Annotated in this window: 116 protein-coding genes, 2 tRNA genes and 2 pseudogenes (2 of these 120 only partly in view); 71 read left to right on the top strand and 49 right to left on the bottom strand. The window is 51.5% G+C overall.

Annotated features, from left to right (window positions below):
- Nucleotides 1-1,158: the 3' portion of a phospholipase D family protein gene (locus tag QEN32_RS13310; protein WP_000976323.1), read on the top strand. 330 nt of this gene lie to the left of the window's left edge; 1,158 of the gene's 1,488 nt are visible here — the last part of the coding sequence; its start codon lies off the left edge, out of view; its stop codon occupies nt 1,156-1,158.
- A 16-nt stretch (nt 1,159-1,174) separates the two neighbouring features.
- Here QEN32_RS13310 and mdoC read toward each other — a convergent pair whose 3' ends face one another.
- On the bottom strand, nt 1,175-2,329 hold the full coding sequence (gene mdoC, locus QEN32_RS13305) for a glucans biosynthesis protein MdoC (protein ID WP_000100069.1): 1,155 nt from the start codon (nt 2,327-2,329) through the stop codon (nt 1,175-1,177).
- Nucleotides 2,330-2,600: 271 nt separating this feature from the next.
- Here mdoC and mdoG point away from each other — a divergent pair, with 271 nt between their 5' ends.
- The 3 genes from mdoG (at nt 2,601) to QEN32_RS13290 (ending at nt 6,973) form a co-directional block, all read left to right on the top strand.
- The gene (gene mdoG, locus QEN32_RS13300) at nt 2,601-4,136 is read left to right on the top strand and encodes a glucans biosynthesis protein MdoG (protein WP_001562609.1); all 1,536 of its coding nucleotides are present in this window, start codon (nt 2,601-2,603) and stop codon (nt 4,134-4,136) included.
- Complete coding sequence (mdoH, locus tag QEN32_RS13295; protein WP_023205468.1) at nt 4,129-6,672, top strand: glucans biosynthesis glucosyltransferase MdoH; 2,544 nt, start codon at nt 4,129-4,131, stop codon at nt 6,670-6,672. Before mdoG ends, mdoH begins: the two co-directional genes overlap by 8 nt.
- A gap of 73 nt (nt 6,673-6,745) precedes the next feature.
- Entirely contained in the window at nt 6,746-6,973 is a 228-nt protein-coding gene (locus QEN32_RS13290; protein ID WP_001217832.1) for a YceK/YidQ family lipoprotein, read from the top strand.
- On the opposite strand, the gene QEN32_RS13285 is transcribed toward QEN32_RS13290, so the two are convergent.
- The 3 genes from QEN32_RS13285 to QEN32_RS13275 form a co-directional block, all read right to left on the bottom strand.
- A complete protein-coding gene (locus tag QEN32_RS13285) occupies nt 6,974-7,348 on the bottom strand; it encodes a MysB family protein (RefSeq protein ID WP_000180050.1) in 375 nt (124 codons plus the stop codon). It lies immediately after the preceding gene.
- A gap of 81 nt (nt 7,349-7,429) precedes the next feature.
- A complete protein-coding gene (mdtG, locus tag QEN32_RS13280) occupies nt 7,430-8,644 on the bottom strand; it encodes a multidrug efflux MFS transporter MdtG (RefSeq protein ID WP_000075054.1) in 1,215 nt (404 codons plus the stop codon).
- Between the two features lie 154 nt (nt 8,645-8,798).
- A complete protein-coding gene (locus QEN32_RS13275) occupies nt 8,799-9,719 on the bottom strand; it encodes a Kdo(2)-lipid IV(A) acyltransferase (protein WP_000163973.1) in 921 nt (306 codons plus the stop codon).
- A 219-nt stretch (nt 9,720-9,938) separates the two neighbouring features.
- Between QEN32_RS13275 and QEN32_RS13270 the strand changes: the two genes are divergently transcribed.
- The gene (locus QEN32_RS13270; protein ID WP_001144623.1) at nt 9,939-10,991 is read left to right on the top strand and encodes a rhodanese-related sulfurtransferase; all 1,053 of its coding nucleotides are present in this window, start codon (nt 9,939-9,941) and stop codon (nt 10,989-10,991) included.
- Nucleotides 10,992-11,042: 51 nt separating this feature from the next.
- On the opposite strand, the gene QEN32_RS13265 is transcribed toward QEN32_RS13270, so the two are convergent.
- From QEN32_RS13265 to mdtH, 10 genes are all read right to left on the bottom strand, one after another.
- A complete protein-coding gene (locus tag QEN32_RS13265) occupies nt 11,043-11,618 on the bottom strand; it encodes a YceI family protein (RefSeq protein WP_000739886.1) in 576 nt (191 codons plus the stop codon).
- The gene (locus QEN32_RS13260; RefSeq protein WP_265322168.1) at nt 11,615-12,187 is read right to left on the bottom strand and encodes a cytochrome b; all 573 of its coding nucleotides are present in this window, start codon (nt 12,185-12,187) and stop codon (nt 11,615-11,617) included. The genes QEN32_RS13265 and QEN32_RS13260 overlap by 4 nt, the downstream gene beginning before the upstream one ends.
- Nucleotides 12,188-12,449: 262 nt before the next feature.
- Nucleotides 12,450-12,563 (bottom strand): YceO family protein, encoded by a 114-nt coding sequence (locus tag QEN32_RS13255; protein WP_001253282.1) that lies wholly within the window; start codon nt 12,561-12,563, stop codon nt 12,450-12,452.
- A gap of 40 nt (nt 12,564-12,603) precedes the next feature.
- Nucleotides 12,604-13,722: an N-methyl-L-tryptophan oxidase gene (solA, locus tag QEN32_RS13250; RefSeq protein WP_079843165.1), complete on the bottom strand. Its 1,119-nt coding sequence runs from the start codon at nt 13,720-13,722 to the stop codon at nt 12,604-12,606.
- Nucleotides 13,723-13,834: 112 nt separating this feature from the next.
- On the bottom strand, nt 13,835-14,089 hold the full coding sequence (bssS, locus tag QEN32_RS13245) for a biofilm formation regulator BssS (protein ID WP_000414441.1): 255 nt from the start codon (nt 14,087-14,089) through the stop codon (nt 13,835-13,837).
- A gap of 289 nt (nt 14,090-14,378) precedes the next feature.
- The gene (gene dinI, locus QEN32_RS13240; protein ID WP_001217763.1) at nt 14,379-14,624 is read right to left on the bottom strand and encodes a DNA damage-inducible protein I; all 246 of its coding nucleotides are present in this window, start codon (nt 14,622-14,624) and stop codon (nt 14,379-14,381) included.
- Nucleotides 14,625-14,697: 73 nt separating this feature from the next.
- A complete protein-coding gene (pyrC, locus tag QEN32_RS13235) occupies nt 14,698-15,744 on the bottom strand; it encodes a dihydroorotase (RefSeq protein ID WP_031605446.1) in 1,047 nt (348 codons plus the stop codon).
- Nucleotides 15,745-15,847: 103 nt separating this feature from the next.
- On the bottom strand, nt 15,848-16,408 hold the full coding sequence (locus tag QEN32_RS13230) for a lipoprotein (RefSeq protein WP_000713057.1): 561 nt from the start codon (nt 16,406-16,408) through the stop codon (nt 15,848-15,850).
- Nucleotides 16,409-16,532: 124 nt separating this feature from the next.
- Nucleotides 16,533-17,180, bottom strand: coding sequence for a glutaredoxin 2 (gene grxB, locus QEN32_RS13225; protein ID WP_000780893.1), 648 nt, complete (start codon nt 17,178-17,180; stop codon nt 16,533-16,535).
- Between the two features lie 63 nt (nt 17,181-17,243).
- Complete coding sequence (gene mdtH / locus QEN32_RS13220; RefSeq protein WP_000092178.1) at nt 17,244-18,452, bottom strand: multidrug efflux MFS transporter MdtH; 1,209 nt, start codon at nt 18,450-18,452, stop codon at nt 17,244-17,246.
- A gap of 236 nt (nt 18,453-18,688) precedes the next feature.
- On the opposite strand from mdtH, the gene rimJ reads away from it, so the two are divergent.
- The 4 genes from rimJ to murJ all read left to right on the top strand — a co-directional run bounded on the left by rimJ (nt 18,689) and on the right by murJ (nt 22,720).
- On the top strand, nt 18,689-19,273 hold the full coding sequence (rimJ, locus tag QEN32_RS13215) for a ribosomal protein S5-alanine N-acetyltransferase (RefSeq protein ID WP_000468204.1): 585 nt from the start codon (nt 18,689-18,691) through the stop codon (nt 19,271-19,273).
- A gap of 35 nt (nt 19,274-19,308) precedes the next feature.
- Nucleotides 19,309-19,956, top strand: a complete 648-nt coding sequence (locus QEN32_RS13210; protein WP_000873047.1) for a YceH family protein — start codon at nt 19,309-19,311, stop codon at nt 19,954-19,956.
- A 1-nt stretch (nt 19,957) separates the two neighbouring features.
- Nucleotides 19,958-20,881 (top strand): Gfo/Idh/MocA family oxidoreductase, encoded by a 924-nt coding sequence (locus QEN32_RS13205; RefSeq protein WP_001259728.1) that lies wholly within the window; start codon nt 19,958-19,960, stop codon nt 20,879-20,881.
- 303 nt (nt 20,882-21,184) lie between these two features.
- Nucleotides 21,185-22,720, top strand: a complete 1,536-nt coding sequence (murJ, locus tag QEN32_RS13200; protein ID WP_265322167.1) for a murein biosynthesis integral membrane protein MurJ — start codon at nt 21,185-21,187, stop codon at nt 22,718-22,720.
- 81 nt (nt 22,721-22,801) lie between these two features.
- Here the strand turns inward: murJ and flgN are convergent, their stop codons facing one another.
- The 3 genes from flgN to flgA form a co-directional block, all read right to left on the bottom strand.
- Nucleotides 22,802-23,224, bottom strand: coding sequence for a flagella biosynthesis chaperone FlgN (flgN, locus tag QEN32_RS13195; RefSeq protein WP_000197547.1), 423 nt, complete (start codon nt 23,222-23,224; stop codon nt 22,802-22,804).
- A 4-nt stretch (nt 23,225-23,228) separates the two neighbouring features.
- A complete protein-coding gene (gene flgM / locus QEN32_RS13190; protein WP_000020893.1) occupies nt 23,229-23,522 on the bottom strand; it encodes a flagellar biosynthesis anti-sigma factor FlgM in 294 nt (97 codons plus the stop codon).
- Nucleotides 23,523-23,613: 91 nt separating this feature from the next.
- The gene (gene flgA / locus QEN32_RS13185; protein ID WP_001194076.1) at nt 23,614-24,273 is read right to left on the bottom strand and encodes a flagellar basal body P-ring formation chaperone FlgA; all 660 of its coding nucleotides are present in this window, start codon (nt 24,271-24,273) and stop codon (nt 23,614-23,616) included.
- Between the two features lie 156 nt (nt 24,274-24,429).
- Between flgA and flgB the strand changes: the two genes are divergently transcribed.
- The 11 genes from flgB to flgL all read left to right on the top strand — a co-directional run bounded on the left by flgB (nt 24,430) and on the right by flgL (nt 34,280).
- Nucleotides 24,430-24,846, top strand: a complete 417-nt coding sequence (gene flgB, locus QEN32_RS13180) for a flagellar basal body rod protein FlgB (protein ID WP_000887043.1) — start codon at nt 24,430-24,432, stop codon at nt 24,844-24,846.
- A 3-nt stretch (nt 24,847-24,849) separates the two neighbouring features.
- Nucleotides 24,850-25,254, top strand: coding sequence for a flagellar basal body rod protein FlgC (gene flgC, locus QEN32_RS13175; RefSeq protein WP_001196448.1), 405 nt, complete (start codon nt 24,850-24,852; stop codon nt 25,252-25,254).
- Nucleotides 25,255-25,265: 11 nt separating this feature from the next.
- Complete coding sequence (gene flgD / locus QEN32_RS13170) at nt 25,266-25,964, top strand: flagellar hook assembly protein FlgD (RefSeq protein ID WP_000020450.1); 699 nt, start codon at nt 25,266-25,268, stop codon at nt 25,962-25,964.
- Between the two features lie 26 nt (nt 25,965-25,990).
- Nucleotides 25,991-27,202, top strand: coding sequence for a flagellar hook protein FlgE (flgE, locus tag QEN32_RS13165; RefSeq protein WP_000010567.1), 1,212 nt, complete (start codon nt 25,991-25,993; stop codon nt 27,200-27,202).
- A gap of 20 nt (nt 27,203-27,222) precedes the next feature.
- Complete coding sequence (locus QEN32_RS13160) at nt 27,223-27,978, top strand: flagellar basal body rod protein FlgF (protein ID WP_265322166.1); 756 nt, start codon at nt 27,223-27,225, stop codon at nt 27,976-27,978.
- A gap of 13 nt (nt 27,979-27,991) precedes the next feature.
- On the top strand, nt 27,992-28,774 hold the full coding sequence (flgG, locus tag QEN32_RS13155) for a flagellar basal-body rod protein FlgG (RefSeq protein ID WP_000625851.1): 783 nt from the start codon (nt 27,992-27,994) through the stop codon (nt 28,772-28,774).
- A 54-nt stretch (nt 28,775-28,828) separates the two neighbouring features.
- Complete coding sequence (flgH, locus tag QEN32_RS13150) at nt 28,829-29,527, top strand: flagellar basal body L-ring protein FlgH (RefSeq protein ID WP_001174897.1); 699 nt, start codon at nt 28,829-28,831, stop codon at nt 29,525-29,527.
- A gap of 11 nt (nt 29,528-29,538) precedes the next feature.
- Nucleotides 29,539-30,636 carry a flagellar basal body P-ring protein FlgI gene (locus tag QEN32_RS13145; RefSeq protein ID WP_001518955.1) on the top strand — a complete coding sequence of 366 codons (1,098 nt, stop codon included), beginning with the start codon at nt 29,539-29,541 and terminating at the stop codon, nt 30,634-30,636.
- A complete protein-coding gene (flgJ, locus tag QEN32_RS13140; RefSeq protein ID WP_000578680.1) occupies nt 30,636-31,586 on the top strand; it encodes a flagellar assembly peptidoglycan hydrolase FlgJ in 951 nt (316 codons plus the stop codon). The genes QEN32_RS13145 and flgJ overlap by 1 nt, the downstream gene beginning before the upstream one ends.
- Nucleotides 31,587-31,650: 64 nt before the next feature.
- Nucleotides 31,651-33,312, top strand: coding sequence for a flagellar hook-associated protein FlgK (gene flgK, locus QEN32_RS13135; RefSeq protein WP_265322164.1), 1,662 nt, complete (start codon nt 31,651-31,653; stop codon nt 33,310-33,312).
- 14 nt (nt 33,313-33,326) lie between these two features.
- The gene (gene flgL / locus QEN32_RS13130) at nt 33,327-34,280 is read left to right on the top strand and encodes a flagellar hook-associated protein FlgL (RefSeq protein WP_001223032.1); all 954 of its coding nucleotides are present in this window, start codon (nt 33,327-33,329) and stop codon (nt 34,278-34,280) included.
- 252 nt (nt 34,281-34,532) lie between these two features.
- On the opposite strand, the gene rne is transcribed toward flgL, so the two are convergent.
- Nucleotides 34,533-37,739, bottom strand: coding sequence for a ribonuclease E (rne, locus tag QEN32_RS13125; RefSeq protein ID WP_265322163.1), 3,207 nt, complete (start codon nt 37,737-37,739; stop codon nt 34,533-34,535).
- 573 nt (nt 37,740-38,312) lie between these two features.
- On the opposite strand from rne, the gene rluC reads away from it, so the two are divergent.
- From rluC to QEN32_RS13110, 3 genes are all read left to right on the top strand, one after another.
- Complete coding sequence (rluC, locus tag QEN32_RS13120; RefSeq protein ID WP_000846314.1) at nt 38,313-39,272, top strand: 23S rRNA pseudouridine(955/2504/2580) synthase RluC; 960 nt, start codon at nt 38,313-38,315, stop codon at nt 39,270-39,272.
- A 155-nt stretch (nt 39,273-39,427) separates the two neighbouring features.
- Nucleotides 39,428-40,171, top strand: coding sequence for a DUF3053 domain-containing protein (locus QEN32_RS13115; RefSeq protein ID WP_197394043.1), 744 nt, complete (start codon nt 39,428-39,430; stop codon nt 40,169-40,171).
- 202 nt (nt 40,172-40,373) lie between these two features.
- Nucleotides 40,374-40,598: a hypothetical protein gene (locus tag QEN32_RS13110; RefSeq protein ID WP_023228184.1), complete on the top strand. Its 225-nt coding sequence runs from the start codon at nt 40,374-40,376 to the stop codon at nt 40,596-40,598.
- Nucleotides 40,599-40,669: 71 nt separating this feature from the next.
- On the opposite strand, the gene QEN32_RS13105 is transcribed toward QEN32_RS13110, so the two are convergent.
- Nucleotides 40,670-41,254 (bottom strand): nucleoside triphosphate pyrophosphatase, encoded by a 585-nt coding sequence (locus QEN32_RS13105; RefSeq protein ID WP_001137605.1) that lies wholly within the window; start codon nt 41,252-41,254, stop codon nt 40,670-40,672.
- A 197-nt stretch (nt 41,255-41,451) separates the two neighbouring features.
- Between QEN32_RS13105 and yceD the strand changes: the two genes are divergently transcribed.
- From yceD to ptsG, 14 genes are all read left to right on the top strand, one after another.
- Nucleotides 41,452-41,973, top strand: coding sequence for a 23S rRNA accumulation protein YceD (gene yceD, locus QEN32_RS13100; RefSeq protein WP_001174492.1), 522 nt, complete (start codon nt 41,452-41,454; stop codon nt 41,971-41,973).
- 51 nt (nt 41,974-42,024) lie between these two features.
- Nucleotides 42,025-42,198 (top strand): 50S ribosomal protein L32, encoded by a 174-nt coding sequence (gene rpmF, locus QEN32_RS13095; protein ID WP_000290727.1) that lies wholly within the window; start codon nt 42,025-42,027, stop codon nt 42,196-42,198.
- 133 nt (nt 42,199-42,331) lie between these two features.
- Nucleotides 42,332-43,411: a phosphate acyltransferase PlsX gene (gene plsX, locus QEN32_RS13090; protein ID WP_001518286.1), complete on the top strand. Its 1,080-nt coding sequence runs from the start codon at nt 42,332-42,334 to the stop codon at nt 43,409-43,411.
- Between the two features lie 79 nt (nt 43,412-43,490).
- Nucleotides 43,491-44,444: a beta-ketoacyl-ACP synthase III gene (gene fabH, locus QEN32_RS13085; protein WP_000288148.1), complete on the top strand. Its 954-nt coding sequence runs from the start codon at nt 43,491-43,493 to the stop codon at nt 44,442-44,444.
- A gap of 15 nt (nt 44,445-44,459) precedes the next feature.
- On the top strand, nt 44,460-45,389 hold the full coding sequence (gene fabD / locus QEN32_RS13080; RefSeq protein ID WP_000191343.1) for an ACP S-malonyltransferase: 930 nt from the start codon (nt 44,460-44,462) through the stop codon (nt 45,387-45,389).
- Nucleotides 45,390-45,401: 12 nt separating this feature from the next.
- Nucleotides 45,402-46,136 (top strand): 3-oxoacyl-ACP reductase FabG, encoded by a 735-nt coding sequence (gene fabG / locus QEN32_RS13075; protein ID WP_000007236.1) that lies wholly within the window; start codon nt 45,402-45,404, stop codon nt 46,134-46,136.
- Between the two features lie 155 nt (nt 46,137-46,291).
- On the top strand, nt 46,292-46,528 hold the full coding sequence (acpP, locus tag QEN32_RS13070; RefSeq protein WP_000103754.1) for an acyl carrier protein: 237 nt from the start codon (nt 46,292-46,294) through the stop codon (nt 46,526-46,528).
- An 85-nt stretch (nt 46,529-46,613) separates the two neighbouring features.
- Entirely contained in the window at nt 46,614-47,855 is a 1,242-nt protein-coding gene (gene fabF, locus QEN32_RS13065; protein ID WP_000044664.1) for a beta-ketoacyl-ACP synthase II, read from the top strand.
- A gap of 123 nt (nt 47,856-47,978) precedes the next feature.
- Nucleotides 47,979-48,788: an aminodeoxychorismate lyase gene (gene pabC, locus QEN32_RS13060; RefSeq protein WP_000478653.1), complete on the top strand. Its 810-nt coding sequence runs from the start codon at nt 47,979-47,981 to the stop codon at nt 48,786-48,788.
- Nucleotides 48,789-48,790: 2 nt separating this feature from the next.
- Nucleotides 48,791-49,813 (top strand): cell division protein YceG, encoded by a 1,023-nt coding sequence (gene yceG / locus QEN32_RS13055; protein ID WP_265322162.1) that lies wholly within the window; start codon nt 48,791-48,793, stop codon nt 49,811-49,813.
- On the top strand, nt 49,803-50,444 hold the full coding sequence (gene tmk, locus QEN32_RS13050; RefSeq protein ID WP_000535396.1) for a dTMP kinase: 642 nt from the start codon (nt 49,803-49,805) through the stop codon (nt 50,442-50,444). The genes yceG and tmk overlap by 11 nt, the downstream gene beginning before the upstream one ends.
- Entirely contained in the window at nt 50,441-51,445 is a 1,005-nt protein-coding gene (gene holB, locus QEN32_RS13045) for a DNA polymerase III subunit delta' (protein WP_079966380.1), read from the top strand. Before tmk ends, holB begins: the two co-directional genes overlap by 4 nt.
- A 10-nt stretch (nt 51,446-51,455) precedes the next feature.
- Entirely contained in the window at nt 51,456-52,253 is a 798-nt protein-coding gene (locus QEN32_RS13040) for a metal-dependent hydrolase (protein ID WP_265322161.1), read from the top strand.
- Nucleotides 52,254-52,547: 294 nt separating this feature from the next.
- Nucleotides 52,548-53,981: a PTS glucose transporter subunit IIBC gene (ptsG, locus tag QEN32_RS13035; RefSeq protein ID WP_000475705.1), complete on the top strand. Its 1,434-nt coding sequence runs from the start codon at nt 52,548-52,550 to the stop codon at nt 53,979-53,981.
- 85 nt (nt 53,982-54,066) lie between these two features.
- On the opposite strand, the gene fhuE is transcribed toward ptsG, so the two are convergent.
- Nucleotides 54,067-56,241: a ferric-rhodotorulic acid/ferric-coprogen receptor FhuE gene (gene fhuE / locus QEN32_RS13030; RefSeq protein ID WP_265322160.1), complete on the bottom strand. Its 2,175-nt coding sequence runs from the start codon at nt 56,239-56,241 to the stop codon at nt 54,067-54,069.
- A 341-nt stretch (nt 56,242-56,582) separates the two neighbouring features.
- Here fhuE and hinT point away from each other — a divergent pair, with 341 nt between their 5' ends.
- The 8 genes from hinT to QEN32_RS12990 all read left to right on the top strand — a co-directional run bounded on the left by hinT (nt 56,583) and on the right by QEN32_RS12990 (nt 62,655).
- Nucleotides 56,583-56,942, top strand: a complete 360-nt coding sequence (gene hinT / locus QEN32_RS13025; RefSeq protein WP_001532068.1) for a purine nucleoside phosphoramidase — start codon at nt 56,583-56,585, stop codon at nt 56,940-56,942.
- A 2-nt stretch (nt 56,943-56,944) separates the two neighbouring features.
- Complete coding sequence (locus tag QEN32_RS13020; RefSeq protein WP_000589563.1) at nt 56,945-57,319, top strand: YcfL family protein; 375 nt, start codon at nt 56,945-56,947, stop codon at nt 57,317-57,319.
- A gap of 13 nt (nt 57,320-57,332) precedes the next feature.
- The gene (lpoB, locus tag QEN32_RS13015) at nt 57,333-57,971 is read left to right on the top strand and encodes a penicillin-binding protein activator LpoB (RefSeq protein WP_000164359.1); all 639 of its coding nucleotides are present in this window, start codon (nt 57,333-57,335) and stop codon (nt 57,969-57,971) included.
- Nucleotides 57,952-58,776, top strand: a complete 825-nt coding sequence (gene thiK / locus QEN32_RS13010; RefSeq protein WP_265322159.1) for a thiamine kinase — start codon at nt 57,952-57,954, stop codon at nt 58,774-58,776. The genes lpoB and thiK overlap by 20 nt, the downstream gene beginning before the upstream one ends.
- Before the next feature lie 10 nt (nt 58,777-58,786).
- Nucleotides 58,787-59,812 carry a beta-N-acetylhexosaminidase gene (gene nagZ, locus QEN32_RS13005; RefSeq protein WP_000529340.1) on the top strand — a complete coding sequence of 342 codons (1,026 nt, stop codon included), beginning with the start codon at nt 58,787-58,789 and terminating at the stop codon, nt 59,810-59,812.
- Nucleotides 59,813-59,836: 24 nt separating this feature from the next.
- Nucleotides 59,837-60,379 (top strand): alpha/beta hydrolase YcfP, encoded by a 543-nt coding sequence (gene ycfP / locus QEN32_RS13000; protein ID WP_000587943.1) that lies wholly within the window; start codon nt 59,837-59,839, stop codon nt 60,377-60,379.
- Nucleotides 60,380-60,632: 253 nt separating this feature from the next.
- Complete coding sequence (ndh, locus tag QEN32_RS12995) at nt 60,633-61,937, top strand: NADH-quinone dehydrogenase (protein WP_000211053.1); 1,305 nt, start codon at nt 60,633-60,635, stop codon at nt 61,935-61,937.
- Nucleotides 61,938-62,115: 178 nt separating this feature from the next.
- A complete protein-coding gene (locus QEN32_RS12990) occupies nt 62,116-62,655 on the top strand; it encodes a glycine zipper 2TM domain-containing protein (protein ID WP_001043449.1) in 540 nt (179 codons plus the stop codon).
- A gap of 74 nt (nt 62,656-62,729) precedes the next feature.
- Here QEN32_RS12990 and comR read toward each other — a convergent pair whose 3' ends face one another.
- A complete protein-coding gene (comR, locus tag QEN32_RS12985; protein WP_000205986.1) occupies nt 62,730-63,365 on the bottom strand; it encodes a TetR family copper-responsive transcriptional repressor ComR in 636 nt (211 codons plus the stop codon).
- 241 nt (nt 63,366-63,606) lie between these two features.
- Between comR and bhsA the strand changes: the two genes are divergently transcribed.
- The gene (gene bhsA / locus QEN32_RS12980; protein WP_000800159.1) at nt 63,607-63,864 is read left to right on the top strand and encodes a multiple stress resistance protein BhsA; all 258 of its coding nucleotides are present in this window, start codon (nt 63,607-63,609) and stop codon (nt 63,862-63,864) included.
- A gap of 96 nt (nt 63,865-63,960) precedes the next feature.
- On the opposite strand, the gene QEN32_RS12975 is transcribed toward bhsA, so the two are convergent.
- Together QEN32_RS12975 and mfd are read right to left on the bottom strand one after the other, a co-directional pair.
- Entirely contained in the window at nt 63,961-64,926 is a 966-nt protein-coding gene (locus tag QEN32_RS12975; protein WP_000482961.1) for a L,D-transpeptidase family protein, read from the bottom strand.
- Nucleotides 64,927-65,073: 147 nt separating this feature from the next.
- Nucleotides 65,074-68,520 carry a transcription-repair coupling factor gene (mfd, locus tag QEN32_RS12970; RefSeq protein WP_001114323.1) on the bottom strand — a complete coding sequence of 1,149 codons (3,447 nt, stop codon included), beginning with the start codon at nt 68,518-68,520 and terminating at the stop codon, nt 65,074-65,076.
- A 337-nt stretch (nt 68,521-68,857) separates the two neighbouring features.
- On the opposite strand from mfd, the gene lolC reads away from it, so the two are divergent.
- Genes lolC through cobB form a run of 5 tightly spaced genes read left to right on the top strand, consistent with a single transcriptional unit; the run spans nt 68,858 to nt 73,775 of the window.
- On the top strand, nt 68,858-70,057 hold the full coding sequence (gene lolC, locus QEN32_RS12965; RefSeq protein WP_001518787.1) for a lipoprotein-releasing ABC transporter permease subunit LolC: 1,200 nt from the start codon (nt 68,858-68,860) through the stop codon (nt 70,055-70,057).
- Nucleotides 70,050-70,751 (top strand): lipoprotein-releasing ABC transporter ATP-binding protein LolD, encoded by a 702-nt coding sequence (gene lolD, locus QEN32_RS12960; RefSeq protein WP_001033714.1) that lies wholly within the window; start codon nt 70,050-70,052, stop codon nt 70,749-70,751. Before lolC ends, lolD begins: the two co-directional genes overlap by 8 nt.
- Nucleotides 70,751-71,995 carry a lipoprotein-releasing ABC transporter permease subunit LolE gene (gene lolE, locus QEN32_RS12955; protein ID WP_000168091.1) on the top strand — a complete coding sequence of 415 codons (1,245 nt, stop codon included), beginning with the start codon at nt 70,751-70,753 and terminating at the stop codon, nt 71,993-71,995. The genes lolD and lolE overlap by 1 nt, the downstream gene beginning before the upstream one ends.
- A 28-nt stretch (nt 71,996-72,023) precedes the next feature.
- Nucleotides 72,024-72,935, top strand: a complete 912-nt coding sequence (gene nagK, locus QEN32_RS12950) for an N-acetylglucosamine kinase (RefSeq protein ID WP_000291338.1) — start codon at nt 72,024-72,026, stop codon at nt 72,933-72,935.
- 18 nt (nt 72,936-72,953) lie between these two features.
- A complete protein-coding gene (gene cobB, locus QEN32_RS12945; protein WP_001191856.1) occupies nt 72,954-73,775 on the top strand; it encodes a Sir2 family NAD+-dependent deacetylase in 822 nt (273 codons plus the stop codon).
- Nucleotides 73,776-73,856: 81 nt separating this feature from the next.
- Here cobB and potD read toward each other — a convergent pair whose 3' ends face one another.
- The 5 genes from potD to potA all read right to left on the bottom strand — a co-directional run bounded on the left by potD (nt 73,857) and on the right by potA (nt 79,345).
- Entirely contained in the window at nt 73,857-74,903 is a 1,047-nt protein-coding gene (gene potD / locus QEN32_RS12940; RefSeq protein ID WP_000759335.1) for a spermidine/putrescine ABC transporter substrate-binding protein PotD, read from the bottom strand.
- 24 nt (nt 74,904-74,927) lie between these two features.
- The gene (potC, locus tag QEN32_RS12935) at nt 74,928-75,707 is read right to left on the bottom strand and encodes a spermidine/putrescine ABC transporter permease PotC (protein ID WP_265322158.1); all 780 of its coding nucleotides are present in this window, start codon (nt 75,705-75,707) and stop codon (nt 74,928-74,930) included.
- A 315-nt stretch (nt 75,708-76,022) separates the two neighbouring features.
- Complete coding sequence (gene sifA, locus QEN32_RS12930) at nt 76,023-77,033, bottom strand: SPI-2 type III secretion system effector SifA (protein WP_001537767.1); 1,011 nt, start codon at nt 77,031-77,033, stop codon at nt 76,023-76,025.
- A 328-nt stretch (nt 77,034-77,361) separates the two neighbouring features.
- Nucleotides 77,362-78,225, bottom strand: coding sequence for a spermidine/putrescine ABC transporter permease PotB (gene potB / locus QEN32_RS12925; RefSeq protein ID WP_000799391.1), 864 nt, complete (start codon nt 78,223-78,225; stop codon nt 77,362-77,364).
- Nucleotides 78,209-79,345, bottom strand: a complete 1,137-nt coding sequence (potA, locus tag QEN32_RS12920; RefSeq protein ID WP_000531607.1) for a spermidine/putrescine ABC transporter ATP-binding protein PotA — start codon at nt 79,343-79,345, stop codon at nt 78,209-78,211. Before potA ends, potB begins: the two co-directional genes overlap by 17 nt.
- A gap of 250 nt (nt 79,346-79,595) precedes the next feature.
- On the opposite strand from potA, the gene pepT reads away from it, so the two are divergent.
- Both pepT and QEN32_RS12910 read left to right on the top strand, forming a co-directional pair.
- Entirely contained in the window at nt 79,596-80,825 is a 1,230-nt protein-coding gene (gene pepT, locus QEN32_RS12915) for a peptidase T (RefSeq protein WP_000359412.1), read from the top strand.
- A 3-nt stretch (nt 80,826-80,828) separates the two neighbouring features.
- Entirely contained in the window at nt 80,829-82,163 is a 1,335-nt protein-coding gene (locus tag QEN32_RS12910; protein WP_197405417.1) for a hypothetical protein, read from the top strand.
- Between the two features lie 39 nt (nt 82,164-82,202).
- On the opposite strand, the gene roxA is transcribed toward QEN32_RS12910, so the two are convergent.
- The 9 genes from roxA to rluE form a co-directional block, all read right to left on the bottom strand.
- Nucleotides 82,203-83,324, bottom strand: a complete 1,122-nt coding sequence (roxA, locus tag QEN32_RS12905) for a [50S ribosomal protein L16]-arginine 3-hydroxylase (protein WP_000456514.1) — start codon at nt 83,322-83,324, stop codon at nt 82,203-82,205.
- An 80-nt stretch (nt 83,325-83,404) separates the two neighbouring features.
- Nucleotides 83,405-84,868 carry a two-component system sensor histidine kinase PhoQ gene (gene phoQ / locus QEN32_RS12900; RefSeq protein ID WP_001031687.1) on the bottom strand — a complete coding sequence of 488 codons (1,464 nt, stop codon included), beginning with the start codon at nt 84,866-84,868 and terminating at the stop codon, nt 83,405-83,407.
- On the bottom strand, nt 84,868-85,539 hold the full coding sequence (phoP, locus tag QEN32_RS12895; protein WP_001537766.1) for a two-component system response regulator PhoP: 672 nt from the start codon (nt 85,537-85,539) through the stop codon (nt 84,868-84,870). Before phoP ends, phoQ begins: the two co-directional genes overlap by 1 nt.
- A 126-nt stretch (nt 85,540-85,665) precedes the next feature.
- Nucleotides 85,666-87,036: an adenylosuccinate lyase gene (gene purB / locus QEN32_RS12890; RefSeq protein ID WP_000423763.1), complete on the bottom strand. Its 1,371-nt coding sequence runs from the start codon at nt 87,034-87,036 to the stop codon at nt 85,666-85,668.
- A gap of 3 nt (nt 87,037-87,039) precedes the next feature.
- Nucleotides 87,040-87,681 carry a high frequency lysogenization protein HflD gene (gene hflD / locus QEN32_RS12885; RefSeq protein WP_001519653.1) on the bottom strand — a complete coding sequence of 214 codons (642 nt, stop codon included), beginning with the start codon at nt 87,679-87,681 and terminating at the stop codon, nt 87,040-87,042.
- Nucleotides 87,682-87,767: 86 nt separating this feature from the next.
- Nucleotides 87,768-88,874, bottom strand: a complete 1,107-nt coding sequence (gene mnmA, locus QEN32_RS12880; protein ID WP_000004540.1) for a tRNA 2-thiouridine(34) synthase MnmA — start codon at nt 88,872-88,874, stop codon at nt 87,768-87,770.
- A 53-nt stretch (nt 88,875-88,927) separates the two neighbouring features.
- The gene (locus tag QEN32_RS12875; protein ID WP_000476071.1) at nt 88,928-89,389 is read right to left on the bottom strand and encodes an NUDIX hydrolase; all 462 of its coding nucleotides are present in this window, start codon (nt 89,387-89,389) and stop codon (nt 88,928-88,930) included.
- Between the two features lie 11 nt (nt 89,390-89,400).
- Entirely contained in the window at nt 89,401-89,730 is a 330-nt protein-coding gene (locus QEN32_RS12870) for a lysozyme inhibitor LprI family protein (RefSeq protein WP_000825953.1), read from the bottom strand.
- A complete protein-coding gene (rluE, locus tag QEN32_RS12865; protein WP_001249408.1) occupies nt 89,727-90,392 on the bottom strand; it encodes a 23S rRNA pseudouridine(2457) synthase RluE in 666 nt (221 codons plus the stop codon). The genes QEN32_RS12870 and rluE overlap by 4 nt, the downstream gene beginning before the upstream one ends.
- 171 nt (nt 90,393-90,563) lie before the next feature.
- Between rluE and icd the strand changes: the two genes are divergently transcribed.
- Both icd and sopF read left to right on the top strand, forming a co-directional pair.
- Nucleotides 90,564-91,814, top strand: coding sequence for an NADP-dependent isocitrate dehydrogenase (gene icd / locus QEN32_RS12860; RefSeq protein WP_000444508.1), 1,251 nt, complete (start codon nt 90,564-90,566; stop codon nt 91,812-91,814).
- A 457-nt stretch (nt 91,815-92,271) separates the two neighbouring features.
- A complete protein-coding gene (sopF, locus tag QEN32_RS12855) occupies nt 92,272-93,396 on the top strand; it encodes a type III secretion system effector SopF (RefSeq protein WP_000917278.1) in 1,125 nt (374 codons plus the stop codon).
- A gap of 285 nt (nt 93,397-93,681) precedes the next feature.
- Here the strand turns inward: sopF and QEN32_RS12850 are convergent.
- The 8 genes and pseudogenes from QEN32_RS12850 to pagD all read right to left on the bottom strand — a co-directional run.
- Nucleotides 93,682-93,864: pseudogene (locus QEN32_RS12850) on the bottom strand (hypothetical protein); the annotation flags it as partial.
- 391 nt (nt 93,865-94,255) lie between these two features.
- A pseudogene (locus QEN32_RS12845) lies at nt 94,256-94,330 on the bottom strand (tail fiber assembly protein); the annotation flags it as partial.
- Nucleotides 94,331-94,511: 181 nt separating this feature from the next.
- Nucleotides 94,512-94,724 (bottom strand): hypothetical protein, encoded by a 213-nt coding sequence (locus QEN32_RS12840; RefSeq protein ID WP_000787630.1) that lies wholly within the window; start codon nt 94,722-94,724, stop codon nt 94,512-94,514.
- Between the two features lie 321 nt (nt 94,725-95,045).
- Complete coding sequence (locus QEN32_RS12835) at nt 95,046-95,834, bottom strand: hypothetical protein (protein WP_001033390.1); 789 nt, start codon at nt 95,832-95,834, stop codon at nt 95,046-95,048.
- A 489-nt stretch (nt 95,835-96,323) separates the two neighbouring features.
- Nucleotides 96,324-96,563: a virulence protein MsgA gene (gene msgA, locus QEN32_RS12830; protein WP_000497451.1), complete on the bottom strand. Its 240-nt coding sequence runs from the start codon at nt 96,561-96,563 to the stop codon at nt 96,324-96,326.
- Between the two features lie 180 nt (nt 96,564-96,743).
- Nucleotides 96,744-97,265, bottom strand: coding sequence for an RICIN domain-containing protein (locus QEN32_RS12825; protein WP_001520581.1), 522 nt, complete (start codon nt 97,263-97,265; stop codon nt 96,744-96,746).
- A gap of 419 nt (nt 97,266-97,684) precedes the next feature.
- The gene (cspF, locus tag QEN32_RS12820; protein WP_001537306.1) at nt 97,685-97,897 is read right to left on the bottom strand and encodes a cold shock-like protein CspF; all 213 of its coding nucleotides are present in this window, start codon (nt 97,895-97,897) and stop codon (nt 97,685-97,687) included.
- A 131-nt stretch (nt 97,898-98,028) separates the two neighbouring features.
- A complete protein-coding gene (gene pagD / locus QEN32_RS12815; protein WP_265322157.1) occupies nt 98,029-98,292 on the bottom strand; it encodes a virulence protein PagD in 264 nt (87 codons plus the stop codon).
- Nucleotides 98,293-99,096: 804 nt separating this feature from the next.
- Between pagD and pagC the strand changes: the two genes are divergently transcribed.
- Both pagC and QEN32_RS12805 read left to right on the top strand, forming a co-directional pair.
- Nucleotides 99,097-99,654, top strand: a complete 558-nt coding sequence (gene pagC, locus QEN32_RS12810; RefSeq protein WP_000789472.1) for a virulence membrane protein PagC — start codon at nt 99,097-99,099, stop codon at nt 99,652-99,654.
- Between the two features lie 405 nt (nt 99,655-100,059).
- Nucleotides 100,060-100,136 (top strand) — tRNA-Arg (locus QEN32_RS12805).
- A 754-nt stretch (nt 100,137-100,890) separates the two neighbouring features.
- Here QEN32_RS12805 and QEN32_RS12800 read toward each other — a convergent pair.
- Nucleotides 100,891-101,235 carry a c-type lysozyme inhibitor gene (locus tag QEN32_RS12800; protein ID WP_000977728.1) on the bottom strand — a complete coding sequence of 115 codons (345 nt, stop codon included), beginning with the start codon at nt 101,233-101,235 and terminating at the stop codon, nt 100,891-100,893.
- A 377-nt stretch (nt 101,236-101,612) separates the two neighbouring features.
- On the opposite strand from QEN32_RS12800, the gene QEN32_RS12795 reads away from it, so the two are divergent.
- From QEN32_RS12795 to QEN32_RS12780, 4 genes are all read left to right on the top strand, one after another.
- Nucleotides 101,613-101,738: a hypothetical protein gene (locus QEN32_RS12795; RefSeq protein ID WP_000758944.1), complete on the top strand. Its 126-nt coding sequence runs from the start codon at nt 101,613-101,615 to the stop codon at nt 101,736-101,738.
- Between the two features lie 199 nt (nt 101,739-101,937).
- Complete coding sequence (locus QEN32_RS12790; protein ID WP_077950906.1) at nt 101,938-102,165, top strand: hypothetical protein; 228 nt, start codon at nt 101,938-101,940, stop codon at nt 102,163-102,165.
- Nucleotides 102,166-102,362: 197 nt separating this feature from the next.
- Entirely contained in the window at nt 102,363-102,830 is a 468-nt protein-coding gene (locus tag QEN32_RS12785) for an Hsp20 family protein (RefSeq protein WP_017440978.1), read from the top strand.
- A gap of 338 nt (nt 102,831-103,168) precedes the next feature.
- On the top strand, nt 103,169-104,212 hold the full coding sequence (locus QEN32_RS12780) for an exo-alpha-sialidase (protein ID WP_197391719.1): 1,044 nt from the start codon (nt 103,169-103,171) through the stop codon (nt 104,210-104,212).
- Between the two features lie 81 nt (nt 104,213-104,293).
- Here QEN32_RS12780 and QEN32_RS12775 read toward each other — a convergent pair whose 3' ends face one another.
- Both QEN32_RS12775 and QEN32_RS12770 read right to left on the bottom strand, forming a co-directional pair.
- A complete protein-coding gene (locus tag QEN32_RS12775; protein ID WP_000929974.1) occupies nt 104,294-104,824 on the bottom strand; it encodes a cytochrome b in 531 nt (176 codons plus the stop codon).
- A gap of 148 nt (nt 104,825-104,972) precedes the next feature.
- Nucleotides 104,973-105,287, bottom strand: coding sequence for a TRL-like family protein (locus tag QEN32_RS12770; RefSeq protein ID WP_000182479.1), 315 nt, complete (start codon nt 105,285-105,287; stop codon nt 104,973-104,975).
- A 681-nt stretch (nt 105,288-105,968) separates the two neighbouring features.
- Here QEN32_RS12770 and QEN32_RS12765 point away from each other — a divergent pair.
- The 5 genes from QEN32_RS12765 to QEN32_RS12745 are packed head-to-tail and all read left to right on the top strand — an operon-like array spanning nt 105,969 to nt 110,754.
- On the top strand, nt 105,969-107,603 hold the full coding sequence (locus tag QEN32_RS12765) for an ABC transporter substrate-binding protein (protein ID WP_265322177.1): 1,635 nt from the start codon (nt 105,969-105,971) through the stop codon (nt 107,601-107,603).
- Nucleotides 107,603-108,577, top strand: coding sequence for an ABC transporter permease (locus QEN32_RS12760; protein WP_265322176.1), 975 nt, complete (start codon nt 107,603-107,605; stop codon nt 108,575-108,577). Before QEN32_RS12765 ends, QEN32_RS12760 begins: the two co-directional genes overlap by 1 nt.
- Nucleotides 108,567-109,379 (top strand): ABC transporter permease, encoded by an 813-nt coding sequence (locus tag QEN32_RS12755; protein WP_265322156.1) that lies wholly within the window; start codon nt 108,567-108,569, stop codon nt 109,377-109,379. The genes QEN32_RS12760 and QEN32_RS12755 overlap by 11 nt, the downstream gene beginning before the upstream one ends.
- Nucleotides 109,373-110,170, top strand: a complete 798-nt coding sequence (locus QEN32_RS12750) for an ATP-binding cassette domain-containing protein (protein WP_000950205.1) — start codon at nt 109,373-109,375, stop codon at nt 110,168-110,170. Before QEN32_RS12755 ends, QEN32_RS12750 begins: the two co-directional genes overlap by 7 nt.
- Nucleotides 110,164-110,754, top strand: a complete 591-nt coding sequence (locus tag QEN32_RS12745) for an ATP-binding cassette domain-containing protein (RefSeq protein ID WP_000947454.1) — start codon at nt 110,164-110,166, stop codon at nt 110,752-110,754. Before QEN32_RS12750 ends, QEN32_RS12745 begins: the two co-directional genes overlap by 7 nt.
- 81 nt (nt 110,755-110,835) lie before the next feature.
- Here the strand turns inward: QEN32_RS12745 and QEN32_RS12740 are convergent, their stop codons facing one another.
- Complete coding sequence (locus tag QEN32_RS12740; protein WP_000456073.1) at nt 110,836-111,969, bottom strand: mechanosensitive ion channel family protein; 1,134 nt, start codon at nt 111,967-111,969, stop codon at nt 110,836-110,838.
- A 193-nt stretch (nt 111,970-112,162) separates the two neighbouring features.
- On the opposite strand from QEN32_RS12740, the gene QEN32_RS12735 reads away from it, so the two are divergent.
- The 5 genes from QEN32_RS12735 to QEN32_RS12715 form a co-directional block, all read left to right on the top strand.
- Nucleotides 112,163-112,489 (top strand): four-helix bundle copper-binding protein, encoded by a 327-nt coding sequence (locus QEN32_RS12735; RefSeq protein ID WP_001183699.1) that lies wholly within the window; start codon nt 112,163-112,165, stop codon nt 112,487-112,489.
- 8 nt (nt 112,490-112,497) lie between these two features.
- Nucleotides 112,498-112,574, top strand: a tRNA-Arg gene (locus QEN32_RS12730).
- Between the two features lie 111 nt (nt 112,575-112,685).
- Entirely contained in the window at nt 112,686-113,333 is a 648-nt protein-coding gene (gene zinT, locus QEN32_RS12725; RefSeq protein WP_001537483.1) for a metal-binding protein ZinT, read from the top strand.
- Between the two features lie 107 nt (nt 113,334-113,440).
- Nucleotides 113,441-114,229, top strand: coding sequence for a cryptic aminoglycoside nucleotidyltransferase ANT(3'')/ANT(9) (gene aadA, locus QEN32_RS12720; protein WP_265322155.1), 789 nt, complete (start codon nt 113,441-113,443; stop codon nt 114,227-114,229).
- Nucleotides 114,230-114,373: 144 nt separating this feature from the next.
- On the top strand, nt 114,374-114,675 hold the 5' portion of the coding sequence (locus tag QEN32_RS12715; RefSeq protein ID WP_023182061.1) for a helix-turn-helix transcriptional regulator. It continues 292 nt past the right edge of the window; 302 of the gene's 594 nt are visible here — the first part of the coding sequence; it begins with the start codon at nt 114,374-114,376; the stop codon falls past the right edge of the window.

The raw sequence follows: 114,675 nt of genomic DNA, 5'->3' as shown, positions 1-114,675 counted from the left end.
GATACGTTGCGCTTGCTGGATAGCCATCCTAATATCGAAGTTCGTCTGTTTAATCCTTTCTCTTTTCGTACGCTACGCGCGCTGGGATATTTGACGGATTTTGCGCGGCTGAATCGGCGGATGCACAATAAAAGTTACACTGCCGACGGCGTAGTGACGCTGGTCGGTGGGCGCAACATCGGCGATGCCTATTTCGGCGCTGGCGAGGAGCCGCTATTTTCCGATCTGGACGTGATGGCCATTGGCCCGGTGGTCAATGATGTCGCCAATGATTTTGAACGTTACTGGCGCTGTAGTTCAGTGTCGACATTGCAGCAAGTATTATCCCTTTCTGAGCAGGAACTGACGCAGCGTATCGAACTTCCCGAATCCTGGTATAACGATGAGATCACCCGCCGTTATCTGCATAAGCTGGAAACCAGCCAGTTTATGGCGGATCTCGATCGCGGAACGTTGCCGCTGATTTGGGCAAAAACACGCTTGCTTAGCGATGACCCTTCTAAAGGCGAGGGGAAGGCGCAGCGCCATTCGCTTCTTCCGCAGCGATTATTTGACGTGATGGGGTCGCCGACGGAGCGTATCGACATTATTTCCGCTTACTTTGTCCCTACGCGCGCAGGCGTGGCGCAGTTGCTTAATCTGGTCAGGAAAGGCGTGAAGATCGCCATCTTAACTAACTCTCTGGCGGCCAACGATGTGGCGGTCGTTCACGCAGGGTACGCGCGCTGGCGCAAGAAATTACTGCGCTATGGCGTGGAGCTCTACGAACTGAAACCGACCCGCGAACATGAAACCGCCGTACATGATCGCGGACTCACCGGGAACTCAGGTTCCAGCTTACATGCTAAAACGTTCAGTATTGATGGTAGTAAGGTGTTTATCGGGTCGCTTAATTTTGATCCCCGTTCAACGCTTTTAAATACCGAAATGGGCTTTGTCATTGAAAGTGAAACGCTGGCGACGCTTATTCATAAGCGTTTTACGCAGAGCCAACGCGATGCGGCCTGGCAACTGCGGCTGGATCGCTGGGGACGAATTAACTGGATCGATCGTCAGCAAGAAGAGGAAAAGGTGTTAAAGAAAGAACCCGCTACGCGTTTCTGGCAGCGAGTTCTGGTACGGTTGGCGGCAATTTTACCTGTGGAATGGTTGCTGTGAACCCGCGCGCGGAAAACTACCCGATCGCGGCGCGGCTTTCTTGTTTTACCGGCGGTTTACCTGAAAAGAGAAATTTCAGAAGCGGGATGCGTAAATGAATTTCATACAGAATTAACGCAATACCCATAACAAATATCAGCCCGCACAAGAACCCGATCAGGTTGGAGGAGATATGCGGCGTAATATACGCGCCAAAGAAAAGCGTTAAGGGATGATGCACCAGATAGATAAACAGCGAAGCATTCACGAAATAGGTGACACGCGCGGACTGGAAGTTTAACAAGCGATGCCCCAGTGAGAATACCACGTTCACCATCCACAGCCCCATTACCATCGTAATCACGGATTCGGTTTCGTACATCCAGGCGTCGCCGCTCCCATAACGTTGATTCAGCAGATACGCGATAAAAGCAACGGCAGCGCCTAAAGTGCATCCGCGTGAGGGCGTGGTGAAGCGCGCTTTCAGATCGGGGTGAATGAAGGCCAACGCGCCGAGAATAAAAAACGGCACATAAAATAGCGTTTGCATCACAATAAAATTGAACATGCCGTCACTGAGGATTGCTGGATATACGATGAAAATAATGCGCCTGATAGCGGCGTAAGCCATCCCCAGCAGGAAAAAAATAAGCGAAAGCCTGGCCAGTGAAATAGCGGCGGGACGAGGCTTGCTTGTTTCCTGCCTTTTTTGGAACCAGGTAAAAATCCCGATGCTGACTGTGGTTAATATCACCAGCACCAGTAAAAACCATAGATGTGAAATGAGTTCCCACGCTAACGTATTATATTTTTCATAGGCAGAGAGTGTAGGCCAGTTCTCTGTTTTCTCTTTGACATATTGCAACAGGATAAATTGCGGCAAGGTAAGCAAAGGGATTGCGGTAAGCATAGGAATACCCACACGTTCTACCCGTACTTTCCACCAGCGTTTTAACGGATAACGTAAAAACAACATGTACGAAAAATAACCAGAAATAACAAAAAACACCTGCATACGAAAAGCGTGGATAAAATCGTTAAACAGGGTTAGCCACCATGATGGCGTGGCGCTATTGACATGCCAACTGTGAGTGGAATAGATCAACGAGATATGAAAGGGAATCCCTAACAACATCAGCCATGCGCGGATAGAGTCAAGAAAATATTCACGCGGCGCGGGTACAGAGCTCATATAAGGTCACGTATTCTCAGATTTTTCACCTTATCCATAAGGCGAATTATAGTTACATTCGGTAGCAACCCTACACCAACTCCGACAACCTGTCTCCAGGATAAGCACGCAAAGTGAAAACAGGCGCGGGAGGTGCTTAATCCATGAGCCAGCGCGCTGAACAAAGCCTGGATTCAGTTGTCGTAATGCCTGATTATCCATTAAAATGGATCGGATCGATATAAGCACACAAAGGGGGAAGTGCTTACTTATTATGAAACATAAACGACAAATGATGAAAATGCGTTGGTTGGGCGCAGCTATTATGTTAACGCTTTACGCATCATCGAGCTGGGCGTTCAGTATTGATGACGTGGCAAAACAAGCTCAATCTTTAGCCGGGAAAGGCTATGAGGCGCCTAAAAGCAACTTGCCCTCCGTTTTCCGCGACATGAAATATGCGGATTATCAGCAGATCCAGTTTAACAGCGATAAAGCCTACTGGAACAACTTAAAGACCCCTTTTAAGCTCGAATTTTACCATCAGGGGATGTACTTCGATACGCCGGTCAAGATTAACGAAGTGACGGCGACGACGGTCAAAAGAATCAAATACAGCCCGGATTACTTCAATTTTGGCAATGTTCAGCACGATAAAGACACGGTAAAAGATTTAGGCTTCGCCGGGTTCAAAGTACTGTACCCCATCAACAGTAAAGATAAGAACGACGAAATCGTCAGTATGCTTGGCGCCAGCTATTTCCGTGTTATCGGCGCAGGCCAGGTATATGGCTTATCTGCGCGCGGCCTGGCGATTGATACCGCCTTACCATCTGGTGAAGAGTTTCCCCGCTTTCGCGAGTTCTGGATTGAGCGTCCAAAACCCACCGATAAGCGTTTGACCGTCTATGCATTACTGGATTCTCCGCGCGCGACCGGCGCTTACCGTTTTGTGATCATTCCTGGCCGCGATACCGTGGTGGACGTGCAGTCAAAAGTCTATCTGCGCGATAAAGTGGGCAAGCTGGGCGTTGCGCCATTAACCAGTATGTTCCTGTTTGGGCCAAACCAGCCGTCGCCGACGACCAACTATCGTCCGGAACTGCATGACTCGAACGGCTTATCCATTCATGCGGGTAATGGCGAGTGGATTTGGCGTCCGCTGAACAATCCAAAACACCTCGCTGTGAGCAGCTATGCAATGGAAAACCCTCAGGGATTCGGCCTGTTGCAGCGTGGTCGCGAGTTCTCGCGCTTTGAAGATTTAGACGATCGCTACGACCTGCGTCCAAGCGCCTGGATTACCCCGAAAGGCGACTGGGGCAAAGGTAAGGTTGAACTGGTTGAAATTCCGACCAATGATGAAACCAACGATAACATCGTCGCTTACTGGACTCCGGATCAACTGCCGGAACCGGGTAAAGAGATGAACTTCAAGTACACTCTGACCTTCAGCCGCGATGAAGATAAACTTCATGCGCCGGATAATGCCTGGGTGCTGCAAACACGCCGCTCAACGGGCGACGTTAAACAGTCGAATCTGATTCGCCAGCCCGACGGCACTATTGCCTTTGTGGTGGATTTCGTTGGCGCCGACATGAAAAAACTGCCGCCGGATACGCCTGTCGCTGCGCAAACCAGCATTGGCGATAACGGTGAAATCGTTGACAGTAATGTACGCTATAACCCAGTCACTAAAGGCTGGCGTTTAATGCTGCGCGTGAAAGTCAAAGACGCGAAGAAAACCACGGAAATGCGTGCCGCATTGGTGAATGCCGATCAGACGCTAAGTGAAACCTGGAGCTACCAGTTACCTGCCAATGAATAAAACAACTGAGTATATTGACGCACTGCTGCTTTCTGAACGTGAGAAAGCGGCATTGCCGAAAACTGACATCCGCGCCGTGCATCAGGCGCTGGATGCCGAGCATCGGACTTACTCGCGAGAAGACGATTCACCGCAGGGTTCCGTAAAAGCCCGCCTTGAACACGCCTGGCCGGATTCATTGGCGAAGGGGCAGTTAATTAAAGATGATGAAGGGCGCGATCAGTTGCAGGCTATGCCAAAAGCGACGCGCTCTTCGATGTTTCCCGATCCCTGGCGAACCAACCCGGTTGGCCGTTTCTGGGATCGTCTGCGTGGGCGGGATGTAACGCCGCGCTATGTTTCTCGTCTGACAAAAGAAGAGCAGGCGAGCGAGCAAAAATGGCGTACCGTCGGCACTATACGCCGCTATGTTCTGTTAATTTTGACTCTGGCGCAAACCGTCGTCGCGACCTGGTATATGAAGACCATTCTGCCTTATCAGGGATGGGCGCTCATCAATCCTATGGATATGGTGGGGCAGGATATTTGGGTCTCTTTTATGCAGCTCCTGCCCTACATGCTGCAAACCGGTATCCTGATTTTGTTTGCCGTGCTGTTCTGCTGGGTGTCAGCCGGATTCTGGACGGCGCTGATGGGCTTCCTGCAACTGCTTATCGGGCGCGATAAGTACAGCATCTCCGCGTCTACGGTTGGCGATGAGCCCCTCAATCCGGAACACCGGACGGCGCTGATCATGCCTATCTGTAATGAAGACGTTAGCCGCGTTTTCGCCGGTCTGCGCGCGACCTGGGAGTCCGTTAAAGCCACAGGCAACGCCGCGCATTTCGACGTCTATATCCTTAGCGACAGTTATAACCCGGATATCTGCGTGGCGGAGCAAAAGGCGTGGATGGAGCTTATCGCGGAAGTGCAGGGCGAAGGCCAAATTTTTTACCGTCGCCGCCGCCGCCGTATGAAACGCAAAAGCGGCAATATTGACGATTTTTGCCGCCGCTGGGGCAATCAGTACAGCTATATGGTGGTGCTGGACGCGGACTCAGTGATGAGCGGCGAGTGTCTGAGCGGGCTGGTGCGTCTGATGGAAGCGAATCCAAACGCCGGGATTATCCAGTCTTCGCCGAAAGCGTCGGGAATGGATACTCTGTATGCCCGCTGCCAACAGTTCGCGACCCGTGTTTATGGGCCGCTGTTTACCGCCGGGCTGCACTTCTGGCAGTTGGGGGAGTCGCACTACTGGGGGCACAATGCCATTATCCGCGTGAAGCCGTTTATCGAGCACTGCGCTCTGGCGCCGCTGCCGGGAGAAGGTTCGTTCGCCGGATCGATTCTTTCCCACGACTTTGTGGAGGCGGCGCTAATGCGTCGGGCAGGGTGGGGCGTCTGGATTGCCTACGATCTCCCCGGTTCCTATGAAGAGCTGCCGCCAAACCTGCTGGATGAGCTTAAACGCGACCGCCGCTGGTGTCACGGCAACCTGATGAACTTTCGTCTGTTCCTGGTGAAAGGAATGCACCCGGTGCATCGCGCCGTGTTCCTGACCGGGGTAATGTCATACCTGTCCGCGCCGTTATGGTTTATGTTCCTCGCGCTTTCTACCGCGCTGCAGGTCGTTCATGCGTTAACAGAGCCGCAATATTTCCTTCAGCCGCGCCAGCTTTTTCCGGTCTGGCCGCAGTGGCGTCCGGAACTGGCAATCGCGCTGTTTGCGTCAACGATGGTGCTGCTGTTCCTGCCGAAGCTGCTCAGTATTATGCTGATCTGGTGTAAAGGCACCAAAGAGTATGGCGGTTTCTGGCGCGTTACGCTGTCGCTGTTGCTGGAAGTGCTGTTCTCCGTGTTGCTGGCGCCGGTGCGTATGCTGTTTCATACCGTGTTTGTGGTCAGCGCGTTCCTCGGCTGGGAAGTGGTCTGGAACTCACCGCAACGCGACGATGATTCTACGCCGTGGGGAGAAGCCTTTATGCGTCACGGCTCTCAACTGCTGCTGGGGCTGGTCTGGGCGGTGGGTATGGCGTGGCTGGATTTACGCTTTCTGTTCTGGCTGGCGCCGATTGTCTTTTCGCTGATTCTGTCGCCATTTGTTTCGGTGATCTCCAGTCGTTCAACGGTAGGATTACGCACCAAACGCTGGAAGCTGTTCCTGATCCCGGAAGAGTATTCGCCGCCTCAGGTGTTGGTCGATACCGATAAATATCTGGAGATGAATCGCCGCCGTATTCTGGACGATGGCTTTATGCATGCGGTATTTAACCCGTCGCTGAATGCGCTGGCGACCGCGATGGCCACCGCGCGTCACCGTGCCAGTAAGGTGCTGGAAATAGCCCGCGATCGTCATGTGGAGCAGGCGCTAAACGAAACGCCGGAGAAACTGAACCGCGATCGGCGCCTGGTTTTGCTCAGCGATCCGGTGACGATGGCGCGTTTACACTATAGGGTCTGGAATGCGCCAGAGAGATACTCTTCCTGGGTAAACCATTATCAGTCTCTCGTCCTGAATCCGCAGGCGTTGCAGGGACGAGCATCGTCAGCGGGATAAGGTCTTCAGGTCTGGAGTGAGGTGAAAAATACCGGCGTGATGCCGGTATTTTTATAGTGAAATGAGGTATCAGGTGCGTATATTCGCGGTGAGCATAATGGTGATTACCCTGAGCGGCTGCGGCAGTATTATCAGCAGAACGATCCCCGGACAAGGACACGGCAACCAGTATTACCCTGGCGTGCAGTGGGATATGCGTGATTCCGCATGGCGCTATATCACTATCCTCGATCTGCCCTTCTCACTGATCTTCGATACACTGCTACTGCCGCTCGATATTCACCACGGGCCTTATGAGTAATTAACGCTCATCCCATTCGTCTGCCGCAGTACGGCCTTCCTCGGTATCAAGCGGGGGTTCAAGCTGGAATTCCCCTTCATCCCATTCATGCAAAGTATTCTCTTCCTGCCATTCCTGGCGGATCTCTATCTCATCATAATCGCCGTCAAACACGCTCTGCGCGGCTTCACCACTCAGCATCGGCAGACATTCGCCATCTTCACCTTCATCGGCGAAAAATTCGACCTGCCACATGATGTCCCCATCCTGCAGTACATATTTCTGAACGTTGAACTGCTGCACATTCGCTTCATCTTGTTCGAGGCCTGGATGGTCAGCCAGAAATTCTTCCCGGGCTGCATCGATAGCTTCTTCCAGCGTGGCATACATGGTCATCAGTGTCTCCCTTTGATTTGACGAGGTATTTAGGGAAAGAATAGCTGATTCTGTGATATTGCAAGTATGAAAGCGCAAAAATCATTCTGTTGCCAGTCTGCGCCGTCGTAAGCTGTTCCATGAATAGATAGCATTGAACAACACCACGCCTGCCGTAACGCAGAATACGGCGCGGAAGCCATAGCTCGCGGAAATTGCGGCGCCCATGAGAGGGCCGGTGACGTTGCCGATATCGCGGAAAGATTGGTTGTAGCTGAATATGCGCCCGGCTATCTGGTTGGTAGAGTTGTAAACCAGCAGAGTTTGAACGGCTGGCAGCAGCGCGCCATCCGCCGCGCCAAGCAGAAACCGCAATAGCGCGAGCTGCCACGGCGTTTGCACAAAAGACATTGGAATCAGTAGCAGTACGGAAATAATCAGCGCGACGATAAGGATCTTTTCCGGGCCAATTCTGTCGCCGAGCTTGCCGAGCCGGGGGGCGCTAAGTAATGCCGCCACGCCGGGAACGGACGCTATCATCCCGCTAATGAACGCAATATTACTGACATTTCCCGCCAGTTCGCGCACATAGAGCGTCAGGATGGGCGCAATAGACCCCGTCGCCACCTGAATAATCAGCGTGGTGACAAACAGGCTTAACACCAGGCGGGGATTTTTTAACGAAGCGACCACTTCCCGAACGTGAAGCATCTCTTTTTTGCTCACCGGCAGGAAATTCTCGCGAATAAAAAAGAAGGTGAGCAGAAAACAGATAAACAAAACGCTGGCGGTAATAAAAAAGACCGGGCGAAGGCCGTAATGGTCGGCGAGCAGACCACCCGCAAGTGGGCCAAGAAGAGCGCCGCTGACGCCGCCAGTAGAGAGCGTCCCTAACGCCCAGCCGCTTTTATGGCGCGGCACCTGAGTGGCGATGAGCGCATTGGCGTTGGGAATAAATCCGCCCAGCAGGCCTAATAACGCGCGGAGGATCAGAAATTGCCAGATATTTTGCGCCATGCCCATTAACAGCATCACAATGGCCATGCCGAGAGCGGAACGCAACAGCATGATCTTACGCCCTTTACGATCCGCCAGGCCGCCCCAAAAAGGGGAAGCGATAGCTGAAAAGAGGAACGTAATACTAAAGACCAGCCCGGACCACATGTTGAGCGCGCTATGGCCTGTTACGCCGAGTTGCTCAACGTAGAGAGGGAGAAAAGGCATGACCAGGCTGAATGCCGCGCCGGTTAAAAAACAGCCCAGCCAGGTAACGGTTAGATTGCGTTTCCAGTTTATGGGGACATCAGAGGGTGACATAGCGTTCCACAGTATGATGCGCGGTTTGCGCTATCATCAATTTAATTATGAGCGTACTAATTATAATTATGCGCCGACCTTACCAGCCTCGCAATGTGGGGAGCTTTTAAAGCTAAAAGAGGGGAAAAATTGCAGCCTGACGGCTGCAATCCTGTCAATAGCGCGACGGTACGCCTTCAGGGCGAGTTTTAAAGCGGCGATGCAGCCACATATACTGCTCTGGCGCCATCATAATGCACTGCTCGACAATCTTATTCATCCACGCGGCAGTCGCTTCTGCGCTCTCCAGCGGAGGCGAATATTCCGCAGGAAGAATGATCAGTTCGTAGCCTTTTCCATCGGGTTTACGGCGAGGCACAAAGGGGATAATACAGGCTTTAGACATGCGCGCCAGCATCCAGGTACCGGAGGTCGTAGCGGCCTGGTCGACGGCAAATAATGGTACAAAAACGCTGGCGCGCGGACCATAATCGTGATCCGGCGCATACCAGATCAATTCGCCGCTTTTCAATGCCTTAACCATGCCTTTCAGATCTTTGCGATCCAACATTGATTTATTGGAGCGTAAGCGTCCCCAGGTCTGTAACCAGTCGAGCAACGGATTATCATTCGGGCGATAAACTCCGATACCCGGGTTATGCATACCAAACATGCGGGCGCCAAACTCAAGGGTAAGAAAATGTATTCCTACCAGAATGAACCCCAGCCCCTGCGCTTTAACTTCACGGATATGCTCCAGACCGCTCGCTTCCATCCAGCGGTTCACTCGCCGATCGGGCCAGAACCAGGCCATGCCGGTTTCCATCACGCCCATACCGACGGATTCAAAGTTTTTGACCACCATGGTGTGGCGTTCCTGCGCGCTCATTTCCGGAAAGCATAATTCAAGGTTGCGATAGGCGATTTTCGCGCGGCGTTTCATTACGCGTCGCGCCAGGTGGCCCAATGCGCAACCCAATTTATAGATGACCGGGTAGGGGAGTTGCACGACCAACCAAAGCGCGCCTATACCCAACCAGGTTAACCAATAGCGCGGGTGCAGTAAGGCCACGGAGAACTTAGGCAACTTCGTCATTTCTATCCTGTCTTTCAACGAACAATTCCCCGTATTCTCGCATCTTTTTGCGTTGAGCAAAAATATGTAGCAGGAGAGTGGCGATTAAATCGACAATTGTTGTTAATTATTTAGTGTAAAGTAGGAAATGTAGCGCAAAATGTGTGGATGTAAATTGGCGAGACTTGCCTTATCATGCCTGCCCACTTTATTTTTTGCTGATTGCAGGATACGTACACCATGCCAGTGTTACACAACCGCATCTCTAATGACGAGCTGAAAGCCAAAATGCTGGCGGAAAGCGAGCCGCGTACGACAATTTCTTTTTATAAATATTTCACTATCGCCTCTCCGCAACAGACGCGGGACGCGTTGTATCAGGTGTTTACGGCGTTGGACGTTTTTGGTCGCGTTTACCTGGCGCATGAAGGCATCAATGCGCAAATCAGCGTGCCGCAAAGCAAGCTCGAGACCTTTCGTCAACAGCTTTATACGTTCGATCCCGCGCTGGACGGGCTGCGTTTAAATATCGCGCTGGAGGATGACGGAAAGTCATTTTGGGTGCTGCGTATGAAAGTTCGCGACCGTATCGTCGCTGACGGAATTGACGATCCAAGTTTTGACGCCAGTAATGTCGGCGATTATCTGAAGGCGGCAGATGTGAATGCGATGCTGGACGATCCTGATGCGGTCTTTATTGATATGCGCAACCACTATGAGTATGAAGTCGGCCATTTCGAAAATGCTCTGGAAATCCCGGCGGATACGTTTCGTGAACAGTTGCCAAAAGCGGTTGAAATGCTGCGGGAACATGCAGATAAAAAGATAGTGATGTACTGTACCGGCGGTATTCGTTGTGAGAAAGCCAGCGCCTGGATGAAACACAACGGTTTCAATAAAGTCTGGCATATTGAGGGTGGCATCATTGAATACGCCCGTCGCGCGCGCGAGCAGGGGCTTCCCGTTCGCTTTATCGGCAAAAATTTTGTATTTGATGAGCGAATGGGCGAACGAATCTCGGATGAGGTTATCGCGCATTGCCATCAGTGCGGCGCGCCCTGCGATAGCCATACCAACTGCAAAAATGACGGTTGCCATCTGCTGTTTATCCAGTGTCCGCAGTGCGCCAGTAAATTTAACGGCTGCTGTAGTGAACAATGCTGTGAAGAGCTGGCCTTGCCGGAGGAAGAACAGCGCCGACGTCGTGCGGGTCGCGAGAACGGCAACAAAATTTTTAATAAATCGCGTGGTCGGCTTAATAGCAAACTGAGCATTCCCGATCCGGCTGAGTAATATTTTGCCGGATAGCCGCGTAAAGGCCGCTATCCGGCATTTCGCCAGGCGTTACTTCTGCTGAACGCCTTCTACTGAGATGATAAGCTCAACCTCTTGTGAGGCCGGGCCGAGATCGGTAGTTATATTGAAATCCTTCAGCTTAATTTTTCCTTCGGCCTCAAAGCCCGCGCGCTTACCGCCCCACGGATCGTCGCCCTGGCCCATCAGCTTCGCTTCCAGCGTCACCGGTTTAGTCACGCCATTGAGTGTCAGATTGCCGGTAATATCCAGTTCATCGCCCTCTTTTTTCACGCTGGTAGAGGTGAAGGTTGCCTGCGGGAATTTCGCAACATTAAGAAATTCCGCGCTACGCAGGTGTTTGTCACGTTCGGCATGGTTAGTGTCGACGCTATTGGTGTTAATGGTCACGTTCACTTTGTCGGCCGACGGATTTTTTTCGTCAAAAGTGAACGTGCCGTCGAAATCTTTAAAGGTGCCGTATAGCCAGCTGTAGCCCAGATGCTGGATGCGGAAATTGACGAACGCATGTTGGCCTTCTTTATCAATTTTATACTCCGCCGCCACGGCGGAACCGGTCGTGAATAACAAGGATGCGAGGGTGAATCCCAGCAGGTTTTTTTTCATTTTTGAGCTCCATAGTCAGATGACGACATTCCTGTCATACGTTTCAGTGTGTCGTCTTTATCGATGAAATGGTGTTTTAGCGCCATAACCCCATGCGAGAGCGAGATAATGACCAGCGACCAGGCAAACCACAGATGCAGCGTTCCGGCGATGTCAGCCTGCGAGCCCGCGTCCGTAAGCGTGGCCGGAATCTCAAACCAGCCAAAGACGCTAATCGGTTTACCGTCGGCGGTGGAAATCAGGTAGCCGCTAATGATTATCGCAAAGAGCAGGAGATACAGGAGGAGATGACCCGCGGCGGCGCCAATGCGCGTTAAACGGGAATAGCTGGTCAACGCAACGGGCGGCGGAGAATAAAGCCGCCAGATAATACGCACGATCAGCGCCATCATCAGTAACATGCCAATACTTTTATGTATTTCCGGCGCCTGGTGATACCAGCCGTCGTAATAACTGAGCGTGACCATCCATAAACCCAACGCAAACATGCCATAGACCACCAGGGCGGTCAGCCAGTGGAGCGCGGCGGAAACCACGCCATAACGCTGTGGAGTATTTTTAAATTGCATAAACACACCAACGAATATTTCACGAGAGAATGAAAATGGCGTGGAAAAGCGCCGAATGCAACTTATAAATAAGAATTTGAATGATATTTATTTTCATTTCAATAATTTTGATGTTGTTTGCGGTTCAGCTTCAGAAGTTTCGAGATATTTCCCCCTGATAACCGCGCAACGGCAAGAACTGGCATTATTGCCGTGCTTCAACGTTATGAAATAAAAAGTGAGGAATTTTCAGGAAGTGTCAGTTAACGTCAATGAAAAGCAATCAGAAGAAAAGGAGATAAACAATATCCATCACCGCCAGCAGCGACCAAAGAATAACGTAAAGCATGAAATGTTCGCGAATATTATTCATCAGAAAATGAAAGAGACGACGCATAGCTTACCTTAATAAACAGCCCCTTTACGGGGCCGACAAATTATTGGCTAAAACGGGAAAGCCGGAACGGCGTCAGATCAAAGGAGGGCGTTTTTCCCAACGCAAAATCCGCAGCGATTTCTCCTAACACCGGGGCGAATTTAAAACCATGTCCGCTGAGTCCAGTGATGACAAGCGTGTTCTCATGGCCAGGCAGCGTATCGATAATAAAATCCTCGTCCGGCGAATTATCATAGGTACATGCCGCCCCATGTAAACAACCGCCGATACCCGGCAGTACGTTACGCAGGAAAGGAAATGCTTCCGCGCCATCGCTGGCAACGGCGGCAAAGGGCTTGCGCTCTTCCTGAGACTGTATTCGTTGTCCGCCATTGTGTTTGCCGATTTTTAACTCGTCGTTCTCCGCCGGGAAACCGTAATATTGATCGCCGTTGGGCATTTCGCCGGTAAAGGCCGGAAAGCGGTTTTTAGTGCTGTAACGTCCATCCGCCTTAAACCAGGCAAAAACTTTACGTACGGGCTGAACGGGCAGCTCCGGTACCAGCGTTTTGACCCAGGTGCCCGCGCTAATCAGCGCCTTGCTGGCGTGGTAGCAGCCTTCACTCGTCTCTATCGTCACACCGTTATCATCATGGTGAATATGGCTTACCGGGCTGTTAAATAGCTGTGCGCAGCCTGCTTCTCGGGCCAGACGAAGCCATGTGGTAATGGCTAATTCGCTGCGCAGGAAACCGGAGTCAGCTTCAAACAGCCCGATATAATTTTCGGGCACGCGAATGTCCGGCCAGCGCGTCATGAGGGCCGTCGCGTCCAGGCGCTCGACGTTCAATTGCCACTGTTGCGCGCTTCGTGCGACGTTGGCTAAGAAAGCGGAATCGGCCGGGCCGAGGTTAACGACGCCGGAGCGGACAAAAATAGGCTCTTCATTGTGTGTGGAGAGTTCATCCCAAAGCGCCTGGGCGCGAAGCACCAGCGGGACATATTTTTCGCCTTCACCATAAGCGTGGCGGATAAGTCGGGTATCGCCGTGATGGCTGCCCTGTTGATGAGGCGGCATATGCGCATCGGTCATCAGGACCTTTAGCCCGGCGCGGGTGGCGTAATAACCAGCGGCGGCGCCAACCGAACCGCTGCCGATAATAATAAGGTCGTATTTCATCAGCTTCTCTCTGCTATCGCGATGATTTCAGGGTAAATAACTGCGCTGAGATATACAAGCCAGAAATAAGTGAGGCACCTTACGGTGCCTGAGAGAGGGGGAGCGCGTCACACTAATGGCGACGATACTCGTTTTCCTGGTAATCACCTGATTCTATTTTGGCGATGCCGGCTTCTAATATTGAAATAAATTGCCTGGCTACATCTGTCGTTAACCAGAGCGTTTGACCAACTTCAGTCCCTTCCGGTTCCGGACGATTTGGGGTCTGGTAGTGTAAACGCAGCATCAGCGCATCATAGCTATCGACGGTGCTGATGTCCCATCCTACAAGCGGATGGGTCTGAATGACTTCATTATTCTTTTCCATCATGCCCCCCTGGTACGTGTTATAAGACAACGGTTCTCGAGGTTCAATGCGTGTTTTTCTTCTGAAGCAACTTCAGTATACCAATTAATAAGGCTATTCACTGCGTTTTTAAAGAGACCGGAGGATAAATTTCTCTTTTTAAGAATTATATGAACAATAAAGCGGCAGTTTATTCATATTTTTTTAGGATGTTGTGCAATTATTTTGACGGTCAGGCGAAATATTCATCAGTTGCGCAAATAAAAAAGCCGGGGCGACCCGGCAAACATACATCACTGCATATCATTTTTTATTCATTGATGAACCAGTCATCAGCGCTCTCCCAGGTCTCCTGGAGAATCTCGCTAATGCGTTCTTTGTCCTCTTTTGATGCGCCAATGACGGACAAGTTGTTGGCGGTAGCGTAACGCACGGTGACGTTACCCAAATTCTCCGGAAAATGATGGCTAATACGGCGGGAGAGTTCGCCCGCCAGCGCATCAATCGCACCGGCAGGCAGAGGTGACGTTTTGGCTATAGTGACTTCAATACGCATAATGGCCCCCTGTTGAATATACTGGATATATATACAGTTAAATCCAATATATAGCAACAGGTAAGCGCATTTTTTATTTTTTTACTGACCAGCGTACTGTTTCACCCGCTAAAAAAGGCACCAGCGAATCATCAGCCAGCGCGATATTTTCCGGTACCTGTTGTTCATCGCGAACCAGTTCCACCCACCCCGTATTCACCGGCAGGCCATAGAATTGCGGGCCATTCAGTGAACAGAACGCTTCAAAGTGCGCCAGCGCGTTCATTTCCTCAAACACGGCGGCATAACTGCCAAGGGCGGAGGGGGCGTTGAAACAACCGGCGCAGCCGCAACTGGTCTCTTTACGATGACGTGAATGCGGCGCTGAATCCGTCCCCAGGAAGGCGCGCGTAAAACCACTGGCAACCAGTTCGCGTAACGCCTGCTGGTGAATATTGCGTTTCAGAATCGGCAGACAGTACAGGTGAGGACGAATGCCGCCGACCAGCATATCATTACGGTTAAACATTAAATGTTGAGGCGTAATGGTAGCCGCCAGGTAGTCGTTGCCGTCACGTACATACTGCGCGGCATCTTTGGTCGTGATGTGCTCAAAGACCACTTTAAGCGTGGTCAGACGCTGGCGTAGCGGTTCCATTACGGTGTCGATAAAACGCGCTTCGCGATCGAAGATATCAACATCCGCATGGGTCACCTCACCGTGGATCAGCAATGGCATTCCGAGTTTTTCCATCCGCTCCAGTACCGGCATGATAGCGTCGACTGACGTTACGCCATGACTGGAGTTAGTGGTGGCATTGGCCGGGTAAAGCTTAGCCGCAGTAAATACGCCTTCATGGAAACCACGCTCCAGTTCATCGGCATCGAGCGAATCCGTTAAATAGCAGGTCATTAACGGCGTGAAATCATGCCCGGCGGGCACCGCATCGAGAATACGCTGGCGGTAGGCGATCGCTGCATCAACGGTCGTGATGGGGGACGCCAGGTTCGGCATCACGATAGCGCGACCATAAATTTCGCTGGTATAGGGTACGACCGTTTTTAACATGTCGCCATCGCGAAGGTGAACGTGCCAGTCGTCCGGGCGGCGGATCTTTAAAACCTGGGATGGTGCAGTCATTAATAAGCTCCGGCTGAGGAATAGTCTTTTTGCCGGAAACAAAGGATAAGCGGAAACGTTTTCGTTTGCACGTAAAAAAAGGGCGCGAGCGCGCCCTCCGAAATCAATTGGTGAAAGGAATAACGATTTCACCAGGTTTAACTTCAATGCCTTTCGCGAGTTTCTTCGCTAACGCTTCGCCTTTACTGCTGTCCTCACGCAACACGTAAGCGGGCCGCTGGTTAAAGTAGCTACGTAAAGACTGATTTAAATAGGGCAGGAGCGTTTGTAGCACCGATTGCATTTTCTCCGGCGTCACGGTGGCGTCTACTACTTCCATCTCCTGAAGATAGATGGCGCCTTTTTCTTTATCAAAGACCGGCAGGGCTTTTAGCTTGAGTTTCATCGTCGCTTTTTGACTGCCAAACAGGGAATTCATATCCAGCCTGGCATCGCCAGTAAGGGTGACTTTATTAGGCTCTTCCCGACCAATCTGGCTGACAAGGTTAGTCAATACGATATGCGCGTCGGCAATGCCGGGCAGACCAATATCTTTTGAGAAATTATTCCGTTTTTCAAGCGCTTGATTGATTTCTTGTTCGCTAATGGTGTATTGCGTAAGTTGATTACAACCCACTAACAGGCCGCTAACTACCAGCGCAGCGGCAAAAAAAAACTTTTTCATGGCGTTCCTTAGCATGTTGCCTGTGCCCTAATCTTGACACAAAGCAGCATGTCGCGCCAGCGGACATGGCGCCACTAGAAAAAGCTGAAAAAGGCGGCAAGAAAGGGTTGCCGCCTGGCGGGAGTTAGATAGCCATTGAGGAGAGTAAATTAATTTGCGTCTGCTTCGCCATATTATCGCGATAGTCCGCGACTTTTGTCGGCCAGTGGATACCGGCGACCAGCGTCAGATTACGCAGAAGCGGAAATAGATGAATATCATCTTCCGATAATTCGCCGTTAACGGCGTTAGGCTGTACGATGAGTTTATCCAGCAAACGTAAATCATCGCCGATCTTTTTAATCAGTCCGGCAGAGTGCGCAAGATGGTTGTCAAAACTGCCAGATGAGGCTTCTTTTTTGCGGATAAAATACTGGCGCGCCGCAGGGGTAGAAAATTCATCGAAAGCGGATTTTGCAAATCGCGGCAGCAGTAGCTGATTAACGTAACCGTTAACTTTGCGCAACCACTCTTCAATGGCTGGATTGCGTTTCCCGGTTAACAGCGGTTTGCCGTCGAGGTTGTCGACATAATGTACAATATCCATACTTTCAGGAAGGTAGCGACTATCATCTTTTTGCAGGATGGGCACCATCTTTTGACCAATCATCCGGGTGGGCGTCGCCTCGTCGTCATTTTGTAACACGTTAAGTTCAACGGGGATGTTCTTCAGGCCGAAAATCATGCGGGCTTTAACGCAGAAAGGGCAATGATCGTAAATATAAAGCTTCACGTTTCTCCTCCATTTGACTGTCGGTATCTGACCAGTATGGAGGAGATAGCGACAGGTATCAAATCAGGCGCCGGGTTCCAGCATCCGGCGCGGCGTGCGTTTATGACTAAATTGCCAGCCTAAAGCCAAAAAGGTAATGAAGCCGATAATACCGAGCATCATCCACGGTAGTTCAGGCTGCGCAAGCGCTTTACCCATATCAAACAACCAGCCGCCGCCGATATAACCAATCGCGCCGCCAATGGCTAATCCCAGACGGCTAAAGCCCATATAGCTTCCCCGCGCCCTCGCGTCCGCGAGCGACGCGCTGAGCGTTTCGCGCGCCGGTTCGGCGATAACCGAGCCGATGTAGAAAGCGCAAATAAGCGTAAAAAGCTGCTGTAAATTGCCCACCATCCCGATGGGGAGCATGCTCAGCGACATGACGAGCAAACCGGCCATCAGCCGATGCTCCAGCCGAAAACGCTTTTCGCTCCAGCGGGCAATCGGGTAGAGCAACGTCAGCGAGAGACACGCCTCTATAGCGTACATCCATTTCACGGCAGCAGGCGAACCGGCGATATCGTTTACCATAATCGGCAGCATTAACATGACCTGTACCGCCAGCATATAGTAGCCCGCCAGCGTCAGCACGTAGGTGACAAACCTTTTATCGCTCATGACGCGGCGCATTCCTTCACGCACCGGCGTTCTGACCGTTGATAGCTTCCAGGCCGGAAGCAGCCATGCGTTGAAAAGGGCGCATAATATGAACAAAATAGCGCCCGTCGCGCAGACCAGGCGAAAATCGTATTGTAGCAACCAGCTTCCCAGCAGCGCGCCAATCACCGCGCCCGCGCTGTCCTGCATCATCAACAGAGAGAAGAAGCGGCCCCGTTGCTCCGGACGAATTAATTTGACCACCAGCGCTGAACGCGGCGGGTCGAAAAGCGTACCGCCGAGACCGGAAAGAAAGCAGGAAAACCACAAGAGCCAGGGCTCATGCGCGATACCCATGGTGGCAAAGCCTGCGGCGCGCATCAGCATACCGGTGACAATCATCGGTTTCGCGCCAAAGCGATCGGCGATGGCGCCGCCAAAAATGCCCAGACCTTGTTGAATAAACTGGCGTAGGCCGAGCGCGATCCCTACCATTACGGCAGCCCACCCCATTTGATCGACAAAGCGAATAGAGATGAGCGGGAAGACGACGAAAAAACCCAGCACCACCAACATGTTATCGATGAGAAGAAAATATTTACCCAGGTTCCTCGCCTGCGAGACGCGCGACATTTCCCCTCCCGGGAAATAAAAGATGAGCGTCTTCTATTTTGCGGCGGCGTTTCGTTTTTTCCTACCGTTAGCGGGACAATATTTTTTTATCAAAAGTCCTTTTTAATCGAGAGTTTTCATCAAAATGTGGCAGCAATTCAAAAAATGACGATTTGCGCTTTTCACAGAGCCTGGTTGCGCAGGTATAGTAATGTTACTGGCGTGCTGAAGACGTTACAGGAAGGAGTAGGTATAGAATGTTTGGCTATCGTAGTAACGTGCCAAAAGTGCGCTTAACCACCGATCGTCTGGTGGTACGTTTAGTGCATGAGCGTGATGCCTGGCGTCTGGCCGATTATTACGCGGAAAATCGTCATTTTTTAAAACCCTGGGAACCGGTCCGTGATGAAAGTCATTGTTATCCTTCAGGATGGCAGGCGCGTCTGGGAATGATCGGTGAATTTCACAAACAGGGCTCCGCCTTCTATTTCGCGCTACTTGATCCGGAAGAAAAAGAAATTATCGGCGTGGCGAATTTTTCCAATGTGGTGCGCGGTTCTTTTCATGCCTGTTATCTGGGCTATTCCATTGCGCAGAAGTGGCAGGGGCAAGGGCTGATGTTTGAAGCCTTAACCGCTGCGATTCGCTATATGCAGCGCACTCAGCATATCCACCGTATCATGGCGAACTATATGCCGCACAACAAACGTAGCGGCGCGTTGCTGGCGCGGCTTGGCTTTGAAAAAGAAGGCTATGCGAAAGATTACCTGTTGATTGATGGACAATGGCGCGACCATGTCCTGACGGCGTTAACCACGCCGTTATGGACGCCGGGGCGTTGAGCGGCTTACGGAATGAGAGGCAAAGGGAGAAAACGATGAAATATGAATTAACCGCCACTGAAGCGCGAGTGATTGGCTGTCTGCTGGAAAAGCAGGTGACAACGCCGGAACAGTATCCGCTTTCCGTCAACGGGGTGGTGACAGCCTGTAATCAGAAAACCAACCGTGAACCGGTGATGAACCTGACGGAACAAGAGGTACAAGAACAGCTCGATAACCTGGTGAAACGCCACTTTTTGCGTACGGTCAGCGGGTTTGGCAATCGCGTCACCAAATATGAACAGCGTTTCTGTAATTCCGAATTTGGCGATCTGAAACTTAGCGCGGCGGAAGTGGCGCTCGTCACTACGCTGCTGCTGCGCGGCGCGCAAACGCCCGGCGAGTTGCGTAGCCGGGCGTCGCGGATGCATGAATTCAGCGATATGGCGGAAGTTGAATCCACGCTGGAACGGCTTGCCAGTCGTGAGGACGGCCCATATGTCGTCCGTCTGGCGCGTGAACCGGGTAAGCGCGAAAGCCGTTATATGCACCTTTTTTGCGGCGACGTCGATGAACTGTCTCTCCAGACGTCTGCGCCGGAAAGTGCGTCGGGCGATCTTCAGTCGCGCGTCGAAGCTCTGGAAAGCGAAGTGGCGGAGTTAAAGCAGCGGCTGGATTCTTTGTTAGCTCACCTGGGAGAGTAATGTGAGAACATTACGGATTGGCATTGTCGGGTTAGGGGGTATTGCGCAGAAGGCCTGGCTGCCGGTATTAACCAACACCGCCGGATGGACGTTACAGGGCGCCTGGTCTCCTTCGCGGGATAAAGCCTTACGTATCTGCGAAAGCTGGCGCATACCGTATGTGGATTCGCTGGCGAATTTAGCGTCCGGCTGCGATGCGGTCTTCGTCCACTCCAGTACCGCAAGCCATTATGCCGTGGTCAGCGAACTTCTCAATGCCGGCGTCCATGTCTGCGTGGATAAACCGCTGGCGGAAAATCTACGTGATGCTGAACGGCTGGTGGCGCTGGCGGCGCAAAAAAAATTGACGCTGATGGTTGGCTTTAATCGCCGTTTCGCGCCGCTGTACCGCGAACTGAAGACGCGCCTCGGCACTGCGGCGTCACTGCGTATGGATAAACATCGTACCGATAGCGTCGGGCCGCACGACTTACGTTTTACTTTGCTCGATGACTATCTGCATGTCGTGGATACCGCTCTGTGGCTGGCGGGCGGCGAGGCGCGCCTTGCCAGCGGCACGTTGCTCACCAGCGAGTCCGGCGAAATGTGCTATGCGGAACATCATTTTTCCGCCGACAAACTACAAATTACCACCAGTATGCACCGGCGCGCCGGAAGTCAGCGTGAATCGGTCCAGGCCGTCACCGATGGCGGGCTGTATGACGTGACGGATATGCGTGAATGGCGCGAAGAGCGCGGGCAGGGTATTCTCATCAAACCCATTCCGGGTTGGCAAACGACGCTTGAGCAGCGTGGTTTTGTCGGATGCGCGCGGCATTTCATTGACTGCGTACAAAATCAGACGGTTCCGGAAACGGCGGGGGAGCAGGCGATTTTGGCCCAGCGCGTCGTGGAGGCGCTGTGGCGGGACGCCATCAGCGAATAACCCTCTGTAACATCTGGCGGTAGTAATTCATCGTAATCCAGGTACTATACCCTCAATAATTCGAGTTGCAGAAAAGCTAACGCACATGCAGCTCGAAGTATGGCGGGTATATATGCCCACTCTACATAATACCTCTTTTCACAGTGAATAATGGCAAACCGTGGGGAGTCTGTAAGGCCTGATAAGACGTTTTAACGTCGCCGTCAGGCGCGGTGATACAGCCGGATACGGCAGAAGTTGCGTTATCCGGTCGATGGATCAGCCATGCAGGAGTTTTACGCCAGGGTCTGGAATACAAAAGAAATGAATTTATTGAAATCGCTGGCTGCCGTCAGCTCGATGACTATGTTTTCACGCGTGTTGGGCTTTGCCCGTGATGCGATTGTCGCCAGAATTTTTGGCGCAGGGATGGCGACCGACGCCTTTTTTGTGGCGTTTAAACTCCCCAATCTACTACGCCGGATCTTTGCCGAAGGCGCTTTTTCTCAGGCCTTTGTGCCTATCCTGGCGGAATATAAGAGCAAGCAGGGTGAAGAAGCGACGCGGATCTTTGTCGCTTACGTTTCCGGCCTGTTGACGCTGGCATTGGCCGTCGTGACGGTGGCCGGTATGCTGGCCGCCCCGTGGGTGATTATGGTAACCGCGCCGGGGTTTGCCGATACTGCGGATAAATTCGCGCTGACGACGCAACTGCTGCGGATTACGTTTCCCTATATTCTGCTGATCTCGCTGGCTTCACTGGTTGGCGCCATTCTCAACACCTGGAATCGCTTCTCTATTCCCGCTTTTGCGCCGACATTTCTTAATGTCAGCATGATCGGTTTTGCATTATTCGCCGCGCCATACTTTAATCCGCCGGTGCTGGCGTTAGCCTGGGCAGTCACCGTCGGCGGCGTGCTGCAACTGGTGTATCAACTTCCGTATTTGAAAAAGATCGGTATGCTGGTGCTGCCGCGCATTAACTTTCGCGACACCGGGGCGATGCGGGTGGTCAAACAGATGGGGCCGGCGATTTTGGGCGTTTCCGTCAGTCAGATCTCCCTTATCATCAATACCATTTTCGCCTCGTTTCTGGCCTCTGGCTCGGTTTCATGGATGTACTATGCCGATCGGTTGATGGAGTTCCCGTCCGGCGTGCTGGGCGTGGCGTTGGGGACCATCCTGTTGCCGTCATTGTCGAAAAGCTTTGCCAGCGGCAATCATGATGAGTACTGCCGCCTGATGGACTGGGGGCTGCGTTTGTGCTTTTTACTGGCGTTGCCGAGCGCGGTAGCGTTAGGCATTCTGGCGAAGCCGCTGACGGTCTCGCTGTTTCAGTACGGTAAATTCACCGCCTTTGATGCGGCAATGACGCAGCGGGCGTTAATCGCCTATTCGGTGGGGCTGATTGGCTTGATCGTCGTAAAAGTGTTGGCCCCGGGCTTCTATTCTCGCCAGGATATTAAAACGCCGGTGAAAATCGCCATCGTGACGTTAATCATGACGCAGTTAATGAACCTGGCGTTTATTGGACCGCTGAAACACGCCGGGCTGTCGCTCTCTATTGGTTTGGCGGCATGTCTCAATGCGTCGCTGCTGTACTGGCAACTGCGCAAACAGAATATCTTTACGCCACAACCGGGCTGGATGTGGTTCCTGATGCGTCTGATCATTTCCGTACTGGTGATGGCTGCCGTATTGTTCGGCGTGTTGCATATTATGCCGGAGTGGTCGCAAGGGTCGATGTTATGGCGTTTGCTACGTTTGATGGCGGTAGTGATCGCGGGTATCGCGGCCTATTTCGCCGCGCTTGCCGTGCTGGGCTTTAAAGTGAAAGAGTTTGTTCGCCGGACGGCGTAAATTCAGTGCCTGATAGCGCTGGGCTATCAGGCCTACAAGGCATTCAGGCCGGAAAGGCGCAACGTCGCCATCCGGCAATGATTAGATAGAAATTTTTTTACCGCCGCGGTGAGAGACGGAAGTCTGACCGTCAGCCCCGTACAAGGTCGGCTCCTGGTGAGGTTTCAGCACCTCCAGCGCCTGTTGATTACGCTCGATTTGCCCTTCCAGCAGCCAGCCGTTGTGCTGGTTGAGGTCGCGAAGATGCTGCGTTTTTTCGGTAATCGCCTGCCAGCGCTCTGCAATGTCATCGTTTGCGCTACGCTGCGCGTTCTGCTCCAGACGGCGCTGTTGTTCCAGATAATCCAGCGTCGCCAGCAACGAGCTTTTTTCTTCTGTAATACGCTGTAGCTGGCTGCCGTTAATCTGGCCTACGGAAAGCTGTTGTTGCTCGGCGTCCATCACCGTCTTCAGGTCATTCAGGACGGTGGTCATCTGGTCAAGTATTTCTGACAAACGAGTCATACGCTTATTTACTCTGTAAGTAGCTCTGCGCCTCGCGAATGAGCGAGTCTGCTATTTTTCCCGTATCCATTTTTAACTCACCGTTACGGATAGCCGTTTTTAATGCTTCGACGCGTTCCATATTAATGTCGCTGACGCCTGGCTGCATGAGCTTCGCTTGCGCGTCGCTTAACGTTACGCTGGCGCTCGTCGCGGCGGACGTTTTTTCCTGACGCGTTTTTTGTACCGGCGTGTCGCTGGTTTCGCGCGTCTGGACAGTGCTAACGGGTTTCAAAGGTGAGGTACGGTCAATGCTCATTTATTTATCCTCATCGAGGGTTACGTTGTAGCGGCCAGCTACCATCATGGTTGAATATCTCATCGGCAGCCGCGACAAAATCTTTACACAATTATAGGTTAATAAGAATATTCCCATCAGAATCGACGGTTCCACTCACGATTTGACCCGATGTCATGCGTACGCGCGCATTTTGCGCGACGGCGGCATTATTCATCGCCTGACCTTCCGCATTGACGCTAAACCCCTCGCCATTGGCGATGACCTGTACTCGTTGCCCCGCTTTGACGCGCCAGGCCTGACGTATCATCGTAAGCTGTACCGGCTGCCCGGGAGCGAGATCGCGCAAACTGACGGCATCCTGAATCTGACGGATATCCAGTACCGTCCTCGGCGGTAACTGATCCAGCCTGCCACGTTTTAGCGTGACGTTGGCCGGCGTCAATTTTCCGCCGCGCGCGACGGGCGCGGCAACGGCGACATAATTGCCGGTCGCTTGCACATTCACCTGCAAATAACGTTTTTCATTGGCGCAGCGCGCCACCACATTGACGTTGCCCCACAGCTTCGCGCTGCCCGTCATGCTGAAGGCTGGCTGCTCGCAGCTCGGCAGCAGATTGGGCGGTGAACGGAGCGTGACAACCACCTCGTCGCTGAAGCCAGCCAGACGCTGGGAAAACCACGTGGTCAGCTGGGCGTTGATGTCCTGCGCCATTGTCAGGGGGCTGAACAGCAAAGCCGCCACGGCGAATCCTCGTTTTAACGTTTGCATGGTACTTCCCCCTGGTTGATGTCATGACAGGATTCTACCCGTGTGAAGCAAGCATCAACGCAATAAATAGCGACGCATTTTGCGTTTATTCCGGCGATAACGCGCGCGTGAAGGCATTTAAGCTGTCGGCTGAATTTTGCCATTTGCGGAGGAGATATGCTCGACAGGCTCGATGCCGCCTTACGATTTCAGCAGGAAGCGCTAAATCTGCGCGCGCAACGTCAGGAAATATTAGCGGCGAATATCGCCAATGCCGATACGCCGGGGTATCAGGCGCGCGATATTGATTTTGCCAGTGAGTTAAAAAAGGTGATGGTGCGTGGACGGGAAGAAACCGGCGGCGTCGCGTTAACGTTGACTTCCTCTCACCATATTCCCGCCCAGGCGGTCTCTTCTCCCGCAGTGGATCTGCTTTATCGCGTACCCGATCAGCCTTCTTTGGATGGTAACACCGTAGATATGGACAGGGAACGTACGCAGTTTGCGGATAACAGTCTCAAATATCAGATGGGGCTTACCGTTCTGGGTAGCCAACTCAAAGGCATGATGAATGTGCTACAGGGAGGAAACTAATTCGTGGCGCTGTTAAACATTTTTGATATTGCCGGATCGGCGCTTGCCGCGCAGTCCAAGCGGTTGAACGTTGCGGCCAGTAACCTGGCGAATGCGGATAGCGTCACCGGCCCGGACGGACAGCCTTATCGCGCCAAACAGGTGGTTTTTCAGGTGGACGCCGCGCCGGGTCAAGCCACTGGCGGGGTAAAGGTCGCCAGCGTGATTGAAAGTCAGGCACCGGAAAAGCTGGTTTATGAGCCAGGCAATCCGCTGGCGGACGCTAATGGTTACGTCAAAATGCCCAACGTCGATGTGGTCGGCGAAATGGTTAACACGATGTCAGCCTCGCGCAGCTATCAGGCAAATATCGAAGTCCTGAATACCGTAAAAAGCATGATGCTTAAAACGCTGACATTAGGCCAGTAAAGGAGGCGCGTATGTCTATTGCCGTAAATATGAATGACCCGACCAACACGGGCGTCAAAACGACGACCGGCAGCGGGTCGATGACCGGAAGCAACGCTGCCGATCTGCAAAGCAGTTTCCTGACCTTACTGGTCGCGCAATTGAAGAACCAGGACCCGACTAACCCATTACAAAATAATGAGTTAACGACGCAGTTGGCGCAAATCAGTACCGTGAGCGGCATTGAAAAACTGAATACGACGCTGGGGGCTATTTCCGGGCAAATTGATAATAGTCAGTCCCTACAGGCGACCACGCTGATTGGACATGGCGTTATGGTGCCTGGCACCACAATTCTGGCGGGTAAAGGCGCGGAAGAAGGGGCCGTGACGTCCACGACGCCGTTTGGCGTGGAATTGCAACAGCCTGCGGACAAAGTGACGGCAACCATTACCGATAAAGATGGCCGGGTGGTACGGACACTGGAGATCGGTGAGTTGCGAGCCGGGGTACACACCTTTACCTGGGATGGTAAGCAAACGGACGGAACAACGGTACCGAATGGTTCTTACAACATTGCGATTACCGCCAGCAATGGCGGAACGCAACTGGTGGCGCAGCCGCTGCAATTCGCTCTGGTACAGGGCGTGACGAAGGGCAGTAACGGCAACCTGTTGGATCTGGGTACCTACGGCACCACCACACTCGACGAAGTTCGGCAAATAATCTAAGCCCTTACACTTATCAGGAGTCAGTCATGTCTTTTTCTCAAGCGGTTAGCGGCCTGAACGCTGCGGCCACCAACCTTGATGTTATCGGTAATAACATCGCCAACTCCGCCACCTATGGCTTTAAGTCCGGTACGGCATCATTTGCCGATATGTTCGCCGGTTCCAAAGTGGGGCTGGGCGTAAAAGTGGCGGGGATTACCCAGGATTTTACCGACGGTACGACAACGAACACCGGGCGCGGGCTGGATGTCGCGATTAGCCAGAACGGTTTTTTCCGCCTGGTAGACAGCAACGGTTCCGTGTTCTATAGCCGCAACGGCCAGTTCAAACTGGACGAGAACCGTAACCTGGTCAATATGCAGGGGATGCAGTTGACCGGCTATCCGGCCACCGGTACGCCGCCGACCATTCAGCAGGGGGCGAATCCTGCACCGATCACCATTCCGAACACGCTGATGGCGGCGAAATCGACCACCACCGCGTCAATGCAGATCAACCTGAACTCAACGGACCCTGTACCGTCTAAAACGCCCTTTAGCGTGAGTGATGCGGATTCGTATAACAAAAAAGGCACCGTCACCGTTTATGACAGCCAGGGTAATGCCCATGACATGAACGTCTATTTTGTGAAAACCAAAGATAATGAATGGGCTGTGTACACCCATGACAGCAGCGATCCTGCAGCCACTGCGCCAACAACGGCGTCCACTACGCTGAAATTCAATGAAAACGGGATTCTGGAGTCTGGCGGTACGGTGAACATCACCACCGGTACGATTAATGGCGCGACAGCGGCCACCTTCTCCCTCAGCTTCCTTAACTCCATGCAGCAGAACACCGGGGCTAACAACATCGTCGCCACCAATCAAAACGGCTATAAGCCGGGCGACCTGGTGAGCTACCAGATTAACAACGACGGCACCGTAGTTGGCAACTACTCCAACGAGCAGGAGCAGGTGCTGGGGCAGATAGTGCTGGCTAACTTCGCCAACAACGAAGGTCTGGCATCCCAGGGCGATAACGTCTGGGCGGCGACGCAGGCTTCCGGGGTAGCGCTGCTGGGGACTGCCGGTTCCGGCAACTTCGGTAAGCTGACGAACGGCGCGCTGGAAGCCTCTAACGTGGATTTGAGTAAAGAGCTGGTGAATATGATCGTCGCGCAGCGTAACTACCAGTCGAATGCGCAGACCATCAAAACTCAGGACCAGATCCTCAATACGCTGGTTAACCTGCGCTAAGCGCCTGACGGGATAGCTTAATGGATCACGCAATTTATACCGCTATGGGGGCGGCCAGCCAGACGCTTAACCAGCAGGCGGTAACGGCCAGCAACCTGGCTAATACCTCAACGCCGGGCTTTCGCGCGCAGCTTAACGCGTTACGCGCGGTGCCTGTTGATGGCCTCTCTTTAGCAACGCGCACGCTGGTTACGGCGTCGACGCCTGGGGCGGATATGACCCCGGGTCAGTTGGACTACACCTCCCGTCCGCTGGATGTTGCGTTGCAGCAGGACGGCTGGCTGGTGGTGCAAGCGGCGGATGGCGCTGAAGGATATACCCGTAACGGGAATATCCAGGTGGGTCCGACCGGGCAGTTAACCATTCAGGGACATCCGGTTATCGGCGAAGGCGGCCCGATTACCGTTCCTGAAGGGTCGGAAATCACCATTGCGGCAGACGGCACGATCTCCGCGCTCAATCCCGGCGACCCGCCAAACACGGTGGCGCCCGTTGGGCGACTGAAGCTGGTCAAAGCGGAAGGCAATGAGGTGCAGCGGAGCGATGACGGTTTATTCCGCCTTACCGCCGAGGCACAGGCTGAACGCGGGGCGGTACTGGCCGCCGACCCGTCAATTCGCATTATGTCGGGCGTGCTGGAGGGCAGTAACGTCAAGCCGGTTGAAGCCATGACCGACATGATCGCCAACGCACGTCGTTTTGAAATGCAGATGAAGGTTATCACCAGCGTAGATGAGAACGAAGGGCGAGCTAACCAACTGCTGTCGATGAGTTAATACAGGACATTTTATGATCAGTTCATTATGGATCGCCAAAACCGGTCTGGACGCGCAGCAAACCAATATGGATGTGATTGCCAATAACCTGGCAAACGTCAGCACCAATGGTTTTAAGCGTCAGCGCGCGGTATTTGAAGATCTGTTGTATCAGACCATCCGCCAGCCGGGCGCGCAGTCGTCCGAGCAGACGACGCTGCCTTCAGGGCTGCAAATCGGTACCGGCGTGCGTCCGGTCGCCACGGAGCGTCTGCACAGTCAGGGGAACCTGTCGCAGACTAACAACAGTAAAGATGTGGCGATTAAAGGGCAGGGCTTTTTCCAGGTCATGCTGCCGGACGGTACGTCTGCCTATACCCGCGACGGCTCTTTCCAGGTGGATCAGAATGGTCAACTGGTGACGGCGGGCGGTTTTCAGGTGCAGCCGGCAATCACCATTCCGGCCAACGCGTTAAGCATCACGATTGGCCGCGACGGCGTGGTCAGCGTGACCCAGCAGGGGCAGGCCGCGCCGGTTCAGGTCGGGCAGCTTAACCTGACCACCTTTATGAACGACACCGGGCTGGAAAGCATCGGCGAGAACCTCTATATCGAAACGCAATCGTCCGGCGCGCCGAACGAAAGCACGCCGGGGCTCAACGGCGCGGGGTTGTTGTATCAAGGGTATGTCGAAACGTCGAACGTTAACGTGGCGGAAGAGCTGGTGAACATGATTCAGGTTCAACGCGCCTATGAAATTAACAGTAAAGCAGTATCGACGACCGATCAGATGCTGCAGAAACTGACGCAACTCTAAGGGGCCGCCGGTGGGGGATACGCCACCGGCTCCCTGATTTTGAAGATGAAGGTAATGCAAAAATACGCGCTTCACGCTTACCCAGTTATGGCCCTGATGGTCGCGACGCTGACAGGATGCGCCTGGATACCCGCTAAACCGCTCGTGCAGGGGGCGACCACGGCGCAGCCGATACCTGGCCCGGTACCGGTGGCGAATGGCTCCATATTTCAGTCTGCGCAGCCGATTAATTATGGCTATCAGCCGCTTTTTGAAGATCGTCGACCGCGTAATATCGGCGATACGCTCACGATTGTGTTACAGGAAAATGTCAGCGCCAGTAAAAGCTCGTCGGCAAATGCCAGCCGCGACGGCAAAACCAGCTTTGGTTTTGATACGGTACCGCGTTATCTGCAGGGATTATTCGGTAATTCCCGCGCGGATATGGAGGCCTCCGGCGGCAACTCTTTTAACGGTAAAGGCGGCGCGAATGCCAGCAATACCTTTAGCGGCACGCTGACCGTGACCGTCGATCAGGTTCTGGCCAATGGCAATTTACACGTCGTGGGGGAAAAACAGATCGCGATTAATCAGGGAACGGAATTCATCCGCTTCTCCGGCGTGGTAAATCCACGCACCATCAGCGGCAGCAACTCTGTTCCCTCGACACAGGTGGCGGATGCGCGGATTGAATATGTCGGGAACGGCTATATTAACGAAGCGCAAAATATGGGCTGGCTGCAACGTTTCTTCCTTAATTTGTCGCCGATGTAAGCGAGGTGTATGTGTTTAAAGCTCTTGCAGGAATCGTTCTGGCACTGGTTGCCACTCTGGCGCACGCCGAGCGTATCCGGGATCTGACCAGTGTCCAGGGAGTACGGGAAAACTCGCTGATCGGCTACGGGCTGGTGGTCGGGCTGGACGGTACGGGCGACCAGACGACCCAGACGCCATTTACCACCCAGACGCTGAATAACATGCTGTCACAACTGGGGATTACGGTCCCCACCGGCACCAACATGCAGTTGAAAAACGTGGCGGCGGTGATGGTGACGGCGTCGTATCCGCCTTTTGCGCGACAGGGACAAACGATCGATGTCGTCGTTTCCTCAATGGGGAACGCTAAAAGTCTGCGTGGCGGGACGTTATTAATGACGCCGTTAAAAGGGGTGGACAGCCAGGTGTATGCTCTGGCGCAGGGCAATATTCTGGTCGGCGGCGCGGGCGCTTCCGCAGGCGGCAGTAGCGTGCAGGTTAACCAGCTTAATGGCGGGCGCATCACTAATGGCGCGATTATCGAACGCGAGTTGCCGACTCAGTTCGGCGCTGGCAACACCATTAATCTGCAATTGAACGACGAAGATTTTACGATGGCGCAGCAAATTACCGACGCCATCAACCGCGCCCGCGGTTACGGCAGCGCCACTGCGCTTGATGCGCGAACGGTACAGGTACGCGTGCCCAGCGGCAACAGCTCGCAGGTGCGTTTTCTGGCGGACATTCAAAATATGGAAGTCAACGTGACGCCGCAGGATGCAAAAGTCGTGATCAACTCGCGTACCGGTTCGGTGGTCATGAATCGGGAAGTCACGCTGGATAGCTGCGCTGTGGCGCAGGGCAATTTGTCAGTGACAGTCAATCGCCAGCTCAACGTCAACCAGCCGAATACGCCATTTGGCGGCGGGCAGACCGTGGTGACGCCACAGACTCAAATAGATTTGCGTCAGAGCGGCGGATCGCTACAGAGCGTGCGTTCCAGCGCCAATCTGAACAGCGTAGTGCGTGCGCTGAATGCGCTTGGCGCGACGCCGATGGACCTGATGTCGATTTTGCAGTCCATGCAGAGCGCGGGCTGTCTACGCGCCAAACTGGAAATCATCTGATGATCGGAGACGGTAAATTGCTGGCCAGCGCGGCCTGGGATGCGCAATCTCTGAACGAACTGAAAGCGAAAGCGGGCCAGGACCCGGCGGCGAATATCCGTCCTGTGGCCCGTCAGGTGGAAGGGATGTTTGTGCAGATGATGCTGAAAAGTATGCGCGAGGCTTTACCCAAAGATGGTTTATTCAGCAGCGATCAGACGCGTCTGTATACCAGCATGTATGACCAGCAGATCGCCCAGCAGATGACCGCCGGTAAGGGATTGGGGCTGGCGGATATGATGGTTAAACAGATGACGGGCGGGCAGACGATGCCTGCAGATGATGCGCCGCAAGTACCGCTTAAATTCTCCCTGGAAACGGTAAACAGCTATCAAAATCAGGCGCTGACCCAACTGGTGCGCAAAGCCATACCGAAAACGCCGGACAGCAGCGATGCGCCGCTCTCCGGCGACAGTAAAGACTTTCTGGCCCGGCTTTCGCTCCCGGCGAGGCTGGCCAGCGAACAAAGCGGGGTGCCGCATCATCTGATTCTGGCGCAGGCGGCGCTGGAGTCCGGCTGGGGGCAACGGCAAATCCTGCGGGAGAATGGCGAACCCAGCTATAACGTATTTGGCGTGAAAGCGACCGCCAGTTGGAAAGGGCCGGTGACGGAAATCACCACCACTGAATACGAAAATGGCGAAGCGAAAAAAGTGAAAGCGAAATTCCGCGTCTATAACTCGTATCTGGAGGCGTTATCGGATTATGTCGCGCTGTTAACGCGTAACCCACGCTACGCTGCCGTGACCACTGCCGCCACGGCAGAGCAAGGCGCAGTGGCCCTGCAAAACGCCGGATACGCCACTGACCCGAATTACGCGCGTAAATTGACCAGCATGATTCAGCAGTTGAAAGCGATGAGTGAAAAGGTCAGCAAAACCTACAGCGCGAATCTCGACAATCTCTTTTAAATTGCTCAAGTCCACGTAGTCGCTGCCGATAACAACGAGTATTGAAGGATTAAAAGGAACCATCATGTCCAGCTTGATTAATCACGCCATGAGCGGACTTAACGCCGCGCAGGCCGCGTTAAATACGGTCAGTAATAACATCAACAATTATAACGTTGCGGGTTATACCCGGCAGACAACTATTCTGGCGCAGGCAAACAGTACGTTAGGGGCTGGCGGCTGGATAGGTAATGGCGTTTACGTTTCAGGCGTACAGCGCGAATATGATGCGTTTATCACTAATCAGCTACGCGGCGCGCAAAACCAGAGCAGCGGCTTGGCCACGCGCTATGAACAGATGTCGAAAATCGACAACCTGCTGGCCGATAAATCCAGCTCACTGTCTGGTTCGTTGCAGAGTTTTTTTACCAGCCTGCAAACGTTAGTCAGTAATGCGGAAGATCCTGCGGCGCGTCAGGCGCTGATTGGTAAAGCGGAAGGGCTGGTAAACCAGTTCAAAACCACCGATCAGTATCTGCGCGATCAGGATAAACAGGTCAATATCGCGATTGGCTCCAGCGTGGCGCAAATCAACAATTACGCGAAGCAGATAGCGAACCTGAACGATCAAATCTCCCGTATGACGGGCGTAGGCGCGGGCGCATCGCCGAACGACCTGCTCGATCAGCGTGATCAGTTGGTCAGCGAGCTTAACAAGATCGTTGGCGTCGAGGTGAGTGTACAGGACGGCGGCACCTATAACCTGACGATGGCCAATGGCTATACGCTGGTGCAGGGGTCGACGGCGCGTCAGTTGGCGGCGGTTCCCTCCAGCGCCGACCCGACGCGAACGACTGTCGCTTATGTCGATGAGGCCGCCGGTAACATCGAAATTCCGGAAAAGTTGCTGAACACCGGTTCGCTCGGCGGGTTACTGACGTTCCGTTCTCAGGATCTGGATCAGACTCGTAATACGCTGGGCCAGTTGGCGTTGGCGTTTGCCGATGCGTTTAACGCGCAGCATACCAAAGGTTATGACGCCGACGGCAATAAAGGGAAAGACTTCTTTAGCATTGGCTCGCCGGTGGTATATAGCAACAGTAATAATGCCGATAAAACGGTATCGCTAACCGCTAAGGTGGTCGACAGCACGAAGGTTCAGGCGACGGATTATAAGATTGTTTTTGACGGTACAGACTGGCAGGTTACTCGCACTGCGGATAACACCACTTTCACGGCGACAAAAGATGCTGACGGAAAACTGGAGATTGACGGTCTGAAAGTGACGGTAGGAACCGGCGCACAGAAAAACGACAGTTTTCTTCTCAAGCCGGTCAGCAATGCTATCGTCGACATGAACGTTAAAGTGACGAATGAAGCCGAGATTGCGATGGCGTCTGAGTCAAAACTCGATCCTGATGTGGATACCGGCGACAGCGATAACCGCAATGGTCAGGCATTGCTGGACTTACAAAACAGCAATGTAGTGGGCGGCAACAAAACTTTTAACGATGCTTACGCCACGTTGGTCAGCGATGTGGGTAACAAAACGTCAACGCTGAAAACCAGCAGCACCACGCAAGCGAATGTGGTTAAACAGCTTTATAAACAGCAACAGTCGGTTTCCGGCGTTAACCTCGACGAAGAGTACGGCAATTTGCAGCGTTATCAGCAGTATTATCTGGCGAATGCGCAAGTATTGCAGACCGCGAATGCGCTGTTTGATGCGTTACTGAATATTCGCTAAAGGAGAAGGATGACATGCGTATCAGTACCCAGATGATGTACGAACAAAATATGAGCGGCATCACTAATTCTCAGGCCGAATGGATGAAGCTGGGCGAGCAGATGTCTACCGGTAAGCGCGTTACCAACCCATCTGACGATCCGATCGCCGCGTCGCAGGCGGTAGTACTCTCTCAGGCGCAGGCGCAGAATAGCCAGTACGCCCTGGCGCGTACGTTTGCCACCCAAAAAGTGTCGCTGGAAGAAAGCGTACTCAGTCAGGTGACGACGGCGATTCAAACCGCGCAGGAAAAAATCGTCTATGCCGGAAACGGCACGTTAAGCGACGATGACCGCGCGTCGCTGGCGACGGATTTACAGGGGATCCGCGATCAGCTGATGAACCTGGCAAACAGCACTGACGGCAATGGTCGCTATATCTTTGCCGGGTATAAAACGGAAGCGGCGCCATTCGACCAGGCGACAGGTGGTTATCATGGCGGCGAGAAAAGTGTTACCCAGCAGGTGGATTCCGCACGCACGATGGTAATTGGCCATACGGGAGCGCAAATTTTTAATAGCATCACCAGCAATGCGGTGCCGGAACCGGATGGCTCGGACTCCGAAAAGAATCTGTTTGTCATGCTCGATACGGCAATTGCCGCACTCAAGACCCCGGTGGAAGGCAATGACGTGGAAAAAGAAAAGGCCGCTGCCGCCATTGATAAAACCAATCGCGGCTTAAAAAATTCGCTTAATAACGTCCTGACCGTTCGTGCGGAACTGGGAACGCAACTGAGTGAACTCAGTACGCTGGATTCACTGGGAAGCGACCGTGCGCTGGGACAGAAACTGCAGATGAGCAACCTGGTAGATGTGGACTGGAACTCGGTCATTTCCTCCTACGTCATGCAACAGGCGGCATTACAGGCGTCCTATAAAACGTTTACCGACATGCAGGGAATGTCGCTTTTCCAGTTGAACCGGTAACACCTCTTTTTGAAACATATCACGAAACTGGATATGTTTTGTCTGCCCGCGCCATCCACCCCGGCGCGGGCATTTTTTTAGTCGTCATTGAGTGGTCATATTGTCGCGCCCGTAGCGACGCCATCCGTACGTATTATCCCGCCCGATCTCATAAACGCCTGGAGTGACTAAAAGGCGCCATGGGGTGAGGCATCGCCCTGTAAGGGGCATAAAAAAGCCGACCTGGCGGTCGGCTTTGTATCAGCATTTACATCATTCTACCGGCTGTGGGCGTGTCGCCGGGGCGCTGGCGTGACGTGTGGCGCTGTGTCCGCCTGCTGCGCCTTTACCTTCAAAGTGGAAGGAAGGGCGCTGCCAGTCGCTATGGTGCGGGGTTTCCGGCACATATTCCGGCGCTGGCGCACGCGTCATCGGCGCGCTGGCGTGATTATGATCGTCGTCAACGCAGACAACGTCCTGCGGCTTTTCCACCACCTGGGCCGGTGCGATAACGGTTTCTTCTGCCGTGTGCTCCACAACAGCCGCTTCCGCTTTTGTCTCTTCTTCTGGCTCGACAACGACAACATCAGCTACGTTTTCAGCCACCGTAATGGACGCGTCGGCGGTTTCTGCTACCGGTTCGGCGTCAGCAATAACCTCTTGCGCTTCCGGCGTATCGCTTTCGGCAATCAGTTGCGGCTGTTCATCAACCGGCGCGGCAATCACTTCCGGATGCGTTGTCTCGACCTCGACGACTTCCGGCGCCTGTGGTTCGGCGACGGTCTGCGGCTCAACGGCAACGTTTTCTACCGCCTGTACCGACGCTTGTGGTTCTAACGCTACGGTCGCAGCGATAACCTGCGGTTCAGCGACAACCGGTTGTGGCAGCGCCAGATCTGCTTCACGCTGCTCTTCAACAACCTGCGTTTCCTGAGGACGGACAATCGGGTAGCGGATCCAGACTTTACCGGACGCCATTTCCGGCGACGCGCAGGCGACGGTTAACGGCATTGGCGATTGTGTCGGGTAGCGCTCGTCACGATAGCGACGGCGACGCTGACCGCTTACGCGCAGGTGGCGCGGAGAACGGCGGGAGCGACGCGGCATACCGGTATTATCGCGAGGTTCTACGCTATCATCCTGCTCCGGCGCGATATCGGCAACGACAGGTAAATCAACTTTCGCCAGCTCGGTACGCGGCGCTGGAACGGGCTGTTCAACGTTTTCAACCGGGCGTGGTTCGTCGACGACGACCGGCGTGTCAACCGTTTCAACCACTGCGCTGTTGGTAAAGCGGACTTTCTGATTAAGCTGACGCTGCTTGCGGCGCGGCTGAACCTGCTGAACGCGTTCTTCCTGCTCGGTCTCCTGGACAGGTTGTTCTTCGCGGTTAAGCGCTTTTACTTCCTGCTGCGCCTGACGCTTGTCATCATTGCGGCGGCGGCTGCGTTCGCGACGCGGAGTCTGTTGCTGCTCATCGCCGGTTTTCACTTTTTCCGCCGTTTCCTGCTGGCGGGTATCGCGCGTTTCCGCATTTTGCTGCTGCGCCTGGCGACGGTTACGACGATTATCGTCGCGGCTCTCGCCGCCGTCACGTCCGGCACGGTTATCACGGGTGTCGCGGCGTTCGTTACGATCGCGACGGTTGTTCTGCCGTGGCTTGCGACGATCCTGCTGACGCTCCGCTTTTTCTTCCGCTTTCGGCGCGGCTGTTTCGACGGCTTTCGTTTCTTCACCGCTGAACAGTTGTTTCAGCGCGTTAAGGAAGCGGCTAAACAGACCCGGCTGGGCAGGCTGCGCGGCGGCAACATTATCCTTTTTCGCCGTGGCGACGCTAACCGCCGGTTCGACAGGCGTCGGCGCCGGAGGCACATCTGGCATAGCGAATGTCGCCAGCGCAGGCTGTTCCGGGCGTTTACGCTCGGCGTACTCTTCTTCAGAAGGCAGCGCCATCGCTTCTTCGTGCAGCTTCGGCAGCATGTAGCTCAGGGTCGGCGTTTCTTCCCCTTTGCGTACACGCAGCACGGAATAGTGCGGCGTTTCCATCTGATCGTTCGGGACGATGACACAGCGGACGCCATCCTGACGCGTCTCAATAGCGTTAACTGCCGTCCGTTTTTCGTTAAGCAGATAAGAGGCGATCGGCACCGGAACAATGGCATGGACTTCCTGCGTATTCTCTTTCAGCGCTTCTTCTTCAATCAGGCGCAGAATGGACAGCGACAGAGATTCGTTATCGCGCACGGTGCCGGTACCGCTACAGCGCGGACACACGTGATGGCTGGATTCGCCCAGCGACGGGCTCAGGCGCTGACGAGACATTTCGAGCAGGCCGAAGCGGGAAATATGGCTAATCTGAATACGCGCCCGGTCCTGACGTACCGCTTCACGCAGACGGTTTTCTACCGCGCGCTGGTGACGTACCGGCGTCATATCGATAAAGTCGATAACGATCAGGCCGCCCAGGTCGCGCAGACGCAGCTGGCGGGCAATCTCATCGGCTGCTTCCAGGTTGGTATTAAACGCCGTTTCTTCGATATCGCCGCCGCGAGTCGCGCGGGCGGAGTTGATATCGATGGCGGTTAACGCTTCGGTGCTGTCAATGACGATGGAGCCGCCGGAGGGCAGGCGCACTTCACGCTGGAACGCAGACTCGATCTGCGATTCGATCTGGTAATGGCTGAACAACGGGATTTCACCGGTGTACAGCTTAATTTTGCTGCTAAAATCCGGGCGACCCAACGCGGCGATATGCTGACGCGCCATTTCCATCACTTTGGGATTGTCGATCAGGATTTCACCGATATCCTGACGCAGATAGTCGCGAAACGCGCGTACGATGACGTTGCTTTCCTGATGGATCAGGAACGGCGCGGGACGGCTTTCAGCGGCTTTCTGAATGGCTTCCCAGTGTTTCAGGCGGAAGCTTAAATCCCACTGCAACGCTTCGGCGGATTTACCCACGCCAGCGGTACGCACGATAAGCCCCATCCCTTCAGGAAGTTCCAGACTGGCCAACGCTTCTTTTAACTCGGTACGATCGTCGCCTTCAATGCGACGGGAAATACCACCCGCGCGCGGGTTATTCGGCATCAGCACCAGGTAGCTGCCCGCCAGACTGATAAAGGTGGTTAACGCCGCGCCTTTGTTGCCGCGCTCTTCTTTATCGATTTGAACAATGACTTCCTGGCCTTCGCGTAACACGTCTTTAATGTTCGGGCGACCATGAGCGCTGTAGTTAGCGGGGAAATATTCGCGGGCAATTTCTTTTAACGGGAGGAAACCGTGGCGTTCTGCGCCGTAATCAACAAAAGCCGCTTCCAGGCTCGGTTCAATACGGGTAATTTTGCCTTTATAGATGTTCGCTTTTTTCTGCTCGTGTCCGGGGCTTTCTATATCCAGATCGTACAGACGCTGCCCATCTACAAGGGCGACGCGCAACTCTTCCTGCTGAGTCGCGTTGATTAACATTCTTTTCATCGTAACTTACTCATTATTCTTACGTTGACGACTAAGCTGCGGGCATGGTGACGCCTTACCGGGCATGAACCGATGGCCTCGTGACTATTTCGCGTCGCCAACCTCACGGTTATCGTCAGCTCAAAGAGGCGCAGAGTGTCGGTTGCCTGTATTTCATACGGAAACACAGCGCAATTATCAGGGAAGCAGCCTGGGCATTACTCTCCAGAGAAGATCCTATCTACCGGTAAGGACTGCAACCCGCAGCCCGCTAACTGTCTGAAAAATCAATACGTCTTACGCCATTGCTGCGTTGATGATCGGTCAGACAAAATGGGTTATTCCGCTAAACTTTTTGTTTTAACAAGTTTCGGTGCGGAAACCGCATCATTATTCCACTGCTAACCTTGTTATAGCAAGATGACTTTTACCATTTATCACCCGCTTACTCACAGTTTTTTCACCAGCGTGAGCCAATCGCTTTAATAACCAGCAAAACCGCAGTGAAAAATGTTCATCCACTGGCGTAGACGTCTCTATAAGCATAGAAAAATGTGTGGCGCGAATCTCACAGGCTATTTAGAATCGCCCCCCATGAAAACAGAAACGCCATCCGTAAAAATTGTTGCCATCGCCGCTGACGAAGCGGGGCAACGCATTGATAACTTTTTGCGCACCCAGCTGAAAGGGGTACCAAAAAGTATGATTTATCGCATCTTGCGTAAAGGCGAGGTGCGGGTGAACAAAAAACGCATTAAACCGGAATACAAACTGGAAGCGGGCGATGAAGTCCGCATTCCGCCGGTTCGCGTTGCTGAACGCGAAGAAGAGGCCGTGTCGCCGCATTTGCAAAAAGTGGCGGCGTTGGCGGACGTCATTTTGTATGAAGACGACCATATTCTGGTGCTGAATAAGCCTTCTGGCACCGCCGTACACGGCGGGAGCGGGTTAAGTTTTGGCGTCATCGAAGGGCTGCGGGCGTTGCGTCCGGAAGCGCGATTCCTGGAACTGGTGCATCGTCTTGACCGCGATACCTCCGGCGTGCTGTTGGTGGCGAAAAAACGCTCCGCGCTGCGTTCGCTGCATGAGCAACTGCGCGAAAAGGGAATGCAGAAAGATTATCTGGCGCTGGTGCGCGGCCAGTGGCAATCACACGTTAAAACCGTACAGGCGCCATTATTAAAGAACATTCTGCAAAGCGGCGAACGCATTGTTCGCGTGAGCCAGGAAGGCAAACCGTCAGAAACGCGCTTCAAGGTGGAAGAGCGCTATGCCTTCGCCACGCTGGTGCGCTGTAGCCCGGTAACGGGCCGTACGCATCAGATTCGCGTACATACCCAATATGCCGGTCACCCTATTGCGTTCGACGATCGCTACGGCGACCGTGAGTTTGATCAACAGCTTACCGAAGCGGGAACCGGTCTTAAACGTCTCTTTCTGCACGCCGCGGCGCTGAAGTTCACGCATCCGGGAACGGGCGACGTCATGCGCATTGAAGCGCCAATGGATAACGCCCTGAAGCGCTGTCTGCAGGTGCTGCGTAACGCAAAATAGTTCCTCTTTCGGGCAGGTTATCTGCCCGAATCTCACTTTTCTCATAATATTTTTGTTTTGCTGTATCCGACGCATTTTTACCGTTGTGTACTGTTTATTCTTGCGATCCGGATTTCGGCGCGTTTAAGGACGAACAGATGGCCAACACTAGCTGGATGCGCTCATTTACTCAGCGTTGGGGAAAATACGTTATCGTGCCGCTCGTGATCGCGATGTTGGCCGGTTGCGAAGGAAAGGGCGATAGTTCACGACGGGCTTTCGTTGAGTATTTGAATACGCAAATCATTACGTCTCCCGTGGTGGGCATCTGTGAGTTGACGCCAGCCCAACGTCAGGCTTTTGGTCATTACGCCGATGACTACGATGTACTATTAGCTGCCTACGGGCAAATCTTTGCTGTGGTGTATGAGACCGGCCAGGAGGATAAGATCACCGGTGTTATCCAGTCTGAGCGTGATAATCTGGTTTTCCTGAACGAGCTACGTGTGGCTCGTGACGTAAACAATCGATTTATCCTTCGGTTGAAAAATGTGAGTAGTGAAAACAGAAAAAAATATTCTGCTTTAAAGCTCCCCTCTGATGTGAAGCCTGTCTTTGACGCTGCGTGGAATAAAACCGTAACACCGCTGGATGAGACGATGACTCGCTATTATTTTCTGCGCGGAAAGCGGCTCGACCAACTGGTCGCAATGGGCGAGTTTCTGCAAAAACAGGGAAATAAAGTCCGCTTTGAAACGAATGGAAAAGCGGTTTTTGCCGACCTGGCAGCAAAAGAACACTTTCAGGATCAACAATTTAATTTTTTCATTACGCAGAATGATATAAACCATCTTACTCAGCAGATGGTTGAATTTATACATAGTCAACAAGATGCGGCTGATGCTGGCGGCGTTAATTAAAGGAATGTGTCGTGAGGTGAAGCAATGTTAGGGGGGCGTAAACTCATCGCGAGATGGAATTTAACGAGTCGCAAAGGGAAGGTTTCAGGACAGTAAACGTCCTGAGAGTTGTTCGCGAGAATAAGTTCGTAAGCCGCTTTTGACGCCGTAGAGCGCGTCAGGCGAGTATTGAGAACATGTGTTTTTACAAAACTGAACTGAGATGGGGAATTCATTAACGCGCGCGTACACCGCTGTTGAAACCCTATGGGATAAAACGCACCGTACATCGGTTCGTAATGCCAATGCTTTTTTTCTGATCGGTGAATGGATTGACCAGGAAACGGGCCCGCACGAAGAGAGTGAAGATCGGCAGGCGCTAAATTGTTCACAACAAGCGCTTTCCAGTTGGTTAGAACTGGAAGCGGTCGAAACTGCTCCCCAATAAACGGGAGATAACTACCAACACGTGCAGAAACGGCTTTTAGGGGTATTTGAAAAGCCTACAGAGTAGGCCGTTTACTGCTGTAGCGGGTTGAAGCCCTCCCGTCGCAGCATCTGGCACAGGGCAATAAGCGGCAAGCCGATCAGCGTGTTCGGATCGCGGCCCTCTAAGCGCTCAAATAATGCAATGCCTAAACCTTCGCTTTTAAAACTTCCCGCGCAGTGCAGCGGATGCTCTTTACGGACATAGTCGTCTATTTCCGCTTCGCTTAAATGGCGAAAATGAACGTCAAAAGGCTCCACTTCGGTTTGTAAGTGCCCGGAGGCGGAGTTATACAGTGCCAGTCCGGTATAAAACGTCACAATATTTCCGCTGGCTTTGGCTAATTGCTGACGCGCTTTTTCTTCCGTCAGCGGTTTGCCGGTGATTTCGCCGTCCAGAACACAAATTTGGTCGGAGCCAATAATCAAATGATTCGGGAAACGCGCGGCGAGCGATTGCGCCTTCGCCTGCGCCAGCCGCAGCACCAACTGACGCGGCGCTTCGCCCGGCATGGGGGTTTCATCAACATCCGGCGCGGCGCATTCGAAAGGAATCGTCAGCTTTTCCAGCAGCGCGCGACGCCAGGGAGAGGTAGACGCAAGGATGAGACGGGGCATATTTTTTCCCTCAGATATAGCGTAATGATGAGAGCCATCTTAAACTATGCTCTTCGGTCTTCAAGCCTGTCATACTGACTCGTCTTGAGCGAAAATAAGTCTGTAACCCGCAATGTGTGCGAATTATTGGCAAAAGGCAACCGCAGGCTGCCTTTTTCTTTGACTATATGACGTTACGAAGTTAATATGCGCGCCCTATGCAAAAGGTAAAATTACCCCTGACTCTTGATCCGGTTCGTACCGCTCAAAAACGCCTTGATTACCAGGGTATCTATACCCCCGATCAGGTTGAGCGCGTTGCCGAATCTGTAGTCAGTGTGGACAGTGATGTGGAATGCTCCATGTCGTTCGCTATCGATAACCAGCGTCTCGCCGTTTTAACCGGCGATGCGGTCGTTACGGTGTCGCTCGAATGCCAGCGTTGCGGGAAACCGTTTACCCATCAGGTTCACACAACGTATTGTTTTAGCCCTGTCCGTTCCGACGAGCAGGCTGAAGCACTGCCGGAAGCGTATGAGCCGATTGAGGTAAACGAATTCGGCGAAATCGATCTGCTGGCGACGGTTGAAGATGAAATCATCCTCGCCTTGCCGGTAGTTCCGGTGCATGATTCTGAACACTGTGAAGTGTCCGAGGCGGACATGGTCTTTGGCGAACTGCCTGATGAAGCGCAAAAGCCAAACCCATTTGCCGTATTAGCCAGCTTAAAGCGTAAGTAATAGGTCTTCCCCGCGGACGCAGGGATAAACCGTAATTGAGGAGTAAGGTCCATGGCCGTACAACAGAATAAACCAACCCGTTCCAAACGTGGCATGCGTCGTTCCCATGACGCTCTGACCGCAGTCACCAGCCTGTCTGTAGACAAAACTTCTGGTGAAAAACACCTGCGTCACCACATCACTGCCGACGGTTACTACCGCGGCCGTAAGGTCATCGCTAAGTAATCGCGCGATACTCGATGCCTTTTGCATCACAGGCGTGCCTGTGGTGTAAAAGCCGAAGAGTACAAGCGTGATAAAGCTTAGTGAGGATTTCTCCGCGTAAGCGGAGAACACCGAACCAGGCAGCGACGATACCTTGACACGTCTAACCCTGGCGTTAGATGTCATGGGGGGCGATTTTGGTCCTTCCGTGACGGTGCCTGCAGCATTGCAGGCACTGAACGCTAATTCGCAGCTCACTCTTCTTTTAGTCGGGAATCCCGATATTATCACGCCATTACTTGCCAAAGCTGACTTTGAACAACGTTCGCGTCTGCAGATTATCCCTGCACAGTCAGTTATTGCCAGTGATGCCCGGCCTTCGCAGGCGATCCGCGCCAGTCGCGGGACATCCATGCGTGTGGCCCTGGAGCTTGTGAAAGAAGGCCGAGCCGAAGCTTGCGTTAGCGCCGGTAATACCGGGGCGCTGATGGGGCTGGCGAAATTATTGCTCAAGCCTCTTGAGGGGATTGAGCGTCCGGCGTTGGTGACGGTATTACCGCACCAGCAAAAGGGCAAAACGGTAGTGCTTGATTTGGGTGCCAACGTCGACTGTGACAGTACCATGCTGGTGCAGTTTGCCGTGATGGGCGCCGTTTTGGCGGAAGAGGTCGTCGGGATCAAAAATCCCCGCGTGGCGCTACTCAATATCGGGGAAGAAGAAACCAAAGGCCTCGACAGTATTCGCGAAGCCTCTTTAATGTTAAAAACAGTCCCAACCATCAATTACATCGGCTACCTTGAGGCGAATGAGTTACTGACGGGAAAAACCGATGTACTGGTGTGTGACGGCTTTACAGGCAATGTCACACTTAAAACGATGGAGGGGGTTGTCAGAATGTTCCTTTCACTGCTGAAATCACAGGGCGAGGGGAAAAAACGGTCGTGGTGGCTGCTGTTATTAAAACGTTGGTTACAAAAAAGCCTGACGAGGCGATTCAGTCACCTCAACCCCGACCAGTATAATGGCGCCTGTCTGTTAGGATTGCGCGGCACGGTGATAAAAAGTCATGGTGCGGCCAATCAGCGAGCATTTGCAGTCGCGATTGAACAGGCAGTGCAGGCGGTGCAGCGACAAGTTCCTCAGCGAATTGCCGCTCGCCTGGAATCTGTATACCCAGCCGGATTTGAACCGCTGGACGATGGCAAAGGCGTAAACCTGCGGGCGCACAGATAATATCGCTGTCTCCCCGGCGCCGCCAGCGTGCCAGACGTTTACAGGTAACGGTATATAACCGAAAAGTGACTGAGCGTACATGTATACGAAGATTATTGGTACTGGCAGCTATCTGCCCGAACAAGTGCGGACTAACGCCGATCTGGAAAAAATGGTTGAGACCTCTGACGAGTGGATTGTCACTCGTACAGGTATTCGTGAACGCCATATCGCCGCGCCTAATGAAACTGTCGCGACGATGGGCTTTACCGCTGCGAATCGCGCGATTGAGATGGCGGGGATCGATAAAGACCAAATTGGCTTGATTGTGGTGGCTACCACATCAGCAACGCATGCATTTCCAAGCGCGGCATGTCAGATTCAAAGTATGCTCGGTATTAAAGGTTGCCCGGCGTTTGATGTCGCGGCAGCGTGCGCAGGTTTCACCTACGCGTTAAGCATCGCCGACCAGTACGTTAAATCCGGCGCGGTTAAACACGCGCTGGTGGTCGGTTCCGATGTATTAGCCCGCACTTGCGATCCTGGCGATCGCGGTACGATCATTATTTTCGGCGATGGCGCAGGTGCGGCCGTACTGAGCGCTTCTGAAGAACCGGGTATTATCTCCACTCATCTTCATGCCGATGGCCGTTACGGTGAATTACTGACCCTGCCGAATGCCGATCGCGTAAATCCGGATAACCCGATTTACCTGACGATGGCGGGTAATGAAGTCTTTAAAGTGGCGGTCACTGAACTGGCGCATATTGTCGATGAGACGCTGGCGGCTAATAACCTGGATCGCTCAGAACTCGATTGGCTGGTGCCGCATCAGGCTAACCTGCGTATCATTAGCGCGACAGCGAAAAAACTCGGCATGTCGATGGACAATGTCGTCGTCACGCTGGACAGGCACGGCAATACCTCCGCGGCTTCTGTGCCGTGCGCGCTGGATGAAGCCGTGCGTGACGGGCGAATTAAAGCCGGTCAGCTGGTATTGCTTGAAGCCTTCGGGGGTGGATTCACCTGGGGCTCCGCGCTGATTCGTTTCTAGTATAAGGATTTAAACATGACGCAATTTGCATTTGTGTTCCCCGGTCAGGGTTCTCAGAGCGTTGGGATGTTGGCCGAAATGGCGGCAAATTACCCTATCGTAGAAGAAACGTTTGCTGAAGCTTCTGCGGCTCTGGGATATGATCTGTGGGCGCTCACCCAGCAAGGTCCAGCGGAAGAACTGAATAAAACCTGGCAGACGCAGCCGGCGTTATTAACCGCTTCCGTCGCGCTTTGGCGCGTTTGGCAGCAGCAGGGCGGTAAAATGCCTGCGTTAATGGCAGGTCACAGCCTGGGCGAATATTCCGCGCTGGTTTGCGCTGGCGTCATCAACTTTGCTGATGCCGTTCGTCTGGTGGAAATGCGTGGTAAATTCATGCAGGAAGCGGTTCCGGAAGGTACTGGCGGCATGTCTGCGATCATCGGGCTGGATGATGCCTCTATTGCTAAAGCCTGTGAAGAATCTGCCGAAGGGCAGGTTGTTTCGCCGGTTAACTTTAACTCGCCGGGACAGGTGGTTATCGCCGGGCATAAAGAGGCGGTAGAACGCGCGGGCGCAGCCTGTAAAGCCGCTGGCGCGAAACGTGCGCTGCCGCTGCCGGTGAGCGTACCGTCGCACTGCGCGCTGATGAAACCAGCGGCAGATAAGCTGGCGGTTGAATTAGCCAAAATTACCTTTAGCGCGCCAACGGTGCCGGTAGTAAACAACGTTGACGTGAAATGTGAAACCGATGCCGCCGCTATCCGCGATGCGCTGGTTCGCCAGTTGTACAATCCGGTACAGTGGACGAAGAGCGTGGAATTTATCGCGGCGCAGGGCGTTGAACATCTTTATGAAGTGGGTCCAGGTAAAGTCCTCACTGGTCTGACGAAACGTATTGTCGACACCCTGACAGCGTCGGCGCTGAACGAGCCGGCGGCGCTGTCTGCGGCACTTACGCAATAAAAGAGGAAAACCATGAGCTTTGAAGGAAAGATTGCGCTGGTGACTGGTGCAAGCCGTGGCATAGGCCGCGCAATTGCAGAGACTCTCGTTGCCCGCGGCGCGAAAGTTATCGGGACTGCGACCAGTGAAAATGGTGCGAAGAACATTAGCGATTATTTAGGTGCTAACGGGAAAGGTTTGATGTTGAATGTGACCGATCCTGCATCTATTGAATCTGTTCTGGAAAATATTCGCGCAGAATTTGGTGAAGTGGATATCCTGGTTAATAATGCCGGTATCACTCGTGATAATCTGTTGATGCGAATGAAAGATGATGAGTGGAACGATATTATCGAAACCAATTTATCATCCGTTTTCCGCCTGTCAAAAGCGGTAATGCGCGCTATGATGAAAAAGCGTTGTGGTCGCATTATCACTATTGGTTCTGTGGTTGGTACCATGGGAAATGCAGGTCAGGCAAACTACGCTGCGGCGAAAGCGGGCCTGATCGGTTTCAGTAAATCACTGGCGCGTGAAGTTGCGTCCCGTGGTATTACTGTCAATGTTGTGGCTCCGGGTTTTATTGAAACGGACATGACGCGTGCGCTGTCTGACGATCAGCGTGCGGGTATCCTGGCGCAGGTGCCTGCGGGTCGCCTCGGCGGCGCTCAGGAAATCGCCAGTGCGGTTGCATTTTTAGCCTCTGACGAAGCGAGTTACATCACTGGTGAGACTCTGCACGTCAACGGCGGAATGTACATGGTTTAATCACGATTGAAAAATATTTGCGTTATTAGGGCGAAAGGCCGCAAAATAACGTAAAATCGTGGTAAGACCTGCCGGGATTTAGTTGCAAATTTTTCAACATTTTATACACTACGAAAACCATCGCGAAAGCGAGTTTTGATAGGAAATTTAAGAGTATGAGCACTATCGAAGAACGCGTTAAGAAAATTATCGGCGAACAGCTGGGCGTTAAGCAGGAAGAAGTAACCAACAATGCTTCTTTCGTTGAAGACCTGGGCGCAGATTCTCTTGACACCGTTGAGCTGGTAATGGCTCTGGAAGAAGAGTTTGATACTGAGATTCCGGACGAAGAAGCTGAGAAAATCACCACCGTTCAGGCTGCCATTGATTACATCAACGGCCACCAGGCGTAAGTGAACATCTCCAGGCGGTCGTTCGACCGCCTGAGTTTTATCTTTTTGTCCCACTAGAATCATTTTCCCTCCCTGGAGGACAACCGTGTCTAAGCGTCGTGTAGTTGTGACCGGACTGGGCATGTTGTCTCCTGTCGGCAATACCGTAGAGTCTACCTGGAAAGCTCTCCTTGCCGGTCAGAGTGGCATCAGCCTGATCGACCATTTCGATACTAGCGCCTATGCAACGAAATTTGCTGGCTTAGTAAAGGATTTTAACTGTGATGACATTATCTCGCGCAAAGAACAGCGCAAGATGGATGCCTTCATTCAATATGGAATTGTCGCTGGCGTACAGGCCATGCAGGATTCTGGCCTTGAAGTGACGGAAGAGAACGCAAGCCGTATTGGCGCCGCTATCGGCTCCGGTATCGGTGGTCTCGGTCTGATCGAAGAAAACCACAGTTCGCTGGTAAAAGGCGGACCGCGTAAGATTAGCCCGTTCTTTGTCCCGTCGACGATTGTTAACATGGTAGCAGGCCATCTGACTATCATGTATGGCCTGCGTGGGCCAAGCATCTCTATTGCGACTGCCTGTACTTCAGGCGTGCATAACATCGGCCATGCCGCGCGTATCATCGCCTATGGCGATGCGGACGCGATGGTGGCAGGTGGCGCAGAAAAAGCCAGTACGCCGCTGGGCGTAGGTGGTTTTGGCGCAGCGCGCGCGCTGTCGACCCGCAACGATAACCCACAGGCGGCGAGCCGTCCGTGGGATAAAGAACGCGATGGTTTTGTATTGGGCGACGGTGCCGGTATGTTGGTGCTTGAAGAGTACGAACATGCAAAAGCGCGTGGTGCGAAAATCTATGCTGAAATTGTCGGCTTTGGTATGAGCAGCGATGCTTACCATATGACGTCGCCGCCGGAAAATGGCGCAGGCGCTGCGCTGGCGATGGTTAACGCGTTGCGTGATGCCGCGATTGAGCCTGCTCAGATTGGCTACGTCAACGCGCACGGCACGTCGACGCCTGCCGGCGACAAAGCTGAGACGCAGGCAGTTAAGTCAGTCTTTGGCGATGCTGCAAGCCGAGTGATGGTGAGCTCGACCAAATCGATGACCGGCCATCTGTTGGGCGCCGCAGGCGCAGTAGAGTCTATTTTCTCTATTCTGGCGCTACGCGATCAGGCCATTCCGCCAACCATTAATCTGGATAACCCGGATGAAGGTTGCGATCTGGACTTCGTGCCGCATGAAGCGCGCCAGGTCAGCGATCTGGAGTACGCTCTGTGTAACTCCTTTGGCTTTGGCGGAACTAACGGTTCCTTGATTTTTAAAAAGATCTAAGTTAAGCCAGAGACAGACATTAATAAAAAGGTCCGCTTGTCGGGCCTTTTTTATCAGGCATATCACCTCTTGTTCTGCGTTATTCATCCTGCCACACTAGCAGGCGACGGATAAGGAGCCACTATGTTTTTAATTAATGGCCATGCGCAGGATCAACTTGCTGTAAGCGACCGGGCGACGCAGTTCGGCGATGGCAGTTTTACGACCGCACGTATTGTTGATGGCAACATTTGCCATCTGGAAGCGCATCTTCAGCGCTTGCAGGTTGCCTGTGAAAAATTACGGATCGCTTTTAGCCATTGGGCGACCCTTCGGCAAGAGATGACAATGTTGGCCACAGGGCATGATTCAGGTGTGTTGAAAGTGATCATTAGCCGTGGTAGCGGCGGCCGGGGATACAGCGCCATGAATTGTCAGGCAGCTACCCGAATCCTCTCCGTTTCTGCTTATCCCGCTTATTATTCTCAGTGGCGTAAGCAAGGCATCACTCTTACCCTTAGTCCCATACCGCTTGGGCGCAATCCTTATCTTGCCGGATTAAAACATCTGAACCGCCTCGAACAGGTGTTGATTCGCTCTCATCTTGAGCAGACGGACGCCGATGAGGCGCTGGTTCTTGACAGCGAGGGATGGGTTACGGAATGCTGTGCGGCTAATTTGTTCTGGCGTACTGGCGATATTGTTTTTACGCCGCGTCTGGATCAGGCCGGGGTGAACGGCATTATGCGACAATTTTGTTTACGCCAACTGGCGCAATCTCCTTTCCAGGTTCTTGAAGTACAGGCGAGAGAGGAGGCAGTCAGGCAGGCGGATGAGATTATCATCTGCAACGCGCTAATGCCGATTATTCCCATACGCGCCTATCACGGGACGTCGTATTCTTCGCGAACACTGTTTCAATTTTTAGCCCCATTTTGTGAGCATCCGAATTAGTTATGAAAAAATTGTCAGGCGTTTTCCTTCTGCTGTTGGTTGTGCTGGGTATTGCCGCGGGCGTGGGGATGTGGAAAGTTCGCCATCTGGCGAACAGCACGTTACTTATTAGAAACGAGACTATCTTTACGCTCAAGGCGGGAACGGGGCGGCTGGCGCTTGGCGACCAGCTTTATGATGAAAAAATCATTAATCGCCCCCGGGTATTTCAGTGGCTGCTGCGCGTGGAGCCTGAGTTATCGCACTTTAAAGCAGGAACTTACCGTTTTACGCCGGGGATGACCGTACGGGAGATGCTTGAGTTGCTGGAGAGCGGCAAAGAAGCGCAATTCCCGTTGCGGTTTGTGGAAGGGATGCGCCTTAGCGATTACCTGAAACAGCTACGAGAGGCGCCGTATATTCGCCATACATTGCCGGATGATGACTATGCCACTGTCGCTCAGGCATTAAAGCTTGCGCACCCGGAATGGGTAGAAGGGTGGTTCTGGCCTGATACCTGGATGTATACCGCCAACACCAGCGATGTCGCTATTCTCAAGCGAGCGCATCAAAAGATGGTGAAAGCTGTCGATACTGTCTGGAAAGGTCGGGCCGAGGGGCTGCCTTATAAAGATCAGAACCAACTGGTGACAATGGCCTCGATTATTGAAAAAGAGACGGCTGTCGCCAGCGAACGCGATCAGGTGGCCTCAGTCTTTATTAATCGCCTGAGAATCGGTATGCGCCTTCAGACCGATCCCACCGTGATTTACGGGATGGGGACGAGTTATAATGGTAACTTGTCGCGTGCGGATCTGGAAAAGCCGACGGCTTATAACACGTATACCATAACCGGGCTGCCGCCAGGACCGATCGCATCGCCCAGCGAAGCGTCATTGCAGGCGGCGGCGCATCCGGCGAAAACGCCGTATCTCTATTTTGTGGCCGACGGTAAAGGTGGTCACACATTTAACACCAATCTTGCCAGCCATAATCGGTCAGTGCAGGAGTACCTGAAAGTGCTTAAGGAAAAAAATGGGCAGTAATTATATCGTCATCGAGGGCCTGGAAGGCGCCGGAAAAACCACTGCGCGCGACGTGGTGGTGGAGACCCTTGAGCAACTGGGTATTCGTAATATGATTTTTACCCGTGAGCCGGGCGGTACGCAGCTTGCCGAAAAACTAAGAAGTCTGGTGTTGGATATCCGATCGGTAGGCGACGAAGTGATTACCGATAAAGCGGAAGTGCTGATGTTTTATGCCGCTCGCGTACAGCTCGTCGAAACGGTAATCAAACCCGCGCTGGCGCAAGGCATATGGGTGATCGGCGATCGCCACGATCTCTCGACCCAGGCGTATCAGGGGGGAGGGCGCGGCATTGATCAAACCATGCTGGCGACACTACGCGATGCCGTGCTGGGCGATTTTCGCCCTGACCTGACGCTGTATCTGGATGTCACGCCGGAAGTCGGGCTAAAACGCGCCAGAGCGCGCGGCGATTTGGATCGCATTGAGCAGGAATCTTTTGATTTCTTTAACCGGACTCGCGCGCGCTATCTGGAACTGGCGGCGCAAGACTCGCGTATCCGCACCATTGACGCGACCCAGCCGCTGGATGCCGTCATGCGCGACATTCGCGCCACGGTGACGAAGTGGGTGCAGGAGCAAGCGGCATGAAATGGTATCCATGGTTACGGCCCGCCTATGAAAAACTGATAGAAAGTTACCAGGCGGGACGTGGGCACCATGCGCTACTGATTCAGGCCTTACCTGGCATGGGCGACGAGGCGCTGTGCTATGCGCTGAGCCGTTATCTGTTATGCCAGCAGCCTGAGGGCCACAAAAGCTGTGGGCATTGCCGTGGCTGTCAGCTTATGCAGGCTGGCACGCATCCGGACTATTACACGCTGACGCCGGATAAAGGCAAAAGTAGCCTCGGCGTAGATGCGGTACGCGAGGTCAGCGAGAAATTGTACGAGCACTCCCGTCTGGGCGGCGCGAAGGTGGTGTGGATTGCGGATGCGGCGCTATTAACCGACGCCGCCGCCAATGCGTTGCTCAAAACGCTGGAAGAGCCGCCGGAGCAAACCTGGTTTTTCCTTGCCAGCCCGGAGCCTGCTCGTCTGCTGGCGACATTACGCAGCCGCTGCCGGCTGCATCATCTGGCGCCGCCGTCCGAATCGTATGCGATGTCATGGCTGTCGCGAGAAGTGACGGCGTCACAAGAAGCATTGCTCACGGCGCTACGTCTGAATGCGGGGTCGCCCGGCGCCGCGCTGGCGCTGTTGCAGTCTGAACGCTGGGCGCAGCGTGAGGCGCTGTGTCAGGCGTTAATGGACAGTTTGCATACGGGCGACTGGTATGCGTTATTAACGGCGCTCAATCATGAGCAAGCCCCGGCGCGCTTGCACTGGCTGGCGACGCTGCTGGTAGACGCGCTGAAACGTCAGCACGGCGCGTCGTACCTGACAAACGTTGATGCGGACGCGGTTGTTGCCGCGCTGGCGGGGCCGCTATCCCCGGCGCGTATTCAGGCAATCCTGAACGATGTTTGCCATTGTCGTGATCAATTACTTCATGTGACCGGATTAAACCGCGAACTGGTATTAACCGATCTCATTCTCCGCATCGAGCATTACCTGCAACCAGGCACCTTGTTGCCTGTTCCTCATCTTTGAGAGAGACATTATGTTTTTAGTCGACTCACACTGCCATCTTGATGGTCTGGATTATCAATCTTTGCATAAGGACGTGGACGATGTGCTGGCGAAAGCCGCCGCGCGCGATGTGAAGTTCTGTTTAGCGGTGGCGACGACGCTGCCGGGGTATCGCCATATGCGCAAGCTGGTGGGCAAGCGCGATAATGTGGTCTTTTCCTGCGGCGTGCATCCGTTAAATCAGGATGAAGCATATGACGTAGAAGAACTGCGCCTCCTTGCTGCAGAAGACGATGTGGTGGCGATGGGCGAGACCGGGCTTGATTACTTTTACACGCCTGAGACCAAAATCCGCCAGCAGGCGTCTTTTATTCATCATATCCAGATTGGCCGCGAATTGCATAAACCGGTGATTGTCCATACTCGCGACGCGCGTGCCGATACGCTGGCTATCCTGCGCGAAGAAAAAGTGACGGATTGCGGCGGCGTACTACACTGTTTTACAGAAGACAGAGAAACGGCCGGCAAATTGCTGGATCTGGGGTTTTATATCTCTTTTTCCGGCATCGTAACGTTCCGTAACGCTGAACAGTTGCGTGATGCGGCGCGCTATGTGCCGCTGGATCGGTTATTAGTCGAGACCGATTCTCCTTATCTGGCGCCGGTGCCGCATCGCGGTAAAGAGAACCAGCCTGCGATGGTACGCGACGTCGCAGAATATATGGCGGTATTGAAAGGGGTTGCCGTTGAAGAACTGGCGCAGATCACCACCGATAACTTTGCTCGCCTGTTCCATATTGACGCGTCTCGCCTGTCATCAACCCGTTAAACGAGTTTTTTTAAAGCTCGTAATTAATAAGCAAAGCGCGTAAAGTTCACCGCCACAAAAGGGGCGGTGAGCGAGCTTATGGAAACATTCGGAAACTCATTTTGGCAGAATGTGATACTTTTTAGGCTATCTGGCGCTGAAACGTGATAGCCGTCAAACAAAATCAGACGTATTTATTTTACTCTGTGTAATAAATAAAAGGGCACTTAGATGTCCTGTCCACGGCGGGGTTCTCCCCCCTCGCCAATGCGTGAGAACGTAGAAAAGCACAAATACTCAGGAGCACTCTCAATTATGTTTAAGAATGCATTTGCTAACCTGCAAAAGGTCGGTAAATCGCTGATGCTGCCGGTATCCGTACTCCCTATCGCAGGTATCCTGCTGGGTGTCGGTTCCGCTAACTTCAGCTGGCTGCCAGCCGTTGTATCGCACGTTATGGCAGAAGCGGGCGGATCTGTTTTTGCCAATATGCCGCTGATTTTCGCTATCGGCGTGGCGTTGGGCTTTACCAACAACGACGGCGTTTCGGCTCTGGCGGCGGTAGTAGCGTATGGCATCATGGTGAAAACCATGGCTGTGGTTGCGCCGCTGGTTCTGCATTTACCTGCTGAAGAGATCGCCGCTAAACACCTTGCTGATACGGGTGTTCTCGGGGGGATTATCTCCGGTGCGATCGCTGCGTATATGTTTAACCGCTTCTACCGTATCAAACTGCCTGAGTATCTGGGCTTCTTTGCGGGCAAACGCTTCGTGCCGATCATTTCGGGTCTGGCCGCTATTTTTACCGGTGTGGTGCTGTCTTTCGTATGGCCGCCAATCGGTACGGCTATCCAGGCGTTCTCGCAGTGGGCGGCTTATCAGAACCCGGTTGTCGCGTTTGGTATTTACGGTTTTATCGAGCGTTGCCTGGTGCCGTTTGGTCTGCATCATATCTGGAACGTTCCTTTCCAGATGCAGATCGGCGAATACACCAACGCAGCGGGTCAGGTATTCCACGGCGACATTCCGCGCTATATGGCGGGCGACCCGACGGCGGGTATGTTGTCTGGCGGCTTCCTGTTCAAAATGTACGGTCTGCCGGCTGCGGCCATTGCTATCTGGCACTCTGCTAAACCGGAAAACCGCGCAAAAGTGGGCGGTATCATGATTTCCGCCGCGCTGACCTCGTTTTTGACGGGTATTACCGAGCCTATCGAGTTCTCCTTCATGTTCGTGGCGCCGATCCTGTACATCATTCACGCGATTCTGGCAGGTCTGGCATTCCCGATCTGTATCCTGCTGGGGATGCGTGACGGTACGTCGTTCTCCCACGGTCTGATCGACTTTATCGTGCTGTCCGGTAACAGCAGCAAATTGTGGCTGTTCCCGATTGTTGGCGCCGGTTATGCGATTGTGTACTACACCGTCTTCCGCGTGCTGATCAAAGCGCTGGATCTGAAAACGCCGGGTCGTGAAGACACTACTGATGACGCAAAAGCGGGCGCGACCAGCGAAATGGCGCCGGCTTTGGTTGCGGCGTTTGGCGGTAAAGAGAACATCACTAACCTGGATGCCTGTATCACGCGTCTGCGCGTGAGCGTAGCCGATGTAGCGAAAGTGGATCAGGCTGGCCTGAAGAAACTGGGCGCGGCAGGCGTTGTCGTCGCGGGTTCCGGCGTTCAGGCTATTTTCGGTACGAAATCCGATAACCTGAAAACGGAAATGGATGAGTACATCCGTAACAGCTAAGCAGTAATGATGTTGGGGAGAATTAAGGCAGCCATTCGGCTGCCTTTTTTTAATGGTGCTTTATATGCCGCTCTCCGACAGTCTGTCAGAACTGATAATTGGCGGTGAGGCTGACGTTACGCGGCGCGCCGTAAACAATGGAACCATCAATATTGGTGTCGTAGGTTTTATCGAACAGGTTGTTGATGTTTCCCTGTACGGAGAAATTTTTCGTTACCTGATAGCGGGTAAACAGATCGACCAGCGCATAGCTGCCCTGTTCGGCGCGGAAAGTGCCGTACGGCGTCGTGGTATCTTTGTAAACCCGATTCTGCCAGTTCACGCCGCCGCCGACCGTCAGCTCCGGCATCGCCGGCAGACGATAGCGGGTGAATAACTTCACGCTGGTGCGCGGGAGATTAGGGTTCACGGCGTTACCTTCATTGTCCTCGGCAACATACCGGGTAGCCCCGAAAGTCATCTGCCAGTTATCGGTAATTGCGCCGTTCACTTCAAATTCGACGCCTTTGCTCACCGTTCCGTCAGTAGACTTCCAGGCAAACTCCCCATTACTGCCAGGGATGGGAATAGTGGTTGCCTGAGCGACGTTATCCTGCTCAATGCGGAACACGGACAACGTAGTGGTGAGGCGGCTGTTCATCCAGTCGGACTTCAGGCCCGCTTCATAGTTATTACCGGTAATCGGAGCCAGATATTGACCCGCTTTGTCGCGTTTATTCTGCGGCTGAAAGATAGAGGTATAACTGGCATAAGCGGACCAGTTGTCGTTGATATCATAAATCAGCCCGGCATACGGCGTGGTATGGTTTTTCTCCATGCTGTAGGTCAGTGTATCAACACGCCAGTTGGTATAACGAGCGCCAAGAATCAGATGCAGCGGGTCGGCCAGCGAAATGCGCGTAGCGGCATACAGCGATTTCATATGCGTGGTATCGTCCTGCGCCAGATTTTGTGGCGCCCAGCGGGTTTGGGGGAAATTACCGTTAAAGGCGCTGAAGTTGCCAATGTCGTCCGGAAAGACGTTCGCCCAGGCGCTAAAATAGCGGTTATTCTGTTTACTATAACTGCCGCCAAACATCATATTGTGCTGACGGCCAAACAGCTCATAAGCGCCATCGGCAAAGAGATCTATGGCATCTACTTTGCGCTTGCCGCTGTTCCAGCCAGTACCGCCGACCACGGGGTAGCTTGCGCCATAAGGACTCACCAGCGTACCTGTCTCTTTATCCACTAACGCATCGATATACATCATTTTACTGTCGAATTTGACCTCAGTATGGGTCGCATTCAGGGTCGCCTGCCAGCTTTCGGCAAAACGCTGCTTAAGCGTGACGAAGAATTTATTTATCTCTTTGTTGTTATAAGCCCAGTCCGGGGCGGTACTACGCGCGCGGTCATAGCTATTTTTGCTGCCATCGGTGTTCCAGCGCGGCAGACCGCCCCAGGTTGGGCTGTTGACATCAATTTTTTGATATTCATAACCGGCTGAAAGGCTGGTGGTTGTACCCAGATCGGCATCGACAATTCCGGAAAAGAACGCTTTCTCACTGTTATAGCGGTCCAGCCAGGAATCATTATTCTGATAACCCGCCACGATGCGCCCACGGACATTACCGTCTGCGGTGAGCGGACTTTGCAGATCCATGACGTAACGCTGCTTATTCCAGCTACCGTATTCTGTGGAGACGTTACCTTTGAACTCCCGACTGGTGGCGTGTTTACGGATCATATTAATTGAGGCAGAAGGATTGCCGGTTCCGGTCATCAGCCCATTCGCGCCGCGAACCACCTCCACGCGCTCATACAGCGCGGTATCCGTTAGCGCATCGCCCAGATTCCAGCGGGACTCAAAATACGTTGGAATACCGTCAACCATATAGTTGTCAATTTCAAACCCGCGCGAGTAATAGCTGATGCGATCGGAGTCAGCCTGGCTTCCGCTGATCCCCAGCGTATTGGTCATCACCTCGCCCAGGGTTTGCAACTGCTGGTCTTCCATACGCTGTTGGCTGACAATACTGACCGACTGCGGGATATCGCGCTGAGTCATCGGCATTTTGGTGCCCGCTGCGGTCGTTTTCACGCTGTAATCCTGTTCTTCACGGTTTACGGCGTCAGCGGTCGTCGCGCCTTCGACAATAACGGTATCCTCAGCCGCGAAGGCGGCAGGCATAAATGCCATCGCCATACCCATAGCTAACAGCGACGGTGCGGCGGTGGACGGAAGGTGTTTGTCCCGGCGGTATTGAATGAAAGACATCTGAAAATCCTTGCTTGTTATTGGGGTAAGTTCAGGACGTATGACGTTGAACCTTTTCATTCTTTGCTAGTTAATGCGCATAAAAATGCAAATGAGAAATATACGCATTTGTATTAAATGTGTAAAACGGTATAAACAGGGAAACTAGAAATATTTTTTAAGCGTACAAAGGCGTCATGGCAGGGGGATATGGCGGTAAGTCCAGCATGTAGTCATTTTTCGCTTAATAAATCGTGGGTTAAAGTTGAAAGAGCGTCGGTAACTCGCTCATACTCTATACTCGCAGTATGGCTCGGCGTAGCATGTGCGCTGCAAGGGCTATTATGAAAAAGGAAAACGTCGTGGCAGAAGAAACTATATTCAGCAAAATTATTCGTCGTGAAATCCCTTCGGATATCGTTTATCAGGATGAGCTGGTCACCGCCTTTCGTGATATTTCACCGCAGGCGCCGACGCATATCTTGATTATTCCCAATATCCTGATCCCAACCGTCAATGACGTGACGGCGGAACATGAACAGGCGTTAGGTCGGATGATCACCGTGGCGGCGAAAATCGCCGAACAAGAAGGCATTGCCGAAGATGGGTATCGTTTAATCATGAATACCAACCGTCATGGGGGCCAGGAGGTTTATCATATCCATATGCACCTACTGGGCGGCCGCCCGCTAGGCCCGATGCTGGCGCATAAAGGCTTGTAAGTATGATCAAAGGATGCATCGCGGTTTCTCTGGGCTTGCTGCTGCTTACCGGCTGCCGGTCACACCCTGAAATTCCGGTAAGCGACGCGCAGTCGCTGGTGATGGAGTCCACGGTTCTGGCGGCGGGCGTCACCGCAGAGCCGCCTGAGCTGACGGCGTCTGATATCCAGCCATCAGCCTCTTCCCGCGTCTATAACGAAAGGCAAGAGCCCATAACCGTTCATTATCGGTTTTACTGGTATGACGCGCGGGGGCTGGAGATGCATCCACTGGAGGCGCCGCGTAGCGTAACCATACCCGCGCGTTCGTCGGTAACGCTATTTGGCAGCGCCAATTATCTGGGGGCGCATAAGGTCAGGCTTTATCTTTATTTGTGAGGAGTGAATTTTGATGACAAAAATGCATCGCTACGCTGCCATTGCTGCGCTGGCGATATTTCTCTCCGGGTGTATGGCGCAACGTCAACCTGCGCCAGTTGAAGAGGTAAAACCAGCGCCAGAACAACCCGCGCAGCCGCCGCAGCCTCCTGTTGTGCCGTCTGTGCCAACCATTCCACAGCAACCGGGGCCGATTGAACATGAAGATCAAACGGGCCAGCCAGCGCCTAAGGTGCGCCACTATGACTGGAACGGCGCGATGCAACCGCTGGTCAGCAAAATGTTGCAGGCTGATGGCGTGACGGCCGGAAGCGTATTGCTTGTCGACAGCGTGAATAACCGGACGAATGGGTCGTTAAATGCGAACGAGGCAACGGAAACGTTACGTAATGCGCTGGCGAACAACGGTAAATTTACGCTGGTCTCCGTACAGCAACTCTCGATGGCAAAACAGCAGTTAGGGTTGTCTCCGCAGGATAGTCTGGGAACGCGTAGTAAAGCTATTGGCATTGCGCGCAATGTCGGGGCGCAATATGTACTTTACTCCAGCGCATCCGGTAACGTTAACGCGCCTGCATTACAGATGCAGTTAATGCTGGTGCAAACTGGCGAGATAATCTGGTCAGGTAAAGGTGCGGTCCAACAACAATAATCCCTTAACGCGCGACGAGATCCTGTCGCGCTATTTTCCCCAGTATCGTCCCGCCGTCGCCGCATCGCAGGGGCTAAGCGGCGGGAGCTGTATTATTGCTCACGATACTCACCGTATCGTGCTGCGCCGTCATCACGACCCCGACGCTCCACCAGCCCATTTTTTACGTCATTACCGCGCCTTATCCCAATTGCCGGCCAGTCTTGCGCCGCGAGCGCTTTTTTATTCGCCGGGCTGGATGGCGGTAGAATATCTGCATGGTGTGGTAAATTCCGCTCTGCCAGATGCCGACGAACTGGCGGCCTTACTGTATCATTTGCATCAACAGCCGCGTTTTGGCTGGCGTATCGCGCTATCGCCACTATTGGCGCAGTACTGGTCGTGTTGCGATCCGGCAAGGCGTACGCCGTTTTGGTTGCGGCGGCTCAAACAGTTGCAAAAAAACGGTGAACCTCGCCCGCTGCGGCTCGCGCCTTTGCATATGGATGTCCATGGCGACAATATAGTATTAACGTCCGCCGGGTTGAGACTGATTGACTGGGAGTATGCCGGCGACGGCGATATTGCGTTGGAGCTGGCGGCAGTATGGGTTGAGGATGAACGCCAGCACCGACAACTGGCAGACGCTTATGCCGCGCGCGCGCGAATCGACGCCCGGCAGCTATGGCGACAGATACGATTATGGCACCCCTGGGTCATTATGCTAAAAGCAGGGTGGTTCGAATACCGCTGGCGACAAACCGGCGAGCAACAATTTATCAGGCTGGCCGATGAAACCTGGTGCCAGCTACGTATGAAAGGATAAGGAGAGCAGTGTGGGCCCAGTAATGTTGAATGTCGAAGGATGTGAGCTGGATGCGGAGGAGCGCGAGATACTGGCGCATCCGCTGGTTGGCGGGCTTATTCTGTTCACGCGTAATTACCATGACCCGGAACAGCTGCGCGAATTAGTGCGCCAGATTCGGGCGGCATCGCGTAACCATCTGGTGGTGGCCGTCGATCAGGAAGGCGGGCGCGTACAGCGTTTCCGTGAAGGGTTTACCCGCCTGCCCGCGGCGCAATCTTTTTTTGCGCTGCATGGGCTGGAAGAGGGGGGACGACTGGCGCAGGAGGCAGGGTGGCTGATGGCCAGCGAAATGATCGCGATGGATATTGATATCAGTTTTGCGCCAGTGCTGGACGTCGGGCATATCAGCGCGGCAATTGGCGAGCGTTCTTATCATGCCGATCCCGCAAAAGCGTTGGCAATGGCAACACGCTTTATTGACGGCATGCATGACGCCGGGATGAAAACGACCGGTAAGCATTTCCCCGGCCACGGCGCGGTCACGGCGGACTCCCACAAAGAGACGCCGTGCGATCCACGTCCTGAAACGGACATCCGTGGCAAAGATATGTCGGTGTTCCGCACGCTGATTAGCGAGAATAAACTGGATGCGATTATGCCTGCCCACGTGATCTACCGCGCTATCGATCCGCGTCCGGCAAGCGGTTCGCCGTACTGGCTGAAAACGGTGCTGCGTCAGGAGTTAGGCTTTGACGGCGTCATTTTCTCCGACGATCTGTCGATGGAGGGCGCGGCGATTATGGGCAGCTATGCTGAGCGCGCTCAGGCGTCGCTGGATGCGGGTTGCGATATGATTCTGGTCTGCAATAATCGTAAAGGCGCAGTCAGCGTGCTGGATAATCTGTCGCCGATCAAAGCAGAACGTGTTACACGTTTGTATCATAAAGGTTCATTTTCACGCCGGGAGCTCATGGACTCAGCACGCTGGAAAACAGCCAGCGCCCAGCTCAACCAGTTACATGAACGCTGGCAGGAAGAAAAAGCAGGTCATTAACTCGAGTTTTCGTGAGGGTGCCAGATGATTATTTATTTACACGGTTTTGATTCAAATAGTCCGGGCAACCATGAAAAAGTGTTGCAATTACAGTTTATCGACCCGGATGTTCGGCTGGTAAGCTACAGTACGCGGCATCCTAAGCACGATATGCAGCATCTGCTGAAAGAAGTGGACAAAATGTTGCAGTTGAATGTGGACGAGCGCCCTTTAATCTGTGGCGTGGGGCTGGGCGGTTACTGGGCGGAGCGGATTGGCTTTTTGTGCGATATCCGTCAGGTGGTTTTTAACCCGAACCTGTTCCCCTATGAAAACATGGAGGGGAAAATCGATCGCCCGGAAGAATATGCGGACATCGCTACAAAGTGCGTGACCAACTTTCGCGAAAAAAATCGCGATCGTTGTCTGGTGATCCTCTCGCGTCATGACGAAGCGCTGGACAGCCAACGCTCAGCGCAAGCGCTTCACCCGTTTTATGAAATTGTGTGGGATGAGGAACAGACTCACAAATTCAAAAATATTTCGCCGCATTTGCAACGTATCAAAGCGTTTAAAACGCTGGGGTAACGCCCCCGGCAATATGGCGTTATCAGTGACCGGATAACCAGCCTTGCGGCTGGTTTTTTTATGTTCAATTCTCGCAAACTGTCTATCTTTTCAGCATGAAAACTTGATGCACATCAATTTTGGTATGACCAATGCACCGTTCATGCTATTCTCATATCAGAAGCTTATTCTCATTAACGTAACTTGTTGTTAATTAAAGGCTATAATAATAACTTTTAATTAACAATTGGTTAATAAATTTAAGGGGGTCACGTTGACTACACCATTAAAAAAGATCGTGATTGTCGGCGGCGGCGCTGGCGGGCTGGAAATGGCGACGCAGTTAGGCCATAAACTGGGGCGCAAGAAAAAAGCGAAAATCACGCTGGTAGACAGAAATCACAGCCATCTGTGGAAACCATTGTTGCACGAAGTGGCGACTGGCTCGCTGGACGAAGGCGTGGATGCGCTGAGCTATCTGGCTCATGCGCGTAATCATGGTTTCCAGTTCCAGCTGGGGTCGGTGATGGATATCGATCGCGAAGCGAAGACCATCACCATTGCCGAGTTGCGTGATGAAAAGGGCGAACTGCTGGTGCCGGAGCGCAAAATCGCGTATGACACGCTGGTGATGGCGCTGGGCAGCACCTCTAATGATTTCAACACGCCGGGCGTGAAAGAGCACTGTATCTTCCTCGATAACCCGCATCAGGCGCGCCGTTTTCACCAGGAGATGCTGAACCTGTTCCTCAAGTATTCGGCTAATCTGGGCGCGAACGGTAAGGTCAATATCGCCATCGTTGGCGGCGGTGCGACGGGGGTTGAGCTGTCGGCTGAACTGCATAATGCGGTAAAACAGCTGCATAGCTATGGTTATAAGGGGCTGACCAACGACGCGCTGAACGTGACGTTGGTTGAGGCTGGCGAGCGTATTCTGCCTGCGTTGCCGCCGCGTATCTCCAGCGCCGCGCATAATGAACTGACCAAACTGGGCGTTCGCGTGCTGACGCAAACTATGGTCACCAGCGCCGACGAAGGTGGTCTGCATACGAAAGAAGGTGAATATATTCAGGCCGATCTGATGGTGTGGGCGGCGGGTATCAAAGCGCCGGATTTTATGAAAGAGATTGGTGGTCTGGAAACGAACCGCATTAACCAACTGGTGGTGGAACCGACGCTGCAAACCACGCGCGATCCTGATATTTATGCGATTGGCGACTGCGCTTCCTGCGCACGTCCGGAGGGAGGTTTTGTGCCGCCTCGCGCTCAGGCGGCGCATCAGATGGCTACCTGCGCGATGAATAACATTCTGGCGCAGATGAATGGCAAACCGCTGAAAGCTTACCAGTATAAAGATCATGGATCGCTGGTCTCTCTGTCCAACTTCTCTACCGTGGGTAGTCTGATGGGGAACCTGACCCGCGGTTCAATGATGATTGAAGGACGTATCGCCCGCTTCGTGTATATCTCGCTATACCGTATGCACCAGATAGCGCTGCATGGATACTTTAAAACCGGCCTGATGATGCTGGTGGGCAGTATTAACCGCGTCATTCGTCCGCGCCTGAAACTGCATTAATTTCTCTGCGCCTCACCGGCTGCTCGCGCCGGTGAGCGCTTCTCCATCTCTTGCTTCGGAGTTGTCCGAATCCTTCAGCTTTACCGCCTCATCCCGCATTTTTCATCCTCATTCCGATTGGCTTTGTTCGCATACTGGTTGCAAAATTGTTACCAATAGCAACGAAGGAGGAACTCCCGTGAATAAATCAATGTTGGCGGGTATAGGGATTGGCGTAGCGGCTGCGCTGGGTGTGGCGGCAGTGGCCAGTCTCAACGTATTTGATCGTGGTCCGCAATATGCGCAGGTGATATCGGCTAAACCGATTAAAGAGACGGTAAAAACGCCGCGTCAGGAGTGCCGTAATGTCACGGTCACGCATCGCAGACCGGTTCAGGACGAAAACCGTATTGCCGGCTCGGTGCTTGGCGCAGTAGCAGGCGGCGTGATTGGACATCAATTTGGCGGCGGTCGTGGTAAAGATGTGGCGACGGTCGTCGGGGCGCTGGGCGGCGGTTATGCTGGCAATCAAATCCAGGGATCAATGCAAGAAAGTGATACCTACACTACCACGCAGCAACGCTGTAAGACGGTGTATGACAAATCTGAAAAGATGCTTGGCTACGACGTGACCTACAAAATTGGCGATCAGCAGGGCAAAATCCGCATGGATAAAGACCCCGGAACGCAAATTCCCCTCGACGGCAATGGCCAACTGGTTCTGAATAACAAAGCATAAAAAAGCTGTACTCTGCAAGTTAGCCCCTCATTCGCTCAGGCTGAGGGGCTTTTTTTTATCCGAAGCCACGTCGTTCAGGACTTGAGCAGTTCAGGCCAGATGCGCAGAGTCGTGCGCGTAATTTGCATCAGTTGTTCGAAGGTGGCACCTTCACGGGCGCTGATCGACATTCCCTGTAAAATACAGTTTATATATTCTGCGAGCGCCTGCGGGTTACAGTGCGCCGGAATTTCACCGCGCTCCTGACGTTGGCGCAGAAACTGGATGAGCGTCTGTTCCTGCATAGCGTGGCGTGATTTTACCGTGCGGGCGATATCGCGCGAGGAGGCGGCCAGGGTGGCGGACGTATTAATCATAAAGCAGCCAGCCGGCGTGTCTGTACTGGTAAAGCAGGCGGCAATTTCTGTGAAGTAATCTTCCAGCGCCGATTCTACGCTTTTCTCTTCACAAAAGAGCTGGGCTTCGTGTTTTGAGGCAAAGCGAGTGATGTAGCGATCCAGGACAGCGCGAAATAATCCTTCTTTGTTAGTGAATTCCGCATAGAGAGTAGGCGCTTTCGCCCCGGTAGCCTCTACGAGATCGGCAAGCGAAGTTGCTTCATAGCCGTGCTGCCAGAAGAGAGTCATGGCCTTATCAAGCGCGGCTTCCCTGTCGAACACTTTTGGTCGGCCACGGCTTTTCTTCGCGCAACTCGTGGTATCCGTTGTCATGATGCCGTTGTACCTGTTTAAAGAGCGGTCTCTCTATTATAAAAACAAACCACTTCTGGCTCCAGAGTATTCATTAGAAAAATAAATCAATTCTATTCACATGAAAAATAACATCTTTATAAATTATATAACGATCATTATAAAAAGAGGTTGACGTGTGATATAGATCACATCTATGATTAACTTATCGATCGTTAAGTTAATGCTTACGACACCCATTCATCTGCTAAAGGTCATCACTATGAAAAACGTAAAAACCCTCATCGCTGCTGCCGTACTGAGTTCGCTCTCATTCGCCAGCTTCGCCGCCGTTGAAGTTCAGGCAACGCCAGAAGGTCAACAGAAGTTCGGCACCATTTCCGCGAATGGAGGCACGAATCTGGGCTCGCTGGAAGATCAGCTGGCGCAAAAAGCGCAGGAGATGGGGGCGAAGTCTTTCCGTATTACCTCTGTTACCGGCCCGAATACCCTCCACGGTACGGCGGTAATCTATAAGTAAGCATTAACCCTCATTAATGCCGCTGCGATTGCCACAATAAAAAAAGAAAGCCTCGCGATGCATCGCGAGGCTTTTTTGTCGGTCAGCTATTCACGCTTACAGCGACTGCGGTTTCGCCTCTGCTTGACGGGTTACATCCACCGGCATTCCGGAACGCACTTCCATAACATGTTCCATCACCGCAGCATCGGTCTGCGGCGCGTCCTTAAAGGCCTGCATCGGGCCATTCAGCACAATCGGCAGCACCTGTGGATCGTCGCCTATATTTTTAGACAGCGGCTGATGAACTTCCACCAGTCGCACGCCGCCTGGCTCCACCGAGGCTTTAATCGGCGTATTGATTATATTCACTTTGGTTCCCGGCGTGACCTGACGGAACAATGTCTCTATATCACCGTCGCGCAGACGGATACAGCCGGAACTGACGCGCATACCAATGCCAAAATCGGCATTCGTGCCATGTAACAGATAGACGCCGCCGTAGGCCGCTAAACGAATCGCGTGATGCCCCATTGGGTTATCGGGACCGGCAGGCACCACGGCGGGGAGATCGATGCCTTGCGCTTTATAACGGGCGCGAATATTGGCGGTCGGCGTCCAGGTTGGATTGGCGCGTTTATCCGAAATGGTCGTCACCATCGTTGGCGTCAGGGTATCGCCGCCCAGTTGGCCAATCCCGATAGGGTAGACCGTGACCGTATTTTTCCCCGGTTGATAATAGTAAAGCCGTAATTCCGCGAGGTTAATGACGATACCTTCACGTGGCGCGTCCGGTAGCAGCGTTTGCAGCGGAATCGTTAGCACGCTGCCTGCGCGTGGCACGTAAGGATCAATGCCGGGGTTGGCCTGTAACAGGGCTAAAAAGCCCACGTTATATTTTTTGGCGATCGCCTCCAGCGAGCCGCCGTCGTCTTCAACGACATGGAATTTATTTTCTCCCACCAGTCGACTGCCGGGGGGCGGAAGAGGCCACGTATTCGCCTGCGCGGGAAGGGCAAGCATGATGGTCGCGGTAAGCGCAAACAACGCCCACCAGCGAGAGAGTCGCGTATTGTTGAACATTATAATAAACCCATGATTATTATGTGGTTATTTTTATAAAAGAGGAAATAAGAATTATGGCGGTTGGCTGTGTCTGGAACTGCAGGGAAGTGCAAAGAATTTGTAAAGATTAGGCCGGACGCAGAGTAATGACGCCCGGCCTGACGCTTATGCAATAGCGTTTTCTTCCAGTTGCTGCATGAACTGGCGTACCCAGTCTATACGCGTTTTACGTTCGCTTAAATCCTGAATAAACTTGAGGCGCGTCGGGCCATCCAGACGGAAATGCTGCGGCTGTTTTTGCAGCAACCCGATAAGCCAGGCGGGGTCAACGTGGTTTTTCTCGGCGAACTCAATCGTTCCGCCTTTCTCGTTACCCTCCAGTTTTCGGATGCCGAGCTTTTGCGCCTGTTGGCGCAGGCGTGCGATATCCAGCAGATTACGCGCCGGATCGGGCAGCAGGCCGAAGCGGTCGATCAATTCCACTTTGATCTCTTCCAGCTCGTTTTCGTTCTTCGCGCTGGCAATGCGTTTATAGAATGACAGCCGGGTATTAACATCCGGAATAAAATCATCCGGCAGTAACGACGGCATTCGCAGCTCGACTTCCGTTTGCTGACTGGTGAGATCTTCCAGCGAGGGTTCGCGGCCTGCTTTCAGCGCATCGACGGCGTTTTCCAGCAATTCCATGTAGAGTGAGAAGCCGATGGTTTCCATTGAGCCGCTTTGCTCTTCGCCAAGCAGTTCGCCCGCGCCGCGGATCTCCAGATCGTGAGTCGCCAGCGCAAACCCGGCGCCTAAATCCTCCAGCGACGCAATCGCCTCCAGCCGTTTTTGCGCATCGGTGGTCATGGCCTTAGGATGTGGCGTCAACAGCCAGGCGTAGGCCTGGTGGTGCGAGCGCCCAACGCGGCCACGCAGCTGGTGCAACTGCGCGAGGCCGAAATGATCCGCGCGTTCAATGATGATCGTGTTAGCGGTGGGAATGTCGATCCCCGTTTCGATAATGGTAGTACACACCAGCACGTTAAAACGTTGATGGTGGAAATCATTCATGACCCGTTCCAGCTCACGTTCGCGCATCTGCCCGTGGCCTATAGCGATTCGCGCTTCCGGCACCAGTTCCGCCAGCCGCTCTGCGGCTTTCTGAATATTTTCGACGTCATTGTACAAATAGTAAACCTGACCGCCGCGCAGGATTTCACGCAGAATCGCTTCCCTTACTACCAGGCTATCATACTCGCGGACAAAGGTTTTTACCGCCAGACGACGGGCAGGGGGGGTGGCGATAATGGAGAGATCGCGCATACCGCTCATCGCCATATTCAGCGTCCGCGGGATCGGCGTCGCCGTGAGCGTCAGAATATCGACATCGGCGCGCATCGCCTTAATTCGCTCTTTGTGGCGCACGCCGAAACGGTGCTCTTCATCGACAATCAGCAGGCCGAGGTCGCGCAGCTTCACATCGCTTTGTAGCAGTTTATGCGTACCGATCAGAATATCGATCTTACCCTCGGCGGCTTCCGCCAGGATTTGCGTCTGCTCTTTGGCGCTGCGAAAGCGAGACAGCATCTCAATGCGTACCGGCCAGTTGGCGAAACGGTCGCGGAAGTTGTCATAGTGTTGCTGCGCCAGCAGCGTAGTCGGCACCAGTACCGCCACCTGTTTATGGTTTTCCACCGCCAGGAACGCGGCGCGCATCGCCACTTCGGTTTTGCCGAAGCCGACGTCGCCGCACACCAGCCTGTCCATCGCCAGCGGTTGGCACATATCGCTCAATACGGCGTTAATCGCCTGTGCCTGATCGGGCGTCGTTTCAAACGGGAAGCTGTCGCAGAATAACTGATACTGCTCACGATCATGCTTAAAGGCAAAACCCTCTTTTGCCGCCCGTTGCGCATAAATATCCAACAGTTCCGCTGCGACATCGCGCACTTTTTCCGCCGCTTTCTGCCGGGCGCGCGACCAGGCGTCGCCGCCCAGTTTATGCAGAGGCGCACTTTCTTCCGCGCCGCCGGCATAGCGGCTAATCAGATGCAATGAGGAGACCGGCACATACAGTTTGGCGTCATTGGCGTAGGTGAGCATCAGATACTCACCCTTGATGCCGCCAGCCTCCAGAGTGGTCATGCCGGCATAGCGTCCGACGCCGTGCTCCAGATGCACTACCGGTTGACCGACGTGGAGTTCCGCCAGGTTACGAATCAACGTATCCGGGTTGATCGTACGGCGGGAATCCAGGCGGCGACGCGCCACCCGTTCACCCAGGAGATCGCTTTCACAAATCAGCGCCAGATTGCGTTGGGTGTCGATAAAGCCATGTTCTGCGGCGCCAATCATCAGATAGCGTCCCGCATCCTGCGCCTCGTCCAGGCGTAATATCCGCTTCGGCGCGATTTTTATGCGAGCCAGGAGCTCTCCCAGCGCTTCGCGGCGTCCTTCGCTTTCCACCGAAAAAATCACCGGACCGCTGAAAGATTCGAGGAATTTACGCAGCGCGTCCAGCGGCGCTTTCTGCTGCGCCTGGATAGCCAAATCCGGTAATTTCTGGAAACCAAGATTGGTATTGGCGGCTTTTTCCGGCAGATGGTCGGTTTTAAGCTGGAGGCGAGGCCAGCGTTTAAGCTCGGAAAAGAGCTCATCTACCCGTAGCCAGAGGGCTTCCGGCGGTAAAAGCGGGCGCATAGGATCGACGCCGCGATTTTCAAAACGCGCCAGCGTATCGGCCTGAAAGCGTTCGGCGCTGGTTTCCAGCGAGCCAGTATTCACCACCAGAGTATTGGCGGGGAAATAGCTAAATAATGGCGGTAACGGTTCGCTGAAAAAGAGCGGCTGCCAGTATTCGATCCCGGCGGGCAGGGTGCCTTTGCTGACCTGCTGATAGATGTGCTCGGCGTCGCGTTTTACCTCAAAGGTATCGCGCCACTGGCTACGGAAAAGCTCAATAGCGGCTTTGTCGGTAGGAAATTCGTGCGCGGGCAACAAATTGATGGCCTCGACCTCCTCCAGCGTACGTTGGGTATCCGCGTCAAACAGACGCAGGCTGTCGATTTCATCATCAAAAAAGTCGAGGCGATAAGGCTGTTCGCTGCCCATCGGAAAGAGATCCAACAGCGCGCCGCGCGTCGCGTATTCGCCATGCTCCATCACCTGATCGACATGCCGATAACCGGCGCTGTCAAGCTGCGCGCGCAGAGCGTCGCGGGACAGCCGCTGGCCTTTTTTCATCACCAGCGCATGACCATGCAGATAGCTATGCGGACAAACGCGCTGCATCAGGGTGTTTACCGGTACAATCAAGACGCCGCGCTGCATCGACGGCAACTGGTAGAGCGTGGACAGACGCGAAGAGATAATTTCCTGATGCGGGGAGAAGCTGTCATACGGTAGCGTTTCCCAGTCCGCCAGGTTCATGACCATCTGATCGGTAAACTGGCGGATTTCATCATGCAATCGCAGAGCATTTTGCATGTCAGGCGCTATGAGTACCACCGGACCGGCATGGCGTTCAGCTATCTCCGCCACCAGCGTAGCGCAGGCGGCACCGGTAAGTTCGCCCAACTGGCGCTGATCGCCCGCTTTTGTCGGCAGCGTGTAACGTTGTTTTTCAGGCATAACGGTTGTCAGTATCTCTTTTTGTTTTACGCCGCACTCTACGCGTCACCCTTCAGGCTGCTTCATGGTTGGCTGCACGCCAGGACAGCATGAAGGACTCAGGTATTCAGGGGCATATGACTGATAAGCAATGTTCTTTATTATCCGCGATCGTTGTTTATTAGCAAATTGAATCCGCCGCATAACACGCCGAACAGGTAAAGTATGAACATGTAAGTGACTTGATTTGTCGGCCTTTTTCAGAATAGCGCTGACGAACTCTTACGGTTCAGACATTTACGCATTCCGCTTTCGCTTATATACTCGGGACTTTGCTAACAGCAACCAGACGGATTACATGTATCAACCTGTCGCTCTATTCATCGGCCTGCGTTACATGCGCGGGCGTGCAGCAGATCGCTTCGGTCGCTTCGTTTCCTGGCTTTCCACTATCGGCATTACCCTGGGGGTGATGGCGCTGGTCACGGTATTGTCGGTGATGAACGGTTTTGAGCGCGAACTGCAAAATAACATTCTTGGTTTGATGCCTCAGGCCATCCTCTCTGCTGAACATGGCTCTCTTAACCCGAATCAGATGCCGGAAAAAGCGGTGAATCTGCAAGGCGTTAACCGTATTGCGCCGCTGACGACGGGCGATGTCGTACTGCAAAGCGCGCGTAGCGTTGCGGTTGGCGTGATGTTGGGTATCGATCCGGCGCAAAAAGATCCGTTAACGCCGTATCTGGTCAATGTGAAGCAAAGCGAATTACAGCCGGGTAAGTATAATGTCATCCTCGGCGAGCAGCTCGCCGGACAGTTAGGGGTCAACCGCGGCGATCAGATTCGGCTAATGGTGCCATCTGCCAGCCAGTTTACGCCAATGGGACGTCTGCCCAGCCAGCGTCTGTTTACGGTGATTGGCACATTTGCCGCCAATAGCGAGGTCGATGGCTATGAAATGCTGGTCAATATTCAGGACGCGTCGCGTTTAATGCGCTATCCGGCAGGCAATATTACCGGCTGGCGTCTATGGCTGGATGAACCGCTGCAAGTCGATACCCTCAGCCAACAGACGCTGCCGCAAGGCACTAAGTGGCAGGACTGGCGCGAACGCAAAGGCGAGTTGTTCCAGGCTGTGCGCATGGAAAAGAACATGATGGGATTGTTGCTGAGCCTCATCGTGGCGGTCGCGGCTTTTAACATTATTACTTCGTTGGGTCTGATGGTCATGGAGAAGCAGGGCGAAGTGGCGATTTTACAAACTCAAGGGCTGACGCCGCGACAAATTATGATGGTCTTTATGGTGCAGGGCGCCAGCGCCGGGATTATCGGCGCGCTGTTGGGCGCCGCGCTGGGCGCATTGCTTGCCAGCCAACTGAATAACCTGATGCCGATCATCGGCGCGTTTCTGGATGGCGCTGCGTTGCCCGTGGCGATAGAGCCGTTACAGGTGATCGTTATCGCTCTGGTGGCAATGGCCATTGCGCTGCTTTCTACGCTTTATCCTTCCTGGCGCGCTGCCGCCACTCAACCCGCTGAGGCTTTACGTTATGAATAAGATCCTGTTGCAATGCGACAACCTGTGCAAACGCTATCAGGAAGGCACCGTACAAACCGACGTGTTGCACGATGTCAGCTTCAGTATCGGCGAAGGCGAAATGATGGCGATCGTCGGCAGTTCCGGTTCGGGTAAAAGTACGTTGCTGCATCTGTTAGGCGGGCTGGATACGCCTACCTCTGGCGATGTGATTTTTAGCGGCCAGCCGATGAGCAAACTCTCTTCTGCGGCAAAAGCGGAATTACGTAACCAGAAACTGGGGTTTATCTATCAGTTTCATCATCTCCTGCCGGATTTTACGGCGCTGGAAAACGTGGCGATGCCATTATTGATTGGCAAAAAGAAACCGGCGGAGATTGATGCTCGGGCGCGAGAAATGCTGCACGCCGTAGGGCTGGAGCATCGCGCAACCCATCGACCTTCGGAACTTTCCGGCGGTGAGCGCCAACGTGTCGCGATAGCGCGCGCGTTGGTGAATAATCCGCGTCTGGTACTGGCGGATGAGCCGACCGGTAATCTGGATGCGCGTAATGCCGACAGTATTTTTGAGCTTCTGGGCGAGTTAAATCGTCTGCAGGGAACCGCGTTTCTGGTGGTGACTCACGATTTGCAACTGGCGAAACGTATGAGCCGCCAGCTTGAGATGCGCGATGGCCGCCTGACGGCGGAACTGAGCCTGATGGGGGCGGAGTAATGGCGTCGCCTTTATCATTGTTAATTGGCTTGCGTTTCAGCCGTGGACGGCGGCGCGGCGGTATGGTTTCGCTCATTTCCGTCATTTCTACCATCGGTATCGCGCTGGGCGTGGCGGTATTGATTGTCGGTTTAAGCGCGATGAACGGTTTCGAACGCGAGTTGAATAACCGTATTCTGGCGGTGGTTCCGCACGGGGAGATTGAAGCGGTCAATCAGCCGTGGACCAACTGGCGTGAAGCGCTGGCAAAAGTGCAGAAGGTGCCGGGCATTGCCGCCGCCGCGCCGTATATCAATTTTACCGGCCTGGTAGAGAGCGGGGCGAATTTGCGCGCCATTCAGGTTAAAGGCGTCGACCCTAAGCAAGAGCAGCAGCTTAGCGCGTTACCGTCATTTGTGCAAAATCACGCCTGGGATCATTTCAAAGCGGGCGAGCAGCAGATCATTATCGGCAAAGGCGTCGCCGATGCGCTGAACGTGAAACAGGGCGACTGGGTGTCCATCATGATCCCTAATGCGAATGCCGACCATAAGCTGCTCCAGCCCAAACGCGTGCGTTTGCATGTCATCGGGATTCTGCAACTGAGCGGCCAGCTCGATCACAGCTTCGCCATGATCCCGCTTGAGGATGCGCAGCAGTATCTGGATATGGGGTCCAGCGTTTCCGGTATCGCGCTTAAAGTCCACGACGTGTTTAATGCGAACAAACTGGTGCGTGACGCGGGTGAAGTGACTAACAGCTATGTCTACATTAAGAGCTGGATCGGCACCTACGGCTATATGTATCGCGATATCCAGATGATTCGCGCCATTATGTATCTGGCGATGATTCTGGTGATCGGCGTGGCCTGTTTTAATATCGTTTCCACCTTAGTGATGGCGGTAAAAGACAAAAGCGGCGACATTGCGGTATTAAGAACGCTGGGGGCGAAAGATGGTTTGATTCGTGCCATTTTCGTCTGGTACGGGCTACTCGCGGGCTTGCTGGGCAGTTTGATTGGCGTGGCGATCGGCGTTGTCGTTTCGCTTCAGCTTACCGCCATTATTAATGGGATTGAAAAGGCGATCGGGCATCAGTTTTTGTCCGGCGATATCTATTTTATCGACTTCCTGCCATCCGAATTACATTGGCTGGACGTTGTTTACGTACTGGTCACGGCGTTGTTGTTAAGCTTACTGGCGAGCTGGTATCCGGCGCGGCGGGCGAGCAACATTGACCCTGCGCGAGTATTGAGCGGCCAGTAATCGCGGAATATAAAAACAAGGAGCGGCGATGTATTACGGGTTTGACATTGGCGGAACAAAGATTGCGTTAGGCGTATTTGACTCAACGCGGCGGCTGCAGTGGGAAAAACGGGTTCCCACGCCCCATACCAGCTATAGCGCCTTTTTAGACGCCGTGTGCGAACTGGTCGAGGAAGCCGACCAGCGATTTGGCGTAAAAGGGTCGGTAGGGATTGGCATACCCGGTATGCCGGAAACCGAAGACGGCACGCTGTACGCCGCGAATGTCCCGGCAGCCAGCGGTAAGCCGTTGCGCGCCGATCTCAGCGCCCGACTGGATCGCGATGTGCGTCTGGACAATGACGCTAACTGTTTTGCCTTGTCCGAAGCCTGGGATGATGAATTCACGCAATATCCTTTGGTTATGGGGCTTATTCTCGGCACCGGCGTCGGCGGCGGCCTGGTGCTAAACGGGAAGCCGATTACCGGTCAGAGCTATATCACCGGCGAGTTTGGCCATATGCGTTTGCCGGTTGACGCGCTAACGTTGATGGGGTTTGATTTTCCTCTCCGCCGTTGTGGATGCGGCCAGATGGGCTGCATTGAGAATTATCTGTCCGGGCGCGGGTTTGCGTGGCTATATCAGCATTATTATGATCAATCGCTGCAGGCGCCGGAGATTATCGCGTTGTGGGAGCAGGGTGATGAGCAGGCGCACGCGCATGTTGAGCGCTATCTGGATTTACTGGCGGTTTGTCTGGGGAATATACTGACGATTGTCGATCCCGATTTATTGGTGATCGGCGGCGGACTATCGAACTTTACGGCAATAACAACGCAACTGGCGGAAAGACTGCCGCGCCATCTCCTCCCTGTTGCCCGCGCGCCGCGCATTGAGCGTGCGCGGCATGGGGATGCAGGTGGGATGCGCGGTGCTGCTTTTTTACATCTTACCGACTAATCAAAAAAAGAGGTTGTTATGCAGTCGCGTCGGTTTCATCGATTAAGCCGCTTTCGTAAAAATAAACGTCTGTTGCGTGAACGTCTGCGCCAGCGGATCTTTTTCAGAGACAGAGTGGTGCCGGAAATGATGGAAAACCCAAGAGTATTAGTCCTTACAGGTGCAGGAATTTCTGCAGAGTCTGGTATTCGTACGTTTCGCGCGGCGGATGGCCTTTGGGAAGAGCATCGGGTTGAAGATGTGGCAACGCCGGAAGGATTCGCCCGTAATCCGGGGCTGGTGCAGACATTTTATAATGCCCGCCGTCAGCAGCTTCAACAGCCGGAAATACAACCCAATGCGGCGCATCTGGCGTTAGCGAAGCTTGAAGAAGCGCTTGGCGATCGCTTTTTGCTGGTGACGCAAAACATCGACAATTTGCATGAACGCGCGGGCAACCGCAACATCATTCATATGCATGGCGAGCTGTTGAAGGTGCGCTGTTCGCAAAGCGGCCAAATTCTGGAATGGAACGGCGATGTGATGCCGGAAGATAAATGTCACTGCTGCCAGTTCCCGGCGCCGCTACGTCCGCACGTGGTGTGGTTTGGCGAGATGCCGCTTGGCATGGATGAAATTTATATGGCGCTGTCGATGGCGGATATTTTTATCGCCATTGGCACATCCGGTCATGTCTATCCGGCTGCGGGGTTTGTGCATGAAGCAAAACTGCACGGCGCACATACGGTGGAACTGAATCTTGAGCCAAGCCAGGTCGGCAGCGAGTTTGAAGAGAAGCACTACGGCCCGGCAAGCCAGGTTGTGCCGGAATTTGTTGATAAATTCCTGAAAGGGCTGTAGTGCTGTTTGCCCGGTAACGCCTTATCCGGCCTACATTTCACGTTACGTTCATCTGTAGGCCCGACAGGCGCTTTGGCTGAATTAGCGTCCTGCTTTTAGCTTCTGATAATACTCTTCATAAATGGCGCTGGCGTCGCCGACATCGTTTTGCCACTCGCCTTTGCTGATGGTTTGCGCATCCGGATAGAGCGACTTATCATTGGCGACCTCCGGGCTTAACAGCTTACGCGCCGCCAGGTTGGGGGTAGGGTAGCCGATGGTTTCTGCCACCTCTTTCGCGACGTCAGGACGCAGCAGGAAGTTGATTAGCTTCAGCGCGCCCTCTTTATTTTTCGCGTTCGCCGGAATAGCCAGGCTATCCATCCAGAAAATACCGCCTTCCTTCGGCCAGACGACCTCCAGCGGCGTGCCAGCCTGACGAGCAACGAAGGCCGAACCGTTCCACACCATCCCCAGGTTGACTTCCCCTTCCATATACGGATTCGCCGGATTATCGGAGTTGAAGGCCGCTACGTTCGGCATCAGTTTTTTCAACTCTTCATATGCCGCTTCAATCTCTTTCGGATCGGTAGTGTTACCGGAATAACCTAGCTTGCGCAGCGCCATCTGGAAGACTTCTCGCGCATCGTCGGTTAAAAGCAGGCTGTTTTTATATTCCGGTTTCCACAAGTCAGCCCAGCTGGTAATGGTTTTTGGATCGATAGCATCGCTGTTCACGCCAATCGCCGTTGCGCCCCAGATATACGGAACAGAATAATCGTTGTTGGGGTCAAACGGTTTGTTGAGCATTTCCGGATCGAGGTTGTGGAAATTGGTTAATTTCGACTTATCGATCTTCTGGATCATGCCTTCTTTGCGCATTTTGTCGACATAGTATGTAGAAGGAACAACCAGGTCATACGCGCCATCTTTATAGGTTTTGAGTTTGGCATACATGGTTTCGTTCGACTCGTAGGTCGAATAAATCACCTTAATGCCGGTCTCTTTAGTGAACTGTTCCAGCAGGCCCGGCGGCACATACTCAGTCCAGTTATAGAAATAGAGCGTGTCGTTGTCGGAGGCATGAGCGGTACTCATACCCAGCGCCAGGGCGCCCGCCGCGAGCAGGTGGCGTGACCATTTTTTCATTTAACGTCCCCTGAATTACGGGCCTTATCGGCCCTTGGTTTTATCACGAGCAATAAGCTGGCTGGCAATGACCATTACCAGAGACAGCACCAATAAAACGGTCGCCAGCGCGTTCACTTCTGGTGAAACGCCGACTTTTACCATGGAATAAATCTTTAAGGGTAAAATTTCATAGCCCGGCCCGGTGACAAACGACGAGACTACTACATCGTCCATCGACAACGTAAAGCTCAGCAACCAGCCCGCCGCCACCGCCGGCATCGCCAGCGGCAGAATGATTTTGCGTAAAATCGTTACCTCACTGGCCCCCAGGTCTTTTGCGGCTTCCAGCATTCTGACATCAAAGCCTTTCAGGCGCGAATAGACCGTGACGACCACAAACGGCAGGCTAAAGGTGATGTGCGAGAACAGCAACGACCAAAAGCCCAGTTGAACGCCGAGTAACATAAACAGCACCAGCAGGGAGATCGCCATCACGATATCCGGCGACATCATTACTACAAACAGCATCCCGCTGACGAATGGCTTCCCGCGAAAGCGGTAGCGATAAAGCGCCACCGCGGTTAACGAGCCAATCAACGTGGCGAAGGTCGCTGAAAAAATCGCCATCGTCAGTGAATGTTGAGCGGCCTGCAACAGACTGTCGTTATTGACCAGGAGTTCGTACCATTTAGTGGTAAAGCCCTGCCAGTTAATGCCGAACCGCGAACTGTTGAAGGAGTTCACGATCAGAATAATGATGGGAATATACAGATACGCATAGATGGCAGTCATGAAACCGCCACGGAGCAGCCGACCGATCATTCAAGTTCCACCTTCTTATTCAGAGGATGGGGTGCTTTTAGAGTATTGAAAATGATCAATTTTTTCTCTTCTCCAAAATCTCTCCAAAACGTCTCGCGGTTATCAGCAGCCAGGAAGAAGCAAGCTGCCGCTTGAAGCCGCGAATTTTACAACAAATTGCCAGACGAGCGGGAAAAAAAGGCCATTTAAATGACTATTCTCATCCGATCCGGTCATATGCGGCATTATTGCGCCAGGCAAGAGGTTACTCTGTAGGCAAACAGGAAGTACGTGAGTAAACCCTGAACGTGACGTCTGAGAAAGCGTCGTCTGATTTTATAAAAAACAACATAAACAGCCGCTTTGTTGTTCTGAGCGAACGTGTAGCGTGGTTAACTGTTCTCCCGCCATTTTTTGTATAGCCTGGGGGGCTATTCTAAAAATGGCGTGAAAAACCTGATCAGAGATGACTTCGACTATCTCAGCTAACATACTTTGGCTGGTGCTGGGATCCGTTATGAGGAACGCCTGAAACGTCTTATCCGCCAGTAAAACCTCTTTTACCATTTTTTCAATAGGTATGTGGGTATGCGGTGGTGGTATTTCAAGCTGTTTTAAGCCACACATCGCCATTGTTTCTAAAAATGCGTTTTGCTGAGTACTTTCGGATATATTCGCATGCTGTAAAATGCGCGTTGTCTTTTCAATCCCAGACTGAATTTTCGCTGCCAGGTAGGTTACCTTTTCTTGCGTTTTCCACTCATCTAAATGTCCTTTTCTCAATTCAGAATATAAATACCCCTCTATGTTGTCTAATGGAACCGATAATGTCGGCGCGCCAGCAAGATTGAGACATAATGTCGAAGGGAGGGGGTAATCTGCGATGTCGCTATATCTTCTATTAATCATGGCCGTCATTTGTGGATGCGATTTTAAAATATCCGGGCGATCTTTCATTAAAAAATAGACCTTCCCCATGACTTCACAGCTAAAGGTATCGGTATTTTGAGTGATACGTAACAATTCGTTCTCTTCGTTTTGATCCATGATACGAAGAATCATGATGGCATCATTTTCATGAGGATTATGAACCTGAAATCTATCTCTTTGCGATGCGCAGGCTAATGCCTTCAACTCAAAAAAAATCTCTGTAAGCCGCTCTCGTGTGGGGGTACAATCGGCAAACAACATCTCATGTAGACAACGGTCCGCTTTTGCTTTGCCAGTAGAAAAAAAGAAGTCTTTAATTTTTTCCCATAAAACTTTGCAACATGTTTCTTTCGTATTCCCTGGGGGATTGATAAGGATTTCACTTTTTAAAAGACCATTCCCTATAGTAATCGGCATATTAATCTCACTTATACTGGAGTAAAAATGACTACATAATTGATTAAATCGACCCTTTTTATCTCAACTGCGGGCGCATCGGATGTAATATAATTTTTAAAAGAGACTGGCAATCAGTATAAAACCTGAGAGCTTCGCGTATAAACGCATTACTGTCTGTGATAGCGTCGCTACAGGTAAAAATAAAAGAAGGCCTGGCGCGGATGATGCTGTAGATTTGCAATACTGGCGGCAACTGCTTTCATGCGTTTTTTATGCCGGAGGCATGAAGTTTACCCTTGAATAAACTTCATGCCTGGATGCGTGTGGATTTGTTAGCGTTGCGCAATTAATCGCTTATATCACTCACCTTCTTATTCAATAAGCGGGAAGCCCGCCAGTAAATCAACAGCATGAGTCCCATCACAATGGTCAGCGTAATGCTGGTCGCCGCGCCAAACGGCCAGTCGCGAATATTCAGGAACTGTACCTTAATGACGTTACCAATCAGCAGGTTTTTCGCGCCACCCATTAAATCGGAGACGTAGAACAGGCCCATTGCCGGTAGCATCACGAGCAGGCAACCGGCGACAATGCCCGGCATGGTTAATGGAATAATGATGCGGATGAACGTTTGCATTTTACTGGCGCCGAGATCGCGTGCGGCCTCCAGTAGCGGTTTGTCGAGCTTCTCAATGCTGGAGTAGAGCGGCATGACCATAAACGGCAGCAAAATGTAAACCAGGCCGATAATAACGGCGCTCGGGGTGAACATGATGCGAATCGGCGTATCAATCACGCCCAGCCACAGCAGGAATTCATTGAGATAACCTTTAGTGCTCAGGAATATTTTTAGCCCATAGATGCGGATCAGTGAGTTGGTCCAGAAAGGAACGATCAGCAAAAACAGCAATAACGGACGTATCTTTTCCGGTAACTTCGCCAGGAACCAGGCAAAAGGATAGCCCAGCACCAGGCAGGAGAGGGTGGCGATCAGCGCCATATTCAGAGAGTGCAGGAGCACTTCAAAATAGAGCGGATCGAGCAGGCGTGCGTAGTTATCCAGCGTAAAGACCATCTTGACGAAACTGGCGTCGTCACGGGTCAGAAAGCTGGTGCCAATGATCATCAGGTTGGGCAGAAAAACAAACAACACAAGCCAACCGACGATAGTGACAATCACTACATTCTGGAATTTACTTGTGTTCTTCATCAGCCAGTACGACCTCCCAGCTTTCTACCCAACTAATGGCCATTTTTTGGTCAAGTGAATGGTCGAAGTCAGGATCGTCTTCGTTGAAGAATTCGCTGACCATCACCATTTTGCCATTTTCCAGTTCAACCACCGACTCCAGCGTCATACCTTTATAATTGCGCTCGCGCACGTAGCCGATAAGCCCTTCGATGTGGTTATCATCGTTGATCTCTTCGACGCGTAGATCTTCCGGTCGCAGCAGGACGTTCAGTTTTTGGCCCGGTTCGACAGCGAAATTGACGTATATATTGCACTCCCGACCTTCTACGCTGGCGCGGACGCGCTGTTCATCAAGCCGTTCAATGACGGTTGCGTCAAAGCGGTTAATTTCGCCGATAAAACCGGCGACAAACAGGTTTTTTGGCTCTTCATAGATTTCACGCGGCGTGCCGTCTTGCTCAATCACGCCATTACGCATTACCACGATACGATCGGACATGGTGAGCGCTTCTTCCTGATCGTGAGTGACAAAAACAAACGTGATACCGAGTTTACGCTGTAATGCTTTAAGCTCGTTCTGCATTTGTTTGCGCAATTTATAGTCCAGCGCGGAAAGCGATTCATCCAGTAATAACAGGCGAGGTTTATTCACCACCGCGCGAGCGATAGCCACACGCTGCTGCTGTCCGCCGGAAAGCTGGTGCGGTTTACGTTGTGCAAACTCTTCAAGCTGCACCATACGCAGCGCATCGGTCACGCGAGGCGCTATCTCGGCGGCTGGCGTTTTTTGCATCCGTAAGCCAAACGCGACATTTTCAAACACCGTCATATGCGGAAATAAAGCGTAGCTTTGAAATACGGTATTTACATAACGATTTTCGGCGGGAACGTGGGTGATATCCTGGTTATCCAACATGATATGCCCGGCATCAACGGTTTCCAGGCCGGCAATCAGGCGAAGAACGGTTGTTTTACCGCAGCCGGAAGGGCCAAGCAGCGTGAGGAATTCGCCATTGTTAATGGTCAAATCCAGCTGTGAAATGACCTCTTTGCCATCGAAACTTTTGCTAATTCCCGACAAAAGCACCAGCGGTGAAAGCGAACGCGGTTGATTATTCAATTTCTTACTCTGTCCCATGTAAACGCAACGGATGGCTGACCGCTGCGGGGTTTGTGGTTAACCACCTTAATCACTCTTAATGAGGGCGGTCATTCTACGGCAAACCACTGTGATCGCCAATCCTTGTTGCGAATTACTGACTTAGCTTTATAGTCAGAAAGCGTGTCAAAGTGAAATATTCTTGTTTGCAGGGATAAAAGTGACCTGACGCAATATTTGTCTTTTCTTGCTTATTAATAATGTTGTCACGAAAAGTGAGGGTGACTGCATGGATAAACTACTTGAGCGTTTTTTACACTACGTATCGCTGGATACCCAATCAAAGTCGGGTGTTCGGCAGGTTCCCAGCACTGAGGGGCAGTGGAAGTTACTACGTTTGCTCAAACAGCAGCTCGAAGAGATGGGGCTGGTTAACATTACATTAAGTGAAAAAGGGACGTTGATGGCGACGCTCCCGGCCAATGTTGAGGGGGATATTCCCGCCATTGGTTTTATCTCCCATGTGGATACCTCTCCGGATTTCAGCGGTAAAAACGTTAACCCGCAGATTGTCGAGAATTATCGTGGCGGCGATATAGCATTAGGGATTGGCGATGAGGTGTTGTCACCCGTGATGTTCCCGGTACTGCATCAATTACTGGGACAGACGCTGATTACTACCGATGGTAAGACATTGCTGGGCGCGGACGATAAAGCCGGTGTTGCGGAGATCATGACCGCGCTGGCGGTGCTGAAAGGTAATCCTATTCCCCACGGCGACATTAAAGTGGCGTTTACGCCTGACGAAGAGGTAGGGAAAGGCGCGAAGCACTTCGATGTTGAGGAGTTTGGCGCGCAGTGGGCCTATACGGTCGACGGCGGCGGCGTGGGCGAACTGGAGTTTGAAAACTTCAATGCCGCCTCGGTGAATATCAAAATCGTCGGCAATAACGTGCATCCCGGTACGGCGAAAGGCGTGATGGTCAATGCGCTGTCGTTGGCGGCGAGGATTCACGCGGAAGTGCCGGCGGATGAAGCGCCTGAAACCACAGAAGGTTACGAAGGGTTTTATCATCTGGCCAGCATGAAAGGCACCGTTGACCGGGCCGAAATGCACTACATCATTCGCGATTTCGACCGTAAGCAGTTTGAAGCGCGTAAACGCAAAATGATGGAGATTGCCAAAAAAGTCGGTAAGGGGCTGCATCCGGACTGCTATATCGAACTGGTGATTGAAGACAGTTATTACAATATGCGCGAAAAAGTGGTTGAGCATCCGCATATTCTCGATATCGCCCAGCAGGCCATGCGCGACTGTCATATTACGCCGGAGATGAAACCGATTCGCGGCGGTACAGACGGGGCGCAACTGTCGTTTATGGGCCTGCCGTGTCCTAATCTCTTTACCGGCGGATATAACTATCATGGTAAGCATGAGTTTGTGACGCTGGAGGGGATGGAAAAAGCGGTACAGGTGATTGTACGTATCGCGGAGCTGACGGCGAAGCGCGGCCAGTAGCGAATGTTACGCATTGTGGTGAAGCGTTTTATTATTTATGGCGGGATATTTTCCGCCATCAATTTTTCTGCCTGGAGCGCCGAATATACGCCTTCCTGGTCCCTGCGCCAGCAACAATCTTCAGCATGTTTTATGACCGGCGATGAAACCTGCATGACGTTTATTGATGATGCGGTGAGGCTGGCCTCGCGGCAATATGGCAAACGCTCAATACAGCTTGTTCGTAGCCTGCTATTACAAAGCGATATTTATCAATGGCTGGGTAAACCTGAATTAACGCCGCAAATGCTGCTGCGAGCGCGGGCAATAATGAAAACATTTCCGGCGGGCACTTATCCGGGCGATCGGGCCGATATGTTTGAACACCTGGCGGCCTTTTATGTTTACAGTGACGATCGCCATATAGAGTATTCACCTACAGAGCAGTGGCGATACGAGATCAAGGTTGATTACCGTCAGCGGATAGCCTGGCAAGAGCAGGCATTAACGTGGCGTCTTAAAGACAAAAAGGCATCGACGGAAGCATTGGTTTATACCTTAAACAGGATGCGCGACGCTTATTCTGATGCGCTGGAGGAGCGGGATGTCGAATGTGATAGTGCGCGTAAAGCCTATTATTTGGCGAAGATAGACGCAACGGAGCAGCAGTGGCTGGGCGTTATTTTACGGGATAAAACCTGGGATAATCGTGAGCGCGTCGCCTCTTTTTTGCAGCAGAAAGCGGATATTGCTTATAATGCAGGGCATATTAGCGAGGCGATTAATGCGCTAAGTCAGGCGCTAAAAATTGAGCAAACGCTTTATGGCGCCGAATTCGGCGAAATGACGGTTGACAGCAATAATCTTGCTGGCTTTTATGCACAGGGCCATCATTATAAGGAAGCGAAAGATCTCTACCTTAAACTTATCGCGTATTACCAGAGCCGTTTAACGCCAATGGCGACGGTAATATCACGATTACGCTTTTATTTGCCCGAAAACATCGACCTGGACAGTACCTCCCTCTATCTCCCATTGCTGGAAGAATATAAACGTCGGCAGTCTGACGTATCCATGGTGTTGTATGGTATTTCGCTGCTTTATCAGAATAATCAACAGCTTGAACAAGCAAAAGACTTTGCGGAACGCGCCTTTACGCTTGATGCCGTAGCTTATCCAGCAAAGATACAGTATGAACGATTACAGCAACTGGCTAATATTGCCGAAGGTCTTGGCGATAACGTACTGGCGCGACGTTACCGACAATTGTCATTTCGCCATCGAATGGCCCACTCGATTTATCCGGGCGATCCGCAATATAACGATTTCGCCAAACCTGGCGGCGATCGTTGTGGATAGTTTGCGTCAGCCCGGCGGTCGCCGGGCATTGCGATGTTCTTATCCTTCGAAAAACCAGTATCCGCTATTCACCAGCGCCGCCAGCATCGCGAGGAAGGACGGGTCTTCCAGCGCATCGCCGAAGTTTTCAGCGGTCAGTGCAATATGACTGGCGAGCGCCTCCAGAGCGGGGCGATGCGGAGAGTCTATTTTTTCGCCATTCGCATAGACCTCATCGCCGATACGCAATACGCGAAGCCCGCCGAGACGTACTAATACCTCGCCTTGCTTTAAGGCATCGTAAATTTCATCAGGCTGATACGGCGGCTCCGGCGGCGCAATATCCAGTTCGTGGCGTGACTGAGAGAGAAACTCGCCAAGCCACTGTTGGAAATGCGCGGGTTGATTGATCAAATCGAGCATCATATTACGCAGTTTATCCATCTCCTGCGGCAGGATATCCGCCGGATGCTTGCGGGACGGCATATCCGGATCGCTGTAGTATGTATTGCCCAACTCCCGTTGCAGGACGTAATCGGCAAAACCGCTGATCAGCTCACGGCTATTGGGCGCGCGAAAACCGACCGAATAGTTCATGGCGTTTTCCAGCGCATAGCCTTCATGCGGGAATCCTGGCGGAATATACAGAATGTCGCCCGGCTCCAGCTCTTCATCAATAATGGCCTCGAACGGATCGACTTGTAACAGGTCGGGATGCGGGCAGTGCTGACGCATTTGCAGCTTTTCGCCCACGCGCCAGCGACGGCGACCGGTTCCCTGGATAATAAACACATCATACTGATCCAGATGCGGGCCAACGCCGCCGCCGGGGACGGAAAAGGAGATCATCAGATCGTCGATACGCCAGTCCGGCAGAGCGCGGAACGGGCGCATCAAGGCGGCGGTGGGTTCGTGCCAGTGGTTTACCGCTTGTACCAGCAGCGACCAGTTGCTCTCACCCAGATGATCGTAGCTTTCGAAAGGGCCATGGCTGACCTGCCATTTGCCATCCTGATGGCTAACGAGACGGCTGTCGATTTCGCTTTCCATCGCCAGCCCCGCCAGCTCATCCGGCGAGAGCGGATCGATAAAGTTGCTAAACCCACGTTTTAAGACCACCGGGCGTTTTTGCCAGTGGCGTTCAAGAAAGTCGGGCCAGTTAAGAGTTAATTGGTATTCCATGTTAAGTATCCGCAGGCTGGTATCTGACACCGATTATAACGGATGCTTAACGAGATGCGTGGAAGAACGCACAGAAATGTTTATTCCTCTTTCTGTGTGGGATGCTGTCGGCCAAAAACGACCTCCATACGGGCACCGCCGAGCAGACTGTCGCTGGCAATGATCTGCCCGGCGTATTGTTCCGTAATCTCGCGCGCGACAGCCAGCCCCACGCCTTGTCCTGGTCGTAGGGTATCGGCGCGCTGACCGCGATCAAACACCAGGGAACGTTTGCTGTGGGGAATGCCTGGGCCGTCATCTTCGACGAAAATATGCAAATGATCGTCGGTCTGGCGAGCCGAAATCTCGACAAACTCCAGGCAATATTTACAAGCGTTGTCCAGTACGTTGCCCATTACTTCGACAAAGTCGTTTTGCTCGCCGACAAAACTGATCTCTGGTGAAATATCCATACTGATATTCACCCCTTTACGCTGATAAACTTTATTTAGCGCGGAGATCAGGTTATCTAACAACGGCGCGACGGGATGCAGTTCGCGGCTTAACAACACGCCGCTACCGCGCATACTGGCGCGATGCAGATAATAGCCGATCTGCTGGGAAATCCGGCTGATCTGTTCCAGCATCACCGGTTCAGCTTTGCTGACGCTCATCTTTTCGTTGCGTAAAGAGCGTAACGTACTCTGCAAAACCGCGAGCGGCGTTTTTAAACTGTGCGTCAGGTCGGTCAGGGTCGTGCGGTATTTGTTATAACGTTCACGCTCGCTTTTGAGCAGTTGATTAAGGTTGCGCACAAGGCTGGTCAGCTCACGCGTCGTCTCCGGATTGAGCATTTCGCGGTGATGATCTTCAAGCTCGCGGACTTCCCGCGCCAGCGCCTCGATAGGGCGTAAGCTCCACCAGGCGGCGATCCACAGTAAAGGAATGACTAACAGTAAATTGGCGGCCAGCACGTATACGAACCAGCTCCACACCATATAGGAGCGTTTTAGCTCTATCGGAATGGTATCGACCACCACGATGGTTAACTGCGGCATCCGCGCCGTGGCAGGATAAATATTTACCGCTACCGAGTGGGTCATCTCCGCATCATCGTCATCTTCACGTACTTCTTTAAGTTTTTCCTGCGCGGAATGATCCTCGCTCAACAGCGTGCTGGTAGCGTCTACGTTGGTTTCAATTTCATGGAAGCCGTTCGTTTTTAACCATTCCGGTTGAATGCTTTTAATCAGCCAGGGGATATTGCGCTGCGTCCATAATAATTTGCCCGTTTCATCGTAAATCAGCGTCATGGTCGGGCTTTGCATGTCCAGATTTTCAGGCAGCTCAACGCTGATTTTATTATTTTCCCATTTGGCGAGGGTATAAAACAGGTTGCTTTCGCCGCGCAGCAAACGAAAGGTGGTTTTATCAAAACTTACGCTATAGCCGACCAGCGCCACTATACCATATGCCAGAGAAAGCACCAGCACGACGCCGGCTGTCGCCAGCAAAAAACGAACCCGCAGCGACAGCGGCAGAAAATGGCGAGCAAATTTATTCATTAGCGCAATTCAAAAAGATATCCTTGTCCGCGTACGGTGGTAATGACATCGTGCGGATACTGGGCCTGTATTTTTTTCCGCAGACGCCCCATGAGAACATCAATGGTATGACTTTCCCGCAGTTCCGCATCCGGATACAGTTGAAGCATCAGCGAATCCTTGCTGACCACTTTACCGTTGTTACGGATAAGCGTTTCCATAATGGTGTATTCGAACGCCGTGAGTTTGATGACCTCTTCATTGACGGATAATTCCCGGCGTGAGAGATCCACCTGGAAAGGCGGGATGTTGATCACCTGGGAGGCCAGACCGCTATTACGGCGCATTAACGCCTGCATACGCGCCATTACCTCTTCGATGTGGAATGGCTTCGTTACGTAGTCATCGGCCCCGGAGCTGAGAACCTCGACTTTATCCTGCCAGCCTTCGCGCGCGGTTAACACCAGAACCGGCAGTGAAACATCACTGCTGCGCCAGCGGCGTATTAAGGAAAGGCCGTCTTCATCCGGCAGACCTAAATCGACAATAGCGATATCCGGAAGGTGTTCATTAAGGTAGTAATCAGCTTCCCTGGCATCTTCTGCGGCATCGACCTGGTGACCTGAATCCTGGAGCTGAACCTTCAGGTGGTGGCGTAATAATGCATTATCCTCTACAACCAGTACGCGCATCATCTCTTCTCCCTTGTGTTAACAATAAGAACAGTCTAGCGTTGATTATGGTGCTTTGGGGATAAACAGTTAATAAACCAGACAAATAGTCACCCTCTTTCTGAAGAAAAGAGGGTGAGGCAGGCATTATTTAAGTTCGTCGACCAGAGTCACAGCGCGACCGATATAATTTGCCGGCGTCATGGCTTTAAGGCGCGTTTTTTCTGCTTCCGGCAGGGCCAGACTATCAATAAACTGTTTCATTCCTTCGGCATCAACACGCTTGCCACGGGTCAATTCTTTCAGTTTTTCATATGGTTTTTCAATACCATAGCGGCGCATGACGGTCTGGATCGGCTCGGCTAATACTTCCCAGTTGTGATCCAGTTCGTCAAGCAGATGATCGCGGTTTACTTCCAGCTTGCTGACGCCCTTCAGGGTGGACTGATAAGCGATAAGCGCATAGCCGATGCCGACACCCAGGTTACGCAGAACGGTTGAGTCGGTCAGATCGCGCTGCCAGCGGGAAACCGGCAGTTTGTTTGCCAGATGGTGCAACACTGCATTAGACAGACCGAGGTTGCCTTCTGAGTTTTCAAAGTCAATGGGGTTAACTTTATGCGGCATGGTAGAAGAACCGATCTCCCCGGCGATGGTTTTCTGTTTGAAATGGTTCAACGCAATATAGCCCCAGACATCGCGATCGAAATCAATCAGGATGGTGTTAAAGCGCGCGATACAGTCAAACAGTTCCGCAATATAATCATGCGGTTCAATCTGGGTGGTGTAAGGATTCCACTGGATGCCCAGCGAGGTGACGAACTCTTCGCTGAACTGATGCCAGTCAACTTCCGGATAGGCGGCGATATGCGCGTTATAGTTGCCTACGGCGCCGTTGATTTTACCGAGGATCTCCACCTGGTTGAGCTGGCGGAACTGACGCTCCATACGGTAAGCCACGTTAGCCATTTCTTTGCCCAGCGTAGACGGGGTGGCAGGTTGACCGTGGGTACGGGAGAGCAGAGGAATATCGCGATACTGCGTGGCGAGATCTTTAACCGCGTTAATCACCTGACGCCAGTAAGGCAGGATCACTTCATCGCGCGCGGTTTTGAGCATTAACGCGTGCGACAGGTTGTTAATGTCCTCAGAAGTGCAGGCAAAGTGGATAAACTCGGAAACGTCATGTAGCGCCGGGATCGCGGCGACTTTTTCTTTCAGGAAATACTCAACTGCCTTCACATCATGGTTAGTCGTACGCTCAATGGTTTTAATGCGCGCGGCATCTTCTTCATTGAAGTTTGCCACAAGCGTATCCAGGTAACCGTTTGCGTCGGCAGCAAAAGCAGGAACTTCCTTGATCGCTGCGTGCGCGGCTAATTTCTGCAGCCAACGTACTTCGACTTGTACACGAAATTTCAGCAAACCGTATTCGCTAAAAATTCCGCGCAGCGCGCTGACTTTATCGCCGTAGCGTCCATCGACAGGGGAAACGGCGGTCAGTGAGGATAATTCCATAGATCATAACTCCGGGGTTAAATGAGCAAGAATTTGTTTTGCCTGAGTCGTCAGGCGATGACGAGAAAACATAAGCTGTAGGCGACCACCGCCTACCTGATGCCAGAGCACGGCTGCACGGATGCCTGCCAGTAGCGAGGCGCGGACTTTGGCCTGCACCTGCGGACTTTGCAGAACGGCCGGGGAGCCCGTCACCTGAATGCGCGGGCCCAATGGGCTAATCACATCTACGTAGATGCCCGCCATGGCGCTCATTAACGTGTCTGACTGTAAATCAAAATGATCAAGCTGGCGCTGCAGGCCGTTAATGCGATCGCCTAACGTATTCAATGCGCCTTTGGCGGATGACAGCTTGCGCTCCAGCACCATCAGGCTAAGCGTATAACGCGTCAGTTCGGCGTTAAGTCCTTGTCGGCTGCTGGCATTCAGCACGCCGAGCAGTGTTTCCAGACCAAGACGCAGGTTGGCTTCGCTGCCGCCGAACACGCCCAGAGTAGAACTGGGATTCATATCAATGACACTGTTGAGTGAAACGTGCAACGCGTCGGCATCACAGTGTCCCTGGTGCGCCAGTTGTTGCACCAGGCGTGCCGACTGGCAAATGCCAGACAGCGCGAGGGTGATGTCATAATAATTCTTTGCCACAATCACTGCTTCCTTGTATCAAATAAAATACACTTCATCTTTTAAGCCGCTTCGAGGCGACTTGGATGGTGTTGTGTATTGAATAATCAGACCGTCAGCGGCAGTCGCTGCTCTATAATGCCGCCGCCCAGGCAGACTTCGCCGCTGTAAAAGACAGCGGACTGGCCCGGCGTAACGGCGGCAACCGGCTCGTCAAAAATGACCTCGATACGATCGTCATCCAGCGCGTTAATCGTGCACGGAATATCGGTCTGGCGGTAGCGGGTTTTTACCGTACAGCGCAGGGTGCCGGTGAACGGTTCGCGATCGACCCAATGTAGCTGCTGGGCGATGAGGCCTACCGACATCAGGCGTGGGTGCTCATGCCCCTGGGCGACAATTAACACATTGTTTTCAACGTCTTTATCCACCACATACCAGGGGTCTTCGCTACCGTCTTTGGTGCCGCCGATTCCCAGCCCTTTACGCTGACCGAGCGTATGATACATCAGACCCTGATGCTCGCCGATTTCATCGCCGTCAACGGTAATGATTTTCCCCGGCTGCGCAGGCAGATAGCGCCCTAAGAAGTCGCGGAATTTGCGCTCGCCGATAAAGCAGATGCCGGTAGAATCTTTTTTCTTTGCGGTTACCAGCCCCAAATCTTCGGCGATTTTACGCACCTGCGGTTTTTCCAGCTCGCCAACCGGGAACAGACTTTGCGCAATCTGCTCATGGCCAAGCGTGTAGAGGAAGTAGCTCTGATCTTTGTTACCGTCGAGCCCGCGCAACAACCGGCTTTTGCCGTTTACATCCGCGCGGCGGACGTAGTGACCGGTGGCGATATAGTCGGCGCCTAAATCTTCTGCGGCAAATTCAAGGAAGGCTTTAAATTTGATCTCTTTATTGCACAGAATATCCGGATTCGGCGTACGGCCCGCTTTGTACTCTTCAAGGAACAGTTCAAAGACGTTATCCCAATATTCTGCGGCAAAATTAACGGTATGCAGTTCAATGCCAAGCTTGTCGCACACGGCCTGCGCGTCAGCCAGATCGGCTGCCGCGGTACAGTATTCCTCACCATCGTCCTCTTCCCAGTTCTTCATGAACAGGCCTTCTACCTGATAACCCTGTTGTTGCAACAGCCAGGCGGAAACGGAGGAATCGACACCGCCGGACATGCCGACGATCACTTTTTTTGGGCTTTCTGACATTGGAATACTCGCGACATTGAACTTCAAGGCGGCGTATTCTACCACGCAGCCCTTTACTTGACACCCTCTGTAAACGGCCAGTTAAATTCGCCCACTATAGATAAGGGGTAACATTGTCCCGTTTGATAACTGCGAATGCTTTCAGCCACCAGCGGAGAACGTAAATTAGGCGCGTTCAGAATCTCGTCGGCGCTCACCCAATGGCAGCAATCGATGTCATTGTCATGGGGGTTGGTCGCGCAAATATGATCAAGCTTGATAGCGAATAAAAAGCGTAGGAACGGGGTTTTATCCGGCGCAATCCACTGATGCATACGGATAAAATACTGTGGTTGCGCCGTGATGCCAGTCTCTTCCCACAGTTCTCGCGCGGCGGCCTGCGCCAGCGTTTCATCTGCCTCCAGGTGTCCGGCAGGTTGATTCCATAACGATTTACCGTTGATGGTCTCTTCCACCACCAGAAATTTATCTTCGGCATGTACGATGCAGGCAACGGTCACGTGCGGCTTGAACATAGGCATCCTTATTAAAGCGGTTTATCAATGTGGTCATAGATCGCGTCAAGCTGTTTCAGACGCTCGTTATAAGCTTTTGTCAGGCAGGTGACGTCGGCCTTGCACTGCTGACGCTGTTTAAGCCAGCTCTGCTGGGCGTCCTGCAGCGCGCCGCGACTGCCCATCGCGAACAACCCTTTCAGAAACTGATATTTGGTGTGCATTTCCACGTCTTTATCATTCAGCGTCAGGTGCGCGCAGATAGCCTTTTCATCCGCAGCCTGCGCTTTCTGGCAGTCGAAGCTGGCCGCCTTAACGGATAACGGTGTTAATAAAGCAAAAGCAATGAGAAGCCGTTTCATCTGTCTTTCTCCTGTGCGATCTCGCGCCACTGTCCATTATCGAGGCCGTTGAGCGTGTAGTCGCCCATGCTGTAACGAATTAATCGTAGAGTGGGATGACCGACATGCGCTGTCATGCGTCTTACCTGGCGGTTGCGGCCTTCATATAAGGTGACTTTTAGCCAACTGGTGGGAATATTCTTCCGTTCGCGAATCGGCGGGGTGCGCGGCCACAGCCAGTCAGGCTCCGCGACAATCTCAATACCGGCGGGCAGGGTAGGGCCATCGTTGAGCGTGACGCCAGTACGAAGCGCCTGCAGCGCTGCATTATCCGGTATACCTTCTACCTGAACATAGTAAATCTTGCCGGTGCGTTTGCCCGGTTGCGTGAGGCGCGCCTGCAGCGCGCCGTCATTAGTCAGCACCAAAAGCCCTTCGCTGTCGCGGTCCAGGCGGCCTGCGGCATAAACGCCTTGCACAGGAATAAAATCTTTTAACGTGCGGCGACCTGCTTCATCCGTGAACTGCGGCAACACATCGTAAGGTTTATTGAACAAAACCACGCGTTTTAGCTGGTTTTCTTTCCGTGATTTAGATGCTTGTCGTGAGCTGAATCGCTTAACGTAGTGATTTCTAAAAGAAGTTTTTTGCATGGTGTTTTCAGAACTTATTAATTGCCGCATTATAGCGCAATAATGAGTGTCTTTCATGGCGGCAAACAATAGGGTAGTATTGACATGCTCATTACAAAACATTAACAAAAAATTGCTCTAACGCAGTCGTGCAGCAGGACGCCATTGCACATGCAGCGCGATGACAGACGAGCAAACCAGAAGCGCTCGAAGGAGAGGTGAATGGAAAGCAAAGTAGTTGTTCCGGTGGAAGGTAAGAAGATCACCCTGCAAAACGGCAAACTCAACGTTCCTGAGAATCCGATTATCCCGTTTATTGAAGGCGATGGTATCGGTGTTGATGTCACTCCAGCCATGCTTAAAGTGGTCGATGCCGCCGTCGAGAAAGCCTATAAAGGCGAGCGTAAAATTTCCTGGATGGAAATTTACACCGGAGAAAAATCCACACAGGTTTACGGCCAGGATGTCTGGCTTCCCGCTGAAACCCTTGATTTAATTCGTGACTACCGAGTAGCGATTAAAGGTCCGTTGACCACGCCGGTTGGCGGCGGTATTCGCTCTCTGAACGTTGCCCTGCGTCAGGAGCTTGACCTGTACGTTTGTCTGCGTCCCGTTCGTTACTATCAGGGCACGCCAAGTCCGGTGAAACATCCGGAGCTGACCGATATGGTCATCTTCCGTGAAAACTCTGAAGACATCTACGCCGGAATTGAATGGAAAGCTGACTCTGCAGACGCTGAGAAAGTGATCAAGTTCCTGCGCGAAGAGATGGGCGTGAAGAAAATTCGCTTCCCGGAGCACTGCGGTATCGGTATCAAACCGTGTTCTGAAGAAGGCACTAAACGTCTGGTTCGCGCGGCGATTGAATACGCTATTACCAACGATCGCGATTCCGTTACGCTGGTACATAAAGGCAATATCATGAAGTTCACCGAAGGCGCGTTTAAAGACTGGGGCTACCAGTTGGCGCGCGACGAGTTCGGCGGTGAGCTTATTGACGGCGGTCCGTGGCTGAAAATTAAGAACCCGAACACGGGTAAAGAGATCGTGGTTAAAGACGTTATCGCCGATGCGTTCCTGCAACAGATCCTGTTGCGTCCGGCGGAATACGACGTTATCGCCTGTATGAACCTGAACGGTGACTATATTTCCGATGCCCTGGCGGCTCAGGTTGGCGGTATCGGTATTGCACCGGGTGCGAATATCGGCGACGAATGCGCGTTGTTTGAAGCGACTCACGGGACTGCGCCGAAATATGCGGGCCAGGATAAAGTCAACCCAGGCTCCATTATTCTGTCTGCGGAGATGATGCTGCGCCACATGCAGTGGTTCGAAGCGGCGGATCTGATTGTTAAAGGTATGGAAGGCGCGATTGCCGCGAAGACCGTGACCTATGACTTTGAACGCCTGATGGAAGGCGCTAAGCTGCTGAAATGTAGTGAGTTTGGCGACGCGATTATCGCAAATATGTAATAACGATAATTGTTAAAAACAAAAACGGGGACTTAACGTCCCCGTTTTTATTATTAGCATTCGAACGGTTATCAAAATTTTATCAAAAAAATTTATCAAAACTTCCTCAATTCTGACCGCAATAGTAATCCATCCTTTACCCCGATCGTCATGATAACCTGAGCCCCGTTGAAAGCTGATAGTTACCGATTTTGATTGTGTGTGGTTTTCTTTATGATGTGTGGTTTGGCTATTTTTTGAAAGTGCCTTATTAGATTTGTTGTTATTATCAGGATAATATTTCAATAAAAGGTGATAATTTATTGCCTGCAATAGTGGGTAGATTAAGCATTTTATGAAATCATTAGTGTCTTTATTTGCACTTCTACAAGGCGGCTAAAAAGTGTTGAAATATCAGCCTGATAAAGAATACGTCAGCGAAAGTGAATACTATTAGTCGTAAAAATTCAGGAGACATATGCTCAAACCTATCTGCTATAGTGGAAGTGTAAAGGTTCCGGAATATCTGGAAACAGATAAGGAAAAAAATGTCGGACGTACTCCTCTGTCTTCAGATATTCAGCAAGTTAAAAATGTTGTTGAAGATGTTCCGCCATTTCCAGAAAGCGGAGCGGTGAGCGGTTCTGTAAGCGCAGCGTACAGGCTTTCTTTTGACGAAGTGTTTTGCGGTCTCAGCAATGAAGAGCGTAAAAAGGTGTATGGCCGCCTTTTTGGAAAACAAGTACTTGCGCATATTCATTCCAGGTGTCAGCGCGACGCTGACATAATAAGAGAAAAAGCGCTCAGGCGGATAAGCCGTGAGTGTGGTGCCGAAATAGATTGCGCTCTCTTGCTAAATAAGATGGTGGATATTTTACAAAATGCCCGGCTGACAATAAATTTTAATGCAGCAAAAATTGACTTTGTCTCTCTCTTAAAAAATAAAGAATATCTGAACTCTTATGCATTAGGTTGCAGACCGGGAGATTTACCTGCTTATAATGTCGGGCGTGATTCAGTTGAAACTAAAGCATTTGAACTGGAGAAGCTTGCAGATTCACCTTATGCCCCATATGGTCAGACAGGCGGTTTTTCCGTAGCATATACTCCCAACAGTAAAACTTTTAGCCCTACAAGCAGACCAATTTATGCTGCACTGGACTTTCTGAACGGTGAAAATGGAGGTGCCAGCGCCTATGGGAAATCATTTTTTGAATTAAATGATAATGTAAAAACAAATTGTACATTCTCACCTTTTGATATCTACGGTCACAGATTTGGCCTGGATACGAGTAAATTATCTACATTTTGCCATATGGAGAACCTGATTGCATCCTGTCAAAATGATTTTTTTGGTTATAATTGCTTTAAGAGTTTGGTTAAAATGGCTAAGGGCGAAAAATTTTTAGCTCATTCTAATTATGGTACAGGCTATGAAGGGAATTATATAGAAGCTCATATTCATGGTGATGTATGCTTATTTAGAGATATAAAACACGTTTATTTGTCTTTGCAAGAAAATTCTTACTCGAAAAGTCAACTATATGATTATGCAAAACAAATAAACCAGGCGCTTAATAGAGACTGCATAATATTATATTGACAAGCTTATTATCAGTCTCTTTAAAAGAGCTTTAAATGATCATGAGCACATACTTCTTGAGGTAGGCAGTAACTGCTTTTATATTTATTATCTCAGGACCGTTCTGTCAGATACCTGTGTGGCACTTCAGTATGGCCTGAAAAATAGAGGAATATGGACCAGCAGAAGCGCCTGCTGGCTACTTTTCACTTAAATCGCTGGAATTCACCGGCGCTACAGATGAAGCGACCTTAACAGTCATCAGGTGTCCTGCATTACCACAGGAGTGATTTACTGGCTATCGATATTCCTGCTCATCAGGTTTTTACGCCATCTACGTACATTTATTCTGCTATAAATTAAAATACTGCAAAAAATATTAAGGCTTATTATTTTTTCTTTAAGTAAATTTTCGTTCAACAAACTTAATTGTTTATTCAATGATGATGAAGCATGAGTTATGCTGAAAATGAGGGAAGTTAACAGCAAGGATAATCTTAATATTTACGGGTGATATTATGAGACATCGTGTATTTTTCCCATTGCTTCTGGTGTTGTCGGCTACAGCCTTTTCGGCATCGGCGATGGCTGCCAGTGATTCAAAACCCCCACCAGATAATACAAAACACGCCTTCGGTGGCTGGCCAAACCCCGAATCATTGGTTCACCCAGGCTGGTGTGACCATTGGCCAGAAGGTGAGCTAAAGCCACCGGGGTGGTGTGATGTTTGTGGTTGTTAGTTTTTTACAGAAAACTATATCAACCATATCAGGACTGAGGGTATATCTGACTATTATGTTTCATCAGCTCATCCTGAACTGAATATTACCTCAGGCTGGTGTGTTTTATTAACGCCAGCCTGATTTTTCACAATGTTATATTACTGGCTTACAGGCCTATCAGGCCAGTCAGGTTTTGATGTGTCCACACGGTTTACCAACACCCTGTATTTTTCCATTTGTCGCTTATCATCTGTTGCCATCAATGACAGTATTGCGCTCTTTCCCGTACATTGCTCTCCCGACCAGCTCACGGTCCAGTACATGACAGTCCTCTACCACTTCGCTACGCCTAATTTTTTGTTTTTGAGTTGCTCTGTTTTATTACGCTGAACTTGTACCTCAAAAAAATAATTTTCAATACTTATTTGAATATTTTTTTATGATTTTTTCACGAAATGAGTAAAAAACAAAATGAAGAATGAGATACATAATTAATGCAATAAAAAATGATATCACACCAATTGATGGTCCTGTTTTGTATACGAATAGCATGCATAAAAATATAGCAAATAGATCAAGGGAAATATTCGCGATGAAATCAGTAATTATTTTGAAAAAATTCTTCATATTACCTCTTTAAAATATCTATCTTATTCGTCATTTTTAGGTCGGGCAGTGCTCGAAATTCTCACGTACAACGTGTACGCTCCGGTTTCTGCGCGCTGCCCGGCTTCACACTGGCTCCAACAAGTACGCCCGCTGGACCAGGTTCCTGGCGTCACATAACGTCACCTGGTTATCCAAAAAAGACTCAATAAATAAATATTTTGAGTACGAAAAATTACAGTGTCAGAGAATGAAATGGCGATTCGCTGTCTTCAGGCAGTGCCTTAGTACCTGGCACGCGCTCTTTCGTGCTATAATTTTTATCAATGTTTGTATCGCCTGCTATTTTTTAAATGTCTGTTGTATTTCGTTCATCTTTTCAGCTGCTTTTTTACGCTGACTTTCAATGTCTTTTCTCGATTGTTCAACAAGTTGCTGTGCTTTTTCGGCTTCTTTTTTTGGGTCGAAAGGTTCTTTGGTCTCATATCCGGCAATAGAACCATCCTTATTTAAGGTCATTACCGCACGTGCTGTATTTTTAGCAGTGATGGTAATGTCATAGACGAATTCGCCATTATGAGCTATCTCTGCTCGTACAACGATATCGCTATCTTCCGTAACGGAAATGATGCCACTGGCGTTAGCGCGTTTAATTGTTTCCTGAATACGCTCTGGTATAATGCTGAAATTGATCGAGTCGAATTTGAATAAAGCCTCTTTTAGTGCTTCTTGTTTTTGCTCCTCTGTTATAGTGCCAAAGATGGTTAAGTTGACAGGCGAAGGTCCCCCCCAGTAGCCGTTGTTAAATTTAAACATCTCTACTTTAGCAGGGGTGTTAACGCTCTGTCGAATGAATGAATACCCGCCCTTGAAGAAACGGACTTCAATAATCGCAAGATTGGCTCCACCTTTTGCGTTGATATTGGCAATAGCTTTTTGCATTTCGGCTTTGTCGTAAAAGAACATTGATTGCTGGTGCTCTTTTTGCTGGATTTCTTGCATGTATTTCTCTTGATTTTTTTCAGCTTCCGCCATGGCATCTTTATCGTTATCACAGGCGCTAATTAGAGTTGCCGCGATGAAGGTAATCGGAAGTAAGAGATTTTTATATGTAACATGTATTTTATTCATGTGAAGTATTTCCCTTTTTTATATAAAATAGATAGTCTTGACTGGTCGAGACTATCCTGGAAACATAGTAATAATGCGTGTGCATATCTGCAGTAAGTTTTAGTTATGCTGGTTTTATTTCGGATTTTTACCTGTTACTTTTTGTTCGTAAATAGGTATTTTACGTATTGATGATAAGTTTAGAACCTATCCCAGTAGGCGTAATCGTTAAAGCCAGTTTGGCGAATAAAAGAGTCTAATGGGATAGGCTCTTAATAAACAAAAAAACCAAACGTACTTTCAGAGTTCAGGCTGGAATGCGCATAGCTGATTGTTGATAAGGGCTACTCATACCGACAGGCCAGTGAAGCGATGAATGTCGGTTCCACATACCGGTCTGAGATATCAACAACAACATGTTCTGAGTGGTGGCGTTTGCGTTATATCGTCACAGACAGCGCCTCAGGGCGCTGTTTTCGATCGGACATGTCGCTTTCGCAGGAGGGGACGTTATTCGGCGACCAGCCACATATCAGCCTCTTCAAACATCTCTTCCAGCATACGGTGCAGTCGTTCTTTCTCGGTTTTTGTACAGTCACTGTTTAATGCGTTCGCCTGCATTGGCTTAACTTTCACTTGCGCATCGGGAAAAAGTTGATGTACGCGTTTTGTGAGTTCATTGAGGATGATTTCGCGTGCGCCTGGCAAACCTTCAACATTTCGCTTGTCATAAACGAGTTCGACGAACATCGCCATTTCCTTTTTACTGGTTGGATGACCAGTATTTAAGCTGGGTATATAACTGGTGTCAAGGTTTAGCCGCCGTTTTGTCATCCTGACGTTGCGGACGTGACCGCACGTGGAAGTAAAGGTCGCTAACCTGTTGTCGTGTCATGAGGTTAGCGGCTCTCTCTTCACAGCGGTGTCCTGCTACCTGATGGTAAATTCCAGGGCGCGACTAAAATCGCAATCGGCCAACACAACAGGGTCGCCTTTTCTGACAATAATGCTATTTGTGCCCAGGCATTTTCGGCTCTGTTTCCCCTTAATTTTGTTATCATCAGTGAGCCAGCGCTGGTTATCATTACCCGTGCATGAATAAAGAATGATTGGTGTGCCTTCTTTTGTACCTTGTCCTGCGGCATCCAGACATTTCTCACCCTGCGTGATTCTGTCTCGGTGAAATGAGAAAAGCTGAGATTGCACATGCTTACACTCCCGCAGCGTCAAACGATTCTGTTGATCTGGGCCTGCATCAAGGCACAGACCATCAGTTGTCCGAATTTGTTCCGCGTCATTTATGTAATAACCACCGGAATTAATCTGGTTTTGTGTAATGACCGGGAACGACAAATTAATACTATAAGGTGTGGGTAAGCCGTTCGTCGTACATCCACATAAAATAGAGGAGAGGCAGAGAACCAGTGTGGTTTTTCCTGAAAGCAAAGTCATTCAATTATTACCCTAAAAATAAATAGCGTTACAACTATATTGGCGATTTATACCCACTGAATATGACGTAGCATTGAGCGACAATAGAGATAATTCCGATAGAATCACATAAATACTTCGGTTAAATGCGCGCAGCCAGCCACTCCTGTGACGATGGGTATATAGCGTTAAATACTTTTGCAATATTAGATGCTATCACAGTGAAAAACGGCTGTACATTTCTTCACGTTAAACAAAGTGAGAAGGGGGGGGGACACCCGATATATGATAAAAGAGGTCACAGGAGTCATTAGCAAAATAAATCCTTTAGATTTTCGCCACTGAAAACATTCTGCAGCCTTTCAGGCAAAGCCTCATAGCACAGACTGCGGAGGTATACGGGCTAGCTAAATTTTTCTGAAAAAATGCCGAGTGACGAATTATGAAAGATAAACGTTGGCGGCGGTAGGTCCGCGGAGGCCATTAATACGACAAAACTCAACGCGTATACCGGGGATAAGCGCTTCTGTTTCGTGTTGGCGACATGCTGAAATGTGGACCTGAACATCTTTGCGTCCATCGGAGGGGGTGATGAGACCTTTACCGCTCTTACAATCAAAGGTTTTGACAATTCCTGTCATTTTACGAGACAAACAAATTCCTTAATGGGGATAACGAGGCGCACTATACACGTCAGGAAAAATAATGCCAGCTATATTTGATGACAATCAAGATTTCCGGATGGCTAAAAGTGGTCGTTCGGCACCATTGTAGATAAATAACATTATGTTCTGGAGAAGGTATTCCCTTTCCTGGCGTCGTTGGGTGGTGCGGACATTATGGGTTTTGTCGTCGGGCAGGATGGTGAACTAATCTGCCTGGCTTGCTTTTTATCGGTATTTGTAGGTGGTTGCGGGGTTTTACTACCAAAATCGTAGATAAAAATATCCCATGATGCCTGTTGTAAATCAGAACAATGGCCTGAACTGGCCAAAACATGGAATGAAAAAATAAGTAATGACCAAAGCATAAAAGCATGATGTTTCATAGCACCTCCTGTTATATGTAATGACTTGTGAAGTTCATCTAATGAATTATGGAACGTCATTGGCATTTTTTATTCAACGAAGAGTTAACCACTCTTAATAATAATGGGTTTTATAGCGAAATAGACTTTTTTATCGCGCGTTCAATATTTGCGTCCGTTATTATTTTTCTGGAATGTAAATTCTCTCTCAACACAGGTGATATTTATGTTGGAATTGTGGTGTTGATTCTATTCTTATAACAAGAAATGTTGTAACTGATAGACATATTAAAAGATTAAATCGGAGCGGGAATAAATCGTGCTAAGCATCATGGTGAATATGATTACGGTGCCTGCGATGGCATATACGGTATTGCGGCTGGAGCGTCACGTGAGGACTGTGAAGCACAATGCGATATGTTCTGGTTATATGGCGAGTTTGCTTAATGACATGTTTTAGCCGTTCGGCGTCAGGTTTCTTAATGTGGTTGTGATGTTTTTTCTTTAAATATCAAAGGGTTGTATGTCGAACTTGTTGTTCTATAGTGGCTAAACACTTTATGGTTTCTGTTAAATATATATGCGTGAGAAAAATTAGCATTCAAATCTATAAAAGTTAGATGACATTGTAGAACCGGTTACCTTAATGAGCGATAGAGCGCTTTGGTAGTAAAAATATCTTTCAGGAAGTAAACGCATCAGGAGCGATAGCGGTGAATTATTCGTGGTTTTGTCGATTCGGCATAGTGGCGATAACTGAATGCCGGATCGGTACTGCAGGTGTTTAAACACACCGTAAATAATAAGTAGTATTAAGGAGTTGTTATGAAAAATATTATTTTATCCACTTTAGTTATTACTACAAGCGTTTTGGTTGTAAATGTTGCACAGGCCGATACTAACGCCTTTTCCGTGGGGTATGCACAAAGTAAAGTTCAGGATTTCAAAAATATCCGAGGGGTAAATGTGAAATACCGTTATGAGGATGACTCTCCGGTAAGTTTTATTTCCTCGCTAAGTTACTTATATGGAGACAGCCAGGCTTCCGGGTCTATTGAGCCTGAAGGTATTCATTACCATGACAAGTTTGAGGTGAAGTACGGCTCTTTTATGGTTGGGCCAGCCTATCGATTGTCTGACAATTTTTCGTTATACGCGCTGGCAGGTGTCGGCACGGTAAAGGCGACATTTAAAGAACATTCCACTCAGGATGGCGATTCTTTTTCTAACAAAATTTCCTCAAGGAAAACGGGATTTGCCTGGGGCGCGGGTGTACAGATGAATCCGCTGGAGAATATTGTCGTCGATGTTGGGTATGAAGGAAGCAACATCTCCTCTACAAAAATAAACGGCTTCAACGTCGGGGTTGGATACCGTTTCTGAAAAGCATAAGCTATGCGGAAGGTTCGCCTTCCGCACCGCCAGTCAATAAAACAGGGCTTCTTTACCAGTGACACGTACCTGCCTGTCTTTTCTCTCTTCGTCATACTCTCTTCGTCATAGTGACGCTGTACATAACATCTCACCAGCATAAGCACAGATAAAGGATTGTGGTAAGCAATCAAGGTTGCTCAGGTAGGTGATAAGCAGGAAGGAAAATCTGGTGTAAATAACGCCAGATCTCACAAGATTCACTCTGAAAAATTTTCCTGGAATTAATCACAATGTCATCAAGATTTTGTGACCGCCTTCGCATATTGTACCCGCCGTTGAACGACTACTGAAAAGTAGCAAGGTATGTATTTTATCCAGGAGAGCACCTTTTTTGCGCCTGGCAGAAGTCCCCAGCCGCCACTAGCTCAGCTGGATAGAGCATCAACCTCCTAAGTTGATGGTGCGAGGTTCGAGGCCTCGGTGGCGGTCCAATGTGGTTATCGTATAATGTTATTACCTCAGTGTCAGGCTGATGATGTGGGTTCGACTCCCACTGACCACTTCAGTTTTGAATAAGTATTGTCTTGCAATCCTGTTACAGAATAATTTCATTTATTACGTGACAAGATAGTCATTTATAAAAAATGCACAAAAATGTTATTGTCTTTTATTACTTGTGAGTTGTAGATTTTTCTTATGCGGTGAATCCCCCTTTGCGGCGGGGCGTCCAGTCAAATAGTTAATGTTCCTCGCGAACCATATTGACTGTGGTATGGTTCACCGGGAGGCACCCGGCACCGCAATTTTTTATAAAATGAAATTCACACCCTATGGTTCAGAGCGGTGTCTTTTTACATCAGGTGGGCAAGCATAATGCAGGTTAACGTGAAAGATACGATCAATAGTAGAAACCAGTGATTTCGTTTATGGCCTGGGGATTTAACCGCGCCAGAGCGTATGCAAGACCCTGGCGCGGTTGGCCGGTGATCGTTCAATAGTGCGAATATGAATGGTTACCAGCCGCTGCGAATTCTACCTGGGTCACTTAATAAAGCAAAACATTTAAACGCTCAACAACGACAATTCAGACAGTTCGAACTTTTCTTTAAAAATAGGATTAACCATGTTCAAAGGTGGTTACTAATTAGCCATTATACTATGGTAGTGATTCACATATTCTTTAACGTTACGTTACAGGAAGGTTGAAGTGGAAATGCCTGATGAGCCTTCAGGCATTTCTTAAGATTAGTTAGCTAAGGAACAGTTACTGAGAACAGGTTTATCATCACCTTCCACCAGTTCAGCCGTTTTGCCTTTGGTATAAAGTTTATACGTATAATTTTTGTCTATGGCTTCGTAATTTGCTCCGGAGGCCATTTTCATTAACCGCATCGGGATCATCTCGTTTACCTGACTGATAATCGCATAGGCGTTTCCAGCCTCGGTGTTGACGTAAATCACCTCCATAACCTGGTTATCATTACAGGTGTATATAGATTTAGAAATCTCCTGCGAAGCTGCTATAGATGTGGAACTGGCGCTAAGTGTCGCGAGAAAGAGGGTAAATGGGATCAATTTACGTTTCATCATTAGTATCCTTTGTGCATAAAATTGTCGTTAATTCCCTGAAGAACGGGAGATAAGGCGGCATCAATACGATGAATGCTGTAGTATTCCTGTTTACTGACGAAAAGTGCGCCAGAAAAGCGTATTATAATTTATCCATCACTGGCATATGTGATGAGTAGACAAATCTTAAAATCATAAACTATAGGCTGCAAATCATTATGGTGCGATAGAAAATGATTGTCACCACTGCTCAATACTATGGCATAAAAACCGAAGAAAACGGTACTGTTCACTGTCTCGTTTCATACGGTATCTGTCAGTGAAACTATTTCTTCAAATGATGGTCTTTTTATTATCGATCAGATAATGGCATCAACAGGGGTTATTCAGGAGTATATGTGAAAAAGTGGCTTATAGGAGGGATATTGATCGCAAGTTTTCTGACCGGTTGTCTGATGTGGCACAACATTGATAAATGGTTTAATAAAGATATCGAATTTTTCTACGCCGGAGACGATGACTAAAATTCCTGTCAGTTGGCAACGGGTGTCATATCTTCAGGTACGGCGCCCGGAGTAGCCGGGCGCAAATTGTAGGTGTATAAAAGTCATTTCATTAAAATTTTAGCGACAACATGGACAGTCACTACCGCGTGCTAGCGGCCCTCTGAAGTCACAAGATGAATAAGCCAGTTTTTTGTTTCAGCGGTGACTGAAACATATTTTGTTCCTGGTGGGCTTACCGCCAGTTGCTGAAAAAGACAACGATGATGTAACTGTTGCAGAGATTGACGAATACGACGACCGTGAATTTTATTTTTGGCGACCATATTTCCTCCCAAAAGGCCGCCCGAAGGCGGCGCTGGGTTTGATAATGGAGAAGGGCGTTGGTCACTGCCATAACCAACCTGTATACACTAATGCAATTGATAATCATTATCAATTCTACTGATGAAGAAAAATTGTAAAGATGAAGGGACAGCGGAAATGGCAATAAACGGGATGAGACTTTTCGTTAACTACTTAAATTCGTGACTAAAAAAAGGCTTTTATAGACTTGAAAATGTTTTTTCCGTCCCTATGTAGTCAGTGGACAAGCAATGCTTGCCTTGATGTTGAACTTTTGAATAGTGATTCAGGAGGTTAATGATGGCACTCAGAACCTTGTCAGCACTTCCCGTGTTTGCTGATTCTCTTTTCTCTGACCGTTTCAACCGTATTGATAGACTTTTCAGTCAATTAACAGGAGATACGCCAGTCGCTGCGACGCCAGCTTACGATCTGCAAAAGCGCGATGCGAATAACTATCTGCTTACCGTGAGCGTTCCTGGCTGGAAAGAGGAAGAGCTTGAAATTGAAACGGTTGGCGGCAACCTGAATATTACGGGTAAACACACTGAAGAGACGGTAGAGGATCAGACGCACTGGATTTATCGTGGTATCCGTAAGACGGATTTCCAGTTGAGTTTTTCTTTGCCTGAACATGCTAAGGTGAATAATGCGAAACTGGAACAGGGCCTCTTGTTGGTCGAGATTTACCAGGAGATCCCTGAAAGCGAGAAACCGAAAAAAATTGCCATAGAAAGCAAACCAAAGGCGATTGAACACAAATCATAATCGCGTTAATGAAGGCCCGTTTAGACGGGCCTTCATTGCCTGTAGCGAAAAGTATCCCGTCATGCTTGTAGGCACAGATCGCTAAATATTATAGCCCTGACCTCTATATTATCCCGTGCCACTGACCTCGTCGCCATTGGACGGCGGTAAGTTGGAATTATCCGCGAGGTCAGTCCAATTTTTGTCCACTCTCGACATTCTGCCTGTTATGGGCGCGATATCTGAACATAAATTCGTATAGCGGTTCATCGTTTTCACCGCGTTGATGCTATTTCTGCTAACACTACTTTCATACGTAAAAAAGCTGATGCTTTTTACCTTATTTAATAGAGGCAGGTATGAAATTAGTGCTCGTCAATCGGCAGGTCATTTTACCGGAAAGCAGAACCGGGTCCTTCCAGTGCCATGCCTCTACGCTTGTTCGCTTGCCGTGCGGTACGCTCGTGGCCGCATGGTTCGCGGGGTTGCGCGAAGGAAGCGAAGATACAGCCATCTGGCTATCTCGCTATGAACATAATCTCTGGACAACACCGCAGCGAGTGGCGGCACGCGAGGGGGAAGCGCACTGGAATCCAGTGTTATTTTACCCGTCGGATAAATTGTGGTTATTTTATAAAGTAGGCAGCGACGTACACGTGTGGAAAACCTGGTTTATCACCTCCAGCGATCGAGGATTTACCTGGAGTACGCCAGCTCCGTTGGTCAACGATGATATTTTGCCGCGCGGTCCCGTAAAAAATAAACTCCTGCTGGCATCAAATGGCGCCTGGATTGCGCCAGGGTCGATTGAAAGTCCTGAACGGTGGAGGGCATTTGTGGATCGATCCTCTGACGAAGGAAAACACTGGAATATCTCTTTTGTTCCGCTGGAGCCTGATAACGCTATTTCCGGGACAAACGTAGCGTTGTGGGATGGTATAAAAAAGGGGGTGTTGTGGGAATGTTGTCTGGAAAACCTCCTGCGCTGGGATGGTGTTATTCAGCCTACGCTGTGGGAGTCTTCTCCGGGGCATATCCATATGTTGTTACGAAGCACACGCGGGGCAATTTTTCGCAGTGATTCAATCGACTATGGCGCTACCTGGTCTGTTGCCCGCGCGACATCTTTACCGAATAATAATAGTGGTATCGATCTGGTTAGTATGCAGGACGGTACGCTGATTCTTGCGTTAAATCCGGTCAACGGCAACTGGGGAAAGCGCTATCCGCTTTCACTGATTGCTTCCCAGGATAATGGCGAATCATGGCTACCGCTACTGGACCTGGAAAGTGACCGCGGTGAGTATTCTTATCCCGCTATTATTAGCGAGGGGAGCGTCGTACATATCACTTACACGTGGAACCGGAAAAATATCGTATATTGTCGATTACAAACGGTATAAGGCGCTATCAGTCGAAACCGATAGCGCTGGAATAATAATGCCTTGCCCGGCGTGCTCTCTCACGCCGGGATGGCCGAATAGTCATGATTTACCGGGTAACATCCTTGAAAATGTATCGTCTTTTTGTATGTAATGGTGAAACAACGCCGCTGCTGCATGCATGGCAATCAGGAAATAGCCGATATTGGCCAGCATTTCATGAATACGCTTTATATCCGATTTTAGGGTGCTATCTGGCGTCAAAAATACCGGTACAGTAAAACCAAAAAAGCTCCAGCTTTTCCCGCCTGACGCCATCATCGCGACGCCCAGCAGCGGCAAGGCGAGAAAAGTGAGATAAAGCGCGATATGCATTAATTTAGCGGCTACGTGCTGCCAGTGAGGAGGGGGAGGCGTAATGACCGGATCCGGGTATTTGTGTTTAAGATATAACCGTAAAAACATCAGCGCCCAGACCAGAACGCCCATGTCATAGTGCATGTCTTTCATAAACAGGTAAACGCTGGAGCCTTTTGGCGCCCACCCCCGTAACTCAATAGCCGCATATGCGATGCCTGTCAGGAGCAGTGTTAACCAGTGAAGCGTTATTTGCAGTCTTGAGAAATGTGCCATTATTATTATCCTTTATTAACAACTGCTTGTAGGGTATGCGTAAAATCTTAACAGAACCTTAAAGCGGGGGCTGAGTCGCAAGGAACAGACAGAGATAGCGGCACGTAAAATGGGATAAAAAGCCGGCGGCATCGCCGGCTTACTGTTGTTATTGTCCTCTTACGACAACACAGGTTTTACCATAAAACGGATATGAGCCTGTAGTTTCATAATCAACACTCGACACTAAAGAAATATCGCCCGCTTTTTTCGCTGAATCAATAGATGCGTCGCCGGTATTTACAATACCCAATACCGTTTGCGCACACGCTTTACCGGTTTTGGTTGCCGGGAGACTCGTGGCAGTAATTGGCCCTTTAACATCCGTATATAAGCCAATCCCTGTCGGTGATGGTCCTGTAGCACACCCCGTTAAAAGAGAACCAATAAAGATAATTGAAAAAATGTGTTTTTTATTTGTCATGGGATTAGTCCATTATAAATTAATAGAAAACTTACCGTCCGAAAATGTCCGGACAGTCATTTAAAAAGTGGTGTATATTAAATATGCGATATTACTCTTTGCACCCTCCTGTTGATGTCGTACCTGATGGACAAATATCCGTTGAAGCCGGATATATTCCCCATGCCGTGTTTTTATAATTTGCGCATCCTGTCAGCAATGAGAACAGTACGGCTAAAAAAATCATCACGAGCCCTGGCGGCGTTAACATTTTTCGGTTGGACTCCATAGCATGTCATTTCATCGGGTTGCCATATGACTGGCGTTCTGCTGGTAAGTTTCATTAACGCCCGGTTCGTTTAATATTGGTTTAGGTTTAAAGCCAGGAGGCGCTAATTACGATACCTTCTTACGTTTCAGCACTGACTAATAACGTTGAGAAAATGAACAGCGTCGGATGGGAAGACGTAATACAGAATAGAAAGGAAATAAGAGAATAAGATGGCGTTAATTAACCCGCTATTCCTGACATCATTTCTCTTGCGTTTTATCCCCATCAAAAGCGGCCTTTAGCCCACGTTGGCGCTCCCGGCGTTTGTGCGTATGATGTTTTTAAAAGATCGTCATACTTTCTGTTCTGCGTCAATTTTTTCATTACAAATGCTCGCCATAATGCCGTCCTCAGGAGGTCTCCCGACGTTTATGCTGCGCCGGGAGAAACAAAAACAACGCATAATCTGGGACAAATTGATGATTAAAGGCAAACTGGCGCTCGTGACGTGCGCGCTGACTCTGGTATTCACTTCGTCGCTTTTCGCCGCGTCGGACACGGCAGATGGTCGTACCCTGAAGCTGGCCATTGGCCCTGAGCCAACGGAAGGCTTTGATCCTATGCTGGGCTGGAGCCACGGCAGTTACTTATTGCTTCATGCGCCGTTGCTCAAGCAAAACGCCGATATGAGTTGGGGTAATTTACTGACGGAAAAAGTGGACACCAGCCCCGATGGTAAAACCTGGATACTGACCTTAAAACCCGATCTGAAATTCTCCGATGGCTCGCCATTAACTGCCGAAGATGTCGTTTTTACATATAACAAAGCGGCGAAGAGCGGCGGTAAAATTGACATGGGCAATTTTAGCCATGCGCGAGCGCTGGATGCGCGCCGAATTGAGATGACGCTGAGCCACCCGCAGAGTACCTTTGTGAATGTACTCGGGTCGTTAGGGATTGTTCCGGCCAGCCGTTATGATGAAAAAACGTTCGCCCGCGAACCGATAGGCGCCGGTCCGTACCGACTGGTCAGTTTCCAGCCTGGTCAGCAACTGATTGTTGAAGCCAACCCCTGGTATGCAGGTAAAAAGAATGACTTTAACCGGCTGGTTTTTGTCTTCCTGGATGAAGATAATGCCTATGCCGCCGCGCGCAGCGGACAGTTGGGGCTGGTGCGCATTGCCCCTTCTATGGCGGTGGCCCCGCAGCAGGATAATCTTAAACTCTGGGTACGCGATAGCGTTGAAAACCGGGGCATTGTCTTCCCGATGGTGCCTGCCGGTAAAAAGGATGCTAACGGTTATCCTGTTGGCAACGATGTGACTGCTGATGTCGCTATCAGACGCGCAATTAACTATGCCATTAATCGTAAACAACTGGCGGAACAGGTGATGGAAGGCCATGCGATACCCGCCTATAGCGCGGTGCAGGGATTGCCGTGGCAAAATCCTTCAGTGATATTCAGCGATGGCGATATTGCAAAAGCGCGCGCCATCCTGGAAGAGGCTGGCTGGAAGATAAACAGTGCGGGCGTGCGTGAAAAAGCAGGTAAAGAAGCGCGTCTGACCTTATGGTATGCCAGTGGCGACAGCACCCGGCGGGATCTGGCCGAAGCGGTGCGCGCCATGTTGCAGCCTTTAGGCATTGTCGTCTCGTTGCAGTCGGGAAGCTGGGAAACCGTAGAGCGCCATATGCACGCTAACCCTACGCTGTTTGGCTGGGGAAGTCTGGACCCGATGGAACTCTTCCATCACTACAGCGGGAAAGCCGCTGGTGTGGAATATTATAACCCGGGCTATTACAGCAACCCTGCGGTAGAAGCACATCTGAAACAGGCTATAGATGCGCCTGACTGGCAAAAGGCGATTCTTTTCTGGCAGCAGGTTGAGTGGGATGGGAAGCAGGGCGCGGGCGTTCAGGGCGATGCGGCATGGGCATGGCTGCTTAATATTCAGCATACCTATCTGGCCAACCCCTGTATTGATCTGGGAAAAGGCGCGCCAGAAATCCACGGTAGCTGGTCGGTGTTAAACAATCTTGATGACTGGACCTGGACCTGTCGGTGATGAAATTGTTCTTCAGTCATTTTTTGCGGCTGATTATTCTGTTGGTGCTGGTGGCTGCCGGCACCTTCATTTTGCTTAGCTTTTCGCCCGTTGATCCTATCCGTGCTTATATTGGCAACGATCTGCTCCATGTTCCGCCAGAACAATATGCGCGGATTGCGGCGCGCTGGGGGCTTGACCAGCCGCTGTGGGAGCGTTTCGGTCACTGGTTTTGGCGTCTGCTCCAGGGTGACATGGGGTATTCCATTCTGTTCAACATGCCTGTCGCCAGCGTGATCCGGGAACGTTTTGCGACGTCATTCGCGCTGCTGGCGGGCGCCTGGCTATTGTCTGGTGTGCTGGGCGTGACATTGGGTTTTCTGGCCGGACGTTTTCTCCACCGTTGGCCGGATAAGATGATTTGCCGTATCAGCTACTTATTATCATCGTTGCCCACTTTCTGGATAGCAATGCTGTTGCTGGCGCTATTTGCCGTCCGCTGGCCGGTATTACCTGTTTGTTGCGCCTGGGACCCCGGAAATAATGCAGGAACAGCTCTTTTATCGGAACGTTTACGCCATCTTGTGTTGCCGGTATGTGCGTTAAGTCTATTGGGCATGGGGCAAATTGCGCTGCATACGCGAGAAAAAATAGCCAGCGTAATGAAGAGCGAATTTATTCGTTTTGCGCGCGCTCAGGGGGATAAAGGATGGTCGCTGTTACGTCACCAGGTGTTACGTCATGCGATTACCCCAGCGCTCTGCTTACAATTTGCTTCTCTGGGCGAACTGATGGGGGGGGCGTTACTGGCAGAAAAAGTCTTTGCGTATCCGGGGCTGGGACAGGCCACTATCGATGCCGGCCTGCGTGGCGATGTCCCGCTACTCATGGGGATCGTTTTATTCTGTACGCTATTAGTGTTTGCCGGAAATACGATTTCAGCCTGGCTTGTGGTGGGGCTTAATCGATCGCTGGAGCGTCCCGATGCTCTATAATCCTGCCCCGACGTTGTTTCGTCTGATCCTCTCCGTTACCTGTCTGCTGTTTATTGCCGGATACGGTTATGCCACGTTGAACCAGCCGCCAGAGGTTAATCTGCTTGCCCGGCATCTGTCGCCTGATATCCAGCACTGGTTTGGCACCGATAATCTGGGGCGCGATGTATGGCTTCGTTGCTTTCAGGGGGCCTTCACCAGTTTACAAATTGGCGTTGGCGCCGCGCTGTGCAGCGGCGTTATCGCGCTAGTGATGGCGGCAGCGGCGCGCATTCATCCCCGGCTGGACCTCCTGATGCGGCTGATAACCGATGCTATGCTCGCCATGCCGCATTTACTTTTGCTGATCCTTATCTGTTTTACGCTCGGCGGCGGTAAAAGCGGCGTCATTGCGGCCGTGGCGTTAACGCACTGGCCCCGTCTGGCGCTGATTCTGCGCGCCGACGCGGAGCGGGTAGCGCAGAGTGACTACCTGACACTGACCTATCGTCTGGGGCATGGACACCTTTATTGCTGGCGATATCACTATTTTCCGGCGCTATTGCCGCAATGGTTGACGGGAACGTTATTGATGTTTCCTCATGCGGTATTGCACAGCGCGGCGTTAAGTTTTCTGGGGTTTGGGCTGGCGCCGCATGAGCCTTCGCTGGGGCTGTTGCTGGCGGATGCGTTACGGTTTATTAGCCATGGAAACTGGTGGCTGGTGCTGTTTCCCGGCCTAATGTTATTCACGCTGGTGATGCTCTTCGATCAGTTTGCGCGCGCCATTCAGCGGCTGTGGCTAAGGAGTGACGTATGCTGAGTTTACAACAGGTTACGCTGGAAAGTGCGCGTTATCGCTGGTATGGCGCGAGACGCTGGTCGCCGTTATTACAGAATGTCTCTTTTGATATCGCGCCCGGCGAAATGGTGGCATTGGTTGGCGGCAGCGGGGAGGGCAAAAGTCTGCTGCTGCAATGTCTGCTCGATCTGCTGCCGGAAAATTTACGCTTTCGGGGGGAGATTACGCTTGATGGCAACCGGCTGGACAGACATACCATCAGGCAGCTTAGGGGCAATACGTTTAGCTACGTGCCGCAGGGGGTACAGGCGCTTAATCCCATGCTGAATATCAGAAAACATTTGAACAGAGCATGTCATCTGACCGGACGCGCCTGGGATGAGACGCAAATGGTACAGCTATTACAGCAAAGCGATCTTGCACCGACAGTCCTGGAACGCTTTCCCCGCCAGCTCTCCGGTGGGATGGCTAAACGAATTCTGGCGTGCCACGCCTCGCTTAGCCAGGCACGTTATATTCTCGCGGATGAGATCACCGCCTGGCTTGATACGGCGCTGGCAAACCAGTTGCTTGAGCACTTGCGAGGTCTCTGCGAGCGGGGATGCGGCGTGCTGTGGGTGACTCATGACCTGCTGCTGGCGGCGCGGTATGCCGATCGCATTGTGGCGCTGCATCAGGGTTATATCACGGACAATATCCGCTGCGAGCAGTTACAGCCGGAAGAGATGAGTGAGCCGTTAAAACGGCAATGGCAGGCATTGCCTGAACTAAACCCGTTATTTATGCCGACCGGAGAGGGAATAGAATGCTAAGCTGCCGCGACCTCGTTATTCGTCAGGGCGGGAAAGTCTTATGGCAGAACCTGACGTTTACGATTTCTGCCGGTGAACGGGTAGGAATTCATGCGCCAAGCGGAACGGGGAAAACAACGTTGGGGCGCGTCCTGGCCGGATGGCAAAAGCCGACGGCGGGCGACGTTCTGCTGGACGGCAGCCCGTTACCCCTGCATCAGTATTGTCCGGTACAGCTTGTTCCCCAGCATCCTGAACTGACGTTTAATCCCTGGCGAAGCGCCGGAGACGCTGTGCGTGATGCCTGGCAGCCTGACCTGGAAACGATGAGGCGTTTGCATGTGCAGCCCGAGTGGCTGACGCGTCGGCCAATGCAGCTCTCAGGCGGGGAGTTGGCGCGTATTGCGATACTGCGCGCGCTTGACCCACGAACGCGTTTTCTGATTGCCGACGAAATGACGGCGCAACTCGATCCGTCTATTCAAAAAGCGATATGGGGATACGTGCTTGAGGTGTGCCGCAGCCGTTCATTAGGGATGTTGGTGATTAGTCATCAGTCTGCGCTACTTGATCAAGTCTGTACCCGCCATTTACAGGTGGAATAGCCGCAAGTCGTTTCTCCGCATTGCCGTGTCGCCGTTAACGCACCGGGAACCCATGGGTTCCCGGTATTGTCGGCAGAGATTTTACTGCATGACGCGTTTATCTGCGTTTTTTGCATCAGCGGTATTACTGTAGTCCCTGGTCTCTTCAACCTGTACAGGGGCTCTAACGACCAGACTTGGCAGCGCCAGTTCGATATCATTCTCAATGAGTTTTTCAATAATACGGATATTTATCTCTTGCTGAATATCCATGTATTTATTGTAATCCGCGGTATTGACGATATGCACCACCTCATAGGTCAGCCGATCCTGACCAAAGGCCAGTAGATGGGCGCGGTCGAATTGTGTTTCGCCGACATCGGTAATAATCTTTTTCACCATATCGCCGATGAGGCGTAACTTTTCCGGCGGTGTCGCAGTGGCGACGCCAAAAGTAAACACGATACGACGCGTTTGCATTCGCTTATAGTTATGTATGGTTTGCTGCAACAACTGCGCGTTCGCACAAACGATCTGTTCGCCGCTGAGGCTACGGATGCGAGTGGTTTTCAAACCGATATGTTCAATCGTACCGGCTACATCATTAAAGACGACGAAATCGCCGATCTCGAAGGGCTTATCGAAACCAATCGACAGCGAAGCGAAGACATCGCTCAGAACGGTTTGTACCGCCAGGGCAATAGCAATACCGCCCACGCCGAGGCTGGCTACCAGTGCGGTAATATCCACGCCGACGTTCGCCAGGATGGAGAGCAACATCATAGACCAGACGAGCACGCGCAAAATCATACCAAGAATGACTAACGTCACCGGGTTTTTATTGGAGCCTGGGGCATACAGTAAATGACGCATCCATGACTGTACGCCCTGATCAAGCCAAATCGCCATTTGAATCGCAACCACTAAAAACCAGGCGTGAGAGAGGGTAGAGAATAACCGGTCGGGCAGGGCGACAAAGCGCAGGCTAAAGAGAAATGCGGCAAAAAAGATTAGCATCTTACTGGTCTTTTTCAGCATCTCGAAAACAATAGGCCGCAGCCGCCCATGAGCATCATTCTTTTTATCCGGGCGTTGTAGCGCTTTATAGACCACATTAAGTAGCCAGTTGATGAGCCAGTAAGTAATGAGGGTGACGAAAAAAACGACCGCCAGATTGATCCAGAACGTCGTTGACATCAGCATCGCAACGATATTTAGTCGTGCTAAATACTCCATTTTACCTCCGATGAAAAGCAGATGAACATTACAGTATAGACGTCACATCACGGAGGCCGATTTCCGGCTTTACTATTGCTGTTTTATTCAGCACTTTTGTTCAAAAAGTATGAAAAAGAGGGGTAGCCGTTTGGCTATCCCGGCGTTTCTGTGCAGACTTATCTACTCCTCTTAATAAAATAAGGAGTCATTTATGCAACAAGAACATCGTGAGTGTATTGAGCAGTGTTATGAATGCGCGGCGGCGTGTGATATCTGCGCCTCTTCTTGTCTGCGTGAAGATAACGTCGAAATGATGAAGCACTGCATCCAGTTAGATATGCAATGTGCGGCCATTTGTCGCCTGGCGGCGCAATTTATGGCATTGGAAAGCGAGTACTCACAAAAATTATGCCGCCTGTGCGCGGATATCTGCAAAGCCTGCGCCGAAGAGTGTGCAAGGCACGATCACGACCATTGCCAGAATTGCGCGCGGGCATGCAGCCAATGCGCAGACGCCTGCCTTAAAATGGCCGCGTAATTTTTCTTCCGCCATTAGCTCAACCGGATAGAGCATAGAGCTTCTACCTCTAAGGTTCGGGGTTCAATTCCTCGATGGCGGACCAGTTGATATCAAAAAAGGCCACCTGCGCGGTGGCCGCTGAGTTTCTGTTGAAATAAATGCAATGTTATAATATAACAATCATCTTTCTAAGAAAGATGAGGGTAACGTTTTGGTGATTCATTTAAAAAAACTGACAATGCTTCTGGGAATGCTGTTGGTAAATAGTCCTGCCTTCGCGCATGGTCATCATGCTCATGGCGCGCCGATGACGGAGGTTGAGCAAAAAGCGGCAGCGGGCGTGTTTGATGACGCTAATGTACGCGATCGCGCGCTCACCGACTGGGATGGTATGTGGCAATCCGTCTATCCTTATCTGGTCAGCGGCGAGCTGGACCCTGTCTTCAGACAAAAGGCGAAGAAAGACCCGGAGAAAACGTTTGAGGATATTAAAGCGTATTATCGCAAAGGATACGCGACGAATGTTGAGACGATCGGTATTGAAAATGGCGTTATAGAATTCCATCGCGACAATAACGTTGCATCCTGTAAATACAATTATGCCGGCTATAAAATTCTGACTTACGCATCGGGTAAAAAAGGAGTGCGCTACCTGTTCGAATGTAAAGATGCGAATAGCAAAGCGCCTAAATATGTTCAGTTTAGCGATCATATCATTGCCCCGCGCAAATCGGCGCACTTCCATATCTTTATGGGAAATACCTCGCAGCAGGCATTGTTGCAAGAGATGGAAAACTGGCCTACCTATTATCCTTATCAGTTAAAGGCGAATGAGGTCGTTGACGAAATGCTACATCATTAAGTCTGATGCAATGTTAAAAGCTCGCTATGAATAGCGAGCTTTTTTTCTGCCGTTATGCCATATTTCTGGCAATCAATATAAAAAATACCTGCGCCCCCGGAGCAACGATGACGCTGTCCATACCGCCCTCGATTCAATGCCAAACGGATGCGGCATGTCGCCTGATTACTCGTGTCACAGGCGATACGTTGCGTGCTATTCATTTATATGGTTCCGCTGTCGCGGGCGGTCTGAAGCCAAACAGCGACATTGATCTGCTGGTGACAATATGCCAGCCGCTGACGGAGACCCAACGCGCAACGCTGATGCAGGAATTGCTGGCGCTTTCATCGCCGCCGGGGGCGTCGGCAGAAAAACGCGCTCTGGAGGTCACTGTCGTGCTTTATTCGCAGCTGGTTCCCTGGTGTTTTCCACCTTCCAGGGAAATGCAATTTGGCGAGTGGCTAAGAGAGGACATTTGTCAGGGGATTTATGAACCAGCGCAACAGGACTGGGACATGGTGTTACTGATAACCCAAATTCTGGAGACCAGTATACCGCTAAAGGGAGAACGCGCGGAACGGCTGTTCACGCCAGCCCCTGCGGCGCAGTTGCTGAAGGCCTTGCGTTATCCCCTCGACCTTTGGCAATCCACGGCAGATGTGCAGGGAGATGAGTATCATATCGTTTTAACCCTGGCGCGTATCTGGTACACCCTTTCTACCGGGAGATTTACCTCTAAGGATGCGGCGGCTGACTGGCTGTTACCTCAGTTGCCAGAAGATTATGCTGCCACGTTGCGTACGGCGCAGCGTGAATATTTAGGTCTGGAGCAACAGGACTGGCATATTTTGCTGCCTGCGGTCGTACGCTTTGTGGATTTTGCGAAAACGCACATCCCCACGCAGTTCACATAAGATGCCCCAGGACGTCTGTCAGGTTGCGCAAACGGCGTTCCTCAACTACTACTTAATAGGTTCTCATCGCTGAAGTAAGCAGATGATCTTATGCGGGCCATCGAATGGATATTTCCACATGGCTCTCGTTTTGTTGAGGTGGATATGACTGGTTCCGCATCATCTGTTTTAAAGACAGATACAAGACTATTGAGCGAAAACCTGTTTCTTAATTATGGTCTGGAGTCCTTATTTAAGGACGTCGCAATAATAGCTGGTAACGTAAATTATATTATTTTTGATATCGACGATTACTACACCGTACAGCAGTATATTACTTCCGCATTTAAAACGGTACTCATTGGGATTGTTACCCATAATGAATATAACTTTATTGATGAACATCATGCTATATATCGAATAAAGGTCGATGCCTCTATTGCTGAGTGGCGTGAGTTACTGATTTT

It is taken from the genome of Salmonella sp. SA14318 (genome assembly GCF_029866905.1).
Lineage (GTDB): Bacteria > Pseudomonadota > Gammaproteobacteria > Enterobacterales > Enterobacteriaceae > Salmonella > Salmonella enterica.
This window is presented reverse-complemented; position numbering and strand designations above follow the sequence as displayed.

Excerpts from the sequence above, each read along its gene's own strand:
- flgE (WP_000010567.1), top strand. The coding sequence starts at position 25,991 with ATGTCTTTTTCTCAAGCGGTTAGCGGCCTGAACGCTGCGGCCACCAAC.
- fhuE (WP_265322160.1), bottom strand. The coding sequence starts at position 56,241 with ATGTCTTTCATTCAATACCGCCGGGACAAACACCTTCCGTCCACCGCC.
- QEN32_RS13275 (WP_000163973.1), bottom strand. The coding sequence starts at position 9,719 with ATGACGAAGTTGCCTAAGTTCTCCGTGGCCTTACTGCACCCGCGCTAT.
- lolC (WP_001518787.1), top strand. The coding sequence starts at position 68,858 with ATGTATCAACCTGTCGCTCTATTCATCGGCCTGCGTTACATGCGCGGG.
- lolE (WP_000168091.1), top strand. The coding sequence starts at position 70,751 with ATGGCGTCGCCTTTATCATTGTTAATTGGCTTGCGTTTCAGCCGTGGA.
- rimJ (WP_000468204.1), top strand. The coding sequence starts at position 18,689 with ATGTTTGGCTATCGTAGTAACGTGCCAAAAGTGCGCTTAACCACCGAT.
- QEN32_RS12825 (WP_001520581.1), bottom strand. The coding sequence starts at position 97,265 with ATGACTTTGCTTTCAGGAAAAACCACACTGGTTCTCTGCCTCTCCTCT.
- pyrC (WP_031605446.1), bottom strand. The coding sequence starts at position 15,744 with ATGACTGCACCATCCCAGGTTTTAAAGATCCGCCGCCCGGACGACTGG.
- potC (WP_265322158.1), bottom strand. The coding sequence starts at position 75,707 with ATGATCGGTCGGCTGCTCCGTGGCGGTTTCATGACTGCCATCTATGCG.
- rpmF (WP_000290727.1), top strand. The coding sequence starts at position 42,025 with ATGGCCGTACAACAGAATAAACCAACCCGTTCCAAACGTGGCATGCGT.
- QEN32_RS13105 (WP_001137605.1), bottom strand. The coding sequence starts at position 41,254 with ATGCCCCGTCTCATCCTTGCGTCTACCTCTCCCTGGCGTCGCGCGCTG.
- phoP (WP_001537766.1), bottom strand. The coding sequence starts at position 85,539 with ATGCGCGTACTGGTTGTAGAGGATAATGCATTATTACGCCACCACCTG.
- aadA (WP_265322155.1), top strand. The coding sequence starts at position 113,441 with ATGACGCTGTCCATACCGCCCTCGATTCAATGCCAAACGGATGCGGCA.
- sopF (WP_000917278.1), top strand. The coding sequence starts at position 92,272 with ATGCTCAAACCTATCTGCTATAGTGGAAGTGTAAAGGTTCCGGAATAT.
- QEN32_RS12770 (WP_000182479.1), bottom strand. The coding sequence starts at position 105,287 with ATGACAAATAAAAAACACATTTTTTCAATTATCTTTATTGGTTCTCTT.
- QEN32_RS12875 (WP_000476071.1), bottom strand. The coding sequence starts at position 89,389 with ATGTTCAAGCCGCACGTGACCGTTGCCTGCATCGTACATGCCGAAGAT.
- flgL (WP_001223032.1), top strand. The coding sequence starts at position 33,327 with ATGCGTATCAGTACCCAGATGATGTACGAACAAAATATGAGCGGCATC.
- QEN32_RS13020 (WP_000589563.1), top strand. The coding sequence starts at position 56,945 with ATGATCAAAGGATGCATCGCGGTTTCTCTGGGCTTGCTGCTGCTTACC.
- QEN32_RS13040 (WP_265322161.1), top strand. The coding sequence starts at position 51,456 with ATGTTTTTAGTCGACTCACACTGCCATCTTGATGGTCTGGATTATCAA.
- QEN32_RS13160 (WP_265322166.1), top strand. The coding sequence starts at position 27,223 with ATGGATCACGCAATTTATACCGCTATGGGGGCGGCCAGCCAGACGCTT.
- QEN32_RS12740 (WP_000456073.1), bottom strand. The coding sequence starts at position 111,969 with ATGGAGTATTTAGCACGACTAAATATCGTTGCGATGCTGATGTCAACG.
- QEN32_RS12975 (WP_000482961.1), bottom strand. The coding sequence starts at position 64,926 with ATGTTCAACAATACGCGACTCTCTCGCTGGTGGGCGTTGTTTGCGCTT.
- tmk (WP_000535396.1), top strand. The coding sequence starts at position 49,803 with ATGGGCAGTAATTATATCGTCATCGAGGGCCTGGAAGGCGCCGGAAAA.
- dinI (WP_001217763.1), bottom strand. The coding sequence starts at position 14,624 with ATGCGTATTGAAGTCACTATAGCCAAAACGTCACCTCTGCCTGCCGGT.
- pepT (WP_000359412.1), top strand. The coding sequence starts at position 79,596 with ATGGATAAACTACTTGAGCGTTTTTTACACTACGTATCGCTGGATACC.
- QEN32_RS12765 (WP_265322177.1), top strand. The coding sequence starts at position 105,969 with ATGCTGCGCCGGGAGAAACAAAAACAACGCATAATCTGGGACAAATTG.
- QEN32_RS13255 (WP_001253282.1), bottom strand. The coding sequence starts at position 12,563 with ATGCGTCGTCTCTTTCATTTTCTGATGAATAATATTCGCGAACATTTC.
- msgA (WP_000497451.1), bottom strand. The coding sequence starts at position 96,563 with ATGTTCGTCGAACTCGTTTATGACAAGCGAAATGTTGAAGGTTTGCCA.
- QEN32_RS12870 (WP_000825953.1), bottom strand. The coding sequence starts at position 89,730 with ATGAAACGGCTTCTCATTGCTTTTGCTTTATTAACACCGTTATCCGTT.
- QEN32_RS13210 (WP_000873047.1), top strand. The coding sequence starts at position 19,309 with ATGAAATATGAATTAACCGCCACTGAAGCGCGAGTGATTGGCTGTCTG.
- yceG (WP_265322162.1), top strand. The coding sequence starts at position 48,791 with ATGAAAAAATTGTCAGGCGTTTTCCTTCTGCTGTTGGTTGTGCTGGGT.
- QEN32_RS13115 (WP_197394043.1), top strand. The coding sequence starts at position 39,428 with ATGCGCTCATTTACTCAGCGTTGGGGAAAATACGTTATCGTGCCGCTC.
- bssS (WP_000414441.1), bottom strand. The coding sequence starts at position 14,089 with ATGGAAAAGAATAATGAAGTCATTCAGACCCATCCGCTTGTAGGATGG.
- QEN32_RS12835 (WP_001033390.1), bottom strand. The coding sequence starts at position 95,834 with ATGAATAAAATACATGTTACATATAAAAATCTCTTACTTCCGATTACC.
- rluE (WP_001249408.1), bottom strand. The coding sequence starts at position 90,392 with ATGCGGCAATTAATAAGTTCTGAAAACACCATGCAAAAAACTTCTTTT.
- holB (WP_079966380.1), top strand. The coding sequence starts at position 50,441 with ATGAAATGGTATCCATGGTTACGGCCCGCCTATGAAAAACTGATAGAA.
- mdtG (WP_000075054.1), bottom strand. The coding sequence starts at position 8,644 with ATGTCACCCTCTGATGTCCCCATAAACTGGAAACGCAATCTAACCGTT.
- lolD (WP_001033714.1), top strand. The coding sequence starts at position 70,050 with ATGAATAAGATCCTGTTGCAATGCGACAACCTGTGCAAACGCTATCAG.
- yceD (WP_001174492.1), top strand. The coding sequence starts at position 41,452 with ATGCAAAAGGTAAAATTACCCCTGACTCTTGATCCGGTTCGTACCGCT.
- fabG (WP_000007236.1), top strand. The coding sequence starts at position 45,402 with ATGAGCTTTGAAGGAAAGATTGCGCTGGTGACTGGTGCAAGCCGTGGC.
- pagC (WP_000789472.1), top strand. The coding sequence starts at position 99,097 with ATGAAAAATATTATTTTATCCACTTTAGTTATTACTACAAGCGTTTTG.
- QEN32_RS13260 (WP_265322168.1), bottom strand. The coding sequence starts at position 12,187 with ATGCAATTTAAAAATACTCCACAGCGTTATGGCGTGGTTTCCGCCGCG.
- flgG (WP_000625851.1), top strand. The coding sequence starts at position 27,992 with ATGATCAGTTCATTATGGATCGCCAAAACCGGTCTGGACGCGCAGCAA.
- rluC (WP_000846314.1), top strand. The coding sequence starts at position 38,313 with ATGAAAACAGAAACGCCATCCGTAAAAATTGTTGCCATCGCCGCTGAC.
- roxA (WP_000456514.1), bottom strand. The coding sequence starts at position 83,324 with ATGGAATACCAATTAACTCTTAACTGGCCCGACTTTCTTGAACGCCAC.
- mdtH (WP_000092178.1), bottom strand. The coding sequence starts at position 18,452 with ATGTCGCGCGTCTCGCAGGCGAGGAACCTGGGTAAATATTTTCTTCTC.
- QEN32_RS13270 (WP_001144623.1), top strand. The coding sequence starts at position 9,939 with ATGCCAGTGTTACACAACCGCATCTCTAATGACGAGCTGAAAGCCAAA.
- QEN32_RS12750 (WP_000950205.1), top strand. The coding sequence starts at position 109,373 with ATGCTGAGTTTACAACAGGTTACGCTGGAAAGTGCGCGTTATCGCTGG.
- mdoH (WP_023205468.1), top strand. The coding sequence starts at position 4,129 with ATGAATAAAACAACTGAGTATATTGACGCACTGCTGCTTTCTGAACGT.
- solA (WP_079843165.1), bottom strand. The coding sequence starts at position 13,722 with ATGAAATACGACCTTATTATTATCGGCAGCGGTTCGGTTGGCGCCGCC.
- QEN32_RS13230 (WP_000713057.1), bottom strand. The coding sequence starts at position 16,408 with ATGAAAAAGTTTTTTTTTGCCGCTGCGCTGGTAGTTAGCGGCCTGTTA.
- QEN32_RS12735 (WP_001183699.1), top strand. The coding sequence starts at position 112,163 with ATGCAACAAGAACATCGTGAGTGTATTGAGCAGTGTTATGAATGCGCG.
- flgK (WP_265322164.1), top strand. The coding sequence starts at position 31,651 with ATGTCCAGCTTGATTAATCACGCCATGAGCGGACTTAACGCCGCGCAG.
- QEN32_RS12910 (WP_197405417.1), top strand. The coding sequence starts at position 80,829 with ATGTTACGCATTGTGGTGAAGCGTTTTATTATTTATGGCGGGATATTT.
- potA (WP_000531607.1), bottom strand. The coding sequence starts at position 79,345 with ATGGGACAGAGTAAGAAATTGAATAATCAACCGCGTTCGCTTTCACCG.
- potB (WP_000799391.1), bottom strand. The coding sequence starts at position 78,225 with ATGAAGAACACAAGTAAATTCCAGAATGTAGTGATTGTCACTATCGTC.
- flgD (WP_000020450.1), top strand. The coding sequence starts at position 25,266 with ATGTCTATTGCCGTAAATATGAATGACCCGACCAACACGGGCGTCAAA.
- flgJ (WP_000578680.1), top strand. The coding sequence starts at position 30,636 with ATGATCGGAGACGGTAAATTGCTGGCCAGCGCGGCCTGGGATGCGCAA.
- QEN32_RS13285 (WP_000180050.1), bottom strand. The coding sequence starts at position 7,348 with ATGACCATGTATGCCACGCTGGAAGAAGCTATCGATGCAGCCCGGGAA.
- QEN32_RS12775 (WP_000929974.1), bottom strand. The coding sequence starts at position 104,824 with ATGGCACATTTCTCAAGACTGCAAATAACGCTTCACTGGTTAACACTG.
- comR (WP_000205986.1), bottom strand. The coding sequence starts at position 63,365 with ATGACAACGGATACCACGAGTTGCGCGAAGAAAAGCCGTGGCCGACCA.
- bhsA (WP_000800159.1), top strand. The coding sequence starts at position 63,607 with ATGAAAAACGTAAAAACCCTCATCGCTGCTGCCGTACTGAGTTCGCTC.
- fabH (WP_000288148.1), top strand. The coding sequence starts at position 43,491 with ATGTATACGAAGATTATTGGTACTGGCAGCTATCTGCCCGAACAAGTG.
- QEN32_RS13265 (WP_000739886.1), bottom strand. The coding sequence starts at position 11,618 with ATGAAAAAAAACCTGCTGGGATTCACCCTCGCATCCTTGTTATTCACG.
- murJ (WP_265322167.1), top strand. The coding sequence starts at position 21,185 with ATGAATTTATTGAAATCGCTGGCTGCCGTCAGCTCGATGACTATGTTT.
- QEN32_RS12785 (WP_017440978.1), top strand. The coding sequence starts at position 102,363 with ATGGCACTCAGAACCTTGTCAGCACTTCCCGTGTTTGCTGATTCTCTT.
- QEN32_RS12800 (WP_000977728.1), bottom strand. The coding sequence starts at position 101,235 with ATGATGAAACGTAAATTGATCCCATTTACCCTCTTTCTCGCGACACTT.
- flgN (WP_000197547.1), bottom strand. The coding sequence starts at position 23,224 with ATGACTCGTTTGTCAGAAATACTTGACCAGATGACCACCGTCCTGAAT.
- QEN32_RS13110 (WP_023228184.1), top strand. The coding sequence starts at position 40,374 with ATGGGGAATTCATTAACGCGCGCGTACACCGCTGTTGAAACCCTATGG.
- rne (WP_265322163.1), bottom strand. The coding sequence starts at position 37,739 with ATGAAAAGAATGTTAATCAACGCGACTCAGCAGGAAGAGTTGCGCGTC.
- flgM (WP_000020893.1), bottom strand. The coding sequence starts at position 23,522 with ATGAGCATTGACCGTACCTCACCTTTGAAACCCGTTAGCACTGTCCAG.
- lpoB (WP_000164359.1), top strand. The coding sequence starts at position 57,333 with ATGACAAAAATGCATCGCTACGCTGCCATTGCTGCGCTGGCGATATTT.
- ycfP (WP_000587943.1), top strand. The coding sequence starts at position 59,837 with ATGATTATTTATTTACACGGTTTTGATTCAAATAGTCCGGGCAACCAT.
- phoQ (WP_001031687.1), bottom strand. The coding sequence starts at position 84,868 with ATGAATAAATTTGCTCGCCATTTTCTGCCGCTGTCGCTGCGGGTTCGT.
- QEN32_RS12840 (WP_000787630.1), bottom strand. The coding sequence starts at position 94,724 with ATGAAGAATTTTTTCAAAATAATTACTGATTTCATCGCGAATATTTCC.
- cobB (WP_001191856.1), top strand. The coding sequence starts at position 72,954 with ATGCAGTCGCGTCGGTTTCATCGATTAAGCCGCTTTCGTAAAAATAAA.
- QEN32_RS12780 (WP_197391719.1), top strand. The coding sequence starts at position 103,169 with ATGAAATTAGTGCTCGTCAATCGGCAGGTCATTTTACCGGAAAGCAGA.
- mdoC (WP_000100069.1), bottom strand. The coding sequence starts at position 2,329 with ATGAGCTCTGTACCCGCGCCGCGTGAATATTTTCTTGACTCTATCCGC.
- ptsG (WP_000475705.1), top strand. The coding sequence starts at position 52,548 with ATGTTTAAGAATGCATTTGCTAACCTGCAAAAGGTCGGTAAATCGCTG.
- mfd (WP_001114323.1), bottom strand. The coding sequence starts at position 68,520 with ATGCCTGAAAAACAACGTTACACGCTGCCGACAAAAGCGGGCGATCAG.
- mnmA (WP_000004540.1), bottom strand. The coding sequence starts at position 88,874 with ATGTCAGAAAGCCCAAAAAAAGTGATCGTCGGCATGTCCGGCGGTGTC.
- flgH (WP_001174897.1), top strand. The coding sequence starts at position 28,829 with ATGCAAAAATACGCGCTTCACGCTTACCCAGTTATGGCCCTGATGGTC.
- sifA (WP_001537767.1), bottom strand. The coding sequence starts at position 77,033 with ATGCCGATTACTATAGGGAATGGTCTTTTAAAAAGTGAAATCCTTATC.
- pagD (WP_265322157.1), bottom strand. The coding sequence starts at position 98,292 with ATGAAACATCATGCTTTTATGCTTTGGTCATTACTTATTTTTTCATTC.
- pabC (WP_000478653.1), top strand. The coding sequence starts at position 47,979 with ATGTTTTTAATTAATGGCCATGCGCAGGATCAACTTGCTGTAAGCGAC.
- QEN32_RS12760 (WP_265322176.1), top strand. The coding sequence starts at position 107,603 with ATGAAATTGTTCTTCAGTCATTTTTTGCGGCTGATTATTCTGTTGGTG.
- flgA (WP_001194076.1), bottom strand. The coding sequence starts at position 24,273 with ATGCAAACGTTAAAACGAGGATTCGCCGTGGCGGCTTTGCTGTTCAGC.
- mdoG (WP_001562609.1), top strand. The coding sequence starts at position 2,601 with ATGATGAAAATGCGTTGGTTGGGCGCAGCTATTATGTTAACGCTTTAC.
- QEN32_RS12755 (WP_265322156.1), top strand. The coding sequence starts at position 108,567 with ATGCTCTATAATCCTGCCCCGACGTTGTTTCGTCTGATCCTCTCCGTT.
- QEN32_RS12745 (WP_000947454.1), top strand. The coding sequence starts at position 110,164 with ATGCTAAGCTGCCGCGACCTCGTTATTCGTCAGGGCGGGAAAGTCTTA.
- acpP (WP_000103754.1), top strand. The coding sequence starts at position 46,292 with ATGAGCACTATCGAAGAACGCGTTAAGAAAATTATCGGCGAACAGCTG.
- icd (WP_000444508.1), top strand. The coding sequence starts at position 90,564 with ATGGAAAGCAAAGTAGTTGTTCCGGTGGAAGGTAAGAAGATCACCCTG.
- flgB (WP_000887043.1), top strand. The coding sequence starts at position 24,430 with ATGCTCGACAGGCTCGATGCCGCCTTACGATTTCAGCAGGAAGCGCTA.
- purB (WP_000423763.1), bottom strand. The coding sequence starts at position 87,036 with ATGGAATTATCCTCACTGACCGCCGTTTCCCCTGTCGATGGACGCTAC.
- nagK (WP_000291338.1), top strand. The coding sequence starts at position 72,024 with ATGTATTACGGGTTTGACATTGGCGGAACAAAGATTGCGTTAGGCGTA.
- fabD (WP_000191343.1), top strand. The coding sequence starts at position 44,460 with ATGACGCAATTTGCATTTGTGTTCCCCGGTCAGGGTTCTCAGAGCGTT.
- potD (WP_000759335.1), bottom strand. The coding sequence starts at position 74,903 with ATGAAAAAATGGTCACGCCACCTGCTCGCGGCGGGCGCCCTGGCGCTG.